Raw genomic sequence first — 113,536 nt, forward strand, 5'->3', positions numbered from 1 at the left:
ATGATCGCGCCGGTGTCGAAATCGCCGGGCAGCGTGCCCCGAAGCGGCACGATGCAGACATAGCCCCAGCGGTCGATCGGTCTGACGTCGAGAATGTCGATCTGCAGCACGTCGCCCGGCGCCGCGCCTTCGACGAACACCGGCCCGGTCAGCATGTGGCTGGCGCCGCCTCTGACGCACTTTTCGATCGCCTCGCGGTGGCCGGGCTGAACCAGGGACGGATCCGGCGGCAGGTCCTCGCGGTCGGCCGCCGCCCAGCTGGTCAACTCCACCGTATCGCCCGATCGGATCCGCAGAACAGGGGGCAGGCTTGCGTCGTGGAACCCCCAATGGATGTTCTCTGGCAGCGCGTCCAGGCGGTGATTTTGAGGCATTCGATCTCCAATAGGTCGGGCTATGGCCGATCAGTCTCAGACGTGCCTTGGCGGAGTGGACCAACCTTTGCGGAGAAGCATAGCGGTGGTTCCATCGGGCGGGTAGGGGCGCTCGTTCTCCGGGTCCCGTGCTGGGCGCTGGAAGATCTGGCGCGCTCAGGCGTCGACGTGGTTCGCGGCCTCCAGGATGGATTGCGGCACATCCACGCCCAGCCGCCGCGCCGTCGCCAGGTTGACCGTGAGATTCATGCTGGTTTCATACTCGACCGGAGACGAGCGCGTGTCTTCCCCTTGCAAGATCCGAACGGCGAGCCCCGCGGCCCGGCGCGTCGCCTTTGAGAAACTGGTTCCATAGGCGATCAGCGGCGCGGCGCGCGCCATGTCCCAGCCGAAGACGGTGGGAAGCTTCGTGGCCGTCGCCGCCTCCGCGACCGCAAGGCAATGCGTGTTGATCCGCGGCACTTCGAGGCCGAGCAGAGCGGTCGCGCCTTCGGCACGGAAGTCGCTCATCGCGGACGCGATGTCGTCGAATGATCGCAGAAGGCGCACGACAGGGCGAAATCCCTGGGCAAGGGCTGCGGTCTTCGCCATCTCGGCGAGGATTGGCGGGACGTTGGCGTCACCGATGAGGGCGAGTGTCGCGATCTCGTCGATCGTGTCTTTCAAAATCCTGATCTGCTCGCCCGTCTGCTCGACGTTGAAGGAGGTCACACCCGCGACGTTGCCGTCTCGTTGGCTCTCTTCGGAAATGAGGCCCGCCGCGTAGGGATCGACCACGATTGCAAAGACGATCGGGACGGTGTCACCGACGATCGCGTGAACAGCGTAGAAACTCACCGCTCCGATTGCGACGATCAAATCCGGTCGAGCCGATGCCAATTCTGCAGCTAACGACGGCAGAAGCTCGTGTCGACCTCCGGCAAATCTCTCGATCGTCTCGACGACTAGGACGGTTTGCTTGTGTTGTAGATCAAGTTCGTCGCGAAACGCGGAGTAGGCCGGATACGACGTGTCTTCGGCCATGAGAATACCGATGCGTCGAGCCGTCACGACAGGGTTCTCCACGATCGACTTGTGAAGTCATAACAAGGCTTATCGAACCAAGTGAGAGACCCGTCAAACGGCTCCCGCTTGAAGATGAGACGCGTCGTCCGAGAAGTGGAAGTTGCGTGGCCTGCCCGGCTCGCCTGCCGCAGCAGCTCAGATCGCGACAGCCGTAAACAAGCGCGCGGTCTGCGGGGCGATGAGGTCGGGGCCGCGGACGAGGTCGGCGCAGGATTTCAGGACATCCGACACGATCGCCGCCATGACGCCCTCGCCGCCGGCGGCGACGGCAGGCCCCACCGGATTTCCCTTGATTTCGAGCGGGATGCTTTTCTCGGGCTCATGGATGATCCTGTCGACCGTGAGCTCCTGCGATTGAACGTCGTCGAAGCCGCACGAGCGCAGCAGCTCGGGAACGGTGCCCAGCCCTGCGTAGGCGAAGGGAGCAAGGGAGCGCGTCGCGTCCTGCCGGGACACGTGGCGTTCAATGGCCTGCGCCAATGCGATGAAGAAGCGGGGTGGCCCCGCCCAGATCGTCAGGATGATCCGGCCACCTGGCCGCAAGACGCGTCGGATCTCTTTTAGTGCGGCGTGTTCGTCCGGAAAGAACTGGAGTCCTTGCTGGCAGAGGGCGACGCTGAAGATCGCATCCGCGAACGGCATCTTCGTGACGTCGCCGACGTGCCACGCGAAGCTTTCGGGCGCGTCGCGCGTCACCTCGCGAGCCATCTCGATCATGCCGTCATTGAGATCGATCCCGGTGATCGGTGCTTTCGGTGAGACTTGCGCGTGGATGACGCGGCTGACGATCCCTGTGCCGCAAGCGACATCGAGCAGGACATCATCGTGCGAGATGTCGATTGCGGCGAGCGTCGCCTCGGCCAGCGGCCGGAAGATCGCCTTGACCTTCTGCTGTTCGTAGGACGCCGCAGCGCCTTGAGCGAGCTGGAACGCATCACGTGCCATGTCGAGCTCTTCCTTCGTGCGCCCTCGGCAAACAAGCGCGGCCGATCGGCCAATTTTGAGCTGGAGGATCCCGAGATGCAACGTCATTGCCGGTGCGATGACGTCTACGGCGTTGCGGTAACGCGCGGCTTGTATGTGAGCCAAGCCGAGGTGTGGCACCTCAGGGCAAGTCTCGTGCATCGCGGGTGCTGCGCGCAAATCCATCCTGATTGCAAACGTGCGCCAAACGCTTTGATATCTTTGGCTTGGCTGGAGCTCTATCGCATCGGTGGCGTTTCCGGTGATGATGACCTTAGCGGAACCGGTGTATTCCGCCGATCGTCACGGCACGTTGACAATGGGCGGTCAACGATGAGCCCGGCGCGACGGGCTTCCTCAACAGCCTCGAACGTTTGTGCAATGGCAGTCCCTATGCAGCTTTGTCGTCCACTCCGCGGATGCCTCGGCCGTTCGTCTGTGACTATGAAAGCGCAATCGGGACGCTGTTGACCGTCGCGAAACTGTCATCGAATGCGATCCGCTTTTGTCGATCGGCGGAAAAGGGTATCCATTGTCGGATGCGCCTAAGAGCCTACGCAGTTCACCTATTCACCGCCATCGGCGCATCGCTTGCCATGCTCGCACTGCTGGAAGCCGTGCAGCAGGATTGGGCCATGATGGCGATCTGGCTGGCGGTTGCCTTCGTCGTCGACGGGATCGATGGCCCTTTGGCCCGCCGCTATGACGTTCACACCAATGCGCCAGTGATCGATGGGACGCTGCTGGACCTGATCATCGATTTTCTGACGTATGTGATGATCCCCGCCTACGCCCTCTATGGATCGGACTTGCTTCCAGGGTGGACAGGCTGGTTCGTGGTGCTTCTCATACCTTTCGCCTCATCCCTTTACTTTGCTGATACACGCATGAAGACGAAGGATGCTTCGTTCCGCGGTTTTCCCGCATGCTGGAATATGGTGGTGCTGGCATTGCTGGTGATCCAGCCGGTTTGGGAAGTGATCCTCGGCCTGGTCCTGCTGCTGTCCGCCGCCCAGTTCCTCATGCTGCGGTTTATCCATCCGGTGCGCACGCTGCGCTGGCGGGCGGTGTCATTGCCCGTGGCATTGATCTGGACGGGCTGCATCGCCTATTCCGCGTGGTTCGATTTCGCCTCGATGTCCGTTTTAACCGGTATCGTCGCCGTGACGTCGGTCTATCTGTTGCTCGCGGGTATCGCACAGCAGATGATTTATAAATCGCGGAGCGCTGCGCTGGTGTAGAAGTGTCGTGGGTTACCGTCGGAGGGCGAAAAATCGCGCGCGAACTCGCAACGAGATCTGCGGCGCGCTTCAACCACCGGATGGCCGTACTTCGGGACTTCTTGTAATCACCCTGGATGGGGATTTGGTGCCGGCTGAGGGACTCGAACCCCCGACCCCCTGATTACAAATCAGATGCTCTACCAACTGAGCTAAGCCGGCCCTGGCGTGCGGGTTATCGGGTGTCGCGCAGGGGTGGTCAACGCTTGTGCATTGCCTTGTATGGCCAAATGAGACAGGATTTTCCAGAGGGATCCCTGGGGGAATGTGCATGACGCTCGGACGCTTTCTGGCAATCGCGGCCGTGACCGCTTCGGCATGGGTCTCGATGGCGTCGCCGGGCGTCGTGTCGCCGGCCGCGGCGGCGGACCTTTATACCGTCCGCCCGTACGTCGATTCCCGCGGAACGCCTCGCTATTTCGGCCGGTACGAGCCCTGGTCGCGCAGCGAGGAACGGCCGCCACGGCGCGGCGAATGGTTCCTCACCTCGCCCATCCCGCCGCGCGTCAACTTCCTCGTTCCGATGGACAAGGCCTATCTCTATGCCCGTCCGGAGCCGTGGACGCCGGCCTGGTACACCTATTGCAGCGAGCGCTGGCCGAGCTTCAATCCGCGCACCGGGACCATCCGGACCCCCGACGGCGTCAGGATGTGCTTCTGATTTCGATCCGTCGTTGCCCCACGGCAACAGAGGCCTCCACCCAAGGCGCCCCTGCGGCGCCTTTTTTCTTGCCCGACGCCCGCCGCCGCGCCGGGCGGGCGGTAAGCGATGGGATGGAGGCGCGCGCCGGGAGCGTCACGGCGCAGGGGAAGGTGGATCACCGAGCGGCTGGGGCCCGCCCGTAGCCGGCCTTTGGTGGGCTCGGCGCTGTTCATACGCATCGCTTCGCCACCGCCGCCCGCCTTGTCCACGCGGCGCCGCCGAGGTCGGGGGAAGGCCCGGCCCCTCTCCGGTCTCCAGTGCGCGCCGCCCCACCGGGCGAACCGGCCGGAAACGGTGGGCCGGGGAACTTGCGCGCGCCCGAAGCGTCACGGCGCGGGGGAAGGCGGATCGCCGAGCGGCCGAGCGCCCGTCAGTCGCCGGCCTTTGGCGGGCTCAGGGCCGTTCCTCGCCGCAGCCACCCGCTTTGCGCGCGACGCCGACAAGTCCGAGGGACGGCTCGACCCCTCTCGTAGCCCGCACGCGCAGCCCCGGCAGGTCGGTGGGCCGGGAATGGTGGGCCGGAGGGGCGCGCCCGAAGCGGCACGGCGCATGGGAATGCGGGTCGCCGAACGGCTGAGCACCCGCCCAGCACGGCCTTCGGTGGGCTCGCGGCCGTCCATGCGCCGCGTCTCTCCGCAGCCGCCCGTCCTTCCGAGCCTCGCCCGGCGAGGGCCGGGGGACGCCCGACCGCGCCTGAGCCGCCGGCCCCGCGTCAGCGCGGCTTCAGGAGGCTGTTCGTCGCCGCGTAGAGGGTGATCGCGGCCGCGTTCGAGACGTTGAGGGAGGCGAGGGCCCCCGGCACCTCGATCGCGGCGGTGACGTCGCAGGCGGCCGCCACGCCGGGGCGCACCCCCTTGCCCTCGGCGCCGAGCACGAAGGCCCAGCGATCGGCGGGCTCCAGCGTGCCGAGCGGCACGGCGGCCTCGCTGTCGAGCGCGGCGACGCGGAAGCCGAACCCTTTCAATTCCTCCACGGCGCGGGTGAGGTTCGTGACCACCGCGATGTCGACGAGGTCGAGCGCGCCCGAGGCCGATTTCGCGAGCACCCCCGTCTCCGACGCGCTGTGGCGGCGCGTCACCACCACGGCGTCGACCCCGAAGGCGGCCGCCGAGCGCAGGATCGCGCCGACATTGTGCGGGTCGGTGATGTGGTCGAGGCACAGGACGAAGCGCGCGTCGGCGAGGTCCTCGATGTCGCGGCCCGGCAGCGGCGAGACGTAGAGCGCGGCGCCCTGGTGGACGGCGTCAGCGCCGACGAGCCGATTGAGGGCGCGCACGTCGATCTTCTCGGGCTCCATGGGGCGCGGCAGCGGCTCCAGACGGCGCGTCGCGTTGGGCGTTGCGACGAAGCGATGGATGGTCCGGCGCGGGTTTGCGAGGGCGGCGCGAACCGAGTGCAGGCCGAACAGCCAGTAGGGCTCATTGTCATCCATGTGGAAGAGATATCCGTCTCATCGTTGACTTCGTTCCGATCCCCTTTTATCACGCCGCTTCGACGCGACCCGGAGGGGTGCCCGAGTGGCTAAAGGGGGCGGACTGTAAATCCGCTGGCTATGCCTACGTTGGTTCGAATCCAACCCCCTCCACCATCCCCGACCTAACTCTCTGATCTCAATGATATCCGGGGCTTACGCCTTGCTCCATGGGACATACCATGGGACACGGTATGGGACAAAGGCGATCGTCGGACCCTCTCAGAAGCCGCCCAGAGCCTCCTGGAGACACCCTGGCGATTAAGCCTCGGCGATCATCAGAGGTCCCTCCATGCCCCCTCTGCGGCTCCCCAAGCATCTTGAGAAGCACGGCAACGGCTATCGTGTGAGTGTCCCCGTCCCCAGGGCCTTGCAGCCGGTCATAGGGACACGACGCCTCAAGCAGAACCTGAAGACCGACAGCCGCAGGGATGCCGAACGGCTGATGGGTCCTGTGATCCACGAATTCCTCACCCGTCTCAAGGTAGCCAGCGACCACCTCAACGATCCTCAAGCGGCCAGTCGAGAGAAGCGACAGCTGAACCTCAAGGAAGCCGCGTTCCTCCTCCGTGAGCAGATGGAGGAGGCGAGGGCCTCTGGAGATCCTGAGAAGGTCGAGGGGGTCGATGAACAGATTGCGGTGACCGTCGAAGGTCTCTTGGGTCGTCCTGTCGATGTCGATGAGGAGGGCCATCCGATCTATGACCGGCCCAGCGCCGACAAGGCCAGTGAGCTGAACGCGATCGCTCGTGGCCGTGAGTTCCCCATCGAGGATGCCCTACGGCTCTATCACGATGAACGGGACGACCTGACGGAGCGGAGCAAGTCTGATGACCGTCGCGCCGTGGCCTACCTCCTCGCCCACTGCGAGGCCAAGAAGGTCAGGCGGACCATCGAGAGCATCGATCGACGCGAGGCAGGCCGGTTTGTCGCCGGGATGAAGGGCTACGCCTCCAAGGACAAGAACGGGCGACCGATCACGAACAAGACGGTCAACAAGTACCTGTCGAGCCTCAGGTCCCTCTGGAGGTGGCTCGTGAGGCGTGGGTACGTGGCTGAGAACGTCTGGAGGGAGCAGAGCCTACCGAAGGAACGGAAGACCCGTGAGGAGCGCCACAGGCCCTTCACGGACGATGAGATCCGCCGCTTGCTGTCAAGGACACCTCACAGGCCCTCGCTGCATCCGATCATGCTGATCGCTGCCCTCTCGGGTGCTCGTATCGACACGATCGTGAGCCTGAAGGTGAGGGACGTCGCCAATGGTCTCTTCCACTTCAAGGCTCAGAAGCTGGAGCCCGATGCTCGGGACGTTCCGATCCACTCCACCCTCGTGCCGATCATCGAGAAGCTGGCAGCGGGGAAGAGCCCCGAACAGGATCTCTTCACGTTGCCTGACGGCTCTCCCGAGTATCCTGAGGTGACTGGAGAGGCCTCACGGTCCAACCCCGCGGTGAAGGCGTTCACCTACTACCGGCGCAAGTGCGGGGTAGAGGCGGCCAGTGGCGGCCGTAGGAGCCTCGTTGACTTCCACTCCTTCAGACGCTGGTTCATCACCACGGCTCTTCAGGCTGGGCAGCAGCCGCATATTGTGGAGCGTGTCGTGGGACACAAGAATACGGGGATGACCCTTGGAGTTTACTCTGGAGGGCCGTCTATGGAGCAGCTCAGGGAGTGTGTGGAGGCGGTGAAGTTGCCGCAATGATGGGGCTATGCGTCCGGGTAAAGTCCATCTACTTTCGTCTTTATGTGTTCTAGCTCGATTCTTAGGGTATCGATTTCACGTCTTTCAATCTTTACTTCTCGGAAACTAGGGTGATGGCTCAATTCACTGATAATGGAGCAAAGTTCCGTTACCGCTCGTGTTAAACTGTTCCCATGAATGCTCCAACCTTTCGGGCTGAAGTGCTGCATATCATTGCGGATATCGATACTAAATGCTACGAGATTGTCGCGAGATTGGGATGAATTGATTGGGCGTCCACCCCAGTTCTTCATCCATTCGTCAGATTTGCATCGGCACCAGAGTACTTTGGGTGATGCGACCACCATTCCCTCAGGGTAGGCGATATTCGGTTCGTCCTGACGCTTCAACAACCTAGCCTCATCTGAGTTCCGCCAGATCCCGCCCCCATCCGAGCGCTCCAGGACGCAGATCATTGTCACCACGAAAGCACTAAAAATTTCTAAGAATACGGAGCGTATCAGTCTAGGGTTGATTGATAGACTGTCTGCCAAGATTGATGAAGCCATAACAACATCAAATATGTCCTTGAATTCATCCGTATCATGGGCCTCTGAAGGTTTATTGGAATTCACGAAACGCTCCTGTGGAAAAACTGACTGGAACTATAGAGTAAACTAGTTAAGGTTTCGGACATTATATTGAGATTCAACAGTATTTTATTGTGAGGTCCTGTGTTCATAAAATCCTCCTTAAATGAAAAGGATTGTCAAGATGACAAGCTACATCAAACCAGCCAACTTCAACCATCGTGCCGAAGCTGAGGCTTCCAAGATCCACAGGCAACGCGACACCTTCGTCAAGCGTATGGATGGCGAGGATGTCTGGGAAGGCATGAACCAATTCGCGGCTGACCATTGGTCGGACGCTCAGTTCGATCGCTTCAACTCAGCCATGAACTCTCGAGACCCTGACGTGGTCCGCAAGGCCCTGAACGAACTCCGTACGGACTATTCAAAGGCCATGTTCGGCGGTCGCCAGGGGTAGCGCTAGTAGCTGCCACTGGGTCTCGTATTGCTTCCGATGTTCAAGGTATAATACGTATTCGATATCGAATGCACTTATAAATCCACTTGATTGACTGCCAATAGATCCAATATGTGATCCTTACTCGCAGTCGATCGGAGGATCATAACCTAATGTACATCTGCATCGGATCTGGTAAGCGCTGCCTGGAGCTGGACATCTTCAACAGCTGGCGCACCGTCTACGCACGCGTCCCCTTGATCGGGGAGCTGTGGCTGGATGGCACCAGACGGCTCTCACAAGAGAATGCCTTCCACTTCCAGAGTTGGCGTCAGATCTGCCGTGACGCGTCCTCCTGAGGGCTGGGCTACACGCTTCGGGTCACTGTTGAAGGTCAGCGGCGGCGCGGGGCTCGCTAGGGCCTCCAGAGTTTAGCGTCTAACGGCTTGTAGCCTCCTGAGGTGAGATACCGAATCTCGGTCACACCGTCTTTCTGGAGGTGGTCGCAGGCAAGCTTGACGAGTTCATCATGCGGGTCGAGCGGCCGAAGTCGTGTTCCTGCATCTCCAATGTCGCGTATGGATAGGAGTAAGGCTTCTCGGGGGCTGTCGATGTATCGGCGAGCCGTGAGGAGTCGTTGCCCATCATCGAATTCATAAAGATCATACTCGAACGCGCAATTGCTGACGCCATCGGGATCGAGGCCGCCCTTCTCAAGGTGCCTTGTCTTGTTCAGGCGCATCAGAAGACACTCATCAATCTCGTCGATCTATGGCCAGCAATGCCGCTGCTGATGGAAGACAGCTAGTTTAGCGGATCAAGCGCCTCCAGACAGGACGCTGCTGCCCTGACGATCAACTCAAGTCATCCAACGACCACCTTCAGGCCCCCTGGAGGTGGCTTTTCGTGTTCGCCCATCACCTCGCAGGTGACACCCTCAAACGCAAAGAAGAAAGAAACCCCCATGGAACTCCTCATGAGCGCCGCTGATAGCCGGTGCGACAACCCCAGCACGGACTATCTGGACCCTGAAGGGGCTGGCCCCGACGCGCTGACCTTGCTCCTCGTCCTCCTCACGTCCGCCGCTGCCGATCAGGAAAAGCAGCAGCAGGAGGACGAGGAGCCATCGAGCGAACCCGTCCAGGCCCCGTCCTTCCCTCCTCAGCTCACGGCGCAGCAGCGCTCCAACTTCGCCTGGAGAATGCTAACCGTCATGAATGACCCTCTCACCCGTCTGGAGACTGCCAGGGCCACTGGCTGCGGTGTCCGCATCATCTCCGTCATGCGGCGTGTGAAGGCTGCCATGGAGGCTGAAGGCCTCTGGCCTCCGACCTTCGACACCTGGCGTGATGCCAAGGCCTGGGACAAGGCAAGGAGGGGCGGATGAGTAGCCTCGATGTCTCGAAGCACCTCATCACCGATAAGGCCGGTGCTCGACACTTCATCCGTTCAATCGAGGTCGCCTGCGAGCCCCTCTTCATCGCCCGCGATATCGTTGATGCCATGGGCCTCGGCAACATCTCCGAAGCAACCAAGATGGTCGAGGACGAGGACAAGCATCGGGTGAGCGTGAGGGCGCTCGGCAACACCAATGGTGGCGGAGCGAAGCTAGCCCTTACCGTTGCCGGGGTTCGTCAGTGCTGCGGCTATCATGCCTGGAGAGGTGGGAATGCCATGGCAGACAAGATCCTGGCGCTGATCGATGATCTCTCGATCGCCGCCACTGAAGATCACCCGAAGACGCCTGAGGACCAGCTGGGACGCGTCGAGGATGCCTTGGGAGACCTTCGGAAGGCCCTTGCGTGGGATCTGCTGGAGCGGCTGCGGTCGGGGCAGATGAAGGCCTCTGAGCTCGTGATCGCCCGTGCGCTGCTCGCCGACAATGGAGTGACCATCCCTGCCCTCCGAGCTGAGGCCAGTCGCCGGATGTTTCAGTCCCAGGCTACCTCTGGCAGTGGGGTGGCGGACGAGCGGGACGAGCTATTTGATGTCGATTCCCTGCCGTTTCAAAGGGGAGAGGAGTGGGAGTCGGAAGATGAGGTTGAGGGATCTGAAGAGGATCGATAGGTGATCTGAAAATGGGTCACGCATCTAAATGGGTATTAGAATATAAAGAGATCCACGCTCCCCCCTCGGCCCTCTGGCTGATTCACTAATACGTGATCGAACAACCTGGGGGAGGGGAGGGGGTGCCCCAGGGGTCTTTTCGTCTGCCCTCAGTCTTCGTGGCATCGACCAAAAACAGCATCGACCATCGGCGCCAAGGTCTGTGAATGCACATACGTCCCTTCGTTGGGATCGAGGGTGGCCACAGTCCAGTCGTCGTAGAGGAACCTCAAATCTCCTGTTGCCAGTTTCTCGACGTGCAGCAGCCGATGATGGTCACAGCCGCTATCGACGCAGAGCCTCACGCTCATGGACTGGGTGTCGATCCTGATGAGCTTCAAAAGACTGACCCGCCTGCAGCCCGAGATTGGCGGGCCGTAGCAGTACAGGGACGTCTCGATCCAACAGGAATAGCTCGTAGCGAGGGCAGGGGTTGTGGGTGCCAGACCGATCGCGATGGCTGATAGGCGGAGGCTGGTGCTGAGCTTCATCGGCTGGGTGTCTCCGTCCCGCAGACTGCTCGCAGTCGAGGACTACTGCGCGCAGGATCTGCCTCCGACGATCATGAGCCGTGAGAAGTCCACCGTACAGCCTGGAGGCTCCTCTGTGTCCGTTAGAGTGTACTTCAGCGGAAATGCTCAATCGGCTCCTACCTGTGTCCGTAAGGGTTGACAGCTACCATTCGGACACGAGATAGATCGGACAGAACTCATACGGACGAGGTTGCCATGTCCATTCTCGAAGCGTCTTCAGGTCTCCAGCGAGGCAGCAAGCGGGGCCGCACGACGCCACCTCAGGGCCACCCTGGACGAGCCTCTGACCATCTCAAGCAACACAAGGTCGTCCTCTACGCCCGTGTTTCGACAATGGAGCAGACCCTAGACCATCAGCTAACCCACGCTCAGCAGGCAGGCTTCAACATTGATGAGGTCATCGCCGATCACGGTGTTTCTGGCGTGAGTGTCCCTCTCAAGGATCGTGAGAACGGCAGGAGGCTTTTTGACATCTTACGTTCAGGGGATGTCCTTGTTGTCCGATGGATCGACCGCCTCGGTAGAAACTACTCAGATGTTACCGCGACTGTCAGGGAGCTGATTGAGCGTGGGGTGACCATTCGGACGGTCATCAACGGGATGACCTTCGATGGCTCCTCCAAGGACCCGATGTCGAAGGCGGTCAGGGACGCGCTGCTGGGCTTCATGGCCGCGATGGCTGAGGCTCAGGCGGAGACCACCAAGGAGGCTCAGGCTGCGGGGATCGCTCTTGCCAGGGAGAAGGGCGTCTATCGTGGGCGTAAGCCGAGCTTCGATGCTGATCAGCTGCAACAGGTGATCCAACTCCTCCAGCAGGGGGTCACACCAACGGAGATCGCCAAGAGGGTCAGCGTCTCTCGGCAGGTCGTCTACCGCATCAAGGAAGATCCTGCGGCTGCCTCAAGAGCGCTGGAAGCATGGGGGTGAGATCTCGAAGGCTGCTGGCAGTCGAGGTCTGCTGCGTGAAGGGTCTGGGGTGGTCGGCAGCGCAGTGCTGTGTTCGGGGGAGTAGGAGCGGCTGGGTGATCTTGAGATACCTCTAGAAGGCCCTCAGGAGTCTCCAGAGTCGCGTTAGGCTGAGCCCGGTGTCAGCCACTGGCTTTCTGACGATGCCTCTGTGTGAGTCCCTGAGGGGCTCTGAGAGGTATTCGGGATATTGAGTTCATCGATCTGTCGCGTGAATGCATGAGGTGATCAAGGGAAAGCTTAAGCGAGGAAGTCATTCGGCGGTATATTCTGTATAGCTCCTCAGGAGCCTCCAGATTCGCGTTAGTAAAAAGTGGGTGGTTGGGCCTGTCAGAAGCTAACCCCTCTCTGTGAGTCTCTGAGGGGCTCTGAGCGGTATTCTGAGTTGGGGGTGTCCCTCCGGCTCAGGTCGAGGGATGGGGAGCCAGGTCTGGAACGTGACTATCCTGGCGATGGTATCATTGTACCGTCTCACCTCACTCAGGAGGGGCCATCGCTGGTGGCAATATGTTACCACATAGCCGCCTACGATATGCCGACAATCAATTAGGGTGACCATAGGGAAAGGGACTGCTCACGAGCATCTCCAGTTCCAGGGGGCACTCCCGTGAGGAGTGACGGCTTCGGCCGTGCCATGCTCAAGGCCTCGGATGATGTCCTTGGGTCCCCCCTTACCCTCAGAATACCACGTTGCCCTTCGATCGATGTTGGCAGCGTGGGGGGTAAGGGGGGCCATGCTAAGGGTTCCTGGATGATATCTATAGATCCAGAGATCCTTAGGACTGTCCTTAGATCATCTTACGATATCTGAAGATCCACTGGCGACAGTCCGTGGGTGATGGATCATTGATGACCATCAAATCAGACACACTCTAGTCCAGCTTCACGTTCCATCAGGGATCTTCCGCCCACCGATGCTCAATCGACTGATGGAAGGTCATAGAAGGTGGGCTGAAGGCAGTCTGTAGATAGTGGATCATGGATGACCATCAAATAAGGCAACCTTAAGAACCTCCTTCAGGCACCTTCCGATTTCCTTGGCTCCGATCTCACGATACCTCGACATGAGCCTTGTGATGGACCCAAGCGTTACCGGAAGTGGCTATGAAGGAGGAGGTAGAGGATCGCGGCGAACGATATGAAGTAGAGGGTGTGCCGTATCCTCTGTTCATTGCGCCTCCGCCTCCGCCTCTCCCTCTGACGTCTCAATTCCTGACGTCGTTGGTAGCGCCTGACGTATTCATCAATGTCTATTAGCAGCTCCCTCTCAAATCTCTCATCTTCCTCCTCAGTGTCTGTTGGTTCCTTGATGACTGCCGGTGGTCTACGCTTGAACATTCCGTTCAGCCTGTAGGCGTCCGGTGGTCATTGAACGAGGTGAGCGTGGGTGTCGTTGCTTCTTGCGAACAACTCGCGTCACATCTCTGACCATCCGGTGAGGGCTGGTGAAGGATACGTCGCATTGTCTTCCTTTGGATGGGTTGGGACGAATATGTCCTGAGGGGTCGTATTGATGGTGATGTCTCAATTCGGCCCCGCCTATCTGCTTCATTCGTGAAGAGACGGTCATATTCTTTTTCAAAATAGTTGTACTCATCAATATTGATTCGCCGAATTTTGTTTAGAGGTACGTGTCAATACACGAATTATGCAATGAAGAATGAATAACAACAAAAAGGTTTATCGTGATGTCTTTCAATCTCCCTGCACCACTCCCCAGAACCCTTAGCCAAGCCGAAGAACAGATGACGAAGTACTACGGCACCCGTTGCCACGCTGAAGGGTGTCGCAAGGACCGTGCGGGCTTCTCACGGTTCTGCGACCGGCATAGGCGGGAGGTGGTCCTGCAAGGGGAGGTCGGGCAGCGACGTATCAGGGTCCCTGAGCTGAGCCCCTACGTGCAGCTGGTCGAGCGACGACTGGCAGCGGGAAGGCATTCCCCAGAGATCCAAGATCTTGTGAAGAGTTTCCATCGCCGGTGGTGTGATCTGGTCTCAGAAGCAGAGCGTTACATCGATTGTGTCGAGAAGGAGATCCCGACGTGGGATCACCCGACCATCAGGCGTAGCCAGGGCGCGCCTCTGTATCGTGAGTTCGAGCTGCGTTCCTACCAGCACATCTTGCGGATGGAGAGGGTGGAGACTGACTGGACGCGGTTTCTCGTCGAGACTGCAGCCATGATCATCTTCCGTGAGTTCGAACCCCACCGCTTCGTCACCGACCGGTCCTTCTTCGTTCAGCTCGCAACCCGTGTGGGGCGTATGAGGCGGAGAGTGGTCTTCGAAGATGGTCCCAGGGCTGGGCAGCTCGTCTACATGAGCCGGATAGCGGTCAAGGAGAAGCACTTCATCGGTCAGCAGCTCTCCGCCTGCTTCGGTCCCCTTGGGCTACATCTTGCGAATATCGAACTGATGGGCCTTGAGGATGAAGACGACAGCCGAAGGATTCTCAGCGAGGGCCTAGCGGCTCTTCGATGATCCGAGTGGGGAAAGCCTCAGGATTCCAGCGGGACTCTTGATGGCCACGACGTCCACGTGATATGAGAAAGGGCGGCCCTGAGAGGGTCGCCCCGAGGCTATCTCAAGAGCAAGGGACGAAACACGGGGACCAGCCGTGTCGGCCCGAGACGGATTTCCACCGTCACACTCCTCTCTCCTCGGCATCTCTCGTTGCCGGGTACGCTCCTGACGGAGAGGGCTCATCCATGCGATGGGCCCTTCTCTTTGTCTACCACACAGGTATGGGTATCACAATGCCCTCGATGTGCGTCTATGCGCTATTGAGCTGACATCCTGTTGATATCGTGGTACGCACATCGTTGTGGATGGGGGAGGCGGCATGACTGACGCGTACCAGAAGGCTCTTGCGAGGCAGGCGGAGCTTAAGAGCGAGATCGCGGATCGCGATAGGGAACTCGCGCGGATTAACGAGTTCCTTAAGATGTATCATGAGCTAGAGGGAAGGCCACTTAAGGCTTCGGCACAGGTTGGCAGGCCGACGCTGACAACTCATCCGAGGGTACTGACCCGTGAAGAGGCAGCCCCCATTATCCGCAAAGTCCTGATCGATCATCAGCAACCGATGACGCGCGCCGAGCTTCTCAATGCTCTCAGCGAGGGCGGAAACCCAATTGGAGGGCGCGAGCCAGCAAACAATCTCGGTACCATGATGTGGCGGATGAAGGATCAGTTCGTAAACCTGAAGGGGTACGGATACTGGCTTGCTGACATGGCCTATGAACCTGCTGCCTATGAGCCAACGGTTACCTCAGACGAGGATGGTGCGTCTGCAGACGGTGCATCGATAGCGGCTGAGGATCACCGCCAGGGATAGGTTTCTGACTTTGGTGATAGCCTGGGGACGTGCTTGGGACGGCTCATAGGATACGTGAGTGCCCTTAGGCTGCGCGCGTGATCTCGGTCTGGATTGATACTGCGTCAGTCACCGGACATTCGGACGATCGTGATCGATGACGATCGTGGTTCGTCCTCGCGGACGTGTGCCGCGCCATCGGCTACGCGGTTCGCTCCGATGGGAGTGTGAACACCAACCACGCCAAGGCGGTCCTCGACGCAAACGAGATTACCCCTCATCCGGCGAGGGGTATTCCCGGCTCCCGTGTAAGCTCCGTCACGCTCATCTCCGAGTTTTGCCGTTACCGCCTCGTGATGCTCCAACAGCCGCCGCCGCGCTGACGAGATCATCGCGATCGCGGACGGACGGAAGAGCCTGGAAGAAATGCGCGCCGCTAATGCGGAGGCAAATCGTAACTACCGCGAAAAGTCGGCATCACGTGATGCCGAGTTTCCCGAGAAAAGTCGGCGCTACGTAGTGCCGAATTTCCAGATGACCCCGAAGGCGACCAAGAGGACGATGAGGAGACGGTCATCTCCGATCGCCTCGCTTCGATGTCCGACCGGAAGAAAGAGAACCTGAACATCGACGCCAACAAGGTTCTGAACGGCGCGCGTAAGGCCACCAAGGACGCTCGCACGGAAGCGGAGAAGGAGCGGGCAAGAGTGCTCCGCCGCTATTTCCCGGTCGGTGACTTCAATCCGCGGGTCGGCTCCCGCCCTTGTCCAGCATCCGCCATCCCATTACATAAAACGACAATAGTCGTTTAATCGGATTTCTAATGACAACCAGTTTCAAATCCACTCCAAGCTTTCGAGTCTTCAACTTTGAAGGTATCGAGGTTCGTCAGGTTGAAGACGAGTCGCGACTCTACATCTATCTGACGGACGTATGCCGAGGGTTGGGGCAGTTTATCAAGCGGCGAGGTGACACAAACTCGCGATACGCTACGACCTTCATTTCACATACGAACTGGATCTCCCGCACAGCAGAACAGCTCCGGTTCAAAGGCCGCCCCACCTTTCTCGTGAACCGGGACGGGGTGCGCCAACTGGCGGACCATGTAGACACCCCCCGCGCCCACGCCTTTCGCGAGTGGGCCGAACGGGTAGTGTTCAACACAGTCTAAGCACCCCCGCTCACGTCCGCCGCTAAGAAGCGTGTGGGGATTCGTAGGGGTCGCCCCCGCCGCGATGCTCCGCCTGAGGAGATGCGCTGGCCTGCAGGATGCTCGCTTCCGAGGATGCTCCGCCTACCTCGCAACCTACTGCCCGATCGGCCGCTCAAGGGCCGACGAGATCATCATGATCGCGGACGGGCGGAAGAGCCTGGAGGAGGCGAGAGAGGAGGATGCTGAAAGGCACCGCCGTGCATATGCCGCCAGAAATTCGCCGGGAGATCATGGCGAATTTCCAGAGGACCCCGAGGACACCTCGGAGCCGATCAAGCCCAAGGCCGTCACCGGCAAGTCCAAGAAGGACGCGCGCAAGGCCACCAACGATGCGCGCGCGGAAGCGGAGAAGGAGCGAGCCCGCGCAAGGACGCCCCGCCCGAACAGATGACATGGCCCGCCTTCCTCGGCCGCTACTGCCCCATCGGCCGCTCAAGGGCCGACGAGATCATCATGATCGCGGATGGGCGCAAGAGCCTGGAGGAGGTGCGGGAGGATCAACGTCAGCGCTGGCACCGCCACCAGCAGCAGAAAAATTCGCCGGGAGCTAACGGCGAGTTTCCCGAGGACCCCGAGGACACCATCGAGCCTTCAGAGCCCAAGGCGATCACCGGCACGTCAAAGAAGGACGCGCGCAAGGCTACCGCAGACGCCCTTCTGCCCCGCAATGCCCATCCAAGAGGGCACCACAGACCAATCACATCACCACTGAGAACAAGGAAAACCTGAGACATGGCCAAAGCCACACCCGTAGTCTGCCCGCTCAACATCGAGAGCGGCGAGTGGACCCCCAAGATCAACCTCACCTGCATGGGTTCCCGTTGGTACGCTTCCATCGCCTGCCCGGAAGAGCTGAAGCATACTCCCGGCATCCAGGGGCTCGTTTCGATCGCCCTCAACAGCCTCAGTCACCCTGAAGTCGCCATTGAGGCCCGTTCGCGGATGGAGCCTCACATCGCTGGTTATCGTCGCGCTCTTCAGGAGCTGTCTGACGGCAAGGCGTTGACCGCCTTCACCGGCCCTGACCATCTCGGGCGAACCCTCAAGAATTCTAATGAAGCCTGGGAGCTGGTCCGCCTATTTGAGGATCGCCGCCTGCGTGAACAGCGGAGCCAGGAATCTGCTGACGTGGATCGGACGTCCGACGACACGATCATCTCCTGGGTTTCCAAGAGCACGGGATGTGATCCGTTGGTGCTCCAGGGGATGCTTGACGACTATCGACTGGCGTTGATGGTCCGCAATGATCCTGCGCTACGTGAGCGGTTCGGCGATTGCGCCCTCGGTCACCTCAATGCCGTCAAGAGCTGGTGCGAACAGTATCGCGCTGAGGTCGCTCGGATGGAGGAGATCAAGGAGATCAAGGCGCGGCGCTCGATCGTAGGCGTAAACACGTAGTGGCACCGAAATGAGCCAAGAATTTCCAGGGCTTGGCAGTGGAGGGGGCTACAGACACTTGGGATACTTGAACCTATGTAGTCCCTCGCTTAACTTTCTTCGAAATATTGTGCCTTGTTTTTCACACGTGGCGCGGTTCGGAGGAGCTGATGCGCTACCATTTAGCCTTGGTTCTGCGGGCTCTCATGTTCGCCACTATATTGGTGGCATTCGGGCCAGCGTCAGTTTGGTTGGCAGATGGTGCCTATGCGGGAAGTGTTCGCGTACGTGGATACTATCGCCGTGATGGTACCTATGTAAGGCCTCACTACCGGTCATCTCCCGACAGCAGCCGCTACAACAACTGGTCTTATCCGGGGAACACGAACCCCTACACCGGAAAGACAGCGCCGGGTGGAGGATGGGGCGTTCTCCCACGACTCCCGAGCACTCAATCGACATCTGCAGCGCCATCAGTAATCCCCGCCCCGACAGTAAAGACGGAGGATGGGGATCGGGAGAAGGTCGTAATAGGCCGTATGCAACAGTACTTGGCGAATATTGGCTATTCCCCTGGCCCTATTGACGGGATTGTGGGGGATCGTACACGTGCGGCGTTCTTCGCCTATGGGCGTTCCAAGGGACTGTCGGAAGTCGAAGCGATTATCGACAGTCTGTTCGCCGAATTTGAAGGGGATCGCCAGAGTCGCAGTGTTGCGGCGGCTGGGCCAAGCCAATCGGTTCGACCCTTACCCTCTCAAGCATCTCGACTGACGAGCCGACAAAGGGACTGGGTTCTCCGATCGTGTCCGACGACCATGCCTTCACTGACCATCTCGTGCATGAACCGAGAGACGCAAGCGCTACTCCAGGGCGAACCGGATCTGTCGGGCCTTCAGCCTCTTGACCAAGTGTGGATCATCGACAGCTGTCCGGACTCATTAAGCCCGTCCCTCGCTCTTTCCTGTCGGAGACGTGAATTGAGCGCGTTGAACGGAGGGTGGCCTGACCTCACAGAACTCAGTTCAGCGGATCGAGCTTGGGTCGTTCAATCTTGTCCGACCTCGCTTGGCCCCTCTCTGACGTTCTCATGCCGCACCCGCGAGAGGAATGCTCTTCTGTCGAACGGCTATCCGATCCGTTGAAGGCAACTTAAAAAATCCATGGGACACAAATGGGGTCCTCTATGGGACACGCGATCCCTCCACGAATTCCTATCCTATTGAAATTACAATACAAAATAGCGATTCATGGGAAATTTGACCGGGTCCAACCCCCTCCACCATCCCCGACCAAATTCCCGGACCGAGTGATTTGAAAGGCTTACGCCTGGTGCGTGGGGCTTATCATGGTGTTTCTGGCGCGCATAGAAGGGGCGTCGGCTCAATGCGGGTCCCTCAAGCGCCTTCAGGGCTCGCCTAGGCGTCCTGAAATTGCAAAGCGGCTCCGGGGTAGCGCGTGGCGCATGGCTGCTCCTCGGCCTCCGTGGCGGCTTCGCGGCCCCGTCCGCGCCGAGACCAGCCGGCCGGGGGTCAATCCTCGGGACGGAAGCCCGTCGGGGTTCGTGCGCGGCACGCGTCGAAAGTGCGCTGGTCGCAGACCTTGAGCGTGTCGGCGAGCCGGGCGGCGAGCGCCGCGTCGGCCGCATTCGGTGTCCGTCGGAACGCGACCTGGACCATCATGAGGTTCACCTCGCCCTCGACGAGAACGCCCTCGATCGCCTCGGGCAGCCCCGACTGCGGGTGGCGCGGGCAGAAGACGCTGAACCTCAGGGCAGGCCGGGCGTCGACCGTTCCGCGCGTCGCACGCTCGGTGACCGCCGGGCAGCCCTCGCGCAGCACCTTGCGCCAATCGGCATAGTAGCCGTCGGCGTCCCGCGCGCGGGCGGTGTCGTAGAACATCAGGAGCGTGATCAGCTGGGTCCACGTCTCGACCGTCTCCGGTGGCAGGACCAGCTCGATGATCTCCACGTCGCCCTTGCGCGCGTGATAGCCGACCTTGAACGCGTCCGGCGCGTCGAGCCCCAGCATTTCGGATTGCGCGTGCGCCCCACCCACGGGTGAGATGAGAGCGGTTGCCAAAAGGAGGGCCTTTTTCAACATTGCAACTCCCACACAGAAGCATCGGAAAATTGCCGGCCGACCGGTGCGTGGCGCAATAGGAGAACGTGGCTCGGTGCGCTAACTCACGAACATGTCGTCGGACAATGGCTTCAAATACTCGGCGAGGATGGCGATCACCTCACCGTCGAGCAGGATCGACGTGTGGAGGCCGGCCTGAACGAAGCTCAGATCCTCGAAGGCGACACCCTCGATCGCGATCCGGTCACCATATTCCGGTTGGAAGTTCACGATCGCATCCCGACCGTCTCCGATCCTGAACTCTTCGGCGCCATTCCAGCCGATCAAGACATCGTTGCCCCCGTCTCCCGACAGGGTGTCGTCGCCATTGTTGGCGTAGAGCTTGTCGTTGCCGTCTCCGCCGGAAAGATGGTCGTCGTAGCGGGTGCCTTTGATCCAATCGTCGCCCTCGTCACCGAAGACCTTCGTGCCCTCGCGCCCCCTCGTACCACTGTAGAAATCGTCTCCACGGCCGAGATGCGTTTCCGTGATCGCGCCTCTGGCGAAGACCCGATCGTCACCCCCCAGCGTATAGAGACTTCCCTCGATGGTGCGCTGGTTGGCGACGAGATCGGCATTGTTGCCCATCAGGACGAAGCCGGTGATCGTGCCTTCATTGCGCAGGAACCCGGTGCTCCGGTCAGCGAAGTCGATGACAGCTCCGGCATTCGGGTCGGTCGAAGAGATGGTGCCGCGATTGACGAAGCGGTGCTCACCTGCGCCCTTGAAGTAGAAGCCGTTGATGCTGGGATAGTCTTCGCCGACGAAGTTGACGGTGCCCTCGATCACTATATTCGCGTTTAACAGCTCCAGTATGATCGATGGCGTATAATCTCCCGCCCAATCAAAATCGATCTCGCCCGTGGTTGGATAGTATTCGTAGTATGCGCCGGGTCCAGTCACTTCGAGGGTGGTGCCGGCGCGAACGAGAAGGTCGTCGCGAATTGTCACAGGGCCGGGGCCGAAATGGCCGGAAAGCGTCGTCAATGTTTCCTCCTGGGCGCTTATTCAAGCCACGCTAGCACCGATCTTGGCATGGCACGATGTCCGCAGCAGGCGGCCGCTCAGCCATCCCCCTCAATATTTCTGCGGCACGTACAGCTCCCGCGGCAGCACCGCGCGCTCGTATTCCGGGTTGAACACACGGTCCGGGAGCGCGATGCGGTCGTGGGGGACGGGGGCGTAGGGGATCTGGGCGAGGAGGTGGTCGATGCAGTTGAGGCGGGCGCGGCGCTTGTCGTTGCCCTCCACGATGTACCACGGCGCCTCGGGGATGCTCGTGCGCTCGAACATCTCCTCCTTCGCCTTCGTGTACTGCTCCCAGCGCACGCGCGACTGGAGGTCCATCGGGGACAGCTTCCACTGCTTCATCGGGTCGTGGATGCGCATCAGGAAGCGCATCTGCTGCTCCTCGTCGGTGATCGAGAACCAGTATTTCACGAGCCGGATCCCGGAGCGGACCAGCATCCGCTCGAAGGCGGGGACGTCGTTGAAAAAATCCTCGACCTCGCCGGGCGTCGCGAATCCCATCACGCGCTCGACGCCGGCGCGGTTGTACCAGGAGCGGTCGAACAGCACGATCTCGCCGCCGGCCGGCAGGTGCGGCACGTAGCGCTGGAAATACCACTGCGTCTTCTCGCGGTCGGACGGGGCGGGCAGCGCCACCACGCGCACGATGCGCGGGTTGAGGCGCTGGGAGAGGCGCTTGATCACGCCGCCCTTGCCGGCCGAATCGCGCCCCTCGAAGAGGACGACGACCTTCTCCTTCGTGTGCGAGACCCAGTCCTGCAGCTTGATCAGCTCGGACTGGAGGCGGATCAGCTCGCGGAAATAGGTCGCGCGGTCGAGAGTGCCCGGATGGGCCTTCTTGTAGATGCGCGCGATCTCGAGCGAGAGGGCGGCCTCCTCGAACTCGAGCTCGAAATCCTCGTCGATCGTGTCCTCGAGTTCGGCCCGCAGCCAGTCGGCCGCGCCGAACTCGTCATTGTCGTTGCTCATCGCGCCCGCCTGCCGTGCTGTGCGTCTGATCCAACCGGCGTCCTTAGCGGGGTTGGATGACGGGCGCGTGTCAGCGGCGCGCGGGCCGACCGGGCCTCAGAAGAAGGCGCCGCGCGCGTCGACCGGCCACAAATCGACCACCACCCCGTCGCGCACGCACACGTACCATTCGTGGAGGTTGATGGTCGGGTCGCAGTGGCCGGGGATGAGGCGGATCTTCTCGCCGAGCGCGAGCGTGCGGCCTTCGGGGAGCACCAGCCCGCCGTGCTCGTCGGAGGCGCGCGCAACGCGGATCGTCTCGTCGTCGGCGACCACCGGCATCCCGCTGTCGACGCTGAAGGCCTTGAGGCCCGCATCGACCACCGCGACGCCCGGCTCCGGGACGCTCATCACCGTGGTGAGGATGAAGAGGGATTGCTCGAAGGTCGGGACGGGGCGGCCGGCCTCGTCCTCGATCTCGCGATAGCTGCGATCCATGAAGAGGTAGGAGCCGGCCTGGATCTCGTTGTAGACGCCGCTCCCCGCCTCGAACAGGAAGGTGCCGGTGCCGGCGCCGCTGATGATGTCGACCGTGATGCCCTTCGCGGCGATCGCCTCGGCCGTCGCCCTGGAGAGGTCGGCGGCCGCCTGGATCTCACGCTCGCGCTCGGCATAGTCGATGATGTGCTGGGCGCGCCCATGATAGGCGTGGATGCCGCGCAGGCGCAGCCCGGGATGGCGCGCGATCGCCTCGGCGAGGGCGACGGACTGGGGAATGCTGCGCGTGCCGCACCGCCCCGCGCCGACATCGATCTCCACGAGGACGTCGATCGTCGCGCCGTGGGTGGCCATCGCCTCGGCGAGCGCGGCGACATTGTCCGGATTGTCGACGGCGACGGCGAGGCGGCAGCGCCCCGCGAGGCGGGCGAGCCGGTCGAGCTTGCGCCGGCCGACGACCTGATTGCTGACATAGACGTCGCTGACGCCGCCCGCGACGAGCGCCTCCGCTTCGCCGACCTTCTGGCAGCAGACGCCGACCGCGCCGGCCTCCATCTGCATCTTTCCGATGGTGGAGGATTTGTGCGTCTTGGCGTGGGGGCGGACGAGCACGCCGCTCCCCTCGGTGAGGTCCATCAGGCGGCGCAGGTTGCGCTGGAAGGCGTCGATGTCGACGATCATGGCCGGGGTGTCGACATCCGCGACGGCCATTCCGATCTCGGCGGGGCAGGCGTTCATGGGGGCGTTCGTTCTCGGGCTGGGGCGGCGGGGCGCGTTTTGCGCAGGCCCTTCCCATACGAGGCGATCCGGTTCGGTGCAATTTTTGGGCTGGCGGGGAGTGGGGCCGCGGGACGGATCACGCGTCGGTCCGGCGGATTCGGTGAATGGATTTAAATATTATTGAAGTATCTTTGGTTTGAAATCCTTTGCGAGCCGACGAAATTTTTGAACATCACGATCCTTAACCCCAAACTTTTTTCTGACCCAACCTGTTATGTCAGATATTTCACGGTCCATATCGCGGGTTCCGTAGCTCAATGAATAACAAGTAAGCCAATACAACGCCGTTTCGAAAGGTCTTTCGTTCAAATTCAAATGTGAATTTAGGTTCATTCGTCGAACAAATTCAAGAATATCCCCTGCGTCGTTCAATTTTGATAAATGGGGTAGGGCAACCTCCTCAATACTTTGTTTTAGATAAAATATATTATCGTCAATTTGCTTTGGATGAGCATATATATGGAAAAAGCAGTTATTATCAATAGATCTGAGTCTTATAGATCCAGAGATAAATCCTCTATAATTCTGAGTGTTAATGAGATTGATTAATCTATCATCCACCGATATGTGTGATAGGTCAATTTTTACGTCCGCAAATGGAGATACTATTATTGAGCCATCTTCAGAAACGTTTAATAAATATACGATCGATTTCCAAAATATTCCATCAGGTTTTAATATTGAGATACCGATTGGAAGTTTTCTGGGCTCTGAGTACTGGCAGACCTCGACGTGGTCAAAGCCATGTGGGGTCGTGATCTTCAAAATTTCTTCGAGCAGGCTGTTCCAAAATTGAAGCTTGTTATACTTGGCCACATTCCCCTCCACGACTGACGTCGACCATCCGCCGCCGCTCAAACCGCTTCCGCGTGCGCCCTCAGAGCCGCGATCGCGCTGTCGCGGGCGGCGCGGACGTGGCGGCGCATCGCGGCTTCGGCGCCGTCGGCGTCGCGGCCCTTCAGCGCCTCCAGGATCGCGAAATGCTCCTTCAGGGCGTCGCCGGTGCGGCCCGGCTGCTCGGATGAGCGCAGGCGATGGATGCGGAGCTGATAGTAGACCTCGCTGAGGAGGAGGCGCTCGATGTTGCCGCACTGGGAGGCGCGCGCGATCGCGAAATGGAAGTCCTCGTCGGACGTCTTCTGGCGATAGACGCGCTTGCCGGTGTGCTCCAGCGTGTCGGCGTGGAAGGCGAGGAGCTCCTCGAGCTTCTTCAGCGCTCGCTCGCTGGCGTTGGTGGCGGCGAGGCGGGCGGCCATCCCCTCCATCGCCTCGCGCAGATGGAAGAGTTCCAGGAGCTCCTCCGGACCGAACTGGATGACGCGCACCCCAATGCGCGGGACGCGGGTGACGAGACGGCCTTCCAGGCGCTGCAGCGCCTCACGCACCGGGCCGCGGCTGATCCCCAGCCGGCGGGCGAGATCGGCCTCGGAGAGCTTCTCCCCCGGCTCGAACTCGCCCGACGTGATCGCCTCGACCACCCTGTCGAACGCCTCGGACGCGAGCGAGGTCCCTCTGATCCGTGTCACCATCCAGCAAGATCCCAACCAATTCGCGCAATCACTATGGTCTGCCGCAACCCTCGCGACAAGTTTGCACGGTGTGCGCGTAAGTCCCCATGCGTTTCAAGGTCTTAGAAACATGTCAGACAAGCAGTTTGGCATGTCTTGCCATTCGGTCAACTGTTGACAGTTTGCGATCTCTCCCCGATAGTCGGGAGCGCATCATCGTCTCCGTGCCGCGCGGAGCCTCCGACACTCGCGAACAGAACGAGCCATGCGAAACGCCACCAAATTGAAATCGTTGGTCCAGGAGCGGCGCGCCGCCACGGTGCCCGGCGCTCCGAACGCCCTCTTCGCCCGCGTGATCGAGGATCTCGGCTTCGAGGCGGTGTACGTGACCGGGGCCGGCATCGCCAACATGCACCTCGGCGCGCCCGACGTGGGGCTGACGACGGTGAGCGAGGTGGCGCAGACTGTCTCCGCCATCGCGGACGCGGTGGACCTTCCCCTCATCGTCGATGCCGACACGGGCTTCGGCAACGCCGTCAACATGGTGCGCACGGTGCGCCTCCTCGAGCGGGCCGGCGCGTCGGCCATCCAGATCGAGGACCAGGTCTTCCCGAAGAAATGCGGCCATTTTAACGGCAAGGCGGTGATCCCGGCGGCCGAGATGGTGCAGAAGGTGAAGGCTGCCGTGGATGCGCGCCACGACGCGGACGTCCAGATCATCGCGCGCACCGACGCGCGGGCGATCGAGGGGCTCGACGCCGCGATCGACCGCGCCCGCGCCTATATCGAGGCGGGCGCCGACATGACCTTCGTCGAGGCGCCGCGCGATTTCGCCGAGCTCGCCCGGATCGGGGCGGAGCTCCCCGTGCCGCAGGTCGCGAACATCGTGTTCGGCGGCAAGACGCCCGATCCGGGGCGCGAGGCGTTGGCCGGGAACGGGTTCGCGATCGTCCTCTACGCGAACGCCGCGCTCCAGGCCGCGCTGAAGGCCTCGCGCGAGGTCCTGTCCGCGCTCAAGGTGGACGGCCGGCTCGACGCGGTCGCCGATCGGCTCGCCTCCTTCGAGGAGCGGCAGGCGGCGGTCGCGAAGGATGCCTGGGATGCCATGGAGGCCAAGTATAATGGCGGCTGACGACAAACGCCCCTGGGACGGGATCATCGGCGCGGACGAGGTCCGCCGCTACGGCGCGGCCGGCTTCGGCAAGCCGACCGGCATGGGCAAGCGCCCCGGCCTTCTCATCATCGACGTCCAGTACCGCACCGTCGGCACCGTCCCGCGCCCGTTCGACGAGGCGATCCAGGAATTCCCCACCGCCTGTGGCGATGTCGGCTGGGACGCGGTGGCGCAGATCGAGAAGATCCTCGCCGTCTTCCGCGCCAAGGGCTGGCCGGTCCTCTACCCCTATGTGGCGCCGAAGGAGGCGTTCGATCTCGGCCGCCTCGCCGACAAGGTGCCCGCGCTGATGGGTGTTGCGGCGAAGGGCTACGAGTTCGTGCCGGCGATCGCGCCGCAGGGGCAGGACATCCTCCTGCCGAAGAAGCACCCGAGCGCGTTCTTCGGCACGCCTCTCGTCAGCTATCTCGTGGACGCCGGCATCGATTCCCTCGTCGTCACCGGCTGCACCACCAGCGGCTGCGTGCGCGGCTCCGTGGTCGACGCCTTCGCCTACAATTTCCGCGTCACCGTGCCGGAGGACGCCGTCTACGACCGTTCGCCGACCTCGCACGCGGTCAACCTCTTCGACATGGCGGCCAAATATGCCGACGTGATGCCGACGGATCGCGTGATCGAGCGCCTTCAGGCGATCGGCTGAGGCGCGGGAGCGAACGATGGGCGACGAGATCGACTTCCTGGTCATCGGCGGGGGCGCGTGCGGCCTCGCCGGGGCGATCGCGGCTGCGGACGCGGGCCTCTCCACCGCGATCCTTGAGAAGACCGAGCGGCCGGGCGGCAACTCGGCCCTCAGCACCGGCTCGGTGCCCGCCGCCGGCACGCGCTTCCAGCGCGAGGCCGGGATCGAGGACGATGCGGAGGCCTATTTCCGCGACCTGATGGTCATCGCCGGGGAGACCGACGATCCGGACCTCGTGCGCCGGATGACGGCGGTGTCGGCCGAGACGGTCGAGTGGCTCGTCGACACGGTCGGCGCGCGGATCGAGCTCGTCACCGCCTACAAGCATATCGGCCACACCAAGGAGCGCCTGCACGCGCCGAAATCGCGCCGCGGCATCGACCTCGTGAACGACCTCGTCGCCGCCGCCGAGGCGCGCGACGTGCCGATCGCGGTCGGCAATGTCGCCAAGCGCCTGATCGTGGAGGACGGGGCGGTCCGTGGCGCGGTGGTCGATGCCGGGGGCGGTGAGGAGATGGAGATCCGCGCCCGCGCGACCCTTCTCGCCCTCAACGGGTTCGGCGCGAACCGTGACCTCGTCGCGCGCTTCTGCCCGGAGATCGCGGGCGCGCAATATTTCGGCGCGCCGGGGTCCGACGGGGAGGCGGTCATCTGGGGCGAGAGCCTCGGCGCCCGGCTCGACAACATGGCCGCCTATCAGGGCTATGCCGCCGTCGCCGACCCGCACGGCAGCATTCTCTCCTGGACGACGATCGAGAAGGGCGGCGTGCTCCTCGACGCGAGCGGCCATCGCTTCGGCGACGAGAGCCTCGGCTATTCGGGCTATGCGCGGATCGTCCTCGGCGCCGGCCCGCACTCCTACGCGATCTTCGACCAGCGGATCTACGAGATCGCGATGCAGGAGGAGGAGTTCGCCGAGCTCGACGCGCACGGCGGGCTGAAGAAGGGGGCGACCGTCGCCGAGGTCGCCGCCGCGCAGGGGCTCGACGGCGCGGTCGCCGAGGACGCCGTCGCGGCCTACAACCGTGCCGCGTCGGGGGAGGGGGCGGACCCGTTCGGCCGAACCGCCTTCGGCCTCGCCCCGCTCCAGGCGCCGTTCTACTCGTGCCGCACCGTCCCGGCCCTCTTCCACACGCAGGGCGGCCTCCACGTCGACGCCGACGCCCGCGTGATCCGCACCGACGGCACCGCGATCCCCGGCCTCTATGCCGGCGGCGGCGCGGCGGCGGGGATCAGCGGCCGGGCCGGCGCGCTCGGCTACGCCTCGGGCAACGGGCTTCTCACCGCCATCGCGCTCGGCCGCCTCGCCGGGCTCGACGCGGCGCGGCGCCTCGCGCCGGGGCCGGCATGAGCCTCGTCCACGACCTCTTCGACCGCCTCGACGCCGTCGCGGCGCTTCCGCCCGACGTCGAGCGCGTCGCCGCCCGCCACCTTCTCGACGTCGTCGGCGTCGCCTTCGCGGCGTCCGGCAGCCCGGTCGGCGCACCCTGGCGCGGCCACGCGGCCCGCGTCGGCGCGCGCGGCGGCCCGGCGAGCCTCATCGGATCGCCGCTCGGCGCGGCCCCGGCCGACGCCGCCCTCGTCAATGGCGGGCTGATGCACAGCCTCGAATTCGACGACACCCACACCGGCTCCATCGTGCACGGCAGCGCCGTGCTCGCGGCGGCGACGATCGCCGCGGCCGAGGCGGCCGAGGCCGAGGGACGGCCCGTCACCGGCCATGCGCTTCTTGCCGCCTACGCGCTCTGGTACGAGGTTCTGATCCGCGTCGGGCTCGCGGCCGCCGGCGGCTTCCAGCGACGCGGCTTCCAGATCACCTCGCTGGCCGGCACGCTCGCCGCCGCCGCCATCGGGGCGGGCTTCGCGGGCCTCCCGCGCGAGGAGCGGGTCGCCGCGGTCGGCATTTCGCTCAGCCAGGCCTCGGGCGTGTTCGAGTTCCTCAGCAACGGCTCCAACGTGAAGTCGATGCACCCCGGCTGGGCCGCCCATGCCGGCCTCGTCGCGGCCGAGCTCGCGGCGTCCGGCCTGCGCGGCCCACTGACCGCCATCGAGGGCCGGTTCGGCCTCTTCCGCGCTTTCGCGGGAGACGAGGAGGCGGCCGGCCGCTTCGCCGCCACGATCGGCGATCTCGGCGAGAAATGGCACCTCCGCGACGCGGCCTACAAGCTCCTGCCGTGCTGCCATTATCTCCACCCCTTCGTGGAGGTCGCGGGCCGCATCGCCGAGACCACGCCCGCCGCCGCAATTGCCTCGGTCGAGTGCCTCGCACCGGAGGGTGTCGCGCCGATCGTGTGCGACCCGTGGCCGTTGAAGCAGGCGGCCGAGGGCCACGCGGCGCGCTGGAGCCTGCCGGTGAGCGTTGCGATGCGCATCGTCGACGGCGAGGTGAATCTGGCGAGCTTCGAGCGTCCGCTCTCCGACGGCGTCGCCGACCTTGCCCGCCGCACCACCTGGGCCCCGCTCGAGAACAGCGGCTTCCCCCAGCGCTTCGCCGCCAAGTTGCGCGTCACGCTGCATGACGGGCGCGTCCTCGAGGGGCGGGTCGACGACGTCTACGGCAACGCCTCGCGCCCGGCCTCCGAGGCCGCGCTCGACGCGAAATTCCAATCCAACATGGCGCGCGCGTGCGGGCCGGAGGCGGCGGCGCGACTCAGCGCGGCGGTCCTCGGCCTCGCCGACGGCGCGAACGTCGCGCCGCTCACCGCGGCGCTGAAGGAGGCGGGAAGGGGAGAGCGATGACGGGATATGATCTCATCGTGCGCGGCGGCGAGGCGATCCTTCCGGGGATCGGCCGCACGCCGTGCGACATCGCGGTCGCGGACGGCATCGTCGCCGCGATCCTCGCGCCCGGCGCCGAGGCCCATGCGCGCGAGACCGTCGACGCCACCGGCATGATCGTGATGCCGGGCGTCATAGACGGCCACCTCCATCTCGGCCACGGCAACGACATCGCACGCCCGCGCGTGCCGGAGGATGCGGCGGTCGAGACCGCGTCCGCCGCGTTCGGCGGCGTCACGACGATGATCCCCTACCTGATGGCGACCGGCCCCTACGAGGCGATCTTCGAGGAGGTCGTCGCCGTCACCGAGGCCGGGGCGCGCATCGATTTCGGCTACCATTTCATCATTTCGACCGAGGAGCAGCTCGCGGGGGTACCGACCTATATCCGCGAGTTCGGCGCGCCCACCCTCAAAATCTTCATGAACAACAGGGGTGGCGAAGGGGCCCGGCTCGGTCTCCCGGATATCGACGACGGCTACTTCTTCCGCCTCGCCGAGGCGGCGGCGCAGCATGGCGGCATGGTCTCGCCGCATCCGGAGAATATCGAGGTCGCCTGGGTGCTGCGCGAGCGCGCCATGAAGGCCGACCCCGACGGGAAGGGCGGCCTCGCGGCGTGGGATTCGACCCGCCCCGGCTTCGTCGAGGCCGAGGCCGTCCAGCGCGCGGCCTTCCTCGCCAACAAGGCGGGCGCGCCGCTTTATGTCGTCCACACCTCCTCGGCGGATGCGCTGGAGGCGGCGCTCGTGCGCCGTGCGGCGGGCGACACCGTCCACGTCGAGACCTGCCCGCATTATCTCACCCACGATGTGGACTGGGAGGGCGGGGATGTCGGCAAGATCAACCCGCCGCTGCGCTCGGCGGCGGACCGCGAGCGGCTCTGGCAGGGGATCTTCGACGGCGACGTCGACACCGTCGCGACCGACCACGTCCACCGCGGCATCGCCGCCAAGGAGGGCGGCATCTGGAAAGCCTCGCCCGGCTGCCCCGGCATGGAGACGCTGCTCCCGGTCATGCTGAGCGAGGGCTTCCACGCCCGCGGCCTGCCGCTGGAGCGCATCGCATCGCTCCTCTCCGAGCGGCCGGCGGAGCTGATGGGCCTTTCCCGCAAGGGCCGCATCGCGCCCGGCATGGACGCCGACTTCGTGATCGTCGATCTCGACGCCGAGCGGGTGATGACGCGCGACAAGGTCGTGTCATCGGCCGGCTATTCGCTCTATGAAGGTCGCACGCTCAAGGGAGCGGTTCGGGACACTTATGTGCGGGGCGAGGCTGTGGTGAAGGACGGAGCGCTGGTGGCGGAATCGGCCGGGCGGGGGCGCTATCAGCGCCGCATCCTCGGGGGCAAGCGCTAGGTGGCGCGCGTCGCGATCATCGGGACCGGAGGAACCATCTCCTCCATCGCCACCCACCGCCTCGACTATCGGGACTATCCGGAGACGGGCACCAAGCTCTCCGTCGAGGGGATCATCGCCGAGATCGCCGAGTTCGTGCCTTTCGCCGAGCTCGTCCCTGTCGCCTTCCGCGCGGTCGGCTCCAACGCGATCGGCCCCTCGGACTGGGTCGCGCTCACGGCCACCATCGCCGGGCTCGACGCGGCGGGCGGGCTCGACGGGATCGTCATCCTCCACGGCACCGCGACGCTGGAGGAGACCGGCTACTTTCTCCACCTCGCCCTGAAGACCGCGCTGCCGGTGGTGGTCGTCGGCGCGCAGCGGCCCCTCAACGCGGTCGGGACGGATGCGGGCGCCAACCTCATCGGCGCGATCCGCACGGCGGCGGCGCCGGAAAGCCGCGGCCGCGGCGTCCTCGTCGTCCTCAATGACGAGATCCACTCGGCGCGCGACGTCACCAAGGGCTCGACCCATCGCCTCCACGCCTTCCAGTCCGGCATCTACGGCGCGCTCGGCACCGTCGACCCGGACCGCGTCGCCTACGCGCGGCACCCGGAGCGCGCCCACACGCTGGCGACGCCCTTCCACGTCGCGGCGGAGACGGTGCTCCCGCGCGTCGACATCCTCTACGCCTATGGCGGCACCGACGGGGCGCTCGCCCGCGCGTCGGTCGCGGCGGGCGCGGCCGGCATCGTCTCGGCGGGCTTCGCCCCCGGCATGACGAGCCCCGACGAGAAGGACGCCCTCGTCGAAGCCGTGGCGTCCGGAGTCGCGGTGGTCCAGTCCACCCGCGTCGGGGCGGGTCGCATCACGCGCGAGCGCTATCTCAGCGAAAACGGCTTCATCGGGGCGGACGACCTCACCCCGCAGAAGGCGCGCGTGCTCCTGATGCTCGGCCTCACGCTGACGCGCGAGCGGGACGCGCTCCAGGCCCTCTTCGCTGCGCACTGAGGGAAGCGCCTATGGAACTCGCCACGCACGGCCGCTACGACTATGTCCCGCTGCCCGACCGTCCGACCTACGAGTGGCCGGGCGGCAAGCGCCTTGCCCTGTGCGTGTGCAACAACATCGAGGTGTTCAGCTATCGCAGCGGCCTCGGCAGCGACAGCGCCGTCCTCAACGCGCCGCAGACCCACCGCAACTATGCCTGGCGCGACTACGGCAACCGCGTCGGCCAGTGGTATCTGTTCGACCTTCTCGACGAGCTCGGCCTGCCCGCCTCCCACAATTGCAACGCGCTCGTCCTGGAGAATTGCCCGCAGATCCTCGACCGGATCATGGCGCGCGGCGACGAGATCATCGGCCACGGCCTCACCAATGCCGAGCGGCAGGACGACCGCTCCGAGGCGGCCGAGCGCGCGCTGATCGAGGAGGCGACCGCGCGGATCGAGCGCCTCTGGGGCCAGCGCCCGAAGGGCTGGATGGGCCCCTATTTCGCGCAGAGCGACGCGACGCTCGATCTCCTCAAGGAGGCGGGCTACGACTTCATGCTCGACTGGCCGGCGGACGACCAGCCCTTCTGGCTGAACACCCGCGCCGGCAAGATCCTGTCCGTGCCCTATTCGGTGGAGCTGAACGACTCGCCCTCGATGGCCTTCCGCCAGGAGAGCGCGATGTCATTCGAGCGCATGATCATCGACCAGTTCGACGAGATGCGCCTCCAGTCGGCGAAATACCCGCTCGTCTTCACGGTGATTCTCCACCCCTTCATCATCGGCCACCCGTACCGGTTGCGGGCGCTGCGCCGCGCGCTCGGCCACGTCCTCGCCCACCGCGACGACCTCTGGGTCACGACGGTGCGCGGCGTCGCCGACTATTGCGCGGGCCTGCCGGACGGGATCGTCCCCTGACAGCGGGGGTTCTCGTCAAGGCCTGCGGATCGGACCTTGCGAACCCAGCGATGACCCGCGGCGGGTCGCTTCAGCGACGCTGATTGATCAGCTGTCGTCGCTCGGCCGGGCCATCACCGTCGGCAGCGGATCCGCCCGCTCACCCCTTTGACCCTTGCGCAGAAACTTGCACTGATATTCGCGCCGCTGTTTCGTGATTTCGTAAAGAACAATTCCGGTACTTGTGCCGAGATTGAGGCTCTCGATCATGCCGAACATCGGTATCGCGACGCACATCTCGCAGCTGTCGACGGCCTGTGCACTGATGCCGCGCCCTTCGTTTCCGAACCAGACGGCAAGCTTCGCGTAGGGCGTATAGTCACCCTCATCGAGATAGATGCTTGTCTTCCCTTTTACGTGCGGTGAGGTCGCGATTGAGACGAAGCCTTGCTGCGCCAGGTGGCTCAAGCAGGCTTCGGTGGAGTCGAAACGCTTGACGAATGTCCATTTTACCGCGGATGCGGAGGTTTTTGAGAGCGACCTCCGTTCGCGCATGTCCTGCCAGTCGTCGGGGAGCGATCCTCGTGGATCGACGATATAGACCTTCTCCACGCCGAGTGCGTTCGCGTTGCGCACGACCGCGCCGATGTTCGCAATGTCTGTCGGCTCTTCCAGCACAGCGACCAGGTGCTTGCACCGAAACGGCTTGATGGCGGCCGCGCGCTTGCGGACCGAAGGCTTCGATCTCTTTTCTTCGATGTCTTCCATGCCGTCTGCGTACCATTCTGAAAATGAGTAGCCAACGAGCAAATGCCCCGAGCCAGACCGCTGCGGGCACTCCGCGCAGGACGCCATATCGGGCGCGACCGTGATTGTCAGCCATGACCCCGGAACGGGGAAGACGGCGGGCGAGGAGGGGTCTATAGGTGCGGCCATGACGCAGCCCGACCCCGCTCAATCCCTCGCCAAGGATCTCGCCTTCCTGGTCGAGATCGACCGCCTGAAGTCGATCGTGCGCGCCTCGCCGCTCCTCGACCGCTCGCGCAAGGAGAACAGCGCCGAGCACTCCTGGCACGTCGCGATGTACGCTCTCATCCTCGCCGACAAGGCGGAGGGCGACATCGACATCGGCCGCGTGATCTCGATGCTCCTGATCCACGACATCGTGGAGATCGACGCCGGCGACATGCCGCTCCATGGCGGCGGGGACAAGGCGGCGCAGGAGAAGGCCGAGGCGGCGGCCGCCGACCGGCTGTTCAGCCTCCTCTCGCCCGAGAAGGCGGAGGCCTTCCTCGCCCTCTGGCATGAGTTCGAGGCGGGCGAGACGCCGGACGCCCGCTTCGCGCGCTGCGTCGACCGCCTTCAGCCCGTGCTCGGTAATCTGGAGACGGGCGGCGGCACCTGGACGGAGATGAGCGTCACCCACGACCGCGTCGTGGAGCGGTGCGGCCCCCCGATCGAGCGCGGCTCGCCCGCGCTCTGGGCGCACGCCGCGGCGCGCGTGAAGGCCTATTTCGACGAGAACTGAGCCGGCTCAGGGCGCGTTATCCCGCGATGGCATCGTGGCGGGATGGACCAACGCGCGCGTCAGACGGCAGCCTCAGCCCTTCGGCGTCGCGCGCAGCGCGTAGAGGCGGCGGCCATAGCGCGACCAGCCGCGCGTCACCACGGCATCGTGGCCCGCGGCCTCGCCGATCCCCACCTCGTCCTCGATGGTGAAGAGGGCGCGCACCTCGTCGCGCACGGTGCGGGCGGGGAGGGGGATGAACGGCCCCTGGTTCGGCACCTGTCCGCGCGACTCGGTGCGCCGCCATTCGCGGCCATAGCGCGAGACCATGTTGCGCGCGCTGAGGACGAGCGCGCCGCCCGGCTTCAACACGCGCGCCGCCTCGGCGAGCATCGCCGGCCGGTCCGGCACGTGCTCCAGCGTCTGCGGGAAGATCACGACGTCGACCGACGTGTCGGCGTGGGGAAGGCGCCCCTCCACCATCGTCTCGAATCCGACGCGGCGCATGTCGACGCCCTCGGCGGCGAGGCGCTCGCGGATGAAGAGGATGTTGCCCTCGGAGAGCTCGGCGACGTCGAGCGTGACGCCCTCCGGCAGGCGCCGCGCGAGCGCGACGGTCGAGGTCCCGCCCCAGGGCATGATCTCGACGACACGGGCGCCTGGCGCCAGCGGCGGCAGCAGGTCGAGCTCACGCTCCTCCGCCTCGGCGTTGCGGCGTGAGACGTAGACGCCCGCGATCGGCGACTTCGCCCACACCGCGAAACCGCGGAAGTCGGCGATCTGGGCCCAGCGCCATTCGGCCGGGTCCCACACCGCGTAGGGATTGTTCTCGCCGCGGATCGCCTCGAACGGATAGGTCTCGGCGGGCTTCACCGGATAGATCGTGTCGGCCGGGCGCTGGAAGGTGCCGTAGGACAGGATCGTGTCGAGCGGCCGGCGCGGCGCCTTGAGGCGCGGGGCGAGGTCGGTCGCGCGGCCGACGGCGAGCGCGCCCTGGATCTCGAACAGCGGCGGGATCTGCATCAGCTCGCGCAGCGGGGCGTGCGGGCCGATGCCGGCATTCCAGATCGTGTGCAAGCCTCTCAGGTGCGCGCTGATGCTCATGTGATAGGCTGCCGCCGCGACCGACTGCACGACGGAGAAATTGTTGTGCGACCACCCCTTCTGGAAACAGAGGAAGATCAGGGCGCTGCACTCGGCGAAATGGGGATTTCCGCCGGAGATCTCGCACGCCCGCGCGAGCGCCGCGCGGTCCGTCACAATCACGAAATGCCACATTTGATGATTGCAGGACGAGGGCGCTTCGGTGCCGTCCGCGATGATCTCGCGCAGGATCTCGGGCGCGATCGGGCTTCCGTCGAACACGCGGCAGGAGAAGCGTTCGGCCATGGCGCGCAGGACGGTTTCGGCGCGGTCCGAGACCTGCATCCGCTCACGCTGACCGGGTTCCAGATACATGGGAAACTGCCCTCATTCTTGCATGCGTGCTGTTTGACAGATCGCGGAGCCTATGTAAACTGTTGACAGTTATCAGGTGCGAATGAGCCCCGGATCCGGGCGTGATCAACCTGAAACCGGGACGTTTTGGTGGCCATGGAAGATGGCCGGCACGAGGGAGAACGCAGATGGCTTTCAAGGATTGGTTGTTTGGCGGCCTCGCCGCCGTGGCGCTCATGGGCGCGGGCGGCGCTGAGGCGCAGGAATTCCGACTGAACTGGGGCCACTATCTCCCCAACAGCCCTTTCCTCGAGGTCGAGCGCGAGTTCGCCGACGCGGTGGAGCAGCGGACCGACGGTCGCGTGAAGTTCAACATCGTCTATGCGGGCGGCCTCGGCGCCGGCAACGAGCTTCTGACCCTCACCGGCCGCGGCGCCATCGACATGGCCGCGATCGTCCCCGGCTACTATGCCGACCAGCTTCTCTTCACGAAGATCCTGCAGACGCCGTTCGTGTTCGACTCGCCCGGCCAGGCGATCGACGTTGCGCAATATTCCTACGCCGAGCTCCAGCCCTTCCAGGACGAGCTGAAGGCGGCGGGCGTGCGGCGTCTCTACCATCAACCCCTCGGCTCCTACTACATGGCCGGCAAGACGGACGATTGTAAGACGATCGCGGGCCTCAAGGGCAAGAAGGTCCGCACCTTCGGCGCCGACATCCCGAAGATGATGGACGCGATCGGCGCGGTGCCGCAATCGGTCGGCGCGGGCGACCAGTATGAGGCGCTCGAGCGCGGCACGCTCGACTATGCGTTCGTGAACTTCGGCAACATCGAGAGCTACCGCCTCAACGAGCCGGGCCCGAATATGTGCGGCCCCGCCCTGTCGATGGCCGGCCATCTCATCGTCATCGGCGAGCGCACCTGGAGCCGCCTCCCGGAAGACATCCAGGCCATCATCACCGAGGAGGCCGAGAAGGCCCAGAAGCGCTACGTCGAATGGGTCGACGCGAGCGAAGCGGCCGCCGCCGAGCGCCTCGCCGCGGCCGGCGCCAAAATCTTCACGCTGAGCGACGAGGACCTCGCCGCCTGGAAGGCGGCGACCCCCGATCTCCTCCAGGTCTGGGTCGACGACATGGCGAGCCGCGGCAAGGGCGACGAGGCGGCCATGGTCGCCGAGAAGTGGCGCGAGTTGACCGCCAACTGATCCGGGGCATCCTGACGGCGGCGGCGCCAGCGTCGCCGCCGTCGATCGTCTAGCGTGGAGCGGGCCTTTTGACTCTTCTGTCCAAGATCGTGGAGCGGCTCGCCTTCGGTTGCGTCCTCCTGGGCGGCCTCGGCCTGCTGATCGCGATGCTGCTCGGTGTCGGAGACGTGATCGGCACCTTCTTCAACCACCCGCTGCCGGGCGCGCTGGAAGTCACGGAAAGCACGATGGTGCTGATCGTCTTCGGCGGCCTCGCCTACGCGCAGATCCGCCGCCGCCACATCCGCGTCGAGCTCGCCTATCTGCGCGCCGGGCCGCGCCTGCGCTCGGTGATGGACATCATCGCGTCCGTCAGCGCGATCGTCTTCTTCTCGCTCCTCGCCTGGCAGGGCTGGAACGAGGCGCTCTACAGCCTCAGCATCAAGGAATCGACCTTCGGGATCGTGCGCTTCCCGCTCTATCCGGCGCGCTTCGCGCTCGTGCTCGGCTCGGTCCTCTTCATCCTCCAGCTTTGCCTCGATCTCGTGAACGACATCCGTCATTTCGGAAATCCGCCGGACTATGAAATTGCGTAACGCGCCCGCGACCCGCGCCGACCGCCACGAGAGTGAGCCTCATGCTTGATCCGGCGACCGCGGCGATCCTGGCCATCGCCTTCGTGGGCTTCCTGCTCGTCGCCGGGGCGCAGATCGGCGTCTCGCTCGGTCTCGGCGGCCTCCTCGGCATGTATCTGACGGTCGGCCCGTTCGCGGCGAACGCCCAGCTCGCGACCGTCCCCTTCTCGACCACGAACTCCTTCACCCTCGCGGTGATCCCGCTCTTCATCCTGATGGGGTCGCTCGCAACGCAGGCGCGCCTCACCACCGACCTCTACAACGCCGCCTACAACTGGGTCTCGCGGATGCCGGGCGGCCTCGCGATGACGACGACCATCGCCTCCGCCGCCTTCGGCGCGGCCTCGGGCTCCACCATCGTCAACGCCGCGGTCTTCACCCGCATGGCGATGCCCGAGATGACGAAGCTCGGCTACGACAAGCGTCTCAGCTCCGGCTGCATCGCCGCGTCCGGCACGCTCGCCGCGCTGATCCCGCCGAGCGTCCTGATGGTCATCTACGCGCTCATCACCGAGCAGTCGGTGGGCATCCTCCTTGTCGCGGGCCTCGTGCCGGGCATCCTGACGGCGATCGTCTTCCTCGTCGGCATCTACGTGATGGTGAAGCGCCGGCCTGAGCTCGCCCCGATGCCGACCGACGCGATCCCGCTGTCGAAGAAGCTCAGCTCTCTGAAGAACGTGTGGGGCACGGTCTTCCTCTTCACGCTGGTGATCGGCGGCATCTATGGCGGCTTCTTCGTGCCGACCTATGCCGGCGCGGTGGGGGCGTTCGGTGCGCTCCTCATCGTGATCCTGAAGCGGCGGGCGCAGCGCGGCGTCCTCGCCGAGACGGTGCGCGACGCGGTGCTGACGAGCGCCACCATCTTCACCGTCGTGATCGGCGGCATCCTCTTCGCCCGCTTCCTCACCTATACCGGCCTCGTCACGACGATCTCCGACTCGATCCTCGCCTGGGACCTGCCGCCGCTCGCCTATTTCGCGACCTTCGCGCTGCTCTTCCTCATCCTCGGCATGTTCATCGAGCCGATCGCGATCATGATCATGACGCTGCCGGTGATGTTCCCGGTGATGACCTCGGTCGGGTACGACCCGATCTGGCTCGGCGTCATCGCGGTGAAGATGGCGGAGATCTCGCTGATCACCCCGCCCGTCGGCCTCAACGTCTACGTGGTGCGAAGTTCCTCGCCCGTGCCGTTGACGCTCGGGCAGGTCTTCTCGGGCGTGTTCCCCTTCATCGTGATGGAGATCATCGTCCTCTTTCTCCTCGTCATGTTCCCTTCGATCGTGACCTTCCTGCCCAATCTCGCGCGCTGACGAACCGATGACCAAAGCCGACACCGCCGAAGCGCTCGCCACCCTCGCCGCCTGGAACGCGAGCGTCCGCCTCGACGCGGTGCCGGACGCGATCCGCGCCCGCGCCGCGCTGATCCTCGCAGACGATCTCGGCGCGATGATCGCCGCGCGCCACGAGCCGGAACTCATCGCGCTGCGCGACGGCGTCGCCGCGAGCGCCGGCCATGCCGAGGCGAGCGTCCTCGACGGGTCGGGCACGCGGCTCGACCGCTACTCGGCCGCCCTCTCGAACGGCACGGCGGCGGACTGGTGCGAGCTCGACGGCGGCTATCGGCGCGTCGTGTGCCACGCGGCGCTCTACTGCATCAGCGCCCTCATCGCCGAGGCGGAGGCGCGCGACGCGACGCTCGACGATGTGCTCCTCGCCCTCCTCGTCGGCTACGAGACCGTGGCGCGGGTAGGGGAGGCCTTCCACTTCGCCGACCTCGTCCTCCACCCGCACGGCGGGCTCGCGACGATCGGCGCGGCCGCCTCGGTCGCGAAGCTGCGCGGCGACGACGCGGCGACGACGCACGACGCGATCGCAACCGCCGCGACCCTCGTGCTGCCGGGCCCCTTCAACCACGCCGTCGAAGGGGCGCTGGTGCGCAACGCGTGGCCGGGCCTCTGCGCCCAGAATGGCCTGCGCGCCGCCGACTGGGCGCGGATCGGCGTCACCGGCAACGCGAACAGCCTCTACGAGGTCTTCGCCGGCATCTTCGGCGGCACGGCGCGGCCCGCCGCCCTCTGCGAAGGGCTCGGCGCGCGGTGGGCGGTGAGCGACTGCTATCACAAGATGCACGCCTGCTGTCAGTACGGCCACTCCACGGTGGAGGCGGTGCTGGAGGCGATCGGGACGGCCGGTGCGCTCTCGCCCGACGCGATCCGCGCCATCCATGTCGACACCCACCCGAAGGGCCGCAAGCTCGACAACGACGCGCCCGCGACGACGCTCGCCTCGAAATTCTCCGTGCAGCACATCGCGGCGGCGACGGCGGTGTTCGGCGCCGCGGGCTCGGCCGCCTTCCACGCCGACACGCTGACGGAGCCGGCCCTCGCGGCGCTGCGCACGCGCGTCACCATCGGGCCGTTCGAGCCGGAGTTGGCCGCCCCCAATGACCGGCCGGCCCGCGTCGCGATCACGCTCTCCGACGGGACGCGCCTCTCGGGCGAATGCCTCAGCGCGCGCGGCGGTCCGGACCGTCCCTTCGCGCAGGACGCCATCGAGGCGAAGACCACCGCGAATTTCGACGGCCTCTATGCGCCGCTCCTCGACGCCCTCCTCGACGCCGCGCGCGGCGGACGGGCAGCGGGCGCGACGGGTTGGCGCGCGCTCCTCGCGCCCGGAGCCTGACGCAGCGCCGCGCCGCGCCGCGCCCGGACCGGCGGCGCAAACGTGTTCCTCTCAGACGCCGCGCCGCGATCACTTGCGCGCGCAAATGATTCCGCACTGCAGCGGCGCGTTCGTCTTGCCGGGGCGAGCCATCGTGCGGGTTGCGGTCGCGCGGCCTTCGTGTTCAGGCTTAATCAGAAGAACAGGTGAGAGGGATCTACCCATGAAGACCGCTATCATGGCGCTCGCCAGCGCCGCCGCCATTGCCGCGGCCGCGCCGGCTGCCTATGCGCAGGACGAAATGAAGCTTGGTGTGCTGCTCGCCTTCACCGGGCCGCTCGAAAGCCTTGCCCCCTCGATCGCCTCGGGCGCCGAGCTCGCGATCAAGGAGGTCAGCGATTCCGGCAAGTTCATGGACGGGACGAAAGTGTCCCCGGTGCGCGGCGACTCGACCTGCATCGACGCCGGCGCGGCCACCGCGGCGGGCGAGCGCCTCGTCACGTCCGACGGCGTCGCCGCGATCGTCGGCGCGATGTGCTCCGGCGCGACGACCGCCGTTCTCCAGAATGTCGGCATTCCGAACGGGATCGTGATGATCTCCCCGTCGGCCACCTCGCCGGCGCTCTCCACGGTCGAGGACAACGGCCTCTTCTTCCGCACCGCGCCGTCCGACGCGCGCCAGGGCGAGATCATCGCCGACATGCTGACCGAGCGCGGCATCAAGGAAGTGGCGCTCACCTACACCAACAACGACTACGGCAAGGGTCTTGGCGACTCGATCGCCTCGGCCTTCGAGAAGGCGGGCGGCAAGATCACCATCAACGCCGCCCACGAGGACGGCAAGGGTGACTACTCGGCCGAAGTCGCCGCGCTCGCGGCCGCGGGCGGGGAGCTCCTCGTCGTCGCCGGCTATCTCGACCAGGGCGGCAAGGGCATCATCCAGGCCTCGCTGGATTCGGGCGCGTTCGACACCTTCCTCCTGCCGGACGGCATGGTGGGTGATGCGCTCGTCGCGGCGATCGGCGATCCGCTGAACGGCTCCTTCGGCGTCCTGCCGGGCTCCGACAGCGACGGCGCGGGCGTCTACGCCAAGCTCGCCGAGGCGGCCGGGTTCAAGCCGGGCGTCTATTCGGGCGAGGCCTATGACGCGGCGGCGCTCATCCTGCTGGCCATGGAAGCCGCGAAGTCGACCAAGTCGGACGACTTCAAGGGCAAGATCATGGATGTGGCCAACGCGCCGGGCGAGAAAATCATGCCGGGCGAGCTTGCCAAGGCGCTCGAGATCCTCGCCGGCGGCGGCGACGTCGACTATGTCGGCGCGACCTCCGTGGAGCTGATCGGCGCGGGCGAGAGCGCGGGCAGCTTCCGCGAAATCGAGATCAAGGACGGCGCCATCGAGACGGTGGGATATCGTTGATCCCGACTGACACACTTGCGGCCCGGGATTCCCGGGCCGCTTCGCATCCAACCGATGCATCGGCCATGGTCGCCGTCCACCACCTCTCGAAGTGGTTCGGCGGCATCCAGGCCGTGCGCGACGTTTCCCTCGCGATCCGCCGCAATTCGATCACCGGGCTGATCGGCCCGAACGGCGCCGGCAAGACGACGCTCTTCAACATCATCGCGGGCCACCTCCAACCGACGAGCGGCACGATCATCCTCGACGGCGAGGACGTGACGGGCCTTGCCCCGCACGCGCTCTTCGAGCGGGGGATCCTGCGCACCTTCCAGCTCGCCCACGAGTTCGCCTCGCTCCCCGTGCGCGAGAATCTGATGATGGTGCCCTCCGGCCAGCCGGGCGAGAACCTCCTCAATGCCTGGCTGCGGCCCGGCCGCGTCGCCGCGCACGAGGAGAGCCTGCGCAAGAAGGCCGACGAGGTGCTCGACTTCCTCACCCTCTCCCATCTCGCGAACGAGCGGGCGGGCAACCTCTCGGGCGGCCAGAAGAAGCTCCTGGAGCTCGGCCGCACGATGATGGTCGACGCCAAGATCGTCTTCCTCGACGAGGTGGGGGCGGGCGTGAACCGCACGCTTCTCAACACGATCGCCGACGTGATCCAGACGCTCCACCGCGACCACGGCTATACCTTCTGCGTGATCGAGCACGACATGGACTTCATCGCCCGCCTCTGCGACCCGGTCATCGTGATGGCCGAGGGCGCTGTGCTGGCGCAGGGCACGTCGGACGAGATCCTCGCCAACGAGGCGGTCATCGAGGCCTATCTCGGCACCGGCTCCAAGCACGCGCGCCCGACGGCCGGAGGCGGACAATGAGCTTCCTCAAGGCCGAGGCGATGCGCGGCGGCTACGGCAATGACGACATCCTCCAGGGCTGCACGGTCGAGGCGGACAAGGGCGAGATCGCGGTGATCGTCGGCCCGAACGGCGCCGGCAAGTCGACCGCCATGAAGGCCGTGTTCGGGATGCTGGCGCTGCGCGAGGGGCGCGTGACGCTCGGCGGGCTCGACGTCACCACCATGAAGCCGACCGAGCGCGTGCGCCACGGGATGAGCTTCGTCCCCCAGGTGCGCAACGTCTTCCCGACCCTCACGGTCGAGGAGAATCTGGAGATGGGCGGCTTCATCCGAACCGACGACATCTCCGGCACCATCGAGGAAATCTACGCGCTCTTCCCGATCCTCGCCGAGAAGCGCCGCCAGCCGGCGGGCGAGCTTTCGGGCGGCCAGCGCCAGCAGGTCGCCGTCGGCCGCGCGCTGATGACGAAGCCGACCCTCCTGATGCTCGACGAGCCGACCGCGGGCGTCTCCCCGATCGTGATGGACGAGCTCTTCGACCGGATCATCGAGGTCGCCAAGACCGGCATCGCCATCCTGATGGTGGAGCAGAACGCCAAGCAGGCGCTGGAGATCGCGACCCACGGCTATGTGCTCCAGCACGGCCAGAACGCCTACACCGACTCAGGGGAGGCGCTGCTCGCCAACCCCGAAGTCCGCCGCACCTTCCTCGGAGGTTGACCGTGGAAGGTCTTCTCAACGCGATCGTCCTCATCACCAATTTCGCGATCGTCCCGGGCCTCGCCTATGGGAGCCAGCTCGCCCTCGGCGCGCTCGGCGTGACGCTCACCTTCGCGGTGCTGCGCTTCTCCAACTTCGCCCACGGCGAGACGATGTCGTTCGGGGCGATGATCGCGATCTTCGTCACCTGGGCCCTCCAGTCGGCCGGGGTGTCGATCGATCCCCTGCCGACGGCGCTCCTCGCGCTCCCCTTCGCGATCCTCGCCACCGTCCTCTTCGTCCTCGCGACGGACCGGGTGGTCTACCGCTTCTATCGCCGCCAGCGGTCGGACCAGGTGGTGTTCATCATCGTCTCGATCGGCGTGATGTTCGTGATGGCGGGCCTCATCCGCTTCATCATCGGCCCGAACGATCAGATCTTCACCGACGGGGCGCGCTTCGTGATCTCCGCCGGCGACTTCCGCACCCTGACGGGCCTGCGCGAGGGTCTCGCGATCAAGACGACCCAGGTCATCACCCTCGTGACGGCCGCGATCTGCGTCGGCCTCCTCTTCTGGTTCCTGCAGAAGACGCGGACCGGCAAGTCGATGCGCGCCTATGCCGACAACGAGGACCTCGCGACGCTCTCCGGCATCGACGCCGGGCGCGTCGTCGTCATCGCCTGGGCGCTCTCGGCGACGCTCGCGACCATCGCGGGGACGCTCTACGGGCTCGACAAGAGCTACAAGCCCTTCGTCTTCCAGGAGCTGCTCCTGCCGATCTTCGCCGCCGCCATCGTCGGCGGGCTCGGCAGCCCGATCGGTGCGATCTGCGGCGGCTACCTGATCGCGTTCGCGGAGGTGTTCCTCACCTACGCCTACAAGCGCTTCCTCGGCCACATCCTGCCGGAGGCGTGGGTGCCGGACGGGCTCACCCAGCTCGTGGCGACGGAGTACAAGTTCGCCGTCGCCTTCGTCATCCTCGTGATCACGCTGCTCATACGGCCGACCGGCCTCTTCAACAGGAGGTCCGCATGACCGGCTTCAGGCGCAACGTCCTGCCCTTCCTGGTCTTCTTCCTGCTGATCATCCTCACCGGGATGACGCAGAGCTGGTCGCTCGCCTTCTCGATCCTCAACCTGTGCCTCGTCTCGGCGGTGATGGCGCTCGGCGTGAACATCCAGTGGGGCTATGCCGGGCTCGTGAATTTCGGCGTGATGGGGTTCACCGCGCTCGGCGGGCTCGCGGTCGTCCTCGTCGCGGCGTCGCCGGTGGCGGAGGCGTGGAGCGCGGGCGGTCCGGGCGTCCTCCTCGCGATCCTCATCGTGGCGACGACGGTCGTCGTCACGCTCGCCCTGCGGCGTCTCATCGACCATCCGGGCGGCAAGATGCTCGCGACCGCGGTGCTGGTGGTCGCCGGCCTCTTCGCCACGATGACGGTGCTCGGGCCCTCCACCGCGGCGATCGAGAAGGTGAACCCGTCCTTCACCGGTTTCCTCGGCGGGCTCGGCCTGCCGGTGCTCCTCTCCTGGATCGTCGGCGGGATCTTCGCGGCCGGCGCCGCCTTCCTCATCGGCAAGATCGCGCTTGGCCTTCGCGCCGACTATCTCGCCATCGCGACGCTCGGCGTCTCGGAGATCATCATCGCGATCCTGATGAACGAGGACTGGCTCGCGCGCGGCGTGAAGAATGTCGTCGGCCTGCCGCGCCCTGTGCCCTACGAGGTGGAGCTGCGCGAGGCGGAGTGGTTCGCGAGCCTCGTCGACCGCCTGTCGATGAGCCCGGTGGAGCTCTCCTCGCTCCTCGTGAAGGGCGCCTATGCCGGGCTCTTCGTCATCGTGCTCGCGATCCTTCTGTGGCTCGCCGAGACGGCGCTCCGCTCGCCCTGGGGCCGCATGATGCGCGCCGTGCGCGACAACGAGACGGCCGCCGAGGCGATGGGCAAGGACGTGAAGCGCCTGCACCTCCTCGTCTTCGTTATCGGCTCGGGCGTCATCGGCCTCGCCGGCGCGATGATGACGACGCTCGACGGCCAGTTCACCCCGTCGAGCTACCAGCCGCTGCGCTTCACCTTCCTCATCTGGGTCATGGTGATCGTCGGCGGGTCGGGCAACAATTGGGGCTCGACGCTCGGCGCGTTCGTGGTGTGGTTCGCCTGGGTTCAGGCCGAGCCCGTCGGCACGATGGTGATCGACTTCGCGACCTCATGGCTCGGCGAGGGCTCGCCGGTCCGCCAGCACCTCCTCAACAACGCGGCGCAGATGCGCCTCATCGTGATGGGAGTGGTCCTCCTGGTGGTCCTGCGCTTCGCCCCGCGCGGCCTCATACCCGAGACCGACCGGCGCTGACGCGGCTCTCAGACGCCGAGAGGGCGGATCGCCGCCGCCTCGCCGATCTCGCCCGTCGCCTCGATCGCGACGGGCGCGCCGCCTGCGATGGCCGCCGGCCAGTCCGTGACCTGGATGACGGGCGGGCAGGCGTAGCCGAGCTCGCGCCCGGCGAGGCAGCCGACCACCAGGATCGCGTCGACCGCGCGCAATACGATCGCCGCAGGGGCGAGGCCGGCGCGGATCAACTCCAGCATCACCGCCGAGGAGGAGGACGAGCCGACGAGGTCGTCAATCACGAGGCATGTTCCCGTGACCGAGACGCCCCGCTGCGGGTGGCGCGCGTTGATGATGAGCCCCGAAAAGGGATCGACGCCGCCCCAGAAGGAGAGCGGCGCGGCGAGGCGGAGCACCGGGCCTTCGCCCGCGCCCGGATAGAGGATCGTGCCGGTCATTGCCACAGGGTGAGATCGCGCGTCAGGGTGCCGGCGACCGCCGACTCCACGCAGTCCGAAAGGCTGCCATAGAGCACGTCGTAGCCGATATTGCCGGGAGCATAGTGGGCGAACTTGCCCGAATTGGTGAGGAGCACGCCACCGGGCTCCGTGATGATCCGTGTCGTCACGATGCAGGTGTCGGCGATGATGGTGATGCCCGCCGCGTCGAGCGTGGCGAGAAGCCCCTTCGCCTCCAGCGCGGCGACCACGTGGCGGCCGGTGTTGGCGTAGAAGGGAAGGCGCACCTTGCGCCCGCCGAGCGCGGCGAGCAGCGCCTCGAATTCCGCCATCGATAGGTGCGGCGAGCCGATGCCGATGGCCGTCACCTCGTCGCCCGTCGCGGTGGAGAGGAGGGCGAGCGCATCGGCGATGTCGGCCGGCGTCAGCGCGATCACCTCGTCCGGCGCCTCGCCCTGGAGGACCGCCTCGAGGGTCGGCGCCTCGGGCGTCTCGCCGACGACGTGGAAGAGGCCTACCGCGCCGAACGAGGCGGCGGACGCGCCGAGCGATTTCAGCCGGTCCTCGGTCGCCGCGCCCTGGAGCCCGTCGACCGCGACGACGCCGGTGCCGGCGCGTCGGCCGACGATCGCGCCGATCACCGGCCAGAACGCATCCTCGTGCTTCAGCCGGTCGCTGATCGCCTCGGTGGTGAGGACGATGCGGGCGCGGCGGTTCTCGGTCAGATGCAGCCCGGTGAGGGGGGCGACCCCCGCGATCGCGCAGGCGATGTCGAGATAGTCGCCATAGCGGTTCGTCCGCGCGCCGAGCACGGAATTGCAGAAGGCGACCGCGTTGCTCTCCCCCCAGGCGACCTGGTCGCCGAGCGCGGGCCGGTGCCCGGCCTGGTAGGGCGCGCAGGTCCACGTGGAGCGGCAGCCGAGCGCTTCGTAGGCGCGCATCAGGCGCAGCGCCATCTCGCGGCGGTGAGGCGGCAGGTGGACATTGCCGGGGCGCATCAGATCGAGCGCGCCGACATTCAGCGTAGACGGCACGGCGACCTTCGCCCCCTTCGCCACCAGGAACTCGGCGAACTCCGTCCCGGCATCGCCGTGATAGAGGCATCCGTCGATATGGGCGGAAGTGACGGGTGTCAGCGCCTCTGCGCCGAGAAGGCGCGCGGCGTCTGCGACGATGCGCATCGCGGCGGCCGCACCCGGCCCGTCAGCGCCCGCGAGGCGGGCTTTGTCCGCCTCGCTCAAAGCCAGGGCCACAGGGGCTCTCCTTCGCGGTGGATCGATCAGCGTTCGTAAATATACCCACGCGCGATCTTTTCGCGAATCTCCGCTGCGGCCCGCGCCGAAACGGCCTTTGACCACAGGTCGAGCGCCGAGCTCACGTCGATGCCCGCCGTTTCGAGGTCGCCGATCTTCTTCGGGTTGCCGGTGATGAGACGCACCGAGCGGACCTTCAGCGCCTTCAGTAGCGCCGCGGCCGCGTTGTAGCCGCGCTCGTCCACCTCGAAGCCCATCGCGACGTTCGCCTCGTCGGAGGAGTAGCGGCGCTGGCCGAGCTTGCCTTCGGAGAAACCGTACTGGAGGGCGAGGCAGTCGAGCTTGTTGGGGAGCCCGATGCCGCGGCCTTCCTGGCGCAAATAGATGAAGATGCCCTCGTGCCGGGCCTCCATCTCGTCCATCGACAGGCGCATCTGGTCCCCGCAATCGCACATCGACGAGCCGAACGCGTCGCCGAGAATGCATTCGGAGTGGATGCGCACGAGGATGTCCTCGCGCCCGGCGAGCGCCGTGCTGACGGCCCGGTGAAGGTCCGGCTCCTGGAGCCATTTGCGGCCGCCATAGATCATCGCCAGATGCGGATGATCGCCGAGCGGGCGGCCCACTTCCTCAAAGCCAACGCAGATCCAGATGCGGTTGTGGATTTCGACTGGCGCCACCGAGATGCAGTTGAGGCCATGCGCCTTGAACGTGCTTTTCAGATCCATGCGTCTCGTATTCTCCGACGGAAGCTTCCGATAGGTAGGTGTCTCAAGTCGCAACGCCACATTGACCTATGTATGTCGCACGACGAGCGTGACGACGCATTGAACGAGTCCTACGCTTTGTTGGATGACGACGCGCGGTAACAAGTTCGTGGGATGGTGAACGGGAACTCTTCGCGTTCCGTGCCGTTCGTCCGATTCGGCCTTTCGAGCCGATGGCCGCCCGTGCGCATTCGTGCGACACGGGGGTGAGACGAAAGCAATCAATGAGGGTCGGCGCGTTGGAAGAAAGCGGTGTTGCCCCTGTCGTCACCGACCCGCTGCCGTCCGTGCGCGCGCTGCGCGCGGCGAAGGCGGCGGACGCACCGCTCGTCATCGCCCAGCTCGGCCAGTCGCTCGACGGGCGCATCGCGACTCCCTCCGGCCATTCCCACTACATCAACGGACCCGACGCGATCCGTGTCCTCCACGAATTGCGCGCCGCGTGCGACGCGGTGGTCGTCGGCGCGGGCACGGCGCTCGCGGATGATCCGCAGCTCACCGTGCGCCGGTGTCCGGGCGACAATCCGGCCCGCGTGCTGATCGACCGCCGCCGCCGGTGCGGGCCGGGCCTCAGGATGTTCGCCGACGACGGCGTGCGCCGCATCGTCTTCGGCGCGCCGCTCGCCGACGATCGCGACGGGGTGGAGGTGGTGGATGTCGCCTGCGACGGCGCGCCTCTGCCGCCGGACGAGATCGTCGGTGCCCTCGCCGCGCGCGGGATGCGGCGCATCCTCGTCGAAGGGGGCGCGGCGACGGTGAGCGCCTTTCTCGCCGCCGGCGCGCTCGACCGGCTGTGCATCCTCGTCGGCCCGATGATCCTCGGATCGGGGCCGGTGGGGCTGAACCTTCCCGAGATCGCGACGCTCGACGGGGCGCGGCGGCCGCTGGTCGACGTCGTCGCGCTACCGGGCGGCGACGTCGTGTTCGACTGCGACCTTCACCCCTGAGGCGGCAGCGCGACGATGTCGCGATGGCCGACCACGAGGCGCTCCAGCGTCCCCGTCCGCGCCGCCAGCCATGCCGCGATCTCCGCGGCCCGGTCGGGCAATATCTCGCGCGCCGCGTCGGCCCAGCCGGCGAGGGTGGCGTCGATCAGCGGCCCGTCGCCCGCCCGCTCGAGCCGCCAGGGCGTCTCGCGCGCGATCACCTCGAAGCCGGCCCGCGCCAGCGCCGCTTCCAGCACGTCCGCACCGTCCGGCCCGGCCGCACGGCCAAAACTCTTCTCGCCGCGCTGGTGGGCGTTGAACGCGTCGATCATCGCCCCGTCGAGCGGGTGGGCGGGAGAGAGCGCGAGGTGGCCGTCATAGGTCAGCATCGCGAGGAGGGCGATCCGATCGGCCGCGAGGCGCGCGACCATCGCCTCGATGAACGCCGCCGACGTGATGTCGAAGAGGGCCGAGGCGGTGACGAGATCGGGTGGGCTCTCCCACGGCGCGGGATCCTGCGTGAGGTCCTCGCACCGCGTCTCGACCGTCAGCGCGGCCGCCGGGGGCGAGGCATCCGTCAGCCGCTCCGCCTCCGCGAGGAGGGCGGGGTCGGCGTCGACGAGGGTCCAGCTCTGCGCCGTGCCGACGCGTGGGGCGATGGTGCGCAGCGTCGCCCCCGTCCCGGCTCCGAGATCGAGGATCTCGACCGGGCGGCCGGCGGCTTGGGATCGCGCATGGTCGATCGCGAGGCCGATGAGGTCGTCGGCCCGCGCGCGGGCGTCGGCGTCGGCGCGCAGCGCGAGCCAGTCGGCAGAAAATCCGCTCACAGCGCCTCCAGCGCGTCCGAGACGAGCGTGCCGGTGCGCGGCCAGCCCTGGAAAGAGCGCCCCATCTCGGCCGCGCCCTCGGAGAGGCGGGTGGCGAGGGCGGGGTCGGTGAGGATCGCCCGCAGCGCGGCGGCGAACGCGCCGGCATCGTCGACGTCGACGAGGCGGCCCGCGGCCGGGGGCACGACATCGGGGATCGCCCCGCCGCGCGTCGCGACGATCGGCAGCCCCGACGCCATCGCCTCGGCGAAGACCATGCCGAAGCCCTCATAGCGGGAGGCGAGGGCGAAGACGGACGCCTCGCGGTAGAGCGCGCGGATCGCGTCCTCCTCCGCCTCGCCATGGAGGCGGATGCGGTCCTGCAGCCCGGCCGCCTCGATCTGCGCCTTCAGCGCGGCAACCGTCTCGGGCGCACGTTCGGTGCTGCCGACGAAATCGGCCTGCCAGTCGAGGTCGGCGATCGCGGCGAGCGCCGCGGTCAGCGTGTCGAAGCCCTTGCGCGGCAGGATGCTCGCGACCGAGACGATGCGCGGCGGGTGCACGGGCCGGCGCATCGTCGCCTGCCGCCAGCCGGGATCGAGGCCGGGGATCGCGACGGTGATCGCGCCCTGCGGCACGCCATAGTCGGCGACCAGCGTGTCGCGCGTGTGCGGGCTCGTGACGACGACGTGCGCGGCCTTGGTGAGGGCGGCCCGCTCGGTCGCCGCGACGGTGTCGGCCCGCGCGGGGTCGAGCCCCGTCTCCAGCGCCAGCGGGTGGTGGACGAGGGCGACGATCGGGGCCGCCAGCCCCGCGAGCGCCGCGGCCGGGAGCGTCCCGAAGGCGAGCCCGTCGACGATGATCGCGTGGTCCGGCGCGATGGCGGAGAGGCGCGCGAGCGCCGCCTCGATGTCGGCCGGGCCGGGGTCCGGGAAGGCGCCGTCGAGGGAGACGAGATTCACCTCGTGGCCGCGCGCGCTGAGTTCCGCGACGAGGCGCCGGTCGTATCCGTAGCCGCCCGTGCGCGCCTCGATGTCGCCCGGATAGACGAATGCGACCGGGCGCATGTCAGATCGCCGCCTCGTACCAGGCGCGGGCGACGTGCGACTCGTTGAGGAGGACGCGGATCTTGCTGACCGCACGCGCATCCTCGCCGAGCCGGCCGGAGGCGATCTCCTCGGCGAGCTTGTCGAAGATGTACTTGCAGAGCACCTCGGTGGTCGAGCGCTGGGTCTTGAAGGCCGCGAGCCCGTCGAGATTCTGATAATTCAGTTCGGCGAGGATGCGCTTCAGCCCGTCCATGGCGAGGCCGATATCGAGCACGATGTCATTGGGGCCGAGCGTCTCGGCATAGAAGGCCGCGTCGACGACGAAGGTCGCGCCGTGCATCTTCTGGGCCGGGCCGAACGCCTCGCCGGGGAGGCTGTGGGCGATCATGATGTGATCGCGAACTTCGAGAGCGTACACGCGGTCTCCTTCAGGACTCGTAGTGGATGAGGACCGCGATCGCGCCGGGGTCCGTCTTGATGAGGGGCGGCAGGCGCTCCGGCGCCTCGCCGAGTTCGATCTCGTGCGTGATGAGGTGGTCGAGCGCGTCGTCCTCGAGGAGGCGCATCACGCGCTCCATGCGCCGCGCGTGCGTCCATCTTGGCGCGCGCTCCGGGGGAATGCGGCCGACCTGGGAGGAGACGATCCGCAGGCGCTTGACGTGGAAGTCCGCGCCGAGCGGCAGGCGGGCCTCGTTCGCCCCATGCCAGCTCGCCTCCACCACCCGCGCCTCCAGCCCCGCCGCCGACAGGGCGAGGCGCAGCCCCGCATCGTTGCCGCTCGTGTTGATCGCGATGTCGACCTCCCCGGGTGCGGCGTCCGGGTGGGCAAATAGCGCGCCCATGCGCCCGACCACCCCCTCGCGGGCCGGATTCGTGTCGGCGACCGTCACCTCGGTGCCGGGGATCCGGGCGAGGAGCCGCGCGACGAGGAGCCCGACGAGGCCCGCCCCGACGACGAGGATCCTGTCCCCAGGCGCCGCCCCGCTGTCCCACACGATGTTGAGCGCGGTCTCGGTGTTCGCCGCGAGCGTCGCGCGCCGCGCGGGCACGGTGTCCGGCACGAGGGTGACCATCGCGGCGTCGACCACCGCGCGGTCCTGGTGGGGGTGGAGGACGAAGGCGTTGCGGCCGATCCACGCGGCGGGCCCCGCCTCGACGCGGCCGACGAGGGCGTAGCCGTACTTCACCGGGAAGGCGAAGGAGCCGGCCTGGTGCGGGCAGCGCATGCGCTCCCATTCGCTCGGCGGAACGCGCCCTTCGAGGACGAGACGCTCCGTCCCGCGGCTCACCGCCGAGTAGAGGGCGCGCAGGCGAACCGTCCCGTCCCCGTCCGCGCGCAATATTTCATTGATCAACGCAAACGTGTCTTGGCTGTGACACCACAGCGCGGTAGCGCGATGGCCGTCATCCAGTTCGGATCGGGGCTCGTACATTGGCACTCCCGGTCGGTCGGAGCCGACACAAGCGGACGGTGCCGGGACCGGTAGCGGGTCCGGCCGACCGGCACAATGATAGGCTGAAGGGGCGCTATGCTTCAGGTTCAAATCACGCAATCGGGTGCCATTGCCGTTGACGCGCCGCCGCGGATCGGCGGCCTGCGCCGCGCGAGCCGCGTGCTCATGCGCCGCCGCATCGCCGTCGCCATCCTGAACGGGGCGACGATCGCGACGCTCGCCGCGATGATGGCGGTCGCGCTGTTCTCGGGCGGGGTGTCTCTCATCAAGGTGGGCATGTGGCTCGCCTTCCTGGTCACGCTGCCGTGGCTGTCGATCGGGTTCTGGAACGCCATCATCGGCACCGCACTTACGTTGCGGGGGCCGGTCCCGGATGATCCGCTGGCGCTCGATTTCAATCCCAATGCCGTGATCACCACGCGCACGGCCGTCGTCATGGCGGTGCGCAACGAGGAGCCGGCGCGCGCGCTCGACCGTCTCGCGACGCTCTTCGACGATCTCGTCGCCGCCGGTCTCGCCCCCCATTTCGACGTCCACGTCCTCAGCGACACCAACGACGCGGCGATCGCGGCGGAGGAGGAGCGGCTCGTCGCGCGCTGGCGCGAGGGGAGCGCCCACCCCGAGCAGATCTTCTACCGCCGCCGCACCGACAACCGGGGCTACAAGGCCGGCAATATCGAGGAGTTCTGCAGCCGCACCGGCGCGACCTACGATTTCTTCCTCCCGCTCGACGCGGACAGCTTCCTCTCGGCTTCGGCCATCGCGCGCCTCGTGCGGATCATGCAGCGCCATCGCCGGATCGGCATCCTGCAGACGCTCGTGGTCGGGGTGCCCTCTCAGTCCTTCTTCACCCGCGTCTTCCAGTTCGGGATGCGCCACGGGATGCGCGCCTACACGGCGGGCTCGGTCTGGTGGACGGGCGATTGCGGCGCCTTCTGGGGCCACAACGCGCTGATCCGCACCCGCGCCTTCCGCGATCATTGCACGCTGCCGGTGCTGCCGGGCGACGGCCCGCTCGGCGGCTATGTGATGAGCCACGACCAGATGGAGGCGGTGCTGATGCGCCGCGCGGGCTACCATTGCCGCGTCATCGCGGAGGAAGGGGAGAGCTGGGAGGAGAACCCGCCCACGCTGCCCGACTTCGTCCGCCGCGAGCTGCGCTGGTGCCAGGGCAACATGCAATATCTGAAGCTCCTCGGCCTGCCGCGCCTCAAGCCGGTGAGCCGGATCCAGCTCGTCCTCGCGATCCTGATGTACGCCGCGCCGTTCGCGTGGATGGCCTTCATTTTTCTCGGCACGGCGAGCCTCTTCTCCGAGGCGGGCAGCTTCTCCGGCCCGATGGCGCTCGGCATCGCCCTCTTCGTGACGATCATGTTCATGACCTTCGCGCCCAAGCTGATGGGGCTCGCCGGGCTCCTGTGGAGCGGAGAGCAGAGTGCGCGCTATGGCGGGCGGGGGATGGTCCTCCTCGGCGGTCTCGTGGAGATCATCGTGTCGATGGTGATCGCGCCGGTCGTCGCCTTCTCCGTCGCCGTCTTCGCCGCGGGCCTCGCCTTCGGCAAGAAGATCGACTGGCGGGCGCAGTCGCGCACGAGTCGCGCCGTCTCGTGGCGCGAGGCGACGATCGACTTCCTGCCGCAGACCTGTCTCGGCCTCGTTCTCTTCGGGGTGTTCGCGCTGTCGGCGCCGCAGGTGCTGCCCTGGGCAGCGCCGGTCATCCTCGGCTTCGTGCTGTCGATCCCGTTCGCCGTGGCGAGCGCGTCGCCGGCGCTCGGCCGGTGGAGCCGCGCGCGGGGCCTCTGCGCAATTCCCGAGGATCTCGCCCCGCCGGCGCCGCTCGCGACGCTGCAGCGGCGCGTTCCGCCGCTATAGGACGCAGTCCCGCTCCGGCCGCATGGCGGGAGCGGGACGGAACCGATTCAGGCGAAGGCGCGCTTGCGCGGGACGATGCGCAGGTGCCCGCCGGTCTTGCCGCCCGGCAGCGCGGCGATGCGGTCGGCGGCCTGAAGCAGCTTCTCGATGTCGAGCCCGGTCGAGATCCCGCCCTGCTCGAAGGCGAAGAAGAGATCCTCCGTCGCCGTGTTGCCGGTGGCGCCCGGCGCGAACGGGCAGCCGCCGAGCCCGGCCGCCGCTCCCTCGATCACCCGCACCCCCGCCTCGTAGGCGTAGAGCGCGTTGGCGACGCCCATGCCGAACGTGTCGTGGCCGTGGAAGGCGAACGGGGTTCCGGGCGCGTCCTGCATCGCCGTCTCGAAGCGGGACTTCACCGTCAGCGGGTCGGCCCGGCCGGTGGTGTCGCAGAGCGCAATCTCGGCGTCGGGCGCGATGCTCAGCGCCTCGTGGAGGACACGGCGCACGTCGCCCATGGGGACAGTCCCGTCGAGCGGGCAGTCGAAGCTCGTCGCGAGGTCGACGCGCAGCTTGATCGCCTCACCCTGTGCGGCCGAGACGACAGCGCGGAGCTGGTCGAGCGACTGCGCCACCGTCTGGCGCACATTGTTGAGATTGTGCGCCTCCGACACCGAGAGGACGAAGACGAGTTCGGGATAGCCGTGGCGCAGCGCGATCTCCGCCCCGCGCGCGTTCGGCACGAGCACGGAGAGGCGCACGCCCGGCCGGCCGCGGAAGTGGGCGGCGATGTCGGCCATATCGCCCATCTGCGGGATCGCCTTGGGGCTGACGAAGGAGCCGAGCTCCATCCGTTTCACCCCGGCACCGAGGAGATCCTCGATGATGGCGATCTTCTCCCCGGTGGGGAGCGGCTCGTTGATCGATTGAAATCCGTCGCGCGGGGCGACCTCGACGATGTCCACGGAACGAGCTGTGGTCATGCGACGCTCCTGTTGCCGTTCGCCAGCGGGCGAACCTTGTCGGCGGCGCCGTCGGCCGGCACCGTCATGGAGGAAGGAAGGCCGGGCGCCGGAGCGCCGCGTGCCCTGGAGTTGCGAGACGTCCGCAGCGCCGTGCGCGTTAGAGCTGCGAGACTTCCGAGGCGGCGCGGGCGCGACCGCGGAAGATGCCGACGAAGAATTGGAGGCCGAGCGCGCCGAACCCGATGGGGATCATCGAATAGGGGATCCACATCGGCGTGCCGAACGCGCTCGACACGCGCTCGCCGTAGATGAACGAGTCGTGCGCCATCAGATAGCCGCGCCAGACGAGGATGCCGCAGAACACGGTCCCGACGACGCCGACGATCAGCGAGATGATGCGCCGGCCGAGGGGGCCGGACGCATCGGGCAGGAGGGTGATGCCGATATGTTCGCCGCGCCGCTCCACGTCCGCCGCCGTCATCAGGGCGAGATAGACGACGAGGAACGCGTTGACTTCGAGGCTCCACGAGGTCGGTGCGGCGAAGAAATACCGCATCGTCGCGTCATAGGTGATCGACAGCGCCATGAAGGCGAGGGCGACCTGCCCGACGATCTGAAGCACCCGTGCGAGCTGGTCGATGATGGTGAGCGGCACGGCGAATTGCATCGCTATCCCCTTTGATTAGGCGGATTCGCCCATGGCGAGTGCGATGGCCTTCTTGCCCACCTCGTCGCCCACTTCCGAAATCCACGCATCGCGGACGTTCACGCTGACCTCGGCGAAGCGATCGAGCGTCGCGGCGTCCGGATCGATCACTTCCATGCCGCCTTCCTTGAAGGCCGGCCAGTATTTCGCCTTGAAGTAGTCCTCGTTGGCGACGCGGGCGCTATGCTCGTCGAACCACTCGACGCCTTCCATGAAGACCTTCTTCACGTCCTCGTCGAGCGCGTTCCAGCGGTTCGTCTGCACGAACACGCCGATGGCATAGGCCGTCACCGGGACGAGGAGGGCGGTGCTGATCTGCTCCTGCAGGCTGCGCCCGTTGATCGTCGAGATGTTCGCGACCGCCGCGTCGACCGTGCCGCGCTGGAGGGCGAGATAGAGCTCGGAGGAGGGCACGCGCACCGAGGCGCCGCCGAAGTCTTCGATCGCCTTGGTGGCCTCGAAGGACACGACGCGCACGCGCTTGCCGTTGATGTCGTCGAGCGTGCGGATCGGAGCGGCCTTCGTGCTCCAGATATATTCCGGCTCCATGATGCCGCCGCCGAGGCTGAGGAGGGTGAGGCCGCCCTTCTCGAGCTCGCTCGCGATCAGCTCGAAGAGCGGCGCGCCGCGCTTCAGCCGGTCCGGGTTCTCATAGAGCGGGCCGACGACGCCGGGCAACCCGAGGACGCCGAGCATCGGCACCGAGCGGGTGATGTAGGACGTCGTGTGGAACATGAAGTCGATGTTGCCCGAGCGCAGCGCCGGGAGCTGCTCGTCGGCGGCGAGGAGGCGGCCCGAGTCGTAGAAGTCGAGCTGGACGGTGTCGCCGCCGCGCTCGTTCACGAAGTCGACGAGGCCCTGCGAGCCGTAGGCGAGGTCCGCATAGGACGGCGGCAGGTAGGTGACGCCGGTCAGCACCTTGGCCGCCTGGGCGGACCGGGAGTGAAGGCCAACCGCCGAGCCGAGCGTCAGGGCGCTCGCTGCGGTCATGAAATGGCGACGGTTCATGGACATGTCGTTCCTCCGAGGTCGGTTATTTTACGAGGTTTGGCAGCCAGAGGCTGAGGGGCGGGAACAGAACGAAGATGAGCAGCATCACGAACTGCACCATGACGAACGGCACCACGCAGCGGACGATCTCCTCGATCTTCAGCATCGGCGCCACGGCCTTCAGCGTATAGAGGTTGAGGCCGACCGGCGGCGTGATCACCGCGATCTCGAGGTTCATGACGAGGATGATGCCGAACCAGAGCGGGTCGTAGCCGAGCGTGGTGATCAGCGGCAGAAGGATCGGCGTCGTCACCACGATGAGGGAGACGGCGTCGACCAGCATGCCGAGCCCGACGAGGGCCAGCATGATGAGGATGAGGATCACTTCGGGCGGCAGGTCGGTGCCGACGAGAAGGGCGGTGATCGTGTCCGGCACGCGCACGAGGTTCAGATAGTCGCCGAACACGCGGGCGCAGCCCATGATGAGCAGGATCGCGCCCGAGATGCGCACGCTCGACCCGAGCACGCCGGCGATGCCCTTGAGGTCGAGGCAGCGGAAGATGAACACGGCGATGATGAACGCGCCGAGCGCACCGAAGGCGGCCGCCTCGCTGGGCGTCGCGAAGCCGGTATAGATCGTGCCGAGGACGAGGAAGACGAGCAGCATCGAGTGCCAGATGCCGCCGATCGCCTTCAACCGGTCGACCCAGCTATAGTGGACGATCTCCCCCATCGGCGCCTCTTCCGGATAGAGGCGGACGCGGAAATAGAGGTAGATCGAGAGGGCGAGCGCCAGCGCGATGCCGGGCACGATGCCGCCGATGAAGAGGTCGGCGACCGACACGTTGGAGACCGCGCCGTAAATGATGAGCGGCACGCTCGGCGGGATCAGCATGGCGAGCGCGCCGGAGGAGACGACGGCGCCCGCGGCGATCGAGCGGCTGTAGCCGCGCTCCAGCATCTGCGGGACGGCGATGGAGCCGACCGCCGCGACGCCGGCGATGGAGACGCCGCTCACCGCGCCGAAGACGGCGGAGGCGCCGACCGTCGCGATGGCGAGGCCGCCGCGCAGCCATTGCAGCCAGACGACGGCGGCGTGGAAGAGATTCTTGCCGACCGGCGTCGCCGCCAGGAAGTTGCCCATCAGCACGAAGAGGGGCAGGGCGAGCAGCTCGAAGCTGTTCAGCTGGGCGAACAGCGAGGTCGGGCCGAAGAAGAAGGCCATCGAGCCGCGCGCCATGTAAAGCCCGGTGAGGCCGGCCGCGCCGAGGGCGAGAAAGATCGGCGCCCCGATCGCGATCAGCGCGAGCAGGATGGCGACGACGATGATCGGCTCGATCATGTCAGGCGAACTCCACAGATGTCAGCGGCGGTGCGGCGATGGTCTGGCCGACGGGCGGCCGGCCGCTCTGTTCCGTCGTAGTTGAAATCGGAGTTCACTCCGCGCCTCCCTCGCCCCGTTTCTTGCCGGCGGCCGTCCGATACGGCCGCCGATTGGGTCAGATGATGTTGTTCGACCGAAGCTCGCCGATCTTCTCTTGGTCGTATTTCAGCCAGTCGGTCAGGATCTGTTCGGTGTGCTCGCCGAGCTTCGGTCCCGTGTGGCGGATCTCGCCGGGGGTCTCCGACAGGACGGGGAACACGTTCTGCATCGCGAGCGGGCCGATCGCCTCGTCCTCGACGCGGGTGATGGACTGGCGGGCCTGGAAGTGCGGGTCGGCCAGCATCTCGCGCGCGGTGTAGGTGAGGCCGGCCGGCACACCCGCCTCGGCGAGCGCATCCATCAGCCACGCGGCGGGCTTCGTCGCCGACCAGGCGCCGATGATGTCGTCGATGAGGGTCTGGTTCTCGCCGCGCGCGCGGTGGTTCTTGAAGCGCGGGTCGTCGGCGAGCTCGGGCTGGCCCATCAATGCGGTGAGGCGGCGGAAGAGGCTGTCCTGGTTCGCGCCGATGACGATGGTCGTGTTGCCGTCGTTCGTCGGATAGGCGTTCGAGGGGGCGATGCCGGGCAGGATCGAGCCGGACCGCTCGCGGATGTGGCCGCCGCCGTCATACTCGGCGATGACGCCTTCCATGACGGAGAGGACGGATTCGTAGATCGAGGCGTCGACCACCTGGCCCTCGCCCGACTTTTCGCGGTGATGGAGGGCGAGGAGGGCGCCCTGGAAGCCGCTCTGCCCGGCGAGCGTGTCGCCGATGGAGATGCCGATGCGCACCGGCGGGCGGTCGGGATAGCCGCCGATATAGCGCATTCCGCCCATCGCTTCGCACACGGCCGCGAAGCCGGCGCGCTCCTTGTAGGGGCCGCTCTGCCCGAAGCCGGTGACGCGCACCATGATGATGCGCGGGTTGATCGCCTTCAGCGCGTCGTAGCCGAGGCCCCAGGCCTCCATCCGGCCGACGCGGAAATTCTCGACGATGATGTCGCATTCGGCCGCGAGAGCGCGCACGACGTCCTGCGCCTCGGGCTTCCTGAGGTCGAGCGTGAGGGACTTCTTGTTGCGGCCGATCACGGGCCACCAGAGGGGGTGCCCCTTGTCGTCGGTCCGGCCCCACTGGCGCATGGAGTCGCCGACGCCAGGCGGCTCGATCTTGACCACCTCGGCACCGAAATCGGCCAACAGCTGGCCGCAGAACGGCCCCGCGATCAGCTGACCCATTTCAAGGACACGAATGCCTTCGAGCGGCCTCATGACGCCACACCCCTCCCGTTGCGTCCGTCTCTTGTTGTCGTCCCCGGACGCGCCATGACGGCTTGGCGCGCCCGCCGGCCCTGAGCCGGTCTAATGTGGACTATCGCTGTTGTATCCAATTCGTCAATAGAGGATGGCTTTGCAGATATCCATATGCCAATTTGGATCCAATAAAGAAGATAAGGAGGATCCGCCATGGCCCTTGCAGTACGTGAACGCCGCACTGCAAAAGAAAGGACGGTCGACCGCGTGTACGCGGACGTGCGGGAAGCAATTTTGGGTGGAACCTGGGGCCCGGAAAGCAGGCTAACCGAGGAAATGCTTGCCGAGCGTTACCACGTTAGCCGGACGCCGGTGCGTGCTGCGCTGCACAAGTTGGCCAATGACGGGTTCATCGAATTGATCCCGCGCGCGGGCGCCGTGGTCAAAGCGCGCACCCTCGACGAGGTGATCGAGATCTACGACGTCCGCTCGCTCCTGGAGAGCGAGGCGGCGGGCCTTGCCGCCCAGCGCCGCACCGACGAGGAGGTCGCGACGCTCTACACCATCGCCGATGCGATGGAGGCGATCGCCGCGAAGGACGGGGACGTGCCGGCCCTGTCGCAGCTGAACCAGGAGCTCCACCACCTCATCCTGCGCGCGAGCCGGAACCACACGCTGGAGGAATCGGCGATCCGGCTGATGGACATCGGCTTCGTGATCAACACCTACACGAAGTTCCGCCGGACCGACATGAACCGCACCCTCGCGGACCATCGCGCCTTGATCGAGGCGATCGAGGCGAAGGATTCGATCTGGGCCTCCAGCGTGATGCGCGCCCACATCGCGACGACGCGCAACGCGCTGAAGACCAAACTGCGCCAGTGATCAGGCGCCGGCGGCGGCGAAGGTGTCCTTGAACGTCTCGCGCAGCGCCGCCTTCTGGACCTTGCCCATCGTGTTGCGGGGCAGTTCGTCCAGGAAGAAGACGTGCTTCGGCTGCTTGAAGCGCGCGAGCGCCTCCTTCAGCGCGGCGAGGATGGCGGCCTCGGCGATGTCGGAGCCCTTCTCGCGCACCACCACCGCGACGACGCCCTCGCCGAAATCGGGATGCGGCAGGCCGACGACGGCGCTCTCGAGGACGCCGTCCATGTCGTCGATCAGCCCCTCGATCTCCTTCGGATAGACGTTGAAGCCACCGGTGATGATGAGGTCCTTCGAGCGGCCGACAATCGTGAGATAGCCGCGCTCGTCATAGACGCCGAGGTCGCCGGTGATGAAGAAGCCGTTCGCCCGCTTCTCCTCCGCCGTCTTCTCCGGCATCCGCCAGTAGCCGTCGAACACGTTCGGGCCGCGCACCTCGATCGAGCCGATCTCGCCGGTCGGGACTTCCTTGCCGGTCTCCGGATCGGTCACGATCACCTCGACGCCCGGCAGCGGGAAGCCCACCGTTCCGGCGCGCCGGTCCCCGTCATAGGGGTTCGAGGTGTTCATGTTCGTCTCGGTCATGCCGTAGCGCTCGAGGATCGCGTGGCCGGTGCGCTCGCGCCAGCGGTCGTGCGTCTCGGCAAGGAGCGGCGCCGAGCCCGACACGAAGAGGCGCATGTTGGCCGTGACCTCGCGGTTGAGGCCCGGATGGTCGAGGAGGCGGGTGTAGAAGGTCGGCACGCCCATCATCGACGTCGCGCGCGGCATCGCGGCGAGGATGGTGTCGGGGTCGAATTTCGGCATGAAGATCAGCGAGCCGCCGGCGACCAGCGTCGTGTTCGTCGCGACGAAGAGGCCGTGCGTGTGGAAGATCGGCAGGGCGTGGATCAGCACGTCCTTCTCGGAGAAGCGCCAATAATCCTTCAGCACCTCGGCGTTGGAGGCGAGCGCCTCGTGCGAGAGCATCGCGCCCTTGGAGCGGCCGGTGGTGCCGGAGGTGTAGAGGATACCGGCAAGGTCGGTCGCCTCGCGCGGCACGTCGACGATGTCGGCGGACGCGGCGGCGACGCGGTCGGCCCACGAGCCCTTCCCGTCGGCGCCGAGCGTCGCGAGCACGGGCACCCCGGCGGCCTTCGCGACCGGGGCGAGCGCGGCCTCCGAGGCGGGGTCGCAGATGAAGACGGCCGGCTCGGCGTCACCCAGGAAGTAGGCGATCTCGTGCGGCGTGTAGGCGGTGTTGAGCGGCAGGATCGCGCCGCCGGCCATCACGGCGGCGAGCACGAGGTGCAGCATCTCCAGCGACTTCTGCGCCTGGACGGCGACGCGGTCGCCGGGCTTCACGCCGGCCGCGATGAGGGCAGCGGCGGTCCGGTTCGCGTCGGCCCAGAGCCTCTCATAGGTGACGACCGATCCATCCGGCATGAACGCGAAGGGCGCGTCGCCGCGGCCCTGCGAGCCGACTTGGAGGCGGCGGGTGAGGTTGTTGGAAAGCGTCATGGGAGAGTGCCTTTAGCGCGCGTTGGCCGTCACCGTGCCGGGCCCATGACGGCGTCCGGCAGGCCGGTGGCGAGCCCCGGAAAGATCGACAGGATCACGATCGCGGCAACCATGCACAGCACGAAGGGGGCCGACCCGAGAAGGATCGTCTTCAGCGAGATGTCGGGAGCGATCGAATTGATGACGTAGAGGTTTAGCCCAACCGGCGGCGTGATCAAGCCGATCTCCATGTTGATCGTGAGGATCACGGCGAACCAATAGGGGTCGAAACCGGCCGAGGTGACGATCGGCAGGAGGATCGGCGCGGCCATCAGGATCACCGCCACGGGGGGCAGGAAGAAGCCCGCGACGAGCAGGAAGAGGTTGATCGCCCCCATCAGCACCCAGCGGTTCACGTCGAGCCCCGCGATCCATTCGGCGATCGCCTGGGTGACGAAGAGGTTCGACAGCATGAAGGAGAACACGCCCGCCGCGCCGATGATGAAGAGGATCATCACGCTTTCGCGCGTGGAGTCCCGCAGGACGTCCCACAGCGCCCGGAACGAGTAGAGGCGATAGATGATGACGGCGATGATGATGCACAAAATCGCCCCGACAGCGGCCGTTTCCGAAGGGGTCGCGACGCCGCCATAGAGCGCGTAGAGGACGCCGATGATGATCGCGAGGAAGGGCAGGACGCGCGGCAGGATCTCCACCTTCTCGCGCCAGGTGTAGGTGACGCGCGCGAGCGCGGTCTCCGCCCCGCCCTGTCGCCAGGTGTCGAAGATCGCCCACGCCATGAACAGCGAGACGAGAAGAAGGCCCGGCACGACGCCCGCGAGGAAGAGGCGGCCGATCGATGTCTCGGTCGCGATGCCGTAGACGATCATCGTGACCGAGGGCGGGATGAGGATGCCGAGCGTGCCGCCCGCGGCGATGGATCCGGCGGCCACCGTCTCCGGATAACCGCGTTTGCGCATCTCTGGTATGCCCATTTTGCCAATCGCCGCGCACGTCGCCGGCGAGGAGCCGGACATCGCCGCGAAGAGGGCGCAGGCCCCGAGATTGGACACCACGAGCCCGCCCGGCACGCGCGTCAGCCACCGCTCCAGCGCCTCGTAGAGGTCGGCCCCGGCGCGGGTGGAGGCGATCGCCGCGCCCATGATGATGAACATCGGGATCGAGAGGAGGGCGAAATCGTCGAGATGGCCGAAGAAGATCTCCGGCAAAAGCTCCAGCGCGCCGAACCCGTCGAACACGATGAGGAATCCGGCCGCGACGATGAGAAGGCCGGCCGCGACCGAGACGCCCGAGAAGAGGACGAGGATGGTGGCGACGGCGATGAGGGCGCCGGTTGCGAGAGGGCCCATCAGTCACCGATCGTCAGTTCGTCGGCGTGCGTGTCCGCCGGGGTTTCATTGACGAGGCCAAACGCGTCGGCCGCGAGCTGGACGAGGTAGAGGCCGAACCCGACCGGCAGCGAGAGATAGGGGATCCACAAGGGTGCGCCCCACACCGACTCGGACTTCCAGTTGCGCGTCCAGGCCATGTGGAAGAGGTCGTAGCCATAATAGGCCATGATCGCGACGACGACGGCCGTCGCCGCCAGCGTGATCATCATCAGGACGCGGCGGATGCGGGCCGGCAACAGCATCGGCACGAGGTCGACGTTCACGTGGCCCTTGAGGTGCTGCACGTAGGGCAGGCCCAGCATCGTCGCCCCGATCATCAGATAGGTGACGGCCTCGGTCTGCCAGATCGTCGAATGATTGAGGACGAAGCGGACCCAGATCAGCTCGCAGGTGATGAGGACGGCGGTGAGGATCATCAGCGCGGCGATGATCCCGCACGTGACCGAGACGGTCTCGATCGCTCTGAGGATGAGGCCGCGCCGTGGCGGGCGCGCGGGGGACACTTCGGACATCAACGGCTCCGCTGCGTTGGGCCGCCGGCGATTGTCGGCGGCCCGGGGCGTCGATCACTCGACCGCGAGGGCGGCGTCGAGCAGTTCCTGGCCGTTCGGCGTGTCCTCGACGAACGACTTGTAGGAGGTCTCCTTGGCGATCGCGCGCCAGGCGGCGAAGTCCTCGTCGGTCATGGTGCCGATCTCGACGCCGGCATCCTCGAAGACCTGCGTGGAGTCGGTGTCGGCCTTCTTCGCGCCTTCGAGATAGAAGGCCTCGGCCTTCCCGGCGGCGGCGAGGAGGGCGGTCTTCTGCGCGTCATTGAGGCCGTCGAAGGTCGATTTGTTCATCAGCACCGGCTGGTACATGAACCAGAGCGCCACATCGCCGGCGGGGGTGTAGCAGCCGAGCTGCTCATAGAGGCGGTAGGAGACGAAGCTCGACGAGGAGGTGTTCACCGCGTCGAGGACGCCGGTCTGCATCGCCGAATAGACTTCGGAGGAGGGCATCGAGGCGATCGACGCGCCGGCGCCCGCGAGCATCTGCTCGAACGCCTTGCCGGCCGCGCGCATCTGCATGCCCGACACGTCCTCCGGCTTGGTGATACACTTCTCCTTCGCGCCGAAGCCACCGGCGAGATAGCCGTGGACGAGGACCATCACGTCGTCCTCGGCCATGATCTCGGACAGCTTGTCCATGAAGGGCGAGTGGGAGAGGCGCGCGCCGTGGTCGTGGTTCTTCACGAGGCCCGGCATCAGGGTGAGGTTGTAGGCCGGCTGCTGCCCACCCGCGTAGGAGAGCGGCAGGACCGCCATGTCGAGCCGGCCGCGTGAGAGCGGGTTGTACTGCTCGTCCGCCGCGAAGAGCGAGCCCGAAGGATAGATGCGGATCGTGAGGTCGACATTCGCCGCCTCGAGCTCGTCGGCGACCATCTGCGCCACCTGGTGGCGGATGTCGCTCGTCGACCACTGGTGGCTGAGCTTCAGTTCGGTCGCGCTGGCGCCGCCGATCGCGAGGGCGAAGGCCGAGGACGCAAGAAGGGCGCGAGTCAGAATCGTCTTCATCAAATTCCTCCCATGGGCCGGCTCGTTGACCGGCTATGCCCCGCCGTGGGCGGGTGCTTTTTGTTGTGGGCGTACATTGCGGGCCGGTTTTGCCCTCGTCAATGTCGACGGCCTGGGCGGGTTCTGGCCGACGGGGCGGCGGACGGACCTCAGGCGGCCGCCGGCGCCTCCCACTCCATGATGAGGAACCACGGCACGCGCTCGTAGCGGGCGACGATGTCGGCCGGCCCGCCGGAGGGGCGCGGCTCGGTGAAATGGACGAGGTGGAGCCCCGCGCCGAGGAAAGCCTCCATGTAGAGGCTGAGCGGGCGATGCCAGTTGATGACGTCGATCCCGCGCCACTCCGCCCGGTAAGGGAAGGCCTCCAGATAGCGGTCGACGGGATAGCGGGGCACGCCGTTCGCGTCCGCGACCCAGCCATCGCTGGCGTTGGCGGTCGCCATCGGGGTGATGTTCGCGACGAGGAGGGCGCCGCCGGGGGCAAGGATCCGCGCCATCTCGGCGACGGCGGCGGGGACGTCCGGAATGTCGATGAGCGTCAGATAGCTGACGACGAGGTCGAAGGACGCGTCGGGAAAATCGAGCGCCTCGGCGCGGCCGGGGACGTAGCGGCCGGCGGGGTCGCGCCGGCGCGCCTCGTCGAGGAGGGCCGGCGTCGGGTCGATGCCGACCGTCTCGATGCCGCGCGCGGCGAGCATCCGGCAGAACCGGCCCTCGCCGCAGCCGACATCGAGCGCACGCCGCCGCGGCCGGCGCGTGGCGCGCGCCAGCATGGGGGCGTCGAGGACGTGGCGCCGGCCGAAATCGCCGCTGTCGGCCGGATCGCCGAGCGACTCGATCCAGGCCGACGCTGACCGGCGCCAGCCGCCCTCGTCGTCCCCCGCCTCGCTCATGGAGGGCTTACTTGCCCCAGGTGAGGGCGAGCGGGTTCACCTCGCGCGCGAGCTCCAGGAGGCCGGCGCGGGTCGCGGGGTGGAGCGGCGTCAGCGGGTGGCGCACATGGTCGGAGCGGATGACCCCGCCTTCCATCATCACCGTCTTGCACGAGCGCAGCCCGCACTGGCGGTTCTCGTAGTTGATGAGGGGGAGGAGCTGGCGGTAGAGGGCCGCCGCGCTCGCCCGGTCGCCCGCCGCGTGCGCGGTGAGGATCGGCTTGATGAGGTCGGGCAGCGTCGCGCTCGTCATCGAGCCGGTGGCGCCGGCATCGAGGTCGGCCATCAGCGTGATCGCCTCCTCGCCGTCGAACGGGCCGACGATGGCCTCGCCGCCCGCCTCGATCAGCGCGCGCAGCTTGCCGGCGGCCTGCGGCGTCTCGATCTTGAAATAGGAGACCATCGGGATCTCGCGCGCGAGGCGCGCGAGGAAGGGGACGGTCAGCTCGACGCCCGAGAGCGGCGCGTCCTGGATCATGATCGGCAGGCCGATCTCGGAGACGCGGGCGAACTGCTCGTAGGTCTGCGCCTCGTTCCCCTTGAGGAGGGCGCCGTGATAGGGCGGCATCAGCATGGTCATCGCCGCGCCGAGCTCCTTGGCGAGCTTCACGCGGTTGTAGACGATCTCCGTCGCGTAGTGCGAGCAGGTGACGATCGTCGGCACGCGCCCGGCGAGGTGCTCGATCGAGACGCGCATCAGCGTCTCGCGCTCCTCGTCGGAGAGGAGGAATTGCTCGGAGAAGTTCGCGAGGATGCAGACCCCGTCGACCCCCTGATCGACCATTAGGTCGAGGACGCGGCGCATCCCCTCGATATCGACGCGTCCGTCGTCGAAGAACGGGGTCGGCGCAACCGGCCAGATGCCGGAATAAACGGTTTGGGTCATCTCGGGTCCTCCCAGTCGCCCGCGTGCGGGGCGGGTCTCGTCGCTCCCTTCAAGCCAGAGGTCGCGGGCCAAAGCAATGCGGCGCCATGGAACCTTCCGCATCGTGGAAAGCGGCGAGCGGGGCGGCGGACACAAAAACGCCCGCCAAAAGGCGGGCGTTTCCGTCTCGGGAGGACGGGGCGCGGGCGCCCCGTGTCCTGATTTTTTAGAGCGCGCGCAGGTTCACGGCCGAGGACTTGCCGCGCTTGCGGTCAACCTCGATCTCGTAGCTGACGCGCTGGCCTTCGTTGAGGCTGCTCATGCCGGCCCGCTCGACGGCGCTGATGTGCACGAACACATCGTTGCCACCGTCCTCAGGGGCGATGAAACCGTAGCCTTTGGTGCCGTTGAACCACTTTACCGAACCGGTCGCCATGGTCTGTCTCCTGTCGAATGTCGTCTGATGGGTTTGGGGTCTTGCGAGGAGGCAGCGGGTGTCAGGCCTGCTGCTGGGCCGCGCGGTGAGTTGGACCGCCCGTGCGTCGCGGGCCGGACGATCCTGTCTTGTGGCGCTGGGGGTCACCCCCGGCGCGGCGGTTGCGCGGACCGGTAGCATTCGCCGTCACGGCGGTTGCCTTCGGTGCGTCCGGAGCACGGCGGCGCGGACGCCGGCGTGCGGGCTTGGCCGCGTCGTGAGCCGGGCGAGCCGGTTCGGCGGGAACCGACCCCTCGGCAGTCAGACGGCGGCCAATCAGTCGTTCGATGTCCTTCAGGAGGCCGCGCTCCGAAGGGTCACAGAACGAGATCGCGATTCCGCTGCGGCCGGCACGTGCGGTGCGGCCGATGCGGTGAACGTAGGCTTCCGGCACGTTCGGCATCTCGAAGTTGACGACGTGGCTGACGCCGTCAATGTCGATGCCTCGCGCGGCGATGTCGGTCGCCACGAGGATGCTGACGCGGCCGGAGCGGAAGGCGTCGAGCGCGCGCTGGCGCTGAGCCTGGCTCTTGTTGCCGTGGATCGCCGCTGCCTCCTGGCCGGCGTCGCACAGATGCTTGGCGACCTTGTCCGCCCCGCGCTTGGTGCGGGTGAACACGATCGCGCTCGCGACGTCGGGGTTGCGCAGCACGTCGATCAGCGCTGCGCGCTTGTCGCCCGCCTCGAGATGGCGGACGGACTGGTCGATCGCCTCGACCGGACGCGAGACGCGGGCGACCGCGATCTCGGCGGGGTTCGTGAGGAGATCGTTCGCAAGGGTGCGGATCGCGGGCGGCATCGTGGCCGACAGAAGCGCGGTCTGGCGGCCCGCCGGCAGCAGGCGGAAGATCCGCCGCACGGCCGGGAAGAAGCCGAGATCGAGCATCTGGTCGGCCTCGTCGAGGACCACGATCTTGGTCTCGCCGAGGGAGAGGGCGCCGCCGCGCATATGGTCTTCGAGGCGGCCCGGCGTCGCGATCAGGATGTCGAGGCCGCGCGCCAGGGTGCGCACCTGCGGCCCCGGCTTCACGCCGCCGACGACGACGCCCACGCTGAGACGCAGATGAGCGCCATAGGCGCGCACATTGTCCGCGATCTGGGCGGCGAGCTCGCGCGTCGGGGCGAGCACCAGCGCACGGCAGCTCTTCGGCTGCGGACGCCCGCGCTCGGCCGCCAGGCGGTCGAGGATCGGGAGCACGAAGGCCGCGGTCTTGCCGGTGCCTGTCTGTGCGGTGCCGAGTACGTCACGCCCCGCACGCATGGCGGGAATGACTTCAGCCTGAATGGGGGTTGGGTTTGTGTAGCCTTCGGCGGTCAATGCCCGAAGGATGGGCTCGGCAAGGCCGAGTTCCGAAAATTGTATCAAACGTCGTCTTTCGTGCGTCGCCGACTACAACGTCACGACGCGTCTTCATGCTGTCATTGTTTGGTCAGATGGGGCGCCGAAACACCCTCGCGGTGAGTGCCCTTCTGCACCACACCGGCACGGACGTTCGTCGCACACAGCCACGCTCGTCCGTCTCTGCCTTGCTGCTCAATATGCACAGGATTGGCGAAATCGCAAGGGTCTCGTGTCCCGAAACTCTATGCGTATGCAAGTTTTGTGTTGCCTAACTACTCAGGCCTTCGCGCTTACGAAGCCGCGAACCACGTCCACCTCTTCGGGAACGATCCCATGGCCGGCGCCGGGAAGGATTTCGACCTTCACCTTCGCACCCTTGCGCTTGAATATCCGCGCCGAGGTCTGCACCCGTGCAAGAGGAATATGCGGATCCTCTTCATGGCAGGCCAGATAAACGGAAGTTCCGCTCAAGTTGCCGCCATACTCGAATTTCTTCTCGGTGTTGCCGTACAACTCTGCGAGATATTCCCCGCCGGCCTCGCCTGTGCCGATCAACCCACCGGACAGGCCTGCCGCGAAGGCGAGCTTGCGTCCGGACCGCGCGGTGTATTCCAGCGCGAGGCAGGCGCCCTGGCTGAAGCCCATCACGCCGATCTGCTCGTCGGAAAGGCCCGCTGCGTTGAGGTTCGCGACCGCACGCTCCATCGCGGCGAGCGCGCTCGACACGAACGGCTGGTTCACGCCGAGCGGGGCGAGGAAGCTGTCCGGCCACCAGGACTGGCCCACCGCCTCCAGCGACACGTAGGTCACGTCCGGCGCGTTGAGCAGGATGCCGAGGCGGATCATGTCGTCGGGCGTGCCGCCGCGACCGTGCGCCATCACCACGGCCATGCGGGCCGAGACGAGGGGGACACCGGCCTGCACGACGCGGCCCTTGGCGTGAGGGTCAGCCTTCACGGCGCTCTTTCTCCAAACTGGGGGCCCATCTGGGCTGTTCGATGTCTTGATGCAAGATCCGGCCCGCTTCGGCCAAGGGTCCGGGCGCGCGGCCCTGCTATGCCGCCGCGCGGGACATGATGTGTCCGATCTCGTCCGCCGCGCGCCTGAGGCGCGGGACGAAGCGTTCGGCGAGCGCCTCGGTCGAATGGTTCGCCGCCGAGGTGCCGACATTCAGCGCTGCGACGACGCGCCCTTGCGCGTCGCGAATGGGCACCGCCACCGAGCGCAGGCCGTGCTCCAGCTCCTGGTCCACGATCACGTATCCCGCCCGCGCACCCGCCTCGATCCGTTCCAGGATCGCGGCCATGTTGGGCGCGGCGTGCGGGGTCGGCGGGGCGAGGTCGCACTGGGAGAGGACGCGCGCGCGCCCCGCCTCGTCGAGCCCGGCGAGGAGAACGCGGCCCATCGAGGTGTGGGCCGCCGGCAGGCGCGAGCCGACCGAGAGGGAGATCGACAGGATCTTCCGCGTCGCGGCGCGGGCGACATAACAGACGTCCGTGCCGTCGAGGATGCCGATCGAGACGCTCTCGTCGATCTCGCGCGAAAGGGCGGTGAGGACCGGCATCGCCGCCTCCCACGGATTGTGCGCGCCGAGCTGGCCGACCGCGAGCGCCACAACGCGCGGCGTCGCATAGAAGAGTCGCCCCTCCTGCCGCGCATAGCCGAGCTCGCAAAGCTGGAGGAGGGCGCGGCGCGCGGTCGCGCGGGCGAAGGAGAGCTCGGTCGCGACGTCGCTGAGCCGCAGCCCCCCTTGCGTGCGCGACAAGAGGCTGAGGACGGCGAGCCCCTTCGCGAGCGAGCCCGCGCCCGTCTCGTCCCGCGCGGCGGCTACGGCCGTGCGCGGACGCCCGGACGCGGGCGTCGCGGCGGCGATCGGGCGGGACGATCCGGTGGAAAGGTTCATGGTCTCCGTCGGCGCGCCGCGAGCCCTTGATGCGGACGCGCAAAGCTTGTTGACTATAGATACCAATGTTCGTTATGCGAACGCGCGGAAGGGGTCAAGGGATCCGGACGAGAGCCTGTGGGCCATGTCGCGCCCCGCGCCTCCCGCTCGATCCGCCCTTTCGCGCATCGAACAAGACAAGCGGGGATCCACCTTGGCTGAGCATCTTTCCCTCGAGGCGGCGGTCGCCGCCCATGTGCGCGACGGGCAGACGCTCGCGCTCGAGGGTTTCACCCACCTCATTCCCTTCGCCGCCGGGCACGAGATCATCCGCCAGGGCCGCCGCGACCTGACGCTCATCCGCATGACGCCGGACGTGCTCTACGACCAGATGGTCGGCATGGGCCTCGTGAAGAAGATGATCTTCTCCTATGTCGGCAATCCGGGGGCGGGGCTCCTGCGCCGCACGCGCGATGCGATCGAGAACGGGTGGCCGCAGCCGATCGCGTACGAGGAGCACTCGCACGCCGCGATGGCGAACGCCTACGAGGCGGGCGCGGCCGGCCTGCCGTGCGCGATCTTCCGCGGCTATCGCGGTGCCGAGCTCGCCCGCGTCAACCCGAACATCCGCACCATCACCTGCCCCTTCACCCACGAGGAGCTCGCCGCGATCCCGTCGAACCGGCCGGACGTGACGATCATCCATGCCCAGAAGGCGGACCGGCAGGGCAACGTCCTCATCGAGGGGATCATCGGCATCCAGAAGGAGGCGGTGCTCGCGGCGAAGACGGCGATCGTCACCGTCGAGGAGGTCGTCGACGACCTGCGCGCGCTCAATCTCAGCCCCAATGCGTGCGTGCTGCCGCATTGGTGCATCGCGGCGGTGGCGAGGGTGCCGGGCGGGGCGCACCCGTCCTACACGTCCGGCTATTATATCCGTGACAATGCCGACTACATCGCGTGGGATGAGATCTCCGCCGACCGCGACCGCTTCCACGCGTGGATGGAGGAGAACGTGCTCAACGTGACGCCGGGCGTCTTCGCCGACCGCGTCGCCGGACTGAGGAGCGCCGCATGACCGCCACGCCCAACGAGATGATGACGATCGCCGCCTCGCGATTGCTCACCGCCAAGGACGTTTGCTTTGTCGGCATCGGCGCGCCGTCGGCCGCCTGCAATCTCGCCCGGCTGACCCACGCGCCGGATATCACGCTGATCTACGAGTCGGGCACGATCGGCACGCGGCCGAACGTGCTGCCGCTCTCGATCGGCGACGGCGAATTGTCGGACACCGCGCTCACCACCGTCTCGGTGCCGGAGATGTTCCGCTACTGGCTCCAGGGCGGGCGCGTCACCATCGGCTTCCTCGGCGCGGCGCAGCTCGACGCGCGCGGCAACATCAACACCACCGTCATCGGCGACTATAAGAAGCCGAAGGTGCGGCTGCCGGGCGGCGGCGGCGCACCGGAGATCGCGACCCAGGCGCAGGAGATCTTCATCACCGCGCGCCAGGCCAAGCGCGCCTTCGTGAAGACGATCGACTTCGTGACGAGCCTCGGCCACGGCGCGCCCGGCGAGACGCGCCGCACCTATGATGTCGAGACCAAAGGCCCGACCCGCCTCATCACCGACCTCGCCCTCTGGACGATGCTCGACAAGGACGGGCGCAGCGCCCACGACGAGGGGTTCGACGCGCGTCGCGCCGAGTTCACCGTGGTGAGCCTCCATCCGGGCGTCACCCGCGCCGCGCTCGAGGAGACGGTCGGCTGGCCGGTCTGCTACGCCGACAAGGTGGGGCTGGAGGTGACGGAGACGGCGCCCGCGACCGACGAGGAGCTCTCCGTGCTGCGCGAGCTTCAGGCCCGCACCAAGGCGGCGCACGAGCGCGGCAAGGTCGCCGCCAACGAGCCCGCCGAATAGGCCGGCGGGCGCGCGCCCGCCTCTCGCCCCGGCCGATCGCCGTTGAATTGCGGCGATTGGCGGTTGCCCCCCGCCGCGCGATCTGGAACCACTTGGCCTGGCAATGGCAACGGGGAGGGGCGGATGAGTGCCGACCTCAAGTGGACGGTGGCGGCGGATCTCTCGGAGGTCACGTCGCTCGACAGCGGGATCGCGCTGCCGGTCGAGATCGAAGGGCGCCCGATCGCGCTCTGCCCCCACGAAGGCCAGATCTACGCGGTCCACGACGTGTGCAGCCACGGCCAGGCAACGCTGTCGGACGGCTTTCTCGACGGCTGCCTGATCGAATGCCCGCTCCACCAGGGCCTTTTCGACATTCGCGACGGCTCCCCGCAGGGTGAGCCCGCCGAGGAGGCCGTCCCAACCTATCCGGTCAAGATCGAGGACGGGAAGGTCCTCGTCGGCCTGCCGGAGAGCTGAGCGGCCGGGGCGCGCCTCAGCCCGCGCGCCTGCTCTCGCTGAAGAGGCTCAGAAGCTCGGCATAGAGGGAGGTGTCCGGGTCGGCGAGGTCGAAGATCACGTCGAAATGGTTACGGACGGGGACCTCCATCGAATGGGCGCGGCGGCCCGACGCCGCCCATGCGCTGGCGAAATCGTGCGTCTGGCGGCGGAACTCGCTCGTCTCGAGCCCGCCGACCGCGGCGACGACCGGCGCCTGCGAGGGGCTCCCCTCGATGAGGTGCTGCGGCGAGAGGGCTGCGGCGCGCGCGGCGTCGAGCGAGAGCCAGTCGTTCACGTGGCAGAGCCGCATCGGCTCCACATCCATCAGCCCGGAGATCGGCATCGCCGCCTTCACGATGTCGACCGGCACGCCATAGAGGCCGTGCCACCGTCCCGTCACCATCATTCCCGCCAGATGCCCACCCGCCGACGAGCCGCCGACCACGATGCGCGACGGGTCGAGCCCGTAGCGCGCGCCCTCGCGGTGGAGGAAGGCGAGGCAGCGCCGGCACTGGGCGACGATCTCCTCCAGATTCACCGCCGGGGCGAGGCCGTAATTCACCGAGACGGTGGCGATCCCGGCCGCCGCGAGCGCCGGCGCCATGAAGCCCCCATGGTCCTTCGACAGCGCGCGCCAGTAGCCGCCATGGATGAACACGAAGACCGGCGCGTCGGTGATGTCGTCGACCGGATAGATGTCGCACGTCTCGTCCGCGCTCGTGCCGAAGGCGACGTCGAGGATGGGACTCGTGAGCGCTTTTGCCTCGTCCGTCCGCTCCTTGTAGGCGTCGATATAGAGGTCGACATTTGGGACGGTCGCACGCGCCGTGTACTGGCGGTCGAGCTCGGCACGGTCCATCCCGCGATAGAGGGGTTCGGTCATCGGTCTCGGTATCGTCACGTTGCGGTTGTACGGACCATCTAGACCGACTTTCCTTTCGAGTCTGTTCGGATCCAGCCAATCCGCCCGCGTCCGCGCCCGTCCAGGCATGCGCGGCCGTCGACCAGTCGAAGCAAACATGCTAGCCGAATGGGCGATTGCGGGCGGACAAGAAGCAACCACACCGGGAGGCGGCGGCAGGGCCCGGCCGCGTCCCGGCGCGTACGGCTGCCGGAACCGCACGGCCGCCGCATGATTATCGAGCGCACCCCTGACGGAGGACACGACCATCACCGACCCACACGCAACGGGGATGCTGCCCCGCTGGACCTGGATTTTTCCGCTTCTTGCCCTGGCGATGATCGGTGCGAAATTTCTCCACATGGTCGACCCGACCAACGTGATCGTGGCGATCGCCGCGGCGGCGCTGCTCGGCGGGTCGGTGTTCTCGGCGGTGCATCACGCGGAGATCGTGGCGCTCCGGATCGGTGAGCCGTTCGGCTCGATCGTCCTCGCGGTGGCGGTCACGGTGATCGAAGTGTCGCTGATCGTCTCGATCATGTTCACGACGGAGGGGGGCGGGGCCGAGATCGCGCGCGACACCGTGTTCGCCGCCTTGATGATCGTGCTGAACGGGGTGGTCGGCATCTGCCTCCTCATCGGCGGGCTGCGCTATCACGAGCAGCTCTTCAATGTCGGCGGCGCGAGCGGCGCGCTGGTGGTGCTCGGCACGCTCGCGACCCTCGCCCTCATCCTGCCGAACTACACCGAGGCGGTGCCGGGCCCGGTCTACTCGACCGCCCAGCTCCTCGTCGTGGGCGCGGCCTCCCTCGCCCTCTACGGGCTCTTCCTCTTCGTGCAGACGGTGCGGCACCGCGAATATTTCCTCGACGCGGGCGACCCGGCCGGCGACCACCCGGTGCCGTCCTTCAAGACGTTCCTCGTCAGCAGCGTCCTCCTCCTCGTCTCGCTGGTCTCGGTGATCCTGCTGGCGAAGACGCTGTCGCCAATGGTCGAGGCGGGCGTGATGGCGGCGGGCCTCCCTGCGGCGTTCGTCGGCGTGGTGATCGCCGCCGTCGTCCTCCTGCCGGAGGGGCTCTCGGCCTTTCGCGCGGCGAAGGCGGACCGGCTCCAGGGCGCGCTCAACCTCGCGCTGGGGTCCGCGATCGCGAGCATCGGGCTCACGATCCCGGCGGTCGGCCTCGTGTCGATCTTCCTCGGGATCGACCTCATCCTCGGTCTCGAGGCCGAGCATGTGGTGCTCCTGACTCTCACCCTCTTCGCGAGCGTCGTCAGCCTCGGCACGGGGCGGACGACCGTCCTTCAGGGCGGCGTCCACCTCGTGATCTTCGGCGCGTTCCTGACGATCGCGGCTATCCCGTAACGCTCGTCGGGACGGACGCCGGCGGGGCGCGCCGGCGTCGCAAGGCGAGGGCGTTCGACCCCGCGAGGACGACAAGCAGGATCGCACCCCCGGCGAGCGTCGCGGGGTGCGGCGTCTCGCCGATGATGCCCCAGACGAGGAGCGGGGCGATCACCGCCTCCAGGAGGAGGAGCAGCGAGACCTCCGCGGAGGAGATGTAGCGGGGCCCGAGCGCCATCAGGCTCGCCCCGATCGGGATGAAGACGAGGCCGAGCAGCGCGGCGAACAGCCAGTCCGGCCCCTGCATCGAGCCGAGCGTGAGGAAGGGGAGCGACGTCAGCGAGGTGATGACGTAGGCGACCCCGGCCGCCGGCACCATCGAGATCGATCGCGCGGCGCGCGCGACGGTGAAGGCGGAGGCGAGCATCGCCGCCGCGCCGAGCGCCAGGATGTCGCCGACAAGCGCCTCGCCCCCCACCGACAACGAGCCGTGCGCGATGACCGCCGCGCCGACGATCGTCAGCCCGATCGTGACCGCGACGCGCCGCGAGATCCGCTCGCCGAGAAAGATCCGGCTGACGATCGCGGCGAAGACCGGCGCGAGGCTGATGATGAAGACCGCGTTCGCGACGGCCGTGAGCTGCACGGCGAGGACGAAGAGCGTCGTCCCGAGGCTCGTGAACACGGCATAGCCGAGCCCCTTCACGCCGAGCCCGCGTAGGATCGCGGGCGTGCGCGCGCGATAGAAGAGGGTGACGGCGGTGAGGATCGCGACCGCCGCGAACGCCGCGCGCCAGAAGACGACGGTCATGTGCGGGGCGTCGATCAGCCGGATGAGCAGCGAGTCGGGCGCGATCGCGAGGACGCCCACCATGGTGATGAGCACGCCTTTGGTGTGTTCGGTCACATCTCTTCCGCCGCGTGACGGCGTCCTTGTCTTCCCCGCCATCCGTTCGGAGCGGCCCGTCTCCCATCGCATCCCTTAGGCTCGCGCGCCACTGCCCTCGCCAACTGGAGCGGTTCCAGGGCGTACGTTTGAATTCATGTGGATGTTTGCAAAATCTGGATCTGCTGCAATCCGAAATCAATTGAGCGGATATTCTTATCTGTAAAACGTTCAGATCACGAATTACATAGTATATGTTCAATATACATTGTAATTTTATGTATTGACTCGCAGTTTGATGCGTATAGGAAGGTTTCGTTCCTTCTGCATTTTTGCTGAATCATGTCACGGACCATCGCGAAACCGACGAACCCATCACGGCCCGAGGGCCCGGCCGCGGCGCGTGCCGTGGCCCGGCCGCCGGTCCGCGTCCGTCCCTATCGGCGAAAACCGAAACAGTAGCGCCGCGTCCGCCCGAGTTCCGCCCGAGTTCCGGCGGCGTGCGAAGTGAGCGTGGCTTCCTCCGGGAACGGCTGATCGCCGGCCCGGACCGGTCGTCGCGCGTCCGCTGCACGCCCGCCGATCGCCCCCACCGATTTCAATAAAACCACCGAATGGAAGCTGTCACCATGGCTGTTACAAGCTCAATTCTGACGATCGACGCGTCGTCGTCCACCGCCGGGATGAACTACGACACGTTCATCACCGATTATATAAGCGGGCTCACCGGTGGTGCTTACAACTTCTACGGCGGCACGCCCGACAACTTGTATGGCAGCACGTATTATGTGAACGGCGACGAGGTCGCGTTCAAGTACACCGACTCCGCCGTGCGCGCGGTGCTGGAAGGCGAGTCGCTCGCCTATGACTGGATCCACTACGGCCAGTCCTATCCGCACGCCCTGTCGGGCTCGGTCGACGCGCTCGTCTTCGGCAACTGGATCGACGGCACGACGACCGCGACCGAAGGCACCGGCGAGGCGGGCAAGATCCAGGGCCTCGAGGAGCTCTTGCGTATCAGCGGGTTCGATATCGACGTCGCCGCCGGCACGGGCGCGACCGAAGACAACCACGTGATGACGCTCTACAACGCGTTCCTCGCCGCCGATTCAGCCGCGATCTACGACTTCCTCGCCACCTACGCGCAGAACTATGTCGGCTCGGCCGGCGCCGACACCTACACCGGCACCGAATTCGACGACACGATCGCGAGCAATGGCGGCGACGACGATTTCGACGGCGGTGAGGGGAGCGACACCGTCACGCTCGCCGGCCAGTCGACCGACTGGACGATCACCCCGGTCGCCGGCACGCTCTACACGCTGACGAATGGCGGCACGACCGTCACGCTCGAGAATATCGAGTTCGCCCAGTTCGACGACCGCGCCTACGACTTCGCGACGGGCGAGTGGATCGGCGGCAACGCCGCGCCCGAGAACATCACCCTCTCCAACACCGAGCTCCTGGAATCGGCGCGCACGGGCTCGACCGTCGGCATCCTGTCGGCGACCGATCCGGAAGGCGACGACATCACCTGGTCGCTGGTCGCGGGCGAGGGCGACAACAACTCGAAGTTCGCGCTGAAGACGCTGGAGGACGGCTCGGTCGCCGTCGTCCTGAAGAACACGCTCGATCACGAGGCGTCCGGCGGCGTCTACGATCTCGTGGTGAAGGCGACGGACTCGGAGGGCAACGAAACCGTCGAGACGATCGAGATCACCGCGCTCGACGACCCGTTCAAGGTCTCGTCCGTGCCGACCGGCAAGGACTACACGGCCATCATGGAGAATGCGCCGGTCGGCACGCAGATCGGCTTCATCTACGCCTTCGACGCGAGCTTCACGCCCGAGACGGTGGAGCTGACCGACGATGCGGGCGGCCTCTTCTCCGTCACCCTCGGTGAGGCAAGCGGCAACCCCTACTACTTCCTGACGGTTAACGGCCCGCTCGACCATGAGACCGCCGCCATCCAGGAGGTGACGATCAAGGCGACGGACGCCGGTGGCGTCTCCTACGAGAAGACCTTCCAGGTCCATGTCCTCGACGCGCCGGAGGCGACCGACGAGGGCATCGAGGCGCGCGGCACGATCGTGATCGACGCCGACACCGCGCTCGCCGAGACCAATGGCGGCGTCGACTGGAACACCTATCTCGACGACGCCTTCGCCAACATCGTGCCGGGCCTGCCGGGCTTCCTGCCGGCCGGGACCGGCTGGTCGCCCGAGACCCCGTCCTCCGAGTTCCTCTACGCGAACACCAGCGACGGGACGATGATCTCGCTGAAGGGCTCGGATCTCGTCTACAACTGGACCGACCCGATCAGCGGGGAGGACGCCCACGTCGTCTCCGGTTCGATCACCGAGATGGCGTTCGGCCTCGGCGTGACGACGGGGACGCCGGAGCTGAACGACCCGGAAGTCACCATCACCGGGCTCGACCTCTACAACGACTCCAGCCTGATGAACCGGATCGAGGGCGAGACGCAGATCGTCGCCCAGGCGTGGATGTACGGCCTCCACGGCAGCAATCCGGGCGACATCGAGTTCGTGAAGGCGACCCTCGCCGCCTACGCCCAGGACTTCCGCGGCTCCGCGGCGGGCGATGCCTACACCGGCACCATCTTTGACGACACGATCACCGGCAATGGTGGCGACGACTCGCTCGATGGCGGCGAAGGCGAGGACACGGCCGTCTTCGCGGGTGCCCGCTCGGACTATGAGCTGACCTACAACGAGGACGGCACGACCACCGTCGTCGACCTCGTCTCCGACCGCGACGGCACCGACACCCTCGCCAATATCGAGAAGCTGCAATTCTCCGACGGCACCATCGACACGCCGGGCGAGAACACCGCACCGACGGGCCTCTCCCTCTCGGCGAACACGGTTTCCGAGGATGCGGCGGTCGGCACGCTGATCGGCCTCCTGTCGGCGACCGACGCCGAGGGCGACCCGATCACCTACGCGATTCTCGACAATCCCGGCTCCTATTTCGAGATCGTCGGCAACGAGCTGCGCCTTGCGGCGGGGATCGACTACGAGACCATCCAGTCCGTCGACCTCCTCATCGAGGCGAAGGACGATGAGGGCGCGTCGACCTCGCTCGAATTCACCATCGACGTCCTCGACGTGGAGGAGGGCACGCCGCCTGACTCGGTCCAGGAGGGCGGCAACGGGTTCGACATCCTGACCGGCACGCGCGGCAACGATCTCCTGCGCGGCAATGGCGGGCTCGACATCCTTTCCGGCGGTCGCGGCGACGACACCGTCGAGGGCGGTGCTGGCCGCGACGTGCTGCGCGGCGGGGTCGGCGACGATGTCCTCTCCGGCGGTGCGGGCAACGACCTCCTCAATGGCGGGCTCGGGCGCGACGTCCTCATCGGTGGCGAGGGCAACGACACGATGCGCGGCGGCCTCGGCGCCGACGTCTTCGAGTTCGGGGCGGATTTCGGCCACGACGTGATCGCCGATTTCGGCCTCTTCGCCTTCAACAACGACGTGCTGCGCATCTCGACCGACGTGTTCGAGGACTTCGACGATTTCATGGACGCGGCCGACCAGGTGGGCGGCAACGTCGTCATCACCGTCGACGAGGACAATTCCCTCACCCTGCGCGACGTGGAGCTCTACCTGCTGCGCGAAAGCGACGTGGCGTTCGTGTAGGGCGGCCACGCCGACCAGCGACGCAGCGGCGGCCTCCGGGCCGCCGTTTTGCGTTTTGCGGGAGGGGGGAGGCGATGAACCGGCGGAGGTGCCTCGCCGCATTCTCATCGCAGCAAGCCTGAAATGACGCTCCGCCGCTCCGGGATGGGCGGCACCTCAGCCTCGCGGAAGCGAATATCGTCAATTTGCGTGGACCGTTCCTGGCAGTGGTCTCAGCCGATGATGAATCGAATTTCGCTCTCTGCTCGCATGGCCGTCATGGCTGTGTGCGCGATTGCCGCGCTAAGCGCATTCTGCGTCATACAGGTCGTCCAGGCGCGCTCTGTCATCCACGCAACAGACGTCAGCCGGGTGCTGCAAGAGAACATCGACACCGTCGCCAGTATGCAGCTCGCCAACACCGAGCTGGTGCTCGCGGCGATGGATTCCATCATCGACAAGGACGAGGGCGCCATCCAGCCGGAGCGGCTCGAGATCATCGGCAACTCCATCGACGCCATTCGCGCCGGTGTGCCGGCGCTCCAGCAGTTGGCACAGCTTGCGGGGATCCAAGCGGCGGCCAGCGATTTCCTCGCCGATTTCGACCCGGTGGCCAACGGAATTCAGGTCGACCTCGCGAAGGCGATCCAGTCCCAGGCCGGTCCGGAGGCCTTCGCGAGGCTTGACGACGTCATCGACCAGAATGGCGAGCGCGTGGCGGAGATCCTCAGCACGGTTCGCGTCGCCGGCAACAATGCTCTCAGCGCGGCCCTTGGCACGCTGCAGGAGGCGTCGGACTCGGGGCTGTACTCGGTGCTGACGACATTTGCCGTCTCCCTGGCGCTCCTGATGCCGCTCCTCTTCTTCATCACGCGCAGCATCGTGAAGTCGCTGACCCGGATGGAGGATGCGGTCGGCGCCATCTCCGAGGGCGACCTCGGGATCGTCGTCCCCGACATGAACCGGACGGACGGGATTGGCCGAATGGCCCGCGCGGTCGAGGTCCTGCGTCAGAAGAGCCTGGAGGCGGAGCGGCTGCGCCAGGAGAACAGCGCGCTCGCCCAACGCAGCGAGGACGAGCGGCGCAAGGGGCTGAACGACGTCGCAACCCGCTTCCGCCAGGATGTCGGCGACGTCGTCGGCGCGGTCATCGGCGCGAGCGAAGAGCTGGAAGCGACGGCCAACGCGCTCGTCGACATCTCGGAGCGCACGCGCGGACGGTCAGGCCATTTCTCGGAGACGGCACAGCAATCGCTCGAGAATGTCGGCACAGTCTCCGCGGCGACCGAAGAACTCGCGAGCAGCGCCGCCGAGATCGGCGCACAGGTCGCGCATTCGGCCACGATCGTGCGCTCCGCCGTCGACGAGGTGAGCCGGGCGGACCGTCAGGTTCAGGGATTGTCCGGGGCCGCCCAGCAGATCGGCAGCGTCGTCGACATGATCCGCGGGATTGCCGAGCAGACCAATCTGCTCGCCCTCAACGCGACGATCGAGGCGGCCCGCGCCGGCGAGGCCGGCAAAGGGTTCGCCGTCGTGGCGCACGAGGTGAAGTCGCTCGCCGAGCAGACGGCCAAGGCAACGGAGGAGATCGGCAAACAGATCCAGCACGTTCAATCCGAGACGAGCGGCGCGGTCGGTGCGATCGAGGTCATTCGCGACACCATCGCCCGGATCGACGAGACGGCCGCTTCCATCGCCGCGGCGGTCCGCCAGCAATCCGCGGCGACGTCGGAGATCTCCCGCAACATTCACGAGGCGGAGCAGGGGTCGCGCTCGATGAGCGAGGACATCAGGGGGGTGAGCGCGGACTCGGAAGAGACCGAGCGTGCCGCGCAGGGCGTGCTCCTGTCGGTCCGGAGCCTCTCGACGCAGGCCGCCGCGATGAACCAGCGGATCGACAAATTCCTGAACGTGGTGTGCGCAGGCTAGGCGTGCCGTCGGCCATCCGTCGTCCCTGACGAGGACAGGCGCGCGATCGAGCGGATTGGCGGATCGGCTGGGGTTTTGGCGCTGTGCGAGGCCCAGAAATAGCGAAGCCGAGCACAGGGCTCGGCTTGTTCGCTGTTACTGGTTGCGGGGGCAGGATTTGAACCTGCGACCTTCAGGTTATGAGCCTGACGAGCTACCGGGCTGCTCCACCCCGCGTCAGCGCCTTGCGGCAGGGCTCATGTAGCAAGCACCGCTCCGGAGATAAAGGGGGGTGGGGACATCTCTTTGTCATAAAATTCCTGTGGCCCCCATCGAAGCGCGGAGCAGGGTCCTTTTCGGGGCGGAAACGGCCCCGGATCGCCTGCGATTTGTGATGTGGATCACATTTTGACGCATTGGCTGCGCGCTTTGTGCACATCTGCATTGCGGGAGGGCACCGGCGAGCCAACCTGTCGCACCGCAACGGCCGTCGGGGCCGGGCAAAAATTGCGGAGAGTTTCATGAGCAGCCTGCTTAATCCCGGAGTTCGCTATCTCACCGACAGCGGCCTGGAGACGACGCTTGTCTTTCATGACGGTATCGAGCTGCCGGCCTTCGCGGCGTTCCCGCTCGTGGAGGAAGAGGCCGGGCGCGACCGCCTTCGCGCCTATTATCGAGAGCATGCCGACCTCGCGAAGGCGCATGGGATGGGCTTCGTGTTCGAGGCGCCGACATGGCGGGCGAACACCGACTGGGGTGAATCGATCGGCTACACGCAGTCCGAGATCAACGCGGTGAACCGCGAGGCGATCGCGCTGATGCGCGAGATCGAGGCGAACTATCCGATGATGGCGACCCTCGTCTCCGGCCAGATCGGCCCGCGCGGCGACGGCTACCAGCCGACCCGCGTGATGTCGGCGGAGGACGCGGCCGACTATCACGCCCCGCAGATCGCCGCCTTCGTCAACGCCGACCTCGTGACGGCGCTCACCATCAACTATGTCGACGAGGCGGTTGGTATCGTGATGGCGGCCCGGCGGGCGCGGATGCCGGTGGTGATCTCCTTCACGACCGAGACGGACGGACGCCTGCCGGACGGGCAGGAGCTCGGCGACGCGATCATGGAGGTCGACGAGCGCACCAATTCCGGGCCGGCCTACTACATGCTGAACTGCGCGCACCCGCAGCACTTCATGCGCCGGCTGGATGGGCCGTTCGCCTCGCGCATCGGCGGATTGCGGGCGAATGCGTCGACGATGTCCCACGCCGAGCTCGACCAGTGCGAGGCGCTCGATATCGGCGACCCGATGGCGCTCGCGGCCGATTATGCGGACCTGCGCCGGATGCTGCCCGCGCTCTCCGTCTATGGCGGCTGCTGCGGGACGGACATTCGCCATATCGGCTGCATCGCCCACGCGATCGCCCCGGCGGCGGCCGCCGCCTGAGGCAAACTCCGGCACGCCGGAGCGAGCGGACCACACGCCGCGCCATCCGGGCGTGCGCCGTGACGGGGTCGATGGGTTTTCGCGAGCCCGGCCTCGTCATCGCCGCGCGCGCCCGTCCGGCGGGGCCCTGATCTCCCCGCAGCGCTCACCGGGCGCTGCGGCAGGGCTCCCGCGCGGAGCCGCGTCTCTGATCGTCTCTCCTGCCGGTCAGGGACGCGGCAGGCCCGCCTCGTCGAGCGCCGCCGCCTGGCGTTCCTCCACCGCGGCGGGCGGGAAGGCCGCGAGCTCTTCCTGGAAAATCTCGTAGAAATTCAGCTCCGCCTGGAGGTGGAGCAGCACCGCGCCGAGCCCCAGCGCCGCGCGGTCCATGAACACGAACTCGCGCGGGACGAGCACCGGCCCCTTCTCCTTCAGCGCCTGATGCACCGAGAAGGCCTCACGCCGTCCGTACTCTCCGGGCTTGGTGCCGTCGGCGAGCGTGCGCACGCGGTCGTCGAGGATCGGCCCATAGATGAAGCGCGCCCAGATGTTGAGCACCTCGATCAGCTCGCGCGACAGGCCGCGGAAGCCCCACGTCTCGTAGGCGTTGACGACGCGGGCCTCGTCGTCGTGGAGGAGGCCCTCATAGAGGTCGACCACGCCGTGGACGAAGCTCTTCGGGAAGATCCGGATGCAGCCATAGTCGAGGAGGTTGATGCCCGCCGCCTCGCCGCCCTCCTCGAACACCGTGTAGTTGCCGAGGTGCGGGTCGCCGTGGATCACGCCGATATCGGCGAAGGGGTGCCAGTAGGCGCGGAAGAGGGCGCGGGCGATGCGGTTGCGCGTCTCGAGCGGCGCTTCCTTGTACTCGAGGAGCCGCCGGCCATCGAGCCAGCCGAGCGTGAGGAGGCGCCGGGTCGACAGGTCCGGATGCACCGCCGGGACGCGGATCGTGTCGTCGCCGGCGAAGGTGCGCGCATAGAGGCGGGCGGCGCGCGCCTCGCGCTCATAGTCGAGCTCCTCGCGCAGCCGGTCGGCGATCTCGCGGCGGATCTCGCTGGTGTCGATCCCCGGCCGCATCCGCTTGTGCAGGTTGAAGATGAGGCCGAGCTGGGACAGGTCCGCTTCGATCGCCGAGTCCATGTTCGGATATTGGAGCTTGCAGGCGACGTTCTCGCCCTCCGGCGTCACCGCGCGGTGGACCTGGCCGAGTGAGGCGGCCGCCGCCGGCGCCTTCTCGAAATGGCGGTAGCGCTTCAGCCAGTCGGGCCCGAGCTCGGCGGCCATGCGGCGCTTCACGAACGGGTATCCCATCGGCGGGGCGTTCGACTGGAGGCTCGCGAGCTCGGCCGCATATTCGGGCGGCAGCGCGTCGGGAATGGTGGAGAGGAGCTGGGCCACCTTCATCAGCGGGCCCTTCAGATTGCCGAGGGCGCGGGCGAGCTCCATCGCGTTCTTGTCGTGGTCGATGGAGCTGCCGAGGAGGCGCGAGCCGATCATCTTCGCCGCGATGCCGGACATGTTGGTGCCGACCCGCGCATAGCGGGTGGCGCGGCCCGAAAACGAATTGCGCTCGTCCATGGTGTCGCTTTGGTCTCGCTTTCTGTTCCGATGGCGATATAGGGCGTGGCGCGGCCTCGCGCCGCCCCCTCTGCGACCATCCGCGGCTCTTATGGCACAGAAGGACGGGGAAGACCGAGGCGTGGGACGTGCGCCGCGGCCGACGGGCTGGTAGGCGTGAGGGGAGGGGGACGCGAATGGCGGATGGCATCCTGCCGCGGCAGGCAATCGAGGCGCTGATCAGGGATGGCGCGATCCGGGCGGACGAGGCGATCCTGCCGGACCAGCTCCAGCCGGCGAGCCTCGACCTGCGTCTCGGGCGCAAGGCCTTCCGCATCCGCGCGAGCTTCCTGCCGGCCGCCGGAGAAGCGATCGCCGACAAGGTCGACTATGTCACCCTCCACACCATCGACCTGTCCGAGGGCGCGGTGCTGGAGACGGGCTGCGTCTATCTCGTCCCGCTGATGGAAGAGCTCGCGCTGCCGGCCGACATCGCTGCCTCCACGAACCCGAAGAGCTCCACCGGCCGTCTCGACATCTTCACCCGCGTCATCGCCGACGGGGTGGGCGGGTTCGATTCCGCTCCGGCCGGCTTCCACGGCGCGCTCGCGGTGGAGATCAGCCCGCGCACCTTCCCGATCCTGGTGCGCGCCGGCTCCCGTCTCGGCCAGATCCGCTTCCGGCGCGGCGACGCCCGGCTCGACGATGCGGCGCTCACCGCGCTCCACGCGCAGTCGCCCGTCGCCGTGCCGCAGGCGCGCATCCAGGACGGGCTGAACCTCACGATCGACCTCCAGTCGCGCGGCGGTCCCGTCGGCTATCGCGCCAAGCGGCACACCGCGCTGATCGATGTCGACAGGCGCGACGCGCTGAAGATGGCCGATTTCTGGGACCCGATCACGTCGAGCGACGGCCGCCTGATCCTCGACCCCGACGAGTTCTACATTCTCATGAGCCGCGAGGCGGTGACGATCCCGCCCGCCTACGCGGCCGAGATGGTGCCGTTCGACCCGCTCGTCGGCGAGTTCCGCGTCCACTATGCCGGCTTCTTCGACCCCGGCTTCGGGCACGGCCGGGATGTCTCGGCGCGCGCGGTGCTGGAGGTGCGTTCGCGCGAGGTGCCGTTCATCCTGGAGCACGGTCAGGTTGTGGCTCGCCTTGCGTATGAACGTATGGCTGAATTGCCCGACGTGCTGTATGGTTCGGATCTGAAGTCCAACTATCAGGCGCAGGGACTGAAATTGTCGAAGCATTTCGAGCCTTTGGCGTGAGCGACCTGCTCGACTGGTCTGCCGCCTCGGTGCCGGGTGGCGACAAGCGCCCGCCCGGCGAGATCCTGGGCGACGTCTTCGGCTTCTCCGCCTTCCGGCCCGGCCAGGAGGAGATCGTCGGCGCGGTGACTGCCGGCGAGGAGGTCCTCGCGGTGATGCCGACGGGCGGCGGCAAGTCGCTCTGCTACCAGCTTCCCGCGCTGATGCGGCCGGGGGTGACGATCGTCGTCTCCCCGCTCATCGCGCTGATGCGCGACCAGGTCTCGGCGCTGAAGGCGCTCGGCATCGCCGCCGCCGCGCTGAACTCCGGCAACGATTATGAGGAGAACCGCCGCACGCTGGAGCGCGCGCGGTCGGGCGAACTGAAGCTCCTCTACATCTCGCCCGAGCGCCTCTCCTCGGTCGAGATGATCGAGCGGCTGCGCGACGCGCCGCTCGCGATGCTCGCGGTCGACGAGGCGCACTGCGTCTCCCAATGGGGCCACGATTTCCGGCCCGAATACCGGCTGATCGGCGAGGTCCGGCGCGACCTCGGCATCAAGCAGACGGTGGCCTTCACCGCGACCGCCGACCGCATCACGCGCGAGGATATCGCCGAGCGGCTCTTCGTGAAGGCGCCGAAGGTGTTCCTGCGCTCCTTCGACCGGCCGAACATCTCCCTCGCGATGACCGCGCGGCAGGACGGGCGGGCCCAGCTCCTCGCCTTCCTCAAGGCGCACCAGGGCGAGTCGGGCGTCGTCTATTGCCAGTCCCGCCGGCGCGTGGACGAGACGGCCGCCTTCCTCGCGAGCCGGGGCTTCAACGCCGTCCCCTATCATGCGGGCCTGGAACGGACCGAGCGCGACCACAACCAGGACGTCTTCCTGCGCGAGGACGGGGTGATCGTGGTGGCGACCGTCGCCTTCGGCATGGGCGTCGACAAGCCGGACGTGCGCTTCGTCTTCCACATGGACCTGCCGAAGAATATCGAGGGCTACTATCAGGAGATCGGCCGCGCCGGGCGTGACGGGCTGCCCGCGACCTCCCACACCCTCTACGGCTTCGGCGAGATCCGGCAGTTCCGCCAGTGGATCGAGGAGTCGGAGGCGTCCGAGGAGCAGAAGGAGATCGAGCGGCAGAAGGTCAACGCGCTCGTCGCCCTGTGCGAGGCGCCGCGCTGCCGCCGCGTCGTCCTCCTCGACTATTTCGGCGAGGCGTCGGAGCCATGCGGGAATTGCGACCTCTGCCTCGGCGGGGTCGAGACCTTCGACGGGACGGTGCTGGCGCAGAAAGCGCTGTCCGCCGTGGTCCGCACGCGCGAGCGCTTCGGCATGGACCATCTCATCACCGTCCTGCGCGGCGAGGCGTCGGACAAGGTGAAGACGCACGGCCACGATGCGCTGCCCACCTTCGGCGTCGGCAAGGACCAGTCGCGCACGGCGTGGCGGTCGATCTTCCGCCAGCTCGGCGTGATCGGCTACGCGACGCCCGATCGCGAGCGGTTCAACGCGTGGCGCATGACCGAGGCCGGATGGCGCGTCCTGAAGGGCCAGGAAACGGTCATGCTGCGCAAGGACGCCCTGTCCCTGAAGGACAAGACGCCGAAATCCGGCCAGCCGCTCCCGACCGACTATGACCCGAAGCTCCTCGACGCGCTGAAGGCGCTCCGCCGCACCCTCGCCGACGAGCGGGACGTGCCGGCCTATGTCGTCTTCTCCGACCGCACCTTGATGGAGCTCGCCTCCCGCAAGCCCGAGACGCTCGACGAAATGCGCGGCGTCCACGGCATCGGCGAGCGCAAGCTCAAGGATTTCGGGCCGACCTTCCTGGAAGCGATCCGCGCCTACCTCGCCGGGTGAGCCTCAGGCCGCCTGCACGCTGACGAGGAAGGTCTCCACCGTCTTCTGCAGCTCCTGCTGCTCGCCGACGAGGTCGGTGACGGCGGTCGAGACCTTGCCTGCCGCCGCCCCCGCCTTGTGGTTCGAGTTCGCGAGGTGGGAGATCGCGTCCGTGGTATCGTTCGTGCCGCGCGCCACGCGCTGGACGCTGCGCGAGATGTCCTCCGTCGCCGCGCCCTGCTCCTGGACGGTGGCGGCGATCGTGGAGGCGACGGCGCTGATCTTGTCGATCATCTCGGTGATGGTGCGGATCGCGGTGACGGTCTCGGCGGTGGTCTGCTGGATGCGGCTGACCTGCGCCGTCACCTCGTCCGTCGCCGACGCCGTCTGGTCGGCAAGGTGCTTCACCTCGCTTGCGACCACGGCGAAACCCTTCCCCGCCTCGCCCGCCCGCGCCGCCTCGATCGTGGCGTTGAGGGCGAGGAGGTTGGTCTGCGAGGCGATGGTGGTGATGAGGCCGGTCACGTCGCCGATGCGTTGCGCGGCGTCGGTGAGGGCCTGCACCGTGTCGCTGGTGGTGCGGGCCTGACCGACGGCGGCGTGGGCGAGGTCGGCGCTGGAGGTGAGCTGCTGCGAGATCTCGGTGATGGAGGCGGACAGCTCCTCCGTCGCCGCGGCGACGGTCTCGACGTTGGTGGCCGTCTCCTCTGCCGCTTTCGAGACGGTGGCGGCCTGGTCGCTCGCGCCGCGTGCGAGGGCGTCCATCGAGCCGGACGTCTCGTCGAGCATGGTCGAGGCCTCGGCGATGGCGGCGAGCGAGGCGCCGACGCTGCTCTTGAAGGTGGTGCAGAGGTCGCGCAGCCGCTCCGCCCGCGCCATCTCCTCCTGGCTGCGCTCGGCGGCGGCGGCCTCCAGGCGGGCGGCCTCCAGCGCGCTCTCGCGCAGGTTTTCGAGCGCCGCGCCCATGCGGCCGAGCTCGTCCGGGTGGGCGGACGCCTCGACCGGGGTCGAATAGTCCCGCGCGCTCATCCGGTCGATCGCGCGCAGGAGGGCGTGGGCGGGGCGGGAGAAGCGGCGGCGGATGGCGAGGAGGCCGACGATCGAGACGGCGATCGCGAGGACGAGCCAGGCGGCCGAGCCGATCATCGCGAAAAGGGCCGTCCCCTGCCGCGCCTCGGCGAGCGCGACCGCCTCGTCGAGCGCGAGGTCGGCGAGGGCGAAGATCTCCTTGTAGGGGCCGTTGCAGATGGCGGTGAAGCCGGCGCTGTCGATCGGGGCGGCGCCGCTGCCGTCGAGTCGGCCGACGAGATCGTCGACGCCCTTCTGCGCGCCCGTCACCGCGCCGAGCATGGTGCGGATCGCGGCCTCGACGTCGCCGCTCACCGCGCCGCGTGCGCCGATCCCGGAGGCGATCTCCATCCACGGCTGGTAACGCCCCTTGAAGCCGGCCCACTTCACCTCCGCCGTAGCGTCCATCGGCTTGCCGGTGGGGACGAAGGCGCGCAGGAGGCCGCACTGGCCGCCGAAGGAGTCGCGAATCTGCCAGGCGGCGTCGCGCGCGTTGAGAAGCTCGGCGACCTCCGGGTCCACGAGGCGCACGGTGTCGGCGATCTTCCGGTCGGCCGCGAAGATGCCGCCCACCGCCTTCTTCACCGCATCGCTCCAGGGCGCGACGGAGACGGTGCTGCGCTCGGCCCGCGGCCTCGCGGCCTCGCGGTTCACCAGCGTGAGCTGCCCGTTCGCCGCGTCCGCCCGCTGGCGGATGTCGGCGACCATCGCGGCCTGTTCGGGGTGCCCGCTCCTCGCAAGGCTCGCGAGCGCGGTGTCGAGGCTCGCCTCGCCGCGCGCCAGCGTCTCGCGCATGACGCCGCTCGGGTCGTCCTCTGCGATCAGGGCGGTCTGGATGTCGGCGATGGGGGCGCGGAAGCGGACCATCGCGCGGAAGAGATCGCGGCTGGTGCTGGCGCTCTTCTCGATCTCGGTCGCGGTCTGCCACGCGCCGACGGCGCTGACGACGGAGAAACTCGCCGCGCAGACGAGCCCGACGAGCATCACCGACTGGATGGTGATCATCAGGCGCGAGATCGACGTGCGGAACATAAGCCCTCTTCCGTTCCCGTGGCCGCAGCGGCCGGATCGGTGAGAGGGGTAGAGCAGCGCCCTGGCGTCAGACTTGTGCGCCGGGGCAGGAGGCGGGGAGGGACGCCGGCCCCGCGCATGCGGAGCCGGCGGAGAGGGACGTCAGGCGGTGCGCAGGGTCCGCTCGGTGCCGGCCGCGACGCGGTCGAGCGCCTGGGTGAGGTCGGCGATGAGGTCGGTCGCGTCCTCGAGCCCGACTGAGAGGCGCAGGAGACCGTCGCTGATGCCGACCGACTCGCGCGCCGCGGGCTCCAGATTCTTGTGCGTCGTCGTCGCCGGATGCGTGATCAGGCTCTTCGCGTCGCCAAGATTGTTGGAGATCTTCACGAGGCGCAGCGCGTTGCAGACCTGGAAGGCCGCATCGCGGCCGCCGCGCACCGTGAAGGCGATCAGCGTGCCGCCCTGTTCCATCTGCTTGCGCGCGATCGCGGCCTGCGGATGATCGTCACGCCCCGGATAGAGCACGCGCTCCACCGCCTCGTGCCCAGCGAGCGCGTCGGCGATGGCGGCGGCGGACTCGGTCTGCGTGCGGATGCGCAGCGGCAGTGTCTCGAGCGCCTTCAGCATCACCCACGCATTGAAGGGCGACAGGGCAGGGCCGGTCTGGCGCAGGATGATGTCGAGATTGTCCTTAATCCAGGCTTCCTTGCCGAGGATCACGCCGCCGAGGCAGCGGCCCTGCCCGTCGATGTGCTTGGTCGCCGAGTAGATCACGAGGTCGGCGCCGAGCTTCAGCGGATGCTGCCAGAGGCCGGTCGCGAACACGTTGTCGACGACGACGAGCGCATCCGGGGCCTTCGCGTCGCGGATCTTCGCGACGGCCTCGATGTCGACGAGGGCGAGGGTCGGGTTGGTCGGCGATTCCATGAAGAAGACGCGCGTGTTCGGCCGCACGGCCGCGGCCCACGCGTCGAGATCCGTCCCGTCGACCAGCGTCGCCTCGACGCCGAAGCGGGGCAGATACGTCTCCACCACATAGCGGCAGCCGCCGAAGAGGGCGCTCGCGGCGACGACATGGTCACCCGCCTTCACCGCGGCCACGAGCGCGGCGGTCACCGCGGCCATGCCGCTCGCGGTCGCGCGCGCCGCCTCGGCGCCTTCCATCTCGGCCATGCGCGTCTCGAACATCGCAACCGTCGGGTTGCCGTAGCGCGAGTACACGAACCCTTCCGACTCGCCGGCGAAGCGGGCCATCGCCTCCTCGGCAGTCGCGTAGACGAACCCCTGGGTCAGGAACATGGCCTCGGAGGTCTCGCCGAATGAAGAGCGCATGGTCCCGCCGTGCACGAGGCGCGTTGCGAGGCCCCAATCTGGCTTGTCCATCAATCCCTCCAGAACACCGGCGTGAACAGGATCAGCACCGTCATGATTTCGAGCCGCCCCAGTAGCATGAGAAAGGACAGAAGCCAGAGCTCGAATTCACCGAGCGGGGCGAAATTTCCCGCGGGGCCGATCGTTTCGCCGAGCCCCGGTCCGACGTTTGTGAGCGCAGTCTGCGTGCCCGTCAACGCGGTGATGAAATCCTGACCCGCCAGGGACAGCATCAGGATCGTGAGCCCGTACACGAGGAAGAAGGCGATGAAGTAGATGACGACTGAGTCGTAGACGTCCTGCTCGATCATTTTGTCGCCGAAGCGGAGCGGCTGCACCGCGTTCGGATAGACGAGCTTCGTGAAGGCGCGCCGCAGCGCCTGGAAGACGATGATGAAGCGGTAGACCTTGATGCCGCCGGTGGTGGACCCCGAGCAGCCGCCGATAAAGGTCAGGATGAAGAAGGCGCCCCAGGCGAACGGGCCCCAGACGGCATAGTCGTCGGAGGCGAAGCCGGTGGTGGTGACGACCGAGACGACGTTGAAGGCCGACTGGGTCAGAGCCTCCTGGAAGCCGATATTGCGGTTGTGGGCGAGCCAGAAGGCGAGGACGATCGAGAAGAAGGTGATGCCGCACATGAAGGTGCGGACCTGCCAGTCCCGCCAGATCGTGAAGCGGCCGCGCACCGCGAGGTCGACATAGGCGACGAACGGCAGCGCGCCGAGGCACATGAACACGACCGCCGCCCACAGGATGCGCCGGTCCTCGAAGAAGCCGAACGAGCGGTCGTGGGTGGAGAAGCCGCCGGTCGAGACGGTCGACATCGCGTGGCAGATCGCGTCGAAGAAGCTCATGCCGAGCGCGGCATAGGCGATCGCGCAGGCGACCGAGATGAAGAGGTAGATGAAGCAGAGCGCCCGCGTCACCGACACGAGGCGCGGCAGCGCCTTGTCCGAGCGGTCCGAGTTCTCGTTGCGGAAGACCTGCATCCCGCCGATGCGCAGGAACGGGAACAGGAAGAGGCCGATCGCGATGATGCCGATGCCGCCGAGCCATTGCAGCATCGCGCGCCACAGCAGGAACGAGCGGGGCATCGCGTCGAGCTCGGACAGCACGGTCGCGCCGGTCGTCGTGATGCCGCTCATCGCCTCGAAGAACCCGCCGCCGACCGACATGTTGAGCGGGGAGAGCCAGAATGGGATCGCGGTCACGAAGCCCGCCACGATCCACAGCATCGTCGTCAGCAGAAAGCCGAAGCGGGGGGTGAAGATCGGCACGGGGTCGCGCAGCGCCACGACGCCGAGCAGCGACACGCAGAAGACGCCCGCCGCGGACACCGCGAACACGGACCAGGTCGGTTCACCGTCGGCCGCGTCCACGAGAGCGGGCACGACCATGGCCACCGAGAGAATCAAGCCGAAGAAGCTTGAGATGTAAAAGGCCGGACGCAGCTGCAGCACGGCGCGGGGTACGTGGCGGCGGCGCTCAGGCGACTGGGTCAGATCAACCACACATCTCCGCCTTTGACGCATTGCGACAGTCGAAGTGGACGCGGGATTAGACGAGTTGGAAAGGGAGCGAAAGCGCGCGGGGCCTGAAAGCGCGTGTTCGCCGCCCGGCCGTGTCGATGAGGCCACAGGTGCGCGAACCCGCCGCGCGCAACGCCGTTCCAAATTTGAGGCACTTAATCGACGGTTTGGATTTCAGACGCTAAGAAAAACCCCATAGCGACAATGAGAGAGTGTGATGGAGCATGAGGCCTCCCACTCGCTTCCCTATTTGAAGGAAGCGTTGATCTTCTTGGTGTCGGCCGGGGTCGTCGTCCCGATCCTCCAGCGCTTCGGCCTCAATTCCATCCTCGGATATCTCGTCGCGGGCGTCGTCGTCGGCCCGTTCGGGGTCATCACGCTCGCCGACAACGCGTTCGGCTTCCCGATCGAGATGATGACGATCTCCGACCCCGAGGGCGTCGCGAAGATCGCCGAGCTCGGCGTCGTCTTCCTGCTCTTCGTCATCGGGATCGAGCTGTCGGGGCCGCGCCTTTGGGCAATGCGCCGGCTCGTCTTCGGGCTCGGCCTCGCGCAGGTCGTCGTCACCGCGGCTGCGCTCGCGGGGGCGGGCATCCTCGCCGGGCTCTCGACCGAGGCGTCCATCGCGATCGGCGCCTCGCTCGCCCTCTCCTCGACCGCTATCGTCGTCCAGCTCCTCGTCGGGGCGGGGCGGCTCGCGTCCGCGTCCGGCCAGGTGATGTTCTCGATCCTCCTGATGCAGGACATCGCCGTCGTGCCGGTGATCCTCGTCATCGAGTCGCTGGAGCCGACCGCGGCGGATGGCTCGCTCTGGCAGAGCCTCGTCATGAGCACGCTGCTCGCGGCCGGCATCATCGCGACGATCCTCTTCGCGGGGCGGCGCGTGATCGGCCCGCTCTTCCGCTTCGTCGGCGCGCGGCAGGACCGCGACATGTTCACGGCCGCCGCGCTCCTCGTCATCATCGGCACGGCGGCGGCGACCTCGATGGTCGGCCTGTCGATGGCGCTCGGCGCCTTCCTCGCCGGGCTCGTCTTCGCCGACACCGAGTTCAGCCACCAGCTCGAGGCGGAGATCGCGCCGTTCAAGGGCCTCCTCCTCGGCCTCTTCTTCCTTGCCGTCGGCATGACGATCGACCCGCGCGTCCTCATCCAGCAGCCGCTGACGCTCGCGGCCGTCGTCGGCGGCGTCATCGCCATCAAGGCGCTGTCGATCATCATCCTGTGCCTCATCACCCGACAGTCGCTCGCGGTGGCGTTGGAAAGCGGGCTGATGCTCGCCCAGATCGGTGAGTTCTCGCTCGTCGGCCTCTCCCTCGCGGCAGCGACCGGGGTCGTGCCGCCGGACGTCGCGCGCGTCCTCGTCGTCGCGGCGGGCGTCACCATGGCGCTGACGGGGGCGCTCGCGACGCCGATCCAGCGCCTGTCGCGCTGGGTGACGCTCCACACACACGCCCCGGCGCCGGCGATGTCGCTCACCTCGGCGGAGATGGAGGGGCACGTCATCATCGCGGGGTACGGCCGCATCGGCCAGTCGATCGGCGAGCTTCTAGAGCAACGGCACGTGCCGTTCATCGCGCTCGACCTCAACGCCCACACGGTGGCGCGATCCCGCGCGCACGGGCAGCCGGTCTATTTCGGCGATATGCGGCGGCCGGACGTCCTCCACAATTCGCGCGCCCATCTCGCGCGGGCCATCGTTCTCACCATGGACAATCCGGCGGCGAACGCGGCCGTGATCCGCACGCTGCGGGTCCACAACGTGTCGACGCCGGTCGTCGCGCGCGCCCGCGACCGCGCGAACGCGCGCGAGCTCTACGGCCTTGGGGCCAACGAGGTCGTGCTTGAAGCGTTCGAGGCCTCGCTCCAGATGGGCGAGGAGACGCTGGTCACCTTGGGGTTCCCACGCGACGCGGCGCACGTCATCATCGGCGAACAGCGCGAAAACGGGCGTCGGGCCCTCACCGACGCCGTAGGGAGTGTGCGGCACCACTCATGACTATTCTTGTGATCGGACGGAGCGGGCAGGTGGCGACCGCGCTCCAGGAGAGGGCGCGTTTCGCAAACACCTGCGTCCTGGCGGTCGGTCGGCCGCAGGTGGACGTCACCCGGCCCGAGACGCTCGCCGCGGCCTTTGCGGCGCACGCGCCTGAGGTGGTCGTCAACGCCTCCGCCTACACCGCTGTGGATGCGGCCGAGAGCGACGAGCCGGCGGCGTACGCCGCGAACACCGACGGGCCGAGCGCGCTCGCGGAGCTGTGCGCCCGCGCCGACATCCCCTTCATCCACCTCTCCACCGATTATGTCTTCGACGGGACGCTCGACCGGCCCTATCGCGAGGACGACGAGATCAACCCGACGAGCGTCTATGGCCGCACGAAGGCGCTCGGCGAGGCGGGGATCCTTGAGGTGGGGGCGAAGGCGCTGATCCTGCGCACGGCCTGGGTCTACGCGCCGTTCGGCAAGAATTTCCTGCGCACGATGCTGCGCGTCGGCGCGGAGCGGGACCAGTTGCGGGTCGTCGCCGACCAGCGCGGCTGCCCGACATCGGCGATCGACATCGCCGACGCCGTCCTGCGGCTTGCCAGGATGCGGGACCAGTGGCCGAACCGGACAGAGATCCTGCACCTCGCCGGGAGCGGCGAGGCGACCTGGCACGATTTCGCCGAGGCGATCTTCGCGGCCTCGCCCTACAGCCCGGCGGTGGAGGCGATCACCACCGCCGACTATCCGACGCCGGCCGCGCGCCCGGCGAACTCGCGGCTCGATTGCGGCAAGCTCGCGCGGGAGTACGGGATCGTGCTGCCCGACTGGCGGGAAAGCACGTGCGCGACGGTGCGGCGCCTCGTCGAGGAGGGCCGCGCCTGAAGCGGCCTCAGCGCGACATGATGCGCAGGACGCGCAGGACGAGCCAGACCGGGACGACGATCACCGCGCCCAGGATCAGGATCTGGATCAGGTTCTCGACCGTGTCGAACCCGAGGGTCGACAGATACCGGAACCGCTCCTCGACCCAGTGGACGATGTCCTGCGGGTCGATGTTGAGGGCGGTCAGAATGACGCCCACGATAAAGGACGTCACCACCAGACGGATCAGCACGCCGAGCGGCGATCCCCCCAAGACACGCTCCATCACACTACTCCGACGTTCCAATTGGCTCATTCACACCTCCGTCGAAGCCGATATAGGAATGTGTGGGGGCGCAATCCATGGCGGGCGTGGGACAACGGCCGGCCCGGCGCCGCGCTTCGGGAGGAGAAGGCACTATGTCGGATAAACCGCTTTGGCAGCCGCACGACGTCGAAGAGACCGCGATCACGGCGCTGGCGTCCACGGTTTCCGCCCGCACCGGGCAGGCGATCGAGGGATATGACGCGCTGCACGCCTGGTCGATCGAGGACCCTGGCGCGTTCTGGGATGCCGTGTGGGACGAAGCGGCGCTGATCGGCGAGAAGGGCGCGCGCCGCCTCGTCGACGGCGACAAGATGCCCGGGGGCCGCTTCTTCCCGGACGCCCGGATAAACTACGCCGAGAACTGCCTGCGCGGGGATGGCGAGGCCGAGGCGATCGTCTTCCGCGGCGAGGACAAGGTCGAGATGCACCTCACCCGCGCCGAGCTGCGGGCGGAGGTGGCGAAGGTCCAGGCCTTCCTCATGGAGGCCGGGGTGGGGCAGGGCGACCGCGTCGCCGCGATGCTGCCGAACCTGCCGCAGACCATCGTCGTGTGCATGGCGACGCAGGCGATCGGCGCGATCTTCTCGTCCTGCTCCCCCGATTTCGGCGAGCGCGGCGTGCTCGACCGGTTCGGCCAGATCGAGCCGACGGTGTTCGTCGCCTGCGACGGCTACTGGTATTCGGGCAAGCCGATCGACGTGTCGGAGAAGGTCGCCTCCGTCGCCGGCACGCTGCGGCCCGCCGCCGTGCTGATCGTGCCCTATCTCGACGATCTGCGCGCCCGCGAGCTTGCCGAGGACATTCCCAACGCGACCACCTTCGACGCGGTGATGGCGCGCGAGGAGACCGAGCCGACCTACACCCGCGTCGGCTTCAACGAGCCGGCCTTCATCCTCTTCTCGTCCGGCACCACGGGCGTGCCGAAGTGCATCGTCCACTCGGTGGGCGGCGTCCTCATCCAGCACGTCAAGGAGCACGTCTATCACTCGGGCATCAAACCCGGCGATCGCGTGTTCTACTTCACGACCTGCGGCTGGATGATGTGGAACTGGCTCGTCACCGCGCTCGCGAGCGGGGCGACGCTGATCCTCTATGACGGCTCGCCCTTCGCCCCAAGCCACCGCGTGCTGTGGGATTATGCGCAGGACGAGAAGGTCACCTTCTTCGGCACGAGCGCGAAATATATCGACGCCCTGCGCAAGGAGGAGGCCCGCCCGCGCGACACGCACGACCTTTCGGCGTTGCGCACGATGGCCTCCACCGGCTCGCCGCTCGCGGCCGAGAGCTTCCGCTGGGTCTATGAGGCGATCAAGTCCGACCTCCACCTCGCCTCGATCTCCGGCGGGACCGACATCGTGAGCTGCTTCGTGCTCGGCGTGCCGACGAAGCCCGTCTATGCCGGCGAGATCCAGGGGCCGGGCCTCGGCATGGCGGTCGACGTCGCGGACGACGAGGGCAACCACATGCCCGCCGGCAAGGGCGAGCTGGTCTGCCGGCGGCCCTTTCCGTCGATGCCGGTGATGTTCTGGAACGACCCCGAGGGCGCCAAGTACCGCGCCGCCTATTTCGAGCGGTTCGACAATGTCTGGTGCCACGGCGACTTCGCCGAGTGGACCGAGCATGGCGGGATCATCATCCACGGCCGCTCGGACGCGACGCTCAATCCGGGCGGCGTGCGCATCGGGACGGCGGAGATCTACGCCCAGGTGGAGCAGATCCCCGAGGTGGTCGAGGCGCTGGCGATCGGCCAGACTTTCGACGACGACGTCCGCGTCGTCCTCTTCGTGCGCCTCGGCGAGGGCGCCACGCTGACCGACGAACTCATCGCGAAGATCAAGAAGCAGGTGCGCACCGGCGCCTCCCCGCGCCACGTGCCGGCGAAGATCGTCGCGGTGGCGGACATCCCGCGCACCAAGTCGGGCAAGATCACCGAGCTTGCGGTGCGCGATGTCGTCCACGGGCGCGAGGTGAAGAACCAGGAGGCGCTCGCCAACCCGGAGGCGCTGGCCCTCTTCCGCGACCTCCCCGAGCTCGCGAGCTGAACGAAAAACGCCCCGGCGCGCGCGCCGGGGCGTTTCGAAACGGGTGCGCCCGGCAGGCGGTCAGGTCGGGTCCGCCCCGCGCGAGATCGCCGCGATCCCGGTGCGCGACACCTCCACGAGGCCGACCGAGGCCATCAGCGCCACGAAGCGCTCGATGTCGGTCGTGTTGCCGGTGATCTCGAAGATGAACGAGGTGAGCGTCGCGTCGATGGTGCGCGCGTCGAAGGCGTGCGCGAGGCGGAGGGCCTCGACGCGCTGCTCGCCGCGACCCGACACCTTCACGAGCGCCAGCTCCCGCTCGACGGCGTCGCGCCGGTCGGCGGTGAGGTCGGACACGCGATGGACCGGCACGAGCCGGGCGAGCTGGTGCTTGATCTGCTCGATCACCATCGAGGTGCCGGTGGTCACGATCGTGATGCGCGACAGGCCCCGCTCGTGCTCCGTCTCCGAGACGGTGAGCGAGTCGATGTTGTAGCCGCGGCCGGAGAAGAGGCCGATCACGCGGGCGAGGACACCGGGCTCGTTGTCGACGAGGACGGTGAGCGTGTGGGTCTCGCGGATCGTCTCGGCGGGAGGCGCGGGGGCGATGCCGATCGGTTGGGTCATGGGTGTTCCACCAGCTGTCTTGCGCGGCTTGCGATGTCGTCCGGATCGCCCACGACGCGCACGGTTTTGAGGCGCGACGTGGTTCCGGCGGTCACCGAAACGTCGCTTTTTCTGAGGCCGAGCGCCTTGGCGAGAAGCGCTTCGACCGCCTTGTTGGCCGCCCCTTTGTCAGGCACCGCACGGACTTTGACGGCGAGGCGCTCGACCCCGTCGTCGCTGATGTGGGTGCCTTCCACGCGGTCGGCGCTCGCTTTCGGCGTCACGCGGAGCGACAGGGTGATCTCCCCGTCGCCCGCGCGCAGCCAGCCGAGGCTCATCGCTCAGACGAGCGCGCTGCCGGTCCCCTCGAGGGCTTCCTCGACGACCTCGGCGTGGATGTCGTCCTCGGTCGAGAGGATGATCTCGTTGTGGGCGCGGCCCGACGGGATCATCGGGAAGCAGTTCGCAAGGTTCGCGACGCGGCAGTCGAGGAGCACAGGGCCCGGTGTCTCGATCATGCGGGTGATCGCGTCATCGAGCTCGGACGGCTTGTTGACCGCGAAGCCCTTCGCGCCGAACGCGTCGGCGAGCTTCACGAAGTCCGGCAGCGCCTCCGAGTAGGAGTGCGAGATGCGGTTGCCGTGGTTGAGCTGCTGCCACTGGCGCACCATGCCCATGTGCTGGTTGTTCATGATGAACACCTTCACCGGCAGCTCGTACTGCACCGCGGTGCCGAGCTCCTGGATGTTCATCTGGATCGAGGCGTCGCCCGCGACGCACAGGACCAGCGCATCGGGGTGCGCCATCTGCACGCCGATCGCGGCGGGCAGGCCATACCCCATGGTGCCGAGGCCGCCGGAGGTCATCCAGCGGTTCGGCTTCTCGAAGCCGAAGAATTGCGCGGCCCACATCTGGTGCTGGCCGACATCGGTCGTCACGTACGTGTCGCGGTGCTTCGTCAGCTCGCACAGACGCTCGACCGATTCCTGCGGCATGATCACGTCCGGCCGCGTCTTGTAGGAGAGCGAACGGCGGCCGCGCCAGGAGTTGATGTCGTTCCACCAGCCCTTGAGGCGCGACTTGTCGTGCGGGCCGCTCTCGGCCCAGACGCGGACCATGTCCTCAAGCGCGTGCGCGGCGTCGCCGATGATCGGCAGGTCCACCTTCACGTTCTTGTTGATCGAGGACGGGTCGATGTCGATGTGGATCTTGCGCGAGCCGGGCGAGAACGCGTCCAGGCGGCCGGTGATCCGGTCGTCGAAGCGCGCGCCGATGCAGACCATCAGGTCGCACCCGTGCATGGCGAGATTGGACTCGTAGGTGCCGTGCATGCCGAGCATCCCGAGCCAGTTCGGGTGCGAGGCGGGCATGGCGCCGAGGCCCATCAGCGTCGAGGTGACGGGGAAGCCGGTGAGGTCGGCGAGCTCGCGCAGGAGATGGCTCGCGGCCGGGCCCGAATTGATGAGGCCGCCGCCGGTGTAGAAGATCGGGCGCGAGGCGGCCTTCATCAGCGCGACAGCGTGGCGGATCCCTTCCATCTCGGGACGGATCTGCGGCTGGTAGGTCTTGTGCCGTGCGTTGTGGTTCGGGTTGTAGAGGCCGGTCGCGATCTGGACGTCCTTCGGCACGTCGATGACGACGGGGCCGGGGCGGCCGCTCGTCGCGACATAGAAGGCCTCGAACAGGATGCGCGGCAGGTCGTCGACGCTCTTCACCAGGTAGTTGTGCTTGGTGCAGGGGCGCGTGATGCCGACCGTGTCGCACTCCTGGAAGGCGTCGGACCCGATGAGATGGGTCGGCACCTGGCCGGTGATGCAGACGAGCGGGATCGAATCCATCATCGCGTCGGTCAGCGCGGTCACGACGTTGGTGGCGCCGGGGCCGGAGGTCACGAGGATGACGCCGGGGCGGCCGGTCGAGCGGGCATAGCCCTCGGCCATGTGGCCGGCGCCCTGCTCGTGCCGCACGAGGACGTGCGTGACTTCGGTCTGCTGGAAGATCTCGTCGTAAATGGGAAGTACGGCGCCGCCCGGATAGCCAAAGATCGTGTCGACGCCGTGATCCTTCAGCGCCTCGAGGATCATCTGCGCACCGCTCATGCGGCTGTTGTTGCGCTTGTCCATTTTCGTCTCCCGATCCGCCTTTTCAAAAGCGGCTTTTCCCATCGGACCCGCTCGGGTCAGACGAGCGGGCAACAAAAAAGGCCCCAGAAGGGCCTTCGTTCCGCGCACCACCGTTCCCGAGTCCGATCTCAGACTCTGGTGGCACGCTCCGCTACTACGATAATGAGATTGGCCATGTCGGTCCCAATTCTTCGTCAAGGGGGGAGCTAACACCTTTGGGGGCCCGGCGCAACGGGCATTCGCCGCGCCCGGTCAAAAATCTATCCGGCCCGGCCGGCCTCGGCCCAGCGCGCGGCGAGGTGGGCGGCGGCCGAATCCGCGCTCGCGTGGCGCGACCAGTCGGCGAAGCGGTGGCGGAACCACGTGTCCTGGCGCTTGGCGTACTGCCGGCTGTCGGTCACGGCGCGCGCGACGGCGGCCGCCTCGTCGATCTCGCCGCGCGAGAGCGCGAGGAGGGGCGGGACGCCGATCGCCTTCATGATGGGAAGGCTCGGGTCGAGATCGCGCGCGGCTAGCGCGGCCACCTCGTCGCCGGCGCCTTCTTCCATCATGAGGTCGAAACGCTCGGCGATGCGGCGGCGCAGTAGCGCGCGCTCCGGGGTGAGGACGAGGCCGACCGTGCCCGGCCCCAGCGGCAGGTGCGGGGCGGTGCGCTCGCCCTGCCATTGGGCGAGCGAGCGGCCGGTCGCGTCGATCACCTCGAGCGCGCGCACGATGCGCTGCGGATCGCTCGGCCGCAGGCGCGCCGCCATGTCCGGGTCGCGGCGGGCGAGCTCGGCGTGGAGGGCGGGGGCGGGCTCGTCCGCCTGCCGGGCGCGCCAGTGCGCGCGCACGGCCTCGGGGACGGGAGGGATCGCGGAAAGCCCCTCGGTGAGGGCCGCGAGATAGAGCCCCGTGCCGCCGACGAGGATCGGCAGCTTGCCTTCGCCGCGCGCGCGGGCGATCGCGGCGGCGGCATCATCGAGCCAGGCGGCGACCGAGAAGGCGATGCTCCCGTCGACGTGGCCGAAGAGGGCGTGCGGGACCGTCTCCATGTCGGCCGCGGAGGGGCGTGCTGTGACGATCGCGAGGTCGCGATAGACCTGCATCGCGTCGGCGTTGATGACAACACCGTTGTGCGCTAGGGCGATCTCCATCGCCAATCTCGACTTGCCCGACGCCGTCGGACCAGCGATGAGGACGGCCATGGAACTCGTCGTCACACTCGTCGCCCCCCTCATCCTCGATCCTGCCGCCGTCGCACCGCTCGTGCAGGCGCTCGGCGCGCCCCATGCCGAGCGGCTCGGCGACCGCGCCGCCGATCTCTTCCTGGATGGAGACCTCGCCGCGACCCGCGCCGCGGTCAAGTCGCTCGTCGAGGATGCGCCGTTCGACGCCATCGTCCAGCCGCGCGCCGGGCGGGCGAAGAAGCTCCTCATCAGCGACATGGATTCCACCATGATCGGGCAGGAGTGCATCGACGAGCTCGCGGCCGTGCATCACCTGAAGCCGCGCGTCGCCGCGATCACCGAGCGCGCGATGCGGGGCGAGCTCGACTTCGCCGACGCGCTGATCGAGCGCGTGGGCCTTCTCGCCGGCATCCCGGAGGCCTCGATCGAGGACCTCCTCGCGCGGGTCATCACCCCGTCACCGGGCGCGGCGACGCTGATCGCGACGTGCCGCGCGCACAATGTGCGCACGGTTCTGGTGTCGGGCGGGTTCATGCAGTTCGCGGTGCCGGTGGCGGAGCGGCTCGGCATCGACGCGGCGTTCGCCAATCGGCTGATCGCGGCCGACGGGCTGCTGACGGGACGCGTCGTCGAGCCGATCCTCGGCGCGGACGCCAAGCGTGAACGGCTCCTCAGCGAATGCGAGGCGATGGGAATCGGCCCGGACGAGGCGATCGCCCTCGGCGACGGGGCGAACGACCTGCCGATGCTCGAGACGGCCGGATTGGGCCTCGCCTACAGGGCGAAGCCGAAGGTGGCGGCTGCGGCCGATGGGCTCATCCGCAAGACGGATCTCACGACGGCCCTTTTTGCGATGGGTCTTGCACCCGATATGTTCGTGACCGCGCCCTCAGATCATGCCTAGGCAGATGGCGAGTACGAACGCCATTGCTGCCGTAACGGTCACAATGCTGGCTCCACGCACTTGAAGCACACGCAACCGGTTCATGGCGCCCCCCTTGGTCTGACTGTTGATCGTCATTCGCTTAGACGCGACACGAAGATTACAAGCGCATTCGGCCGGCTTCAAGCTGTCCACCCGCGCGGGGGGAGATATTTCACAACCCTGGCGTGATTCTTCGGCGGAAACCGGGGCGTTTCAAAATTCTCTGAAATCCGGTTCCACAGGCTCACGAACTGATCTAGGACACGCAGAACACAAGGCTGCGCCATGACCACTGCATATATCGTCGACTATATCAGGACTCCCATTGGCCGCTTCGCCGGGTCGCTGTCCTCCGTCCGCGCGGACGATCTCGCGGCCTTGCCGTTGAAAACGCTGATGGAACGCAATCCGGGCGTCGATTTCTCCAAGGTCGACGACGTGATCTTCGGCTGCGCGAATCAGGCTGGCGAGGACAATCGCAACGTGGCGCGCATGGCGACGCTTCTCGCGGGCCTCCCGGTCGACGTGTCCGGCACCACCGTCAACAGGCTGTGTGGATCGGGGATGGACGCGGTCGCGATCGCAGCCCGCATGATCAAGGCGGGCGACGCCGAGCTCGCCATCGCGGGCGGGGTCGAATCGATGTCGCGCGCCCCCTTCGTGATGCCGAAGGCCGACAGCGCCTTCTCCCGCAACGCCGAGATCTACGACACGACGATCGGCTGGCGGTTCGTCCATCCGATGATGAAGAAGCTCCACGGCACCGATTCGATGCCGGAGACCGGCGAGAATGTCGCCGAGGAGTTCCAGGTCTCGCGCGCCGACCAGGATGCGTTCGCCGTCCGCTCGCAGCAGCGCGCCGTTGCGGCCAGGGGCACGCTCGCTGAGGAGATTGTCCCGGTCACGATCCCGCGCCGGAAGGCCGATCCGATCGTCGTCGATGTCGACGAGCACCCGCGTGGCGACACGACGGTCGAGAAGCTCGCCAAGCTCCCCACCCCCTTCCGCGAGAACGGCACCGTCACCGCCGGCAACGCCTCGGGCGTGAATGACGGCGCGGCCGCGCTCCTCCTCGCCTCCGAGGCGATGGTGGAGAAGTTCGGGCTGACGCCGCTCGCCAAGGTCGTCTCCTGCGCGACGGCAGGCGTGCCGCCGCGCATCATGGGCATCGGCCCGGCCCCCGCCTCGCAGAAGCTGATGGAGCGGACCGGGCGCACGATCGGCGATTTCGATGTCGTCGAGCTGAACGAGGCGTTTGCGAGCCAGGCGCTCGCGGTCCTTCGGATGCTCGGCCTTCCCGACGACGCCGCGCACGTCAACGCCAAGGGCGGGGCCATCGCGCTCGGCCATCCGCTCGGCATGTCCGGCGCGCGCCTCGTCGGCACCGCGGCGATGGACCTTGCGGCCGGCCGCGGCAAGCGCGCCCTCGCCACGATGTGCATCGGCGTCGGGCAGGGCATCGCCATGAGCCTCGAGGCCGCGTGAACCAACACACGCGCGCCACCCCAGCCGAGGCCACCGCCGTTCGCCCGGGCAAACCCATCGCATCGGGCGCGCGCCCGGTCGCGACTGAAGACGCGCTGCCGCTGCTGCGGCGGCTCTGGACCGACTATCTGCGCCAGCACCGCACCGGGCTCGCCCTCGCGCTCGCCGCGATCGTGGTGGTCGCCGGCACCACGAGCCTTTATCCGCTCATCATCAACTGGGCGTTCGATTCCTTCGCCCAGAAGAGCCCGTGGGCGATCCAGACCCTGCCGTGGCTGATCCTCTTCGCGGCCACCGGCAAGTCGATCTCGCTCTACGCGCAGGTCTCGCTCACCCAGCGCGTGGTGACCCAGGTCGAGACCGACATGCAGCGCGCGCTCTACCGCCACCTCGTCGCTTCCGACCTCGCCCAGATCGGCTCGGAGACGCCGGCGGCCTGGACGCAGCGCTTCACGACGGACCTCCTCTATGTCCGACTCGCGCTGACGCGGGTCGTCTCGGTCCTCTTCCGGGACGGGCTCACCATCGTCGCCCTCTTCGCCACGATGATCTATCTCGACTGGCAGCTCTGCCTCATCGCCCTCGCGATCCTGCCGCTGGCGCTGATCCCGATCACGCGGATCGGTCGCCGCCTGCGCCGCGTCTCCCACTCGACGCAGGAGCAGACCGGCGACATGGCGAGCCTCACCTCCGAGACGTTCGGCGCCGCCCGCGTCGTGAAGACCTACCGCCTGGAGCGCTATCTCCAGGAGCGGGCCGACATGGTGTTCGAGCGGCTGCGCGTCCTGCGCCTCAAGGCGGCGCTGCAGAAGGGGCGGATGGAGCCGGTGCTGGAGGCGCTCGGCGGCCTCGCGATCACCATCATCCTCCTCGTCATCGGTTGGCGCATCCTGAACGGCAGCCGCACCGTCGGCGAGTTCTCGGGCTTCCTCGGCGCGCTGCTCCTCGCCTCGCAGCCGATCCGCGCGCTCGGCAATCTCAACGCCCTCGTGCAGGAGGGGCTCGCCGCGCTGAACCGCTACTATAGCGTCCTCGACAACCCGGCGACGGTGGAGGACCGGATCGGCGCGGGCCCCGCCCATTTCGGCGCGGACCGCGTGCGCTTCGAGGGCGTCACCTTCGGCTACCGCGCCAACGCGCCCGCGCTCCACGACGTCTCCTTCGAGGCGGCGGCGGGGGAGACGACGGCCTTCGTCGGCCGGTCGGGGGCCGGCAAGTCGACGGTCTTCAACCTCATCCCGCGCCTCTACGACCCGACCGGCGGGCGCATCCTGATCGGCGACACCGACATCTCGAACGTGACGCTCGAGAGCCTGCGCGAGCGGATCGCGGTGGTCTCGCAGGAGATCGTGCTCTTCAACGACACGGTCGCCCAGAATATCCGCCTCGGCCGCCCGAACGCGAGCGATGCCGAGATCGAGGAGGCCGCCAGGAACGCCGGCGCGCACGACTTCATCACGCGCCACCCGCAGGGCTACGGCGCGATGGTCGGCGAGCGGGGGACGAACTTCTCCGGCGGCGAGCGCCAGCGCATCGCCCTCGCGCGCGCCTTCCTGAAGGACGCGCCGATCCTCCTCCTCGACGAGGCGACGAGCGCGCTCGACGCCGAATCTGAGGCGCTGGTGAAGGCCGCCCTCGCGCGCCTGTCGACCGGCCGCACGACGCTCGTCATCGCCCACCGCCTCGCGACGGTGCGGGCGGCGAGCCAGATCATCGTGCTCGATGACGGGCGGGTCGCGGAGACGGGCACGCACCACGAGCTCGTGGAGGCCGGCGGCCTCTATGCCCGCTTCCACCGCCTCCAGCTCGCGGACGACTGAGCCGGCCTACTCCCGCTCGATCGCGTCGAGGAAGGCGTCCGCCGCGCGGTTCGCCTTCACGCGCGCGGCGAGAGATTCGGGCTCATAGACGGTCTCCACCCACTCGGCGAAGGGCATGCCGGCGCGCTCGCCGGTCTCCTCATAGGCGTCGAGGAAGGCGTCGAGGATGCCGGTCTTGGCGTGGGCGATGTGGCCGAAGCGCAGCGAGAGCTGGCGCTTCGCCTCCGCAATAGGCCGCTTTTCAACGATGATGAGATAGAGCGCCGCGCCGAGCCCGGCCCGGTCCGCCCCCGACTTGCAGTGCATCAGGAGCGGCGTCTGGAGCGTCGGCAGGAGGGCGATCGCCTCGCGCAGCGTGTCCTTCGGCGGCGCGCTGCGCGACAGCAGGACGAGGCGCACGAAGGCGATCCCCTCGCGCGAGCAGGCCTCGCGCTCCAAAAGGTCGCCGCCGAACCCGTCCCCGCGCAGCGACAGGACCGTGCGCACGCCCGCCCGCTTCGCCCACGCGATGTCCCCCGGCGAGGGCTGGGCGGAGCGCCACACCCCGTCGGTGAACTGGTGGCGGTTGCGGTAGGCGAGGCGCAGGAAGCCGTGGTCGGCGAACATCAGGCTCGCCCACGCGTCGCGCCGGTCGCGCGCCGTCTCGATCGGGCGGCGCCAGCGCTCCTGGCGCGCCCGGCGCCGCGCGCGCGCCGCAGGCGTGCGGCCGCGCAGGATGTGCGTGAGACGGGGCATCAGCGCCGCGCCGCGCCGCGCGGCGGCCCCATCCTGAAATCCTGCACGCCTCGTCTCCTTCAGTCGCCGATCGCGAGGCCGCCCGGCCGCCGCGGATCGCTCGCCCCCGTGAGCGTCCCGTCCGGTCCGACCTGGATCGACTGGGCGGCGCCCATGGCCGGCTGGATGCGCACGTCGTAGCCCTTCTCCTCGAGGAGGCGGATCGTGTCGTGCGAGATGCCCTCTTCGATCCGGATGTAGTCGGGTTGCCACTGATGGTGAACCCGCGGCGCGGCCGTCGCGGTCGCGATATTGCGCTCGTGCACGGTCGCGTTGAGGATCACCTGGAGCACGGTCGTGATGATCCGGCTGCCGCCCGGCGAGCCGGTGACGAGCGAGACCTTGCCGTCCTTCAGGAGGATCGTCGGCGTCATCGAGGAGAGCGGGCGCTTGCGCGGTTCGACCGCGTTCGCCTCGCCCCCGATCAGCCCGTAGGCGTTCGGGACGCCCGGCTTGGCCGAAAAATCGTCGAGCTCGTTGTTGAGGAGGAAGCCCGCCCCCTTCGCGCCGAACCCGACGCCGAACGAGAAGTTCAGCGTGTAGGTGTTCGAGACCGCGTTCCCCTCCGCGTCGACGATCGAATAGTGGGTGGTCTCGTTGCTCTCGACCGGGAGGTTGGCCGGGTTGGCGGCGATCTCGGAGGAGGGCGTCGCCTTAACCGGGTCGATCTTCGCCGCGATCTCGGCGGCATAGTCCTTCGAGATCAGCGCCTCGACGGGCACGTGGACGAAGTCCGGATCGCCGAGATAGACCGCGCGGTCGGCATAGGCGTACTTCTCCGCCTCGGCCATGGCGTGGATCATGTCCGCGCTGTTGAGGCCGAACGTGCCGAAATGGGTCGGCTCCAGGACGTTGAGGATCTGAACGAGGTGCACGCCGCCTGAGCTCGGCGGCGGCATCGAGACGACCTCATAGCCCTTGAACGTCCCCATCACCGGCTCGCGCACGATCGGCTCGTAGGCGGCGAGATCCTCGAGCGACATCCGCCCGCCGCGCCCGTTCACGCTGTCGACGATGGCCTTTGCGACATCGCCCTCATAGAAGGCGGCGGGGCCGTTCCCGGCGATCGCCTCCAGCGTGGCGGCGAGGGTCGGGAGGGTCAGCACGTCACCGGCCGCGGGCGGCTCGCCGTCGTTCGGATAGAAGAGCGCGCGGCCCTCCTCGTCCTCGGCGAGGCGCACGCGCACGTCCTCGATGCGCAGCTCCGCGGCGAGCTCGGGGGAGACGACGAAGCCGTCGCGCGCGAGGGCGATCGCCGGGGCCATCACCTCGGTGCGCGTGAGCTTGCCAGAGCCGTAGCGCTCGTGGGCGAGGAGGAGGCCCGCGACGGTGCCGGGCACGCCGACCGCGAGGCCGGAGCGGCGCGACTTCTCGGACGACGCCTCGCCCGCCTCGTCGAGGAACATGTCCCGATCGGCGGCGACGGGGGCCATCTCGCGGTAGTCGATGGCAGCATTCTCGCCCGATTGCGCCATGTGGACGACCATGAAGCCGCCGCCCCCGATATTGCCGGCGCGCGGCAGCGTCACGGCGAGCGCGAACCCCACGGCGACGGCCGCGTCGACGGCATTTCCGCCCTCCCGCAGGATCGTCAGGCCGACCTCGCTCGCCTGCGCTTCCTGGCTGACGACCATCTGCTTTTCGGCGTGGACCGGAGCGAAGCGCTCGCCCTGGGTGAGGATCTGCGCGTCGGCGCGGAAGGGCACCGAAACACACAGTGCGACGAGCGTCGCCGCCCGCAACATTTGGCCAATGCCGCGCAACGACAATGAACCATTCGTTCGCTGATGCGTTTTCGCCCTCGATGTCACGACCATGTCGAGTTCCTTCGATGCGGGAGTGGCGGACGCGCGGCACGGGTCTCGATTTCCGCGCGTCCCCACCCTTGTTCGGGGACCGGCAGCACACCGCCCGGCGCGGGACGATGCGTCCCATGCGGGCATGAACCCATGCGACCGAGGCTGAGCGCCTCGGAAGGATGATGCCTGGCTGAGGTAAGGGAAGTGAAGACGATCGGGACCATGCACCAACTGGCACTCGAACGGGTGCCGTTCTCTCTCGTGATCTCCAACCCGAACATCGAGGACAACCCCATAGTCTTTGTCAATCAGGCCTTCACGCGTTTGACCGGCTATTCGGCCGAGGTGACAGTCGGCCGCAACTGCCGCTTTCTGCAGGGGCCGGACACCGACCCGAAATCCGTGGAGGCGATGCGCACCGGAATCGCGGCGAAACACGATTTCACGGTCGAGATCCTGAATTATCGCGCGGACCAGACGCCGTTCCTGAACCGCGTGCACATCTCGCCATTGAACGACGAGAGCGGAAATCTGCAATATTTCGTCGGCCTCCAGCGCGCGGCGGGCTCGCGCACGGCCTCCGGGATCATGGCCGACGAGCTCGACGATGCGTTGCGCGAGATCCATCACCGGGTGAAGAACCACCTGTCCATGGTGGTCGGCATGATCCGGATGCAGGCGCGCGTCGACAACGCCGACTCGGTGCAGAACTACACGACGCTCGCGCGCCGGATCGAGACGCTGCAATTCCTCTATGACGAGATGACCGTCGGCGGCAGGGCGCGGGCGGGGGACCGCATCGTCTCGCTCGGCGCCTATGTCTCGCGCATCGCCTCGGCGATCGCCTATCTCGACGGGCGCGAGAGCATCCGCCTCAATCTCGACGTCGCCAATGTCCGCGCGCCGATCGACACGGCCGCGCAGGTCGGCCTCGTGGTGTCCGAGCTTCTGACGAACGCCTACCAGCACGCCTTCTCGACGCGCATCGAGGGCCTCATCGAGGTCCGCCTGATGGAACTGTCCGACGGCACCATCCGCCTGCAGGTCTCGGACGACGGGGTGGGGCTCGCCGCCGGGGCGCGCTGGCCGGACGGCGGCAATCTCGGCGGGCGGATCGTGCGCTCGCTGATCACCGGCCTCAACGCCGAGCTCGGCGTCAGCGGCGGCGCGCGCGGCGTGATGGTAACGGTCGACGTGCCGCCCTCCGCGATCCACAAGCCGGCCGAGGCGCCGGCGGGCAATGGGACGCAGGTCGCGTCCTGACCGTCCGGCCGGGGCTCAGTCCCCGTGCCGGCCGGCCGTCGCGTGGCCGATCACGCGCATCACGAGGTCCGTCGCCTCCATGTGAACCATGTGGCCGCAGGCCGGGATGATGTGACGGGCGATGGCGGCCGGCGCGGCGATCGCCTGGCTCACCGGCACGATCGTGTCCTCCGTCCCCCACAGGAGTGTCGTCGGGAAGGGGGCGGCGGCGAGGGCGTCGAGCGGCAGCGTGCCCTGGCCCTCATCCTTTGCGATCTCGTTCACCACCGCCTTGAACGAGGCCTGGATCGCCGGGTCCGACCGCTGCTCGGCGACGAGCCCGTTGAGGACCGGCGGGATCGGCGAGGTCGGCGCGAAGAATTGCTCCATCACCACCGCGATCTCGCCGAGCTCGGTCATCGCCGCATAGCGGCGCAGGAGCCGGCCGTTGATCTCGGGCCCGAAGCCGCCGGGCGCGAGCAGGATCAGATTTTCCACAAGATCCGGCCGCTTCAGCCCGACGAGGCTCGCGACCGCGCCGCCCATCGAATGGCCGACGAAGGTCGCCCGCTCGATCCCCATCGCCTCGAGGCTCGCGATCAGCGCCCTCGTCGCGACCGAGACCTTGCCGACCTCCGGCCATGACACCGCCTTGCCGTGGCCCGGCAGGTCGAAGGTGATGGTGCGGCGCAGGCGCGAGAGCGGCCCGGCGATGCCGGTCCAGGCAAGCTGATCGCCGCCGAAGCCGTGCAGCAGGACGATGGGAGGGCCTTTGCGCCCGCGCGCACTGTGGGGCAGCGGGACGAGCGGGTCGGCCATGGCGGTCTCCAAGTGATTAACGGAACGCTAACTCTGTCGCGTTACGATTCGTCAACACATGGAGGAGGCCCGCATGCTCGCCAAGCCCATCATCGTCGCCATCCTCGCCATGGCGGCCTTCGTCTCGCTCGCCGAGCAGGCGTCCGGCGCCGGGGTGCAGATCACCGATCCGCGCACCGGGCGGACCTTCACCTATCAGCCGTCCTTCGCGCCACAGGCGCCGGCGGCGCAGGAAGAGCGGCCGCAATACAAATTCTTCGACACCTCGCAGAAGAAGTGGGTGACCTACCAGGCCTCGCGCGAGGAGATGCGCGAACGGCACCGGATGAAGTTCGCCCGCGCCGAGGTGAGCTTCCGCTCCGCCGAGCCCGCCGGGACCGTCATCGTCGACACCCTGTCGCGCTATCTCTATCTCGTGCGCGGCAACGGGACGGCGATCCGCTACGGGATCGGCGTCGGCCGCGAGGGCTTCACCTGGTCCGGGGTCGAGCGCGTCAGCCGCAAGGCGGAGTGGCCGGACTGGCGCCCGCCCGCCGAGATGATCGACCGCCAGCCGTGGCTGCCGGAATGGATGCCGGGCGGCCCCGAGAACCCGCTCGGCGCGCGCGCCCTCTATCTCGGCTCCACGCTCTACCGCATCCACGGCACGCACCAGGACGAGTCCATCGGCTACGCGGTCTCCTCCGGCTGCATCCGGATGCTGAACGAGGACGTCATGGACCTCTATGAGCGGGTGAAGATCGGCACCGAGGTCGTGGTGCTCGGCCCGAACAGCGACCGCAGCGGCCTCCTCGCCGCGATCAGCGCCTTCTGATCAGGCCCAGATCGCGACCCTGAGGCCGCGCGCGTCGACCGCCGGCGGATCGGGGAAGGGCACTGCGAGACCCGCCTTGCATCGCCGCGCGATGAGGGCGATCGCCGCCGCGTCCACCATGTCGACCAGCGGCACGAAGGGGATGCGGCCCGCCTCGAAGAAGGCGCGGTCGTAGCCGTGGCGGCACAGGAGCTCGATCCGCTCGGCAAGGCCGACCACCGCCGGAACGCCCTTCACCCGCTTCGCCGTCGGCATCGCCCGTTCGCCGTTGAGACGCCAGAAGGCGACCTCCGCGTGACACTCGAAGACGTGCGCCTGGTTTTGCGGGGTGAGAAGCGCGTCGAGCGCGCGCACCGACGGGAAAAGCTGGAAGGCCTGGCGGCTCACGCGGCGCGGCGGGTCCGAATGCGCCGCCGCCAGCGCGCACGCCTCCTCCCATGTCGGCGCCATCACGGCCGCGCGCGCGGGGATCGAGAAGACCGACGACTGGCGCGGGCCGAGGAGCGGGCGGATGGCCTGCTCGGCCGCGCGGCCGGGACCGTCGATCCGGTCCGGCAGGCCCATCGGCATGTCGATCGCCATGGTGCGGCCCGAGGCGATGTGTGCGTCGAGCCGCGTTTCGAAGGTGAGGACGGGGTCGGGCGGGCGCTCGGCTTCGATCTCCACCACCGCCCAGCCGCCGCGGCACCCGTCGATGCCGAGGACGCGGCTCATACCGGGGAAAGGACGACCGTCCCGAGCGGCGGGGCGACGATCGCGTCCTGCGCGTCGGCGAGGGCCATCGTCTCGCCGTCCGAGGCGCGGATGACGGCGAGCGTCGCCGCCGCGGCCTCGGCGAGCGCGGCCTCCTCGGCCGCTCCCTCGATTATCGCGGCGAGGAGGATCGCGCTGAAGAAGTCGCCCGTGCCGCGCGGGGCGGGAGTGACGGCCGCGTGCTCCACCTGCCAGCGGCCGCCCGCGCCGAGAAGGAGCGAGCCGATCCGCCCGTCATGGGCGATCGCGGAGGTGACGGCGACGCGCTTCGCGCCGAGCGAGCGGGCCCGGTCGTCGATCGTCGCGCCGGTGCCGAGGTCGGCGAGCTCGTTGACGTTCGGCGTCGCGATATCGGCGCGCGGCAATAGGAGGGTGCGGATCGCATCGGCGACGGGGGCGGGGACGTAGCGCCCGTTCTCGTCGCCGGAGACGGGGTCGACGAGGACGAGGGCGTCCGGCCGCGCCGCCTTCACCCGGTCGATGAAGGTGGCGGCGGCCTCGACCTCGGCGGCGTTCGCGAAATAGCCGGTCAGCACCGCGTCCACCTCACCGGCGAAGCGGCCGAGCTCGTCGAGCTGCGCCGGCATCTCGGCCGGGACCGACCGGGTCGATGGGCCGAGGCCCGGATGCCAGGGGAGCGTGATGGTCGGCACCGGCCAGACGCGGTGGCCCCGTCGCTCCAGTGCGAAGACGATGGCGCGCAGGCCCACCGCCCCCCGCATCACGAGCGAGGAGATCGCGACCACAGTCTTCACCGTCATTCTCCGTCCTTCGGTTGACTCCCCCGCCCCTCGCGGAGCAGGAGGCCTTGTTTGTCACTTGTTGCGCCGGAGCGCCATGACCCGTCTGAGACGCACGATCCTCTACGTCCCCGCCGACAATGCGCGCGCCCTCGCCAAGGCGCGCGACCTCGCCGCCGACGCCATCATCATCGATCTCGAGGATGCGGTGTCGCCCGAGCGCAAGGATGCCGCGCGCGACGCGGTCGCGGGCGCGCTCGATCTCGGCAAGGAATTCGCGCTGCGGATCAACGGCCCCGATACGCCCTGGCACGCGGCCGACATCGAGCTCGCCCGCGCCCTCGACATCCGCCACGTTGTGCTGCCGAAGGTGCGCGACAGCGCCGACATCGCCCGCCTCGCCGAGCGGACCGACGCCACGATCTGGCCGATGATGGAGACGGCCGATTCGATCCTCCACGCCGGATCCATCGCGAAGATCGCGGCCTCGACCGGCCCCGCCGTGCTGATCGTCGGCACCAACGATCTCGCGGCCGAGCTCGGCGCGATCGTCGGCCCCGGCCGGGCCGAGCTCTCCCACGCGCTGCAGCAATCCGTCCTCGCCGCGAAGGCCGCCCGGCTCGACATCGCCGACGGCGTCTTCAACGACGTGAAGGACACCGCCGCCCTCGTCGCCGAGGCGAAGGCGGGCCGCGCGCTCGGGATGACCGGCAAGACGGTGATCCATCCGGGCCAGATCGAGCCGGTCAACCGCGTCTTCTCGCCGGACGAGCCGGCGATCGCCGAGGCGCGGGCGATCATCGCCGCGCTCGCGGCGGCGGAGGCCGAGGGCCGCTCGGTCGCGACGCTGAACGGGCGCCTCATCGAGCGCCT

General features: G+C 67.2%; 104 protein-coding genes, 3 tRNA genes and 1 pseudogene (2 of these 108 cut by a window edge). 54 read left to right on the plus strand and 54 right to left on the minus strand.

Annotation, left to right across the window (positions count from 1 at the left end; translation table 11 throughout):
• The 3 genes from DBV35_RS00485 to DBV35_RS00495 all read right to left on the minus strand — a co-directional run.
• Nucleotides 1–374: the start of an acetamidase/formamidase family protein gene (locus tag DBV35_RS00485; protein WP_108658305.1), read on the minus strand. 568 nt of this gene lie to the left of the window's left edge; 374 of the gene's 942 nt are visible here — the first part of the coding sequence; its start codon is at nucleotides 372–374; the stop codon falls past the left edge of the window.
• Nucleotides 375–530: 156 nt separating this feature from the next.
• Nucleotides 531–1,424 carry an ABC transporter substrate-binding protein gene (locus DBV35_RS00490; protein WP_108658306.1) on the minus strand — a complete coding sequence of 298 codons (894 nt, stop codon included), beginning with the start codon at nucleotides 1,422–1,424 and terminating at the stop codon, nucleotides 531–533.
• A 150-nt stretch (nucleotides 1,425–1,574) separates the two neighbouring features.
• Nucleotides 1,575–2,543, minus strand: a complete 969-nt coding sequence (locus DBV35_RS00495; RefSeq protein ID WP_170134854.1) for a class I SAM-dependent methyltransferase — start codon at nucleotides 2,541–2,543, stop codon at nucleotides 1,575–1,577.
• 326 nt (nucleotides 2,544–2,869) lie between these two features.
• Between DBV35_RS00495 and DBV35_RS00500 the strand changes: the two genes are divergently transcribed.
• Nucleotides 2,870–3,643, plus strand: a complete 774-nt coding sequence (locus DBV35_RS00500; RefSeq protein ID WP_245943794.1) for a CDP-alcohol phosphatidyltransferase family protein — start codon at nucleotides 2,870–2,872, stop codon at nucleotides 3,641–3,643.
• 125 nt (nucleotides 3,644–3,768) lie between these two features.
• Here the strand turns inward: DBV35_RS00500 and DBV35_RS00505 are convergent.
• Nucleotides 3,769–3,844 (minus strand) — tRNA-Thr (locus DBV35_RS00505).
• Between the two features lie 109 nt (nucleotides 3,845–3,953).
• On the opposite strand from DBV35_RS00505, the gene DBV35_RS00510 reads away from it, so the two are divergent.
• Nucleotides 3,954–4,343, plus strand: a complete 390-nt coding sequence (locus tag DBV35_RS00510; RefSeq protein ID WP_245943795.1) for a BA14K family protein — start codon at nucleotides 3,954–3,956, stop codon at nucleotides 4,341–4,343.
• 754 nt (nucleotides 4,344–5,097) lie between these two features.
• Here the strand turns inward: DBV35_RS00510 and DBV35_RS00515 are convergent.
• Nucleotides 5,098–5,817: a TrmH family RNA methyltransferase gene (locus DBV35_RS00515; RefSeq protein ID WP_108658310.1), complete on the minus strand. Its 720-nt coding sequence runs from the start codon at nucleotides 5,815–5,817 to the stop codon at nucleotides 5,098–5,100.
• A gap of 71 nt (nucleotides 5,818–5,888) precedes the next feature.
• Here DBV35_RS00515 and DBV35_RS00520 point away from each other — a divergent pair.
• Nucleotides 5,889–5,973 (plus strand) — tRNA-Tyr (locus tag DBV35_RS00520).
• A 175-nt stretch (nucleotides 5,974–6,148) separates the two neighbouring features.
• On the plus strand, nucleotides 6,149–7,558 hold the full coding sequence (locus DBV35_RS00525; RefSeq protein WP_108658311.1) for a tyrosine-type recombinase/integrase: 1,410 nt from the start codon (nucleotides 6,149–6,151) through the stop codon (nucleotides 7,556–7,558).
• A gap of 5 nt (nucleotides 7,559–7,563) precedes the next feature.
• Here DBV35_RS00525 and DBV35_RS30060 read toward each other — a convergent pair whose 3' ends face one another.
• A complete protein-coding gene (locus DBV35_RS30060; protein WP_157961514.1) occupies nucleotides 7,564–8,172 on the minus strand; it encodes a hypothetical protein in 609 nt (202 codons plus the stop codon).
• 139 nt (nucleotides 8,173–8,311) lie between these two features.
• Here DBV35_RS30060 and DBV35_RS00530 point away from each other — a divergent pair, with 139 nt between their 5' ends.
• The 4 genes from DBV35_RS00530 to DBV35_RS00545 all read left to right on the plus strand — a co-directional run bounded on the left by DBV35_RS00530 (nucleotide 8,312) and on the right by DBV35_RS00545 (nucleotide 10,630).
• Entirely contained in the window at nucleotides 8,312–8,584 is a 273-nt protein-coding gene (locus tag DBV35_RS00530) for a hypothetical protein (protein WP_108658312.1), read from the plus strand.
• A gap of 616 nt (nucleotides 8,585–9,200) precedes the next feature.
• The gene (locus DBV35_RS30065) at nucleotides 9,201–9,371 is read left to right on the plus strand and encodes a hypothetical protein (RefSeq protein WP_157961515.1); all 171 of its coding nucleotides are present in this window, start codon (nucleotides 9,201–9,203) and stop codon (nucleotides 9,369–9,371) included.
• Nucleotides 9,372–9,527: 156 nt separating this feature from the next.
• Nucleotides 9,528–9,950 carry a hypothetical protein gene (locus DBV35_RS00540; RefSeq protein ID WP_108658314.1) on the plus strand — a complete coding sequence of 141 codons (423 nt, stop codon included), beginning with the start codon at nucleotides 9,528–9,530 and terminating at the stop codon, nucleotides 9,948–9,950.
• On the plus strand, nucleotides 9,947–10,630 hold the full coding sequence (locus DBV35_RS00545) for a BRO-N domain-containing protein (RefSeq protein WP_108658315.1): 684 nt from the start codon (nucleotides 9,947–9,949) through the stop codon (nucleotides 10,628–10,630). The genes DBV35_RS00540 and DBV35_RS00545 overlap by 4 nt, the downstream gene beginning before the upstream one ends.
• A gap of 149 nt (nucleotides 10,631–10,779) precedes the next feature.
• Here DBV35_RS00545 and DBV35_RS00550 read toward each other — a convergent pair whose 3' ends face one another.
• The gene (locus tag DBV35_RS00550; RefSeq protein WP_108658316.1) at nucleotides 10,780–11,160 is read right to left on the minus strand and encodes a hypothetical protein; all 381 of its coding nucleotides are present in this window, start codon (nucleotides 11,158–11,160) and stop codon (nucleotides 10,780–10,782) included.
• 237 nt (nucleotides 11,161–11,397) lie between these two features.
• Between DBV35_RS00550 and DBV35_RS00555 the strand changes: the two genes are divergently transcribed.
• From DBV35_RS00555 to DBV35_RS00585, 7 genes are all read left to right on the plus strand, one after another.
• Nucleotides 11,398–12,129 (plus strand): recombinase family protein, encoded by a 732-nt coding sequence (locus DBV35_RS00555; RefSeq protein ID WP_108658317.1) that lies wholly within the window; start codon nucleotides 11,398–11,400, stop codon nucleotides 12,127–12,129.
• Between the two features lie 1,784 nt (nucleotides 12,130–13,913).
• Complete coding sequence (locus DBV35_RS00565) at nucleotides 13,914–14,645, plus strand: hypothetical protein (protein ID WP_108658319.1); 732 nt, start codon at nucleotides 13,914–13,916, stop codon at nucleotides 14,643–14,645.
• 361 nt (nucleotides 14,646–15,006) lie between these two features.
• Entirely contained in the window at nucleotides 15,007–15,501 is a 495-nt protein-coding gene (locus DBV35_RS00570; protein WP_108658320.1) for a hypothetical protein, read from the plus strand.
• Nucleotides 15,502–16,303: 802 nt separating this feature from the next.
• The gene (locus DBV35_RS31430; RefSeq protein WP_108658321.1) at nucleotides 16,304–16,651 is read left to right on the plus strand and encodes a BRO family protein; all 348 of its coding nucleotides are present in this window, start codon (nucleotides 16,304–16,306) and stop codon (nucleotides 16,649–16,651) included.
• 175 nt (nucleotides 16,652–16,826) lie between these two features.
• Entirely contained in the window at nucleotides 16,827–17,084 is a 258-nt protein-coding gene (locus DBV35_RS00580; RefSeq protein WP_157961516.1) for a hypothetical protein, read from the plus strand.
• On the plus strand, nucleotides 17,081–17,422 hold the full coding sequence (locus DBV35_RS30070; protein WP_157961517.1) for a hypothetical protein: 342 nt from the start codon (nucleotides 17,081–17,083) through the stop codon (nucleotides 17,420–17,422). Before DBV35_RS00580 ends, DBV35_RS30070 begins: the two co-directional genes overlap by 4 nt.
• A gap of 3 nt (nucleotides 17,423–17,425) precedes the next feature.
• On the plus strand, nucleotides 17,426–18,091 hold the full coding sequence (locus tag DBV35_RS00585) for a hypothetical protein (protein ID WP_108658323.1): 666 nt from the start codon (nucleotides 17,426–17,428) through the stop codon (nucleotides 18,089–18,091).
• Between the two features lie 1,511 nt (nucleotides 18,092–19,602).
• Here DBV35_RS00585 and DBV35_RS00595 read toward each other — a convergent pair.
• The 6 genes from DBV35_RS00595 to DBV35_RS00615 all read right to left on the minus strand — a co-directional run bounded on the left by DBV35_RS00595 (nucleotide 19,603) and on the right by DBV35_RS00615 (nucleotide 24,971).
• Nucleotides 19,603–20,100 (minus strand): hypothetical protein, encoded by a 498-nt coding sequence (locus tag DBV35_RS00595; RefSeq protein ID WP_108658324.1) that lies wholly within the window; start codon nucleotides 20,098–20,100, stop codon nucleotides 19,603–19,605.
• A 150-nt stretch (nucleotides 20,101–20,250) separates the two neighbouring features.
• A complete protein-coding gene (locus tag DBV35_RS00600) occupies nucleotides 20,251–21,177 on the minus strand; it encodes a calcium-binding protein (RefSeq protein ID WP_157961518.1) in 927 nt (308 codons plus the stop codon).
• A 90-nt stretch (nucleotides 21,178–21,267) separates the two neighbouring features.
• Nucleotides 21,268–22,188 (minus strand): polyphosphate kinase 2, encoded by a 921-nt coding sequence (ppk2, locus tag DBV35_RS00605; RefSeq protein WP_108658326.1) that lies wholly within the window; start codon nucleotides 22,186–22,188, stop codon nucleotides 21,268–21,270.
• Nucleotides 22,189–22,284: 96 nt separating this feature from the next.
• Nucleotides 22,285–23,403: a DSD1 family PLP-dependent enzyme gene (locus DBV35_RS00610; protein WP_108658327.1), complete on the minus strand. Its 1,119-nt coding sequence runs from the start codon at nucleotides 23,401–23,403 to the stop codon at nucleotides 22,285–22,287.
• Between the two features lie 159 nt (nucleotides 23,404–23,562).
• Nucleotides 23,563–24,261: a hypothetical protein gene (locus tag DBV35_RS30075; RefSeq protein WP_157961519.1), complete on the minus strand. Its 699-nt coding sequence runs from the start codon at nucleotides 24,259–24,261 to the stop codon at nucleotides 23,563–23,565.
• A gap of 38 nt (nucleotides 24,262–24,299) precedes the next feature.
• On the minus strand, nucleotides 24,300–24,971 hold the full coding sequence (locus DBV35_RS00615) for a GntR family transcriptional regulator (RefSeq protein WP_205648400.1): 672 nt from the start codon (nucleotides 24,969–24,971) through the stop codon (nucleotides 24,300–24,302).
• Between the two features lie 247 nt (nucleotides 24,972–25,218).
• Here DBV35_RS00615 and DBV35_RS00620 point away from each other — a divergent pair, with 247 nt between their 5' ends.
• Genes DBV35_RS00620 through DBV35_RS00650 form a run of 7 tightly spaced genes read left to right on the plus strand, consistent with a single transcriptional unit; the run spans nucleotide 25,219 to nucleotide 32,828 of the window.
• A complete protein-coding gene (locus tag DBV35_RS00620) occupies nucleotides 25,219–26,085 on the plus strand; it encodes an isocitrate lyase/PEP mutase family protein (RefSeq protein WP_108658329.1) in 867 nt (288 codons plus the stop codon).
• Nucleotides 26,075–26,767, plus strand: a complete 693-nt coding sequence (locus tag DBV35_RS00625; RefSeq protein ID WP_108658330.1) for an isochorismatase family protein — start codon at nucleotides 26,075–26,077, stop codon at nucleotides 26,765–26,767. The genes DBV35_RS00620 and DBV35_RS00625 overlap by 11 nt, the downstream gene beginning before the upstream one ends.
• Before the next feature lie 16 nt (nucleotides 26,768–26,783).
• Nucleotides 26,784–28,157: an FAD-dependent oxidoreductase gene (locus DBV35_RS00630; RefSeq protein WP_108658331.1), complete on the plus strand. Its 1,374-nt coding sequence runs from the start codon at nucleotides 26,784–26,786 to the stop codon at nucleotides 28,155–28,157.
• Entirely contained in the window at nucleotides 28,154–29,545 is a 1,392-nt protein-coding gene (locus DBV35_RS00635; protein ID WP_108658332.1) for an MmgE/PrpD family protein, read from the plus strand. The genes DBV35_RS00630 and DBV35_RS00635 overlap by 4 nt, the downstream gene beginning before the upstream one ends.
• Nucleotides 29,542–30,939: a dihydroorotase gene (locus tag DBV35_RS00640; protein WP_108658333.1), complete on the plus strand. Its 1,398-nt coding sequence runs from the start codon at nucleotides 29,542–29,544 to the stop codon at nucleotides 30,937–30,939. Before DBV35_RS00635 ends, DBV35_RS00640 begins: the two co-directional genes overlap by 4 nt.
• Entirely contained in the window at nucleotides 30,940–31,929 is a 990-nt protein-coding gene (locus DBV35_RS00645; protein WP_108658334.1) for an asparaginase, read from the plus strand. It abuts the gene before it with no gap.
• 11 nt (nucleotides 31,930–31,940) lie between these two features.
• Entirely contained in the window at nucleotides 31,941–32,828 is an 888-nt protein-coding gene (locus tag DBV35_RS00650; RefSeq protein ID WP_108658335.1) for a polysaccharide deacetylase family protein, read from the plus strand.
• An 87-nt stretch (nucleotides 32,829–32,915) separates the two neighbouring features.
• Here DBV35_RS00650 and DBV35_RS00655 read toward each other — a convergent pair whose 3' ends face one another.
• On the minus strand, nucleotides 32,916–33,575 hold the full coding sequence (locus tag DBV35_RS00655) for a TrmH family RNA methyltransferase (protein WP_108658336.1): 660 nt from the start codon (nucleotides 33,573–33,575) through the stop codon (nucleotides 32,916–32,918).
• A 166-nt stretch (nucleotides 33,576–33,741) separates the two neighbouring features.
• Here DBV35_RS00655 and DBV35_RS00660 point away from each other — a divergent pair, with 166 nt between their 5' ends.
• On the plus strand, nucleotides 33,742–34,335 hold the full coding sequence (locus tag DBV35_RS00660) for an HD domain-containing protein (protein WP_108658337.1): 594 nt from the start codon (nucleotides 33,742–33,744) through the stop codon (nucleotides 34,333–34,335).
• A 72-nt stretch (nucleotides 34,336–34,407) separates the two neighbouring features.
• On the opposite strand, the gene DBV35_RS00665 is transcribed toward DBV35_RS00660, so the two are convergent.
• Nucleotides 34,408–35,772, minus strand: coding sequence for a nitroreductase family protein (locus DBV35_RS00665; RefSeq protein WP_108658338.1), 1,365 nt, complete (start codon nucleotides 35,770–35,772; stop codon nucleotides 34,408–34,410).
• A 167-nt stretch (nucleotides 35,773–35,939) separates the two neighbouring features.
• Between DBV35_RS00665 and dctP (DBV35_RS00670) the strand changes: the two genes are divergently transcribed.
• From dctP (DBV35_RS00670) to DBV35_RS00710, 9 genes are all read left to right on the plus strand, one after another.
• The gene (dctP, locus tag DBV35_RS00670; protein ID WP_108658339.1) at nucleotides 35,940–36,956 is read left to right on the plus strand and encodes a TRAP transporter substrate-binding protein DctP; all 1,017 of its coding nucleotides are present in this window, start codon (nucleotides 35,940–35,942) and stop codon (nucleotides 36,954–36,956) included.
• Nucleotides 36,957–37,024: 68 nt separating this feature from the next.
• On the plus strand, nucleotides 37,025–37,531 hold the full coding sequence (locus DBV35_RS00675; protein WP_108658340.1) for a TRAP transporter small permease subunit: 507 nt from the start codon (nucleotides 37,025–37,027) through the stop codon (nucleotides 37,529–37,531).
• A gap of 41 nt (nucleotides 37,532–37,572) precedes the next feature.
• Complete coding sequence (locus tag DBV35_RS00680) at nucleotides 37,573–38,883, plus strand: TRAP transporter large permease (protein WP_108658341.1); 1,311 nt, start codon at nucleotides 37,573–37,575, stop codon at nucleotides 38,881–38,883.
• A gap of 7 nt (nucleotides 38,884–38,890) precedes the next feature.
• A complete protein-coding gene (locus DBV35_RS00685) occupies nucleotides 38,891–40,255 on the plus strand; it encodes an MmgE/PrpD family protein (protein ID WP_108658342.1) in 1,365 nt (454 codons plus the stop codon).
• 202 nt (nucleotides 40,256–40,457) lie between these two features.
• Nucleotides 40,458–41,651: an ABC transporter substrate-binding protein gene (locus DBV35_RS00690; protein WP_108658343.1), complete on the plus strand. Its 1,194-nt coding sequence runs from the start codon at nucleotides 40,458–40,460 to the stop codon at nucleotides 41,649–41,651.
• Nucleotides 41,652–41,716: 65 nt separating this feature from the next.
• Nucleotides 41,717–42,508, plus strand: a complete 792-nt coding sequence (locus DBV35_RS00695) for an ABC transporter ATP-binding protein (protein ID WP_108658344.1) — start codon at nucleotides 41,717–41,719, stop codon at nucleotides 42,506–42,508.
• Nucleotides 42,505–43,209, plus strand: a complete 705-nt coding sequence (locus tag DBV35_RS00700) for an ABC transporter ATP-binding protein (RefSeq protein WP_108658345.1) — start codon at nucleotides 42,505–42,507, stop codon at nucleotides 43,207–43,209. The genes DBV35_RS00695 and DBV35_RS00700 overlap by 4 nt, the downstream gene beginning before the upstream one ends.
• Nucleotides 43,210–43,211: 2 nt before the next feature.
• Entirely contained in the window at nucleotides 43,212–44,225 is a 1,014-nt protein-coding gene (locus tag DBV35_RS00705) for a branched-chain amino acid ABC transporter permease (protein WP_108658346.1), read from the plus strand.
• Nucleotides 44,222–45,535 carry an ABC transporter permease subunit gene (locus DBV35_RS00710; protein ID WP_108658347.1) on the plus strand — a complete coding sequence of 438 codons (1,314 nt, stop codon included), beginning with the start codon at nucleotides 44,222–44,224 and terminating at the stop codon, nucleotides 45,533–45,535. The genes DBV35_RS00705 and DBV35_RS00710 overlap by 4 nt, the downstream gene beginning before the upstream one ends.
• 8 nt (nucleotides 45,536–45,543) lie before the next feature.
• Here the strand turns inward: DBV35_RS00710 and DBV35_RS00715 are convergent, their stop codons facing one another.
• The 3 genes from DBV35_RS00715 to ribA are packed head-to-tail and all read right to left on the minus strand — an operon-like array spanning nucleotide 45,544 to nucleotide 47,950.
• Nucleotides 45,544–45,969 (minus strand): aconitase X swivel domain-containing protein, encoded by a 426-nt coding sequence (locus tag DBV35_RS00715; RefSeq protein WP_108658348.1) that lies wholly within the window; start codon nucleotides 45,967–45,969, stop codon nucleotides 45,544–45,546.
• Nucleotides 45,966–47,222, minus strand: coding sequence for an aconitase X (locus DBV35_RS00720; protein WP_108658349.1), 1,257 nt, complete (start codon nucleotides 47,220–47,222; stop codon nucleotides 45,966–45,968). The genes DBV35_RS00715 and DBV35_RS00720 overlap by 4 nt, the downstream gene beginning before the upstream one ends.
• Before the next feature lie 26 nt (nucleotides 47,223–47,248).
• The gene (ribA, locus tag DBV35_RS00725) at nucleotides 47,249–47,950 is read right to left on the minus strand and encodes a GTP cyclohydrolase II RibA (protein WP_108658350.1); all 702 of its coding nucleotides are present in this window, start codon (nucleotides 47,948–47,950) and stop codon (nucleotides 47,249–47,251) included.
• Nucleotides 47,951–48,228: 278 nt separating this feature from the next.
• Here ribA and DBV35_RS00730 point away from each other — a divergent pair, with 278 nt between their 5' ends.
• Complete coding sequence (locus tag DBV35_RS00730; protein ID WP_205648401.1) at nucleotides 48,229–48,936, plus strand: RibD family protein; 708 nt, start codon at nucleotides 48,229–48,231, stop codon at nucleotides 48,934–48,936.
• Here DBV35_RS00730 and DBV35_RS00735 read toward each other — a convergent pair.
• The 4 genes from DBV35_RS00735 to DBV35_RS00750 are packed head-to-tail and all read right to left on the minus strand — an operon-like array spanning nucleotide 48,927 to nucleotide 52,125.
• The gene (locus DBV35_RS00735) at nucleotides 48,927–49,742 is read right to left on the minus strand and encodes a class I SAM-dependent methyltransferase (protein WP_157961520.1); all 816 of its coding nucleotides are present in this window, start codon (nucleotides 49,740–49,742) and stop codon (nucleotides 48,927–48,929) included. The genes DBV35_RS00730 and DBV35_RS00735 overlap by 10 nt on opposite strands.
• Nucleotides 49,739–50,788 carry a glycosyltransferase family 4 protein gene (locus DBV35_RS00740; RefSeq protein WP_170134855.1) on the minus strand — a complete coding sequence of 350 codons (1,050 nt, stop codon included), beginning with the start codon at nucleotides 50,786–50,788 and terminating at the stop codon, nucleotides 49,739–49,741. Before DBV35_RS00740 ends, DBV35_RS00735 begins: the two co-directional genes overlap by 4 nt.
• 1 nt (nucleotide 50,789) lies before the next feature.
• The gene (locus DBV35_RS00745; protein ID WP_108658354.1) at nucleotides 50,790–51,188 is read right to left on the minus strand and encodes a 6-pyruvoyl trahydropterin synthase family protein; all 399 of its coding nucleotides are present in this window, start codon (nucleotides 51,186–51,188) and stop codon (nucleotides 50,790–50,792) included.
• A 10-nt stretch (nucleotides 51,189–51,198) separates the two neighbouring features.
• Nucleotides 51,199–52,125, minus strand: a complete 927-nt coding sequence (locus DBV35_RS00750) for a zinc-dependent alcohol dehydrogenase (protein WP_108658355.1) — start codon at nucleotides 52,123–52,125, stop codon at nucleotides 51,199–51,201.
• Between the two features lie 174 nt (nucleotides 52,126–52,299).
• On the opposite strand from DBV35_RS00750, the gene mdoH reads away from it, so the two are divergent.
• Entirely contained in the window at nucleotides 52,300–54,096 is a 1,797-nt protein-coding gene (gene mdoH / locus DBV35_RS00755) for a glucans biosynthesis glucosyltransferase MdoH (protein WP_108658356.1), read from the plus strand.
• A 47-nt stretch (nucleotides 54,097–54,143) separates the two neighbouring features.
• On the opposite strand, the gene DBV35_RS00760 is transcribed toward mdoH, so the two are convergent.
• The 5 genes from DBV35_RS00760 to DBV35_RS00780 form a co-directional block, all read right to left on the minus strand.
• Complete coding sequence (locus tag DBV35_RS00760) at nucleotides 54,144–55,055, minus strand: hydroxymethylglutaryl-CoA lyase (RefSeq protein WP_108658357.1); 912 nt, start codon at nucleotides 55,053–55,055, stop codon at nucleotides 54,144–54,146.
• Nucleotides 55,056–55,194: 139 nt separating this feature from the next.
• Entirely contained in the window at nucleotides 55,195–55,704 is a 510-nt protein-coding gene (locus tag DBV35_RS00765) for a TRAP transporter small permease (protein ID WP_108658358.1), read from the minus strand.
• A gap of 15 nt (nucleotides 55,705–55,719) precedes the next feature.
• Nucleotides 55,720–56,757, minus strand: coding sequence for a TRAP transporter substrate-binding protein (locus DBV35_RS00770; protein ID WP_108658359.1), 1,038 nt, complete (start codon nucleotides 56,755–56,757; stop codon nucleotides 55,720–55,722).
• A gap of 19 nt (nucleotides 56,758–56,776) precedes the next feature.
• Complete coding sequence (locus tag DBV35_RS00775) at nucleotides 56,777–58,075, minus strand: TRAP transporter large permease (RefSeq protein ID WP_108658360.1); 1,299 nt, start codon at nucleotides 58,073–58,075, stop codon at nucleotides 56,777–56,779.
• A 157-nt stretch (nucleotides 58,076–58,232) separates the two neighbouring features.
• Entirely contained in the window at nucleotides 58,233–59,426 is a 1,194-nt protein-coding gene (locus tag DBV35_RS00780) for a CaiB/BaiF CoA transferase family protein (protein WP_108658361.1), read from the minus strand.
• 195 nt (nucleotides 59,427–59,621) lie between these two features.
• On the opposite strand from DBV35_RS00780, the pseudogene DBV35_RS30935 reads away from it, so the two are divergent.
• A pseudogene (locus tag DBV35_RS30935) lies at nucleotides 59,622–59,840 on the plus strand (GntR family transcriptional regulator); the annotation flags it as partial.
• A 6-nt stretch (nucleotides 59,841–59,846) separates the two neighbouring features.
• Nucleotides 59,847–60,293, plus strand: a complete 447-nt coding sequence (locus tag DBV35_RS00785; RefSeq protein WP_245943910.1) for a GntR family transcriptional regulator — start codon at nucleotides 59,847–59,849, stop codon at nucleotides 60,291–60,293.
• Here DBV35_RS00785 and DBV35_RS00790 read toward each other — a convergent pair whose 3' ends face one another.
• The 10 genes from DBV35_RS00790 to DBV35_RS00835 form a co-directional block, all read right to left on the minus strand.
• Entirely contained in the window at nucleotides 60,294–61,829 is a 1,536-nt protein-coding gene (locus tag DBV35_RS00790) for a malonate--CoA ligase (protein ID WP_108658363.1), read from the minus strand. It lies immediately after the preceding gene.
• 29 nt (nucleotides 61,830–61,858) lie between these two features.
• On the minus strand, nucleotides 61,859–63,178 hold the full coding sequence (locus tag DBV35_RS00795) for a TRAP transporter large permease (RefSeq protein WP_108658364.1): 1,320 nt from the start codon (nucleotides 63,176–63,178) through the stop codon (nucleotides 61,859–61,861).
• Complete coding sequence (locus tag DBV35_RS00800; RefSeq protein ID WP_108658365.1) at nucleotides 63,178–63,732, minus strand: TRAP transporter small permease; 555 nt, start codon at nucleotides 63,730–63,732, stop codon at nucleotides 63,178–63,180. The genes DBV35_RS00795 and DBV35_RS00800 overlap by 1 nt, the downstream gene beginning before the upstream one ends.
• A 54-nt stretch (nucleotides 63,733–63,786) precedes the next feature.
• Nucleotides 63,787–64,776, minus strand: coding sequence for a TRAP transporter substrate-binding protein DctP (gene dctP / locus DBV35_RS00805; protein WP_108658366.1), 990 nt, complete (start codon nucleotides 64,774–64,776; stop codon nucleotides 63,787–63,789).
• 149 nt (nucleotides 64,777–64,925) lie between these two features.
• Nucleotides 64,926–65,669 carry a class I SAM-dependent methyltransferase gene (locus DBV35_RS00810; protein WP_108658367.1) on the minus strand — a complete coding sequence of 248 codons (744 nt, stop codon included), beginning with the start codon at nucleotides 65,667–65,669 and terminating at the stop codon, nucleotides 64,926–64,928.
• A 7-nt stretch (nucleotides 65,670–65,676) separates the two neighbouring features.
• Nucleotides 65,677–66,594 carry a dihydrodipicolinate synthase family protein gene (locus tag DBV35_RS00815; protein WP_108658368.1) on the minus strand — a complete coding sequence of 306 codons (918 nt, stop codon included), beginning with the start codon at nucleotides 66,592–66,594 and terminating at the stop codon, nucleotides 65,677–65,679.
• A gap of 205 nt (nucleotides 66,595–66,799) precedes the next feature.
• Nucleotides 66,800–67,009, minus strand: a complete 210-nt coding sequence (locus DBV35_RS00820) for a cold-shock protein (protein WP_108658369.1) — start codon at nucleotides 67,007–67,009, stop codon at nucleotides 66,800–66,802.
• A gap of 61 nt (nucleotides 67,010–67,070) precedes the next feature.
• Nucleotides 67,071–68,309 (minus strand): DEAD/DEAH box helicase, encoded by a 1,239-nt coding sequence (locus DBV35_RS00825; protein WP_245943796.1) that lies wholly within the window; start codon nucleotides 68,307–68,309, stop codon nucleotides 67,071–67,073.
• A gap of 357 nt (nucleotides 68,310–68,666) precedes the next feature.
• Nucleotides 68,667–69,347, minus strand: coding sequence for an alpha/beta hydrolase (locus DBV35_RS00830; protein ID WP_205648403.1), 681 nt, complete (start codon nucleotides 69,345–69,347; stop codon nucleotides 68,667–68,669).
• Between the two features lie 97 nt (nucleotides 69,348–69,444).
• Nucleotides 69,445–70,293 carry an IclR family transcriptional regulator domain-containing protein gene (locus DBV35_RS00835; RefSeq protein ID WP_108658372.1) on the minus strand — a complete coding sequence of 283 codons (849 nt, stop codon included), beginning with the start codon at nucleotides 70,291–70,293 and terminating at the stop codon, nucleotides 69,445–69,447.
• A gap of 193 nt (nucleotides 70,294–70,486) precedes the next feature.
• Here DBV35_RS00835 and DBV35_RS00840 point away from each other — a divergent pair, with 193 nt between their 5' ends.
• The 3 genes from DBV35_RS00840 to DBV35_RS00850 all read left to right on the plus strand — a co-directional run bounded on the left by DBV35_RS00840 (nucleotide 70,487) and on the right by DBV35_RS00850 (nucleotide 72,651).
• Nucleotides 70,487–71,350: a CoA transferase subunit A gene (locus DBV35_RS00840; RefSeq protein WP_108658373.1), complete on the plus strand. Its 864-nt coding sequence runs from the start codon at nucleotides 70,487–70,489 to the stop codon at nucleotides 71,348–71,350.
• A complete protein-coding gene (locus tag DBV35_RS00845; RefSeq protein ID WP_108658374.1) occupies nucleotides 71,347–72,192 on the plus strand; it encodes a CoA-transferase subunit beta in 846 nt (281 codons plus the stop codon). Before DBV35_RS00840 ends, DBV35_RS00845 begins: the two co-directional genes overlap by 4 nt.
• Before the next feature lie 123 nt (nucleotides 72,193–72,315).
• Entirely contained in the window at nucleotides 72,316–72,651 is a 336-nt protein-coding gene (locus DBV35_RS00850; protein ID WP_108658375.1) for a non-heme iron oxygenase ferredoxin subunit, read from the plus strand.
• Between the two features lie 16 nt (nucleotides 72,652–72,667).
• Here the strand turns inward: DBV35_RS00850 and DBV35_RS00855 are convergent, their stop codons facing one another.
• Entirely contained in the window at nucleotides 72,668–73,555 is an 888-nt protein-coding gene (locus DBV35_RS00855; protein WP_108658376.1) for an alpha/beta hydrolase, read from the minus strand.
• Between the two features lie 310 nt (nucleotides 73,556–73,865).
• Between DBV35_RS00855 and DBV35_RS00860 the strand changes: the two genes are divergently transcribed.
• A complete protein-coding gene (locus DBV35_RS00860) occupies nucleotides 73,866–74,936 on the plus strand; it encodes a calcium:cation antiporter (protein ID WP_108658377.1) in 1,071 nt (356 codons plus the stop codon).
• Here the strand turns inward: DBV35_RS00860 and DBV35_RS00865 are convergent.
• Complete coding sequence (locus DBV35_RS00865) at nucleotides 74,926–75,822, minus strand: DMT family transporter (protein WP_108658378.1); 897 nt, start codon at nucleotides 75,820–75,822, stop codon at nucleotides 74,926–74,928. The genes DBV35_RS00860 and DBV35_RS00865 overlap by 11 nt on opposite strands.
• A 608-nt stretch (nucleotides 75,823–76,430) precedes the next feature.
• Between DBV35_RS00865 and DBV35_RS00870 the strand changes: the two genes are divergently transcribed.
• Both DBV35_RS00870 and DBV35_RS00875 read left to right on the plus strand, forming a co-directional pair.
• Entirely contained in the window at nucleotides 76,431–79,463 is a 3,033-nt protein-coding gene (locus tag DBV35_RS00870; protein WP_170134856.1) for a cadherin domain-containing protein, read from the plus strand.
• 351 nt (nucleotides 79,464–79,814) lie between these two features.
• Complete coding sequence (locus DBV35_RS00875; RefSeq protein WP_170134857.1) at nucleotides 79,815–81,371, plus strand: methyl-accepting chemotaxis protein; 1,557 nt, start codon at nucleotides 79,815–79,817, stop codon at nucleotides 81,369–81,371.
• A gap of 139 nt (nucleotides 81,372–81,510) precedes the next feature.
• Here the strand turns inward: DBV35_RS00875 and DBV35_RS00880 are convergent.
• Nucleotides 81,511–81,587: transfer RNA gene (locus DBV35_RS00880), tRNA-Met, on the minus strand.
• Nucleotides 81,588–81,871: 284 nt separating this feature from the next.
• On the opposite strand from DBV35_RS00880, the gene DBV35_RS00885 reads away from it, so the two are divergent.
• The gene (locus DBV35_RS00885) at nucleotides 81,872–82,795 is read left to right on the plus strand and encodes a homocysteine S-methyltransferase family protein (RefSeq protein WP_108658381.1); all 924 of its coding nucleotides are present in this window, start codon (nucleotides 81,872–81,874) and stop codon (nucleotides 82,793–82,795) included.
• 207 nt (nucleotides 82,796–83,002) lie between these two features.
• On the opposite strand, the gene DBV35_RS00890 is transcribed toward DBV35_RS00885, so the two are convergent.
• Nucleotides 83,003–84,355, minus strand: coding sequence for an ABC1 kinase family protein (locus DBV35_RS00890; protein WP_108658382.1), 1,353 nt, complete (start codon nucleotides 84,353–84,355; stop codon nucleotides 83,003–83,005).
• A 176-nt stretch (nucleotides 84,356–84,531) separates the two neighbouring features.
• Here DBV35_RS00890 and DBV35_RS00895 point away from each other — a divergent pair, with 176 nt between their 5' ends.
• Nucleotides 84,532–85,605 carry a 2'-deoxycytidine 5'-triphosphate deaminase gene (locus tag DBV35_RS00895; protein WP_108658383.1) on the plus strand — a complete coding sequence of 358 codons (1,074 nt, stop codon included), beginning with the start codon at nucleotides 84,532–84,534 and terminating at the stop codon, nucleotides 85,603–85,605.
• Nucleotides 85,602–87,443, plus strand: coding sequence for a DNA helicase RecQ (gene recQ, locus DBV35_RS00900; RefSeq protein ID WP_205648405.1), 1,842 nt, complete (start codon nucleotides 85,602–85,604; stop codon nucleotides 87,441–87,443). Before DBV35_RS00895 ends, recQ begins: the two co-directional genes overlap by 4 nt.
• A 3-nt stretch (nucleotides 87,444–87,446) precedes the next feature.
• Here the strand turns inward: recQ and DBV35_RS30940 are convergent, their stop codons facing one another.
• The 3 genes from DBV35_RS30940 to DBV35_RS00915 all read right to left on the minus strand — a co-directional run bounded on the left by DBV35_RS30940 (nucleotide 87,447) and on the right by DBV35_RS00915 (nucleotide 92,269).
• Nucleotides 87,447–89,522, minus strand: coding sequence for a methyl-accepting chemotaxis protein (locus DBV35_RS30940; RefSeq protein ID WP_108658384.1), 2,076 nt, complete (start codon nucleotides 89,520–89,522; stop codon nucleotides 87,447–87,449).
• A 141-nt stretch (nucleotides 89,523–89,663) separates the two neighbouring features.
• Nucleotides 89,664–90,884 (minus strand): O-succinylhomoserine sulfhydrylase, encoded by a 1,221-nt coding sequence (gene metZ, locus DBV35_RS00910; RefSeq protein ID WP_108658385.1) that lies wholly within the window; start codon nucleotides 90,882–90,884, stop codon nucleotides 89,664–89,666.
• Nucleotides 90,884–92,269: a TrkH family potassium uptake protein gene (locus DBV35_RS00915; RefSeq protein ID WP_245943797.1), complete on the minus strand. Its 1,386-nt coding sequence runs from the start codon at nucleotides 92,267–92,269 to the stop codon at nucleotides 90,884–90,886. Before DBV35_RS00915 ends, metZ begins: the two co-directional genes overlap by 1 nt.
• A 349-nt stretch (nucleotides 92,270–92,618) precedes the next feature.
• On the opposite strand from DBV35_RS00915, the gene DBV35_RS00920 reads away from it, so the two are divergent.
• Together DBV35_RS00920 and rfbD are read left to right on the plus strand one after the other, a co-directional pair.
• Complete coding sequence (locus tag DBV35_RS00920; protein ID WP_108658387.1) at nucleotides 92,619–94,397, plus strand: cation:proton antiporter domain-containing protein; 1,779 nt, start codon at nucleotides 92,619–92,621, stop codon at nucleotides 94,395–94,397.
• A complete protein-coding gene (rfbD, locus tag DBV35_RS00925; protein ID WP_108658388.1) occupies nucleotides 94,394–95,266 on the plus strand; it encodes a dTDP-4-dehydrorhamnose reductase in 873 nt (290 codons plus the stop codon). The genes DBV35_RS00920 and rfbD overlap by 4 nt, the downstream gene beginning before the upstream one ends.
• 7 nt (nucleotides 95,267–95,273) lie before the next feature.
• Here rfbD and DBV35_RS00930 read toward each other — a convergent pair whose 3' ends face one another.
• Entirely contained in the window at nucleotides 95,274–95,531 is a 258-nt protein-coding gene (locus DBV35_RS00930) for a DUF6460 domain-containing protein (protein ID WP_245943798.1), read from the minus strand.
• Between the two features lie 134 nt (nucleotides 95,532–95,665).
• On the opposite strand from DBV35_RS00930, the gene DBV35_RS00935 reads away from it, so the two are divergent.
• Nucleotides 95,666–97,615 carry an acetoacetate--CoA ligase gene (locus DBV35_RS00935; protein ID WP_108658390.1) on the plus strand — a complete coding sequence of 650 codons (1,950 nt, stop codon included), beginning with the start codon at nucleotides 95,666–95,668 and terminating at the stop codon, nucleotides 97,613–97,615.
• Between the two features lie 60 nt (nucleotides 97,616–97,675).
• Here DBV35_RS00935 and ilvN read toward each other — a convergent pair whose 3' ends face one another.
• The 4 genes from ilvN to miaA form a co-directional block, all read right to left on the minus strand.
• A complete protein-coding gene (ilvN, locus tag DBV35_RS00940) occupies nucleotides 97,676–98,221 on the minus strand; it encodes an acetolactate synthase small subunit (RefSeq protein ID WP_108658391.1) in 546 nt (181 codons plus the stop codon).
• On the minus strand, nucleotides 98,218–98,538 hold the full coding sequence (locus DBV35_RS00945; protein ID WP_108658392.1) for a DUF167 family protein: 321 nt from the start codon (nucleotides 98,536–98,538) through the stop codon (nucleotides 98,218–98,220). Before DBV35_RS00945 ends, ilvN begins: the two co-directional genes overlap by 4 nt.
• Nucleotides 98,539–98,541: 3 nt before the next feature.
• Entirely contained in the window at nucleotides 98,542–100,323 is a 1,782-nt protein-coding gene (locus DBV35_RS00950; protein WP_108658393.1) for an acetolactate synthase 3 large subunit, read from the minus strand.
• A 260-nt stretch (nucleotides 100,324–100,583) separates the two neighbouring features.
• On the minus strand, nucleotides 100,584–101,459 hold the full coding sequence (gene miaA, locus DBV35_RS00955; protein WP_245943799.1) for a tRNA (adenosine(37)-N6)-dimethylallyltransferase MiaA: 876 nt from the start codon (nucleotides 101,457–101,459) through the stop codon (nucleotides 100,584–100,586).
• A gap of 49 nt (nucleotides 101,460–101,508) precedes the next feature.
• Between miaA and serB the strand changes: the two genes are divergently transcribed.
• The 3 genes from serB (at nucleotide 101,509) to DBV35_RS00970 (ending at nucleotide 105,722) form a co-directional block, all read left to right on the plus strand.
• Nucleotides 101,509–102,396: a phosphoserine phosphatase SerB gene (serB, locus tag DBV35_RS00960; protein WP_108658395.1), complete on the plus strand. Its 888-nt coding sequence runs from the start codon at nucleotides 101,509–101,511 to the stop codon at nucleotides 102,394–102,396.
• Between the two features lie 306 nt (nucleotides 102,397–102,702).
• Nucleotides 102,703–103,902: a 3-oxoadipyl-CoA thiolase gene (gene pcaF, locus DBV35_RS00965; RefSeq protein ID WP_108658396.1), complete on the plus strand. Its 1,200-nt coding sequence runs from the start codon at nucleotides 102,703–102,705 to the stop codon at nucleotides 103,900–103,902.
• Nucleotides 103,903–103,958: 56 nt separating this feature from the next.
• On the plus strand, nucleotides 103,959–105,722 hold the full coding sequence (locus DBV35_RS00970) for an ABC transporter ATP-binding protein (RefSeq protein WP_108660479.1): 1,764 nt from the start codon (nucleotides 103,959–103,961) through the stop codon (nucleotides 105,720–105,722).
• 6 nt (nucleotides 105,723–105,728) lie between these two features.
• Here DBV35_RS00970 and DBV35_RS00975 read toward each other — a convergent pair whose 3' ends face one another.
• The gene (locus tag DBV35_RS00975) at nucleotides 105,729–106,457 is read right to left on the minus strand and encodes a fused DSP-PTPase phosphatase/NAD kinase-like protein (protein WP_108658397.1); all 729 of its coding nucleotides are present in this window, start codon (nucleotides 106,455–106,457) and stop codon (nucleotides 105,729–105,731) included.
• A gap of 59 nt (nucleotides 106,458–106,516) precedes the next feature.
• Entirely contained in the window at nucleotides 106,517–108,241 is a 1,725-nt protein-coding gene (gene ggt, locus DBV35_RS00980) for a gamma-glutamyltransferase (RefSeq protein WP_205648409.1), read from the minus strand.
• Between the two features lie 276 nt (nucleotides 108,242–108,517).
• Here ggt and DBV35_RS00985 point away from each other — a divergent pair, with 276 nt between their 5' ends.
• The gene (locus DBV35_RS00985; RefSeq protein ID WP_108660480.1) at nucleotides 108,518–109,558 is read left to right on the plus strand and encodes a PAS domain-containing protein; all 1,041 of its coding nucleotides are present in this window, start codon (nucleotides 108,518–108,520) and stop codon (nucleotides 109,556–109,558) included.
• Nucleotides 109,559–109,573: 15 nt separating this feature from the next.
• Here DBV35_RS00985 and DBV35_RS00990 read toward each other — a convergent pair whose 3' ends face one another.
• On the minus strand, nucleotides 109,574–110,356 hold the full coding sequence (locus tag DBV35_RS00990; protein WP_108658399.1) for an alpha/beta fold hydrolase: 783 nt from the start codon (nucleotides 110,354–110,356) through the stop codon (nucleotides 109,574–109,576).
• 73 nt (nucleotides 110,357–110,429) lie between these two features.
• Between DBV35_RS00990 and DBV35_RS00995 the strand changes: the two genes are divergently transcribed.
• Complete coding sequence (locus DBV35_RS00995; protein ID WP_245943800.1) at nucleotides 110,430–111,170, plus strand: L,D-transpeptidase; 741 nt, start codon at nucleotides 110,430–110,432, stop codon at nucleotides 111,168–111,170.
• On the opposite strand, the gene DBV35_RS01000 is transcribed toward DBV35_RS00995, so the two are convergent.
• Complete coding sequence (locus DBV35_RS01000; RefSeq protein ID WP_108658400.1) at nucleotides 111,171–111,884, minus strand: DUF429 domain-containing protein; 714 nt, start codon at nucleotides 111,882–111,884, stop codon at nucleotides 111,171–111,173.
• Entirely contained in the window at nucleotides 111,881–112,684 is an 804-nt protein-coding gene (locus DBV35_RS01005) for a bifunctional hydroxymethylpyrimidine kinase/phosphomethylpyrimidine kinase (protein ID WP_108658401.1), read from the minus strand. Before DBV35_RS01005 ends, DBV35_RS01000 begins: the two co-directional genes overlap by 4 nt.
• Nucleotides 112,685–112,760: 76 nt before the next feature.
• On the opposite strand from DBV35_RS01005, the gene DBV35_RS01010 reads away from it, so the two are divergent.
• Nucleotides 112,761–113,536, plus strand: the 5' portion of a protein-coding gene (locus tag DBV35_RS01010; protein ID WP_108658402.1) for an HpcH/HpaI aldolase/citrate lyase family protein. It continues 64 nt past the right edge of the window; 776 of the gene's 840 nt are visible here — the first part of the coding sequence; the start codon lies at nucleotides 112,761–112,763; the stop codon falls past the right edge of the window.

This window comes from Acuticoccus kandeliae, assembly GCF_003073115.1.

Bases quoted from the DNA above. Each gene is read 5' to 3' on its own strand.
- DBV35_RS00510 (WP_245943795.1), top strand. From the start codon at position 3,954: ATGACGCTCGGACGCTTTCTGGCAATCGCGGCCGTGACCGCTTCGGCA.
- DBV35_RS00515 (WP_108658310.1), bottom strand. From the start codon at position 5,817: ATGGATGACAATGAGCCCTACTGGCTGTTCGGCCTGCACTCGGTTCGC.
- DBV35_RS00525 (WP_108658311.1), top strand. From the start codon at position 6,149: ATGCCCCCTCTGCGGCTCCCCAAGCATCTTGAGAAGCACGGCAACGGC.
- DBV35_RS00530 (WP_108658312.1), top strand. From the start codon at position 8,312: ATGACAAGCTACATCAAACCAGCCAACTTCAACCATCGTGCCGAAGCT.
- DBV35_RS00540 (WP_108658314.1), top strand. From the start codon at position 9,528: ATGGAACTCCTCATGAGCGCCGCTGATAGCCGGTGCGACAACCCCAGC.
- DBV35_RS00545 (WP_108658315.1), top strand. From the start codon at position 9,947: ATGAGTAGCCTCGATGTCTCGAAGCACCTCATCACCGATAAGGCCGGT.
- DBV35_RS00550 (WP_108658316.1), bottom strand. From the start codon at position 11,160: ATGAAGCTCAGCACCAGCCTCCGCCTATCAGCCATCGCGATCGGTCTG.
- DBV35_RS00555 (WP_108658317.1), top strand. From the start codon at position 11,398: ATGTCCATTCTCGAAGCGTCTTCAGGTCTCCAGCGAGGCAGCAAGCGG.
- DBV35_RS00565 (WP_108658319.1), top strand. From the start codon at position 13,914: ATGACGAAGTACTACGGCACCCGTTGCCACGCTGAAGGGTGTCGCAAG.
- DBV35_RS00570 (WP_108658320.1), top strand. From the start codon at position 15,007: ATGACTGACGCGTACCAGAAGGCTCTTGCGAGGCAGGCGGAGCTTAAG.
- DBV35_RS31430 (WP_108658321.1), top strand. From the start codon at position 16,304: ATGACAACCAGTTTCAAATCCACTCCAAGCTTTCGAGTCTTCAACTTT.
- DBV35_RS00580 (WP_157961516.1), top strand. From the start codon at position 16,827: ATGATCGCGGACGGGCGGAAGAGCCTGGAGGAGGCGAGAGAGGAGGAT.
- DBV35_RS30070 (WP_157961517.1), top strand. From the start codon at position 17,081: ATGACATGGCCCGCCTTCCTCGGCCGCTACTGCCCCATCGGCCGCTCA.
- DBV35_RS00585 (WP_108658323.1), top strand. From the start codon at position 17,426: ATGGCCAAAGCCACACCCGTAGTCTGCCCGCTCAACATCGAGAGCGGC.
- DBV35_RS00595 (WP_108658324.1), bottom strand. From the start codon at position 20,100: ATGCTGGGGCTCGACGCGCCGGACGCGTTCAAGGTCGGCTATCACGCG.
- ppk2 (WP_108658326.1), bottom strand. From the start codon at position 22,188: ATGAGCAACGACAATGACGAGTTCGGCGCGGCCGACTGGCTGCGGGCC.
- DBV35_RS00610 (WP_108658327.1), bottom strand. From the start codon at position 23,403: ATGAACGCCTGCCCCGCCGAGATCGGAATGGCCGTCGCGGATGTCGAC.
- DBV35_RS00620 (WP_108658329.1), top strand. From the start codon at position 25,219: ATGCGAAACGCCACCAAATTGAAATCGTTGGTCCAGGAGCGGCGCGCC.
- DBV35_RS00625 (WP_108658330.1), top strand. From the start codon at position 26,075: ATGGCGGCTGACGACAAACGCCCCTGGGACGGGATCATCGGCGCGGAC.
- DBV35_RS00630 (WP_108658331.1), top strand. From the start codon at position 26,784: ATGGGCGACGAGATCGACTTCCTGGTCATCGGCGGGGGCGCGTGCGGC.
- DBV35_RS00635 (WP_108658332.1), top strand. From the start codon at position 28,154: ATGAGCCTCGTCCACGACCTCTTCGACCGCCTCGACGCCGTCGCGGCG.
- DBV35_RS00640 (WP_108658333.1), top strand. From the start codon at position 29,542: ATGACGGGATATGATCTCATCGTGCGCGGCGGCGAGGCGATCCTTCCG.
- DBV35_RS00650 (WP_108658335.1), top strand. From the start codon at position 31,941: ATGGAACTCGCCACGCACGGCCGCTACGACTATGTCCCGCTGCCCGAC.
- DBV35_RS00655 (WP_108658336.1), bottom strand. From the start codon at position 33,575: ATGGAAGACATCGAAGAAAAGAGATCGAAGCCTTCGGTCCGCAAGCGC.
- DBV35_RS00660 (WP_108658337.1), top strand. From the start codon at position 33,742: ATGACGCAGCCCGACCCCGCTCAATCCCTCGCCAAGGATCTCGCCTTC.
- DBV35_RS00665 (WP_108658338.1), bottom strand. From the start codon at position 35,772: ATGTATCTGGAACCCGGTCAGCGTGAGCGGATGCAGGTCTCGGACCGC.
- dctP (WP_108658339.1), top strand. From the start codon at position 35,940: ATGGCTTTCAAGGATTGGTTGTTTGGCGGCCTCGCCGCCGTGGCGCTC.
- DBV35_RS00680 (WP_108658341.1), top strand. From the start codon at position 37,573: ATGCTTGATCCGGCGACCGCGGCGATCCTGGCCATCGCCTTCGTGGGC.
- DBV35_RS00685 (WP_108658342.1), top strand. From the start codon at position 38,891: ATGACCAAAGCCGACACCGCCGAAGCGCTCGCCACCCTCGCCGCCTGG.
- DBV35_RS00690 (WP_108658343.1), top strand. From the start codon at position 40,458: ATGAAGACCGCTATCATGGCGCTCGCCAGCGCCGCCGCCATTGCCGCG.
- DBV35_RS00695 (WP_108658344.1), top strand. From the start codon at position 41,717: ATGGTCGCCGTCCACCACCTCTCGAAGTGGTTCGGCGGCATCCAGGCC.
- DBV35_RS00700 (WP_108658345.1), top strand. From the start codon at position 42,505: ATGAGCTTCCTCAAGGCCGAGGCGATGCGCGGCGGCTACGGCAATGAC.
- DBV35_RS00710 (WP_108658347.1), top strand. From the start codon at position 44,222: ATGACCGGCTTCAGGCGCAACGTCCTGCCCTTCCTGGTCTTCTTCCTG.
- DBV35_RS00715 (WP_108658348.1), bottom strand. From the start codon at position 45,969: ATGACCGGCACGATCCTCTATCCGGGCGCGGGCGAAGGCCCGGTGCTC.
- ribA (WP_108658350.1), bottom strand. From the start codon at position 47,950: ATGGATCTGAAAAGCACGTTCAAGGCGCATGGCCTCAACTGCATCTCG.
- DBV35_RS00740 (WP_170134855.1), bottom strand. From the start codon at position 50,788: ATGCGCCCGGTCGCATTCGTCTATCCGGGCGACATCGAGGCGCGCACG.
- mdoH (WP_108658356.1), top strand. From the start codon at position 52,300: ATGCTTCAGGTTCAAATCACGCAATCGGGTGCCATTGCCGTTGACGCG.
- DBV35_RS00760 (WP_108658357.1), bottom strand. From the start codon at position 55,055: ATGACCACAGCTCGTTCCGTGGACATCGTCGAGGTCGCCCCGCGCGAC.
- DBV35_RS00765 (WP_108658358.1), bottom strand. From the start codon at position 55,704: ATGCAATTCGCCGTGCCGCTCACCATCATCGACCAGCTCGCACGGGTG.
- DBV35_RS00770 (WP_108658359.1), bottom strand. From the start codon at position 56,757: ATGTCCATGAACCGTCGCCATTTCATGACCGCAGCGAGCGCCCTGACG.
- DBV35_RS00775 (WP_108658360.1), bottom strand. From the start codon at position 58,075: ATGATCGAGCCGATCATCGTCGTCGCCATCCTGCTCGCGCTGATCGCG.
- DBV35_RS00780 (WP_108658361.1), bottom strand. From the start codon at position 59,426: ATGAGGCCGCTCGAAGGCATTCGTGTCCTTGAAATGGGTCAGCTGATC.
- DBV35_RS00790 (WP_108658363.1), bottom strand. From the start codon at position 61,829: ATGACGCTTTCCAACAACCTCACCCGCCGCCTCCAAGTCGGCTCGCAG.
- DBV35_RS00795 (WP_108658364.1), bottom strand. From the start codon at position 63,178: ATGGGCCCTCTCGCAACCGGCGCCCTCATCGCCGTCGCCACCATCCTC.
- DBV35_RS00800 (WP_108658365.1), bottom strand. From the start codon at position 63,732: ATGTCCGAAGTGTCCCCCGCGCGCCCGCCACGGCGCGGCCTCATCCTC.
- dctP (WP_108658366.1), bottom strand. From the start codon at position 64,776: ATGAAGACGATTCTGACTCGCGCCCTTCTTGCGTCCTCGGCCTTCGCC.
- DBV35_RS00810 (WP_108658367.1), bottom strand. From the start codon at position 65,669: ATGAGCGAGGCGGGGGACGACGAGGGCGGCTGGCGCCGGTCAGCGTCG.
- DBV35_RS00815 (WP_108658368.1), bottom strand. From the start codon at position 66,594: ATGACCCAAACCGTTTATTCCGGCATCTGGCCGGTTGCGCCGACCCCG.
- DBV35_RS00820 (WP_108658369.1), bottom strand. From the start codon at position 67,009: ATGGCGACCGGTTCGGTAAAGTGGTTCAACGGCACCAAAGGCTACGGT.
- DBV35_RS00825 (WP_245943796.1), bottom strand. From the start codon at position 68,309: ATGCGTGCGGGGCGTGACGTACTCGGCACCGCACAGACAGGCACCGGC.
- DBV35_RS00835 (WP_108658372.1), bottom strand. From the start codon at position 70,293: ATGAACCTTTCCACCGGATCGTCCCGCCCGATCGCCGCCGCGACGCCC.
- DBV35_RS00845 (WP_108658374.1), top strand. From the start codon at position 71,347: ATGACCGCCACGCCCAACGAGATGATGACGATCGCCGCCTCGCGATTG.
- DBV35_RS00850 (WP_108658375.1), top strand. From the start codon at position 72,316: ATGAGTGCCGACCTCAAGTGGACGGTGGCGGCGGATCTCTCGGAGGTC.
- DBV35_RS00855 (WP_108658376.1), bottom strand. From the start codon at position 73,555: ATGACCGAACCCCTCTATCGCGGGATGGACCGTGCCGAGCTCGACCGC.
- DBV35_RS00860 (WP_108658377.1), top strand. From the start codon at position 73,866: ATGCTGCCCCGCTGGACCTGGATTTTTCCGCTTCTTGCCCTGGCGATG.
- DBV35_RS00870 (WP_170134856.1), top strand. From the start codon at position 76,431: ATGGCTGTTACAAGCTCAATTCTGACGATCGACGCGTCGTCGTCCACC.
- DBV35_RS00885 (WP_108658381.1), top strand. From the start codon at position 81,872: ATGAGCAGCCTGCTTAATCCCGGAGTTCGCTATCTCACCGACAGCGGC.
- DBV35_RS00890 (WP_108658382.1), bottom strand. From the start codon at position 84,355: ATGGACGAGCGCAATTCGTTTTCGGGCCGCGCCACCCGCTATGCGCGG.
- DBV35_RS00895 (WP_108658383.1), top strand. From the start codon at position 84,532: ATGGCGGATGGCATCCTGCCGCGGCAGGCAATCGAGGCGCTGATCAGG.
- DBV35_RS30940 (WP_108658384.1), bottom strand. From the start codon at position 89,522: ATGTTCCGCACGTCGATCTCGCGCCTGATGATCACCATCCAGTCGGTG.
- metZ (WP_108658385.1), bottom strand. From the start codon at position 90,884: ATGGACAAGCCAGATTGGGGCCTCGCAACGCGCCTCGTGCACGGCGGG.
- DBV35_RS00915 (WP_245943797.1), bottom strand. From the start codon at position 92,269: ATGGTCGTGCCCGCTCTCGTGGACGCGGCCGACGGTGAACCGACCTGG.
- DBV35_RS00920 (WP_108658387.1), top strand. From the start codon at position 92,619: ATGGAGCATGAGGCCTCCCACTCGCTTCCCTATTTGAAGGAAGCGTTG.
- rfbD (WP_108658388.1), top strand. From the start codon at position 94,394: ATGACTATTCTTGTGATCGGACGGAGCGGGCAGGTGGCGACCGCGCTC.
- DBV35_RS00930 (WP_245943798.1), bottom strand. From the start codon at position 95,531: ATGGAGCGTGTCTTGGGGGGATCGCCGCTCGGCGTGCTGATCCGTCTG.
- DBV35_RS00935 (WP_108658390.1), top strand. From the start codon at position 95,666: ATGTCGGATAAACCGCTTTGGCAGCCGCACGACGTCGAAGAGACCGCG.
- ilvN (WP_108658391.1), bottom strand. From the start codon at position 98,221: ATGACCCAACCGATCGGCATCGCCCCCGCGCCTCCCGCCGAGACGATC.
- DBV35_RS00945 (WP_108658392.1), bottom strand. From the start codon at position 98,538: ATGAGCCTCGGCTGGCTGCGCGCGGGCGACGGGGAGATCACCCTGTCG.
- DBV35_RS00950 (WP_108658393.1), bottom strand. From the start codon at position 100,323: ATGGACAAGCGCAACAACAGCCGCATGAGCGGTGCGCAGATGATCCTC.
- miaA (WP_245943799.1), bottom strand. From the start codon at position 101,459: ATGGAGATCGCCCTAGCGCACAACGGTGTTGTCATCAACGCCGACGCG.
- serB (WP_108658395.1), top strand. From the start codon at position 101,509: ATGGAACTCGTCGTCACACTCGTCGCCCCCCTCATCCTCGATCCTGCC.
- pcaF (WP_108658396.1), top strand. From the start codon at position 102,703: ATGACCACTGCATATATCGTCGACTATATCAGGACTCCCATTGGCCGC.
- DBV35_RS00975 (WP_108658397.1), bottom strand. From the start codon at position 106,457: ATGCCCCGTCTCACGCACATCCTGCGCGGCCGCACGCCTGCGGCGCGC.
- ggt (WP_205648409.1), bottom strand. From the start codon at position 108,241: ATGTTGCGGGCGGCGACGCTCGTCGCACTGTGTGTTTCGGTGCCCTTC.
- DBV35_RS00985 (WP_108660480.1), top strand. From the start codon at position 108,518: ATGCACCAACTGGCACTCGAACGGGTGCCGTTCTCTCTCGTGATCTCC.
- DBV35_RS00990 (WP_108658399.1), bottom strand. From the start codon at position 110,356: ATGGCCGACCCGCTCGTCCCGCTGCCCCACAGTGCGCGCGGGCGCAAA.
- DBV35_RS00995 (WP_245943800.1), top strand. From the start codon at position 110,430: ATGCTCGCCAAGCCCATCATCGTCGCCATCCTCGCCATGGCGGCCTTC.
- DBV35_RS01000 (WP_108658400.1), bottom strand. From the start codon at position 111,884: ATGAGCCGCGTCCTCGGCATCGACGGGTGCCGCGGCGGCTGGGCGGTG.
- DBV35_RS01005 (WP_108658401.1), bottom strand. From the start codon at position 112,684: ATGACGGTGAAGACTGTGGTCGCGATCTCCTCGCTCGTGATGCGGGGG.